Source organism: Kibdelosporangium aridum (assembly GCF_900176515.1).
GTDB lineage: Bacteria > Actinomycetota > Actinomycetes > Mycobacteriales > Pseudonocardiaceae > Kibdelosporangium > Kibdelosporangium aridum.
On record NZ_FWXV01000021.1, the window covers coordinates 1 to 94,139 of the forward strand.

Below are 94,139 nucleotides of genomic sequence, written 5' to 3' on the forward strand. Positions count from 1 at the left end.
CGATCCGTTCGGCGATCACCGTCGCCGGCATCGTCGGAAATGCCTGCAGCAACTCACGAATCCGCGGTTCCACAGCATCCACAATGGACCCCTTCGGCTGCCGCACGTACTTCGGCGGCGCATCCGAGGCCAACGCGGCGCGCACCGTGTTCCTTGAGACGCCCAACACCCGGGCGATCGCCTTGATCGGCAACCCTTCCGCCCGGTGCAACCTGCGAATCTCAGCCCAATCTTCCACGGACAACACCCTTCGTCCTCCCTGGCTCGGCTCGAGCCAGAGTCACCGGACAGGGGGTCAAAATTCGGATGCCACGCCGGGGTCAGTTTTCACGTGCCGTCGACAGGGGCTGCAGGCCGACTGCAGCCCACACAGCCCGATATCAACGTGTGAGGTTCCAAAACGCCGCACTGCAGGCCTGAACTGTGACGACCGCACCGGTCGACGGCAAGGCATGATCGTGGGACGTGTGGTTACGACTGGTATATCTGATCTTCGTTCGACTCGGTGGATGGCTTGTCTTGCTTGGTCGGTCCTCGGCGTCCAAGGACGTTGAATTGCTGGTGCTACGGCGCGAAATCGCCGTGCTGCGCCGCACCAACCCCCGCCCACGACTCGACTGGGCTGACCGCGCAGTCCTTGCCGCACTGGTACGCGGCTTCCCAGCCTGCTACGCAAACATCGATTGGTAACACCAGGCACGATCTGCGCTGGCACCGACGCTTGGTGGCCAAGAAGTGGACCTATCCACGACGAACAGGACGCCCAGCGATCGATAATGCCATCGTCGCGTTGATCGGACGGATGGCGCGAGAGAACACCAGTTGGGGATACCGCAGGCTCCAGGGCGCTGCTCAAACTCGGTCACCGCGTGTCCGCCTCGACCATCCGCCGCCTGCTCATACGCTTGCAGATCCCGCCAGCACCAACCCGGGACTCCGACACATCGTGGCGGCGGTTCCTGCGCACCCAGGCAACCACAATGCTGGCGTGCGATTTCTTCACCGTGGACCGCGCCGTCACGTTGAAGCGGGTCTACGTGTTCTTCGTGATGGAGGTTGCCACCCGCTACGCACACATCCTCGGCACCACCACCCACCCCGACGGGCAGTGGACCACCCAACAAGCCCGCAACCTGCTGGTGGATCTCGGCAATCGAGCTGACGACTTCCGCTTCATGATCCGCGACCGCGCCAGCCAATTCACCGACTCATTCGACGCCGTCCTCGCCCGGCGCCGACATCGAAGTCGTCAAGATTCCGCCGAGTTGTCCACAAGCGAACAGTTACGCCGAGAGATTCATCGGCACAGTGCGACGTGAGGTCACTGACCGGCTACTGATCATCGGCGAACGTCACCTGCAACCGTGCTGGCACGATATGTCACTCACTACAACAAAACGGCGCCCTCACCGAGCTCTGCAACTTGTCCCGCCACGACCAGGCCACCCCATCCCACAGAAGGGTCCCACCCAGATTCACCGCCAACCCATCCTCGGCGGTCTGATCAACGAGTACGAACCCACAGCAGCCTAAGACGCAGGTCACAGCCACAGGGCCGACTTCTGAAACCCCACAGGCTGCTGACGGTAAAGATCGCGGGTTTACGGCACCCCTTGGCACGCCGCCCTGTGAACGCCGGAGCCGGCTGGGCTTCTTGCCTGAGCCGATCGTGGGGCGATACACAGGGCCTGAGCGGATTTGGTGTCCGTACAGACCAAAGTGCAGGCCACGTCGTCCATTGTGGTCCGGCTCCGCCACCAACAACGAACCCCCTGCATAACAGGGGGTTCGCTCGTCACAGCCCAGGTAACTTCGGCCTGGTATTCCGCCCGTTTCAACCCCGCTACGTCGGACTCGGTGTCGCGTGCGGTCACGGGCAGTTGATGACGGTGTCGCCGGGGTCGGCATCGCAGGTGTCGGTTCCGGGGCCGCCGTCGACGCTGTCGTTTCCGGCGCCGCCGTCGCGGCTGAAGAGGTAGTCATCCCCAGTGCTTCCGAAGAGGCGGTCGTTCCCGGCGCCGCCGTCGAGGTAGTCAGTCTCGGCGCCGCCGTCGAGGTAGTCGTTGCCGTCACCCCCGAGGAGGCCGTCGCCGCCAGCCTCCCCGACGAGGTAGTCGTCGCCAGCGCCCCCGAGGAGGCCGTCGTAGCCGTCACCTCCGAAGAGGTAGTCGTTCCCGACGCCGCTGTCGAGGTAGTCGTTGTCGGTGCCCCCGAGGAGGGCGTCGTTGCCGGCCTCCCCGACGAGGTAGTCGTCGCCGGCGCCCCCGAGGAGGCCGTCGTTCCCGGCGCCGCCAAAGAGGCTGTCGTTCCCGGCGCCGCCGTCGAGGCGGTCGTTGCCGGCGCCCCCGATCAATGTTGAGGGCACAGTGACGCTGTCGCTCAGTTGAACAGTGTCGTTGAGTTCGCCTGCCTCGACCGTGATGCCGGAGACGGGCAGTGGACAGCTCACCCTCTCGGGATTGGTCAGACGTTCGCATGGCGCGGCGGTTATGAGCAAGTTCCCCGTGTCGGTGACGATATAGTTGTTGTCCACGAGGTCGATCCTGATGTCGTGCGCGCTGCCCGCGCCTGCCAGGACGTTCAACCGGTTGTCGGTGTTCTTCAGCACTGCGGTGGTGTAGCTCTTGTCTACTTCGGTGGCTGCATACCCAGGCCCGGCGACGAACATCAGCGGTGTACACACCACCGCCACGAGCCCGGCCGTACGGAACCATGTTCTCATGTGACTCACCTGAATCCTGAAATGTGCGCTAACTTTGTCCTTCTGTTTGGGGCTCGGGTCTACCGACAGCGTCGACAACAGGTAAACAAAGGTCGCAAACGTCGTTGACACTTCTTTTTCCAAAAAGAAGACTGCTGGACAGAGCCGAGCCTGCGCTCACAAACTCGGCAGGCACAAGAGGCCACCTATCTGGCCCCTCGTTCGCTCCGGCCGACGCCCGGCCAGGCACAGCAGGCGTCGCGGACGCGACAGGTCCGGCGAAAGCGGTGATCACGCCAGCTAACAGTGCATACGCCACACCCAGAGTCGCTCGGGTCAGAACTTTGTTTGCCTTCCTGGCCAGCCCCCGGCGAGACACCGTCACCTAGAATAAATTGGAAGGAAGAAACAAAGAAGGAAGCATAGTTATGCGGCCGAGGGGTTTCAAGACTATCCTGTGGCGCCTTGTAGTCAATGTCGCACTTCCGGCATTTCGTACATCACAGAACCATAAATGCGTCACCGGTCGCACATTGTCGGCCGCCGGGGACGAGAAGGCCAGCAACTCGGTGAGGCCTGTGGGGTTTCAGAAGTCGGCCCTGTGGCTGTGGCCTGCGGGTTAAGCGGCTGTGGGTTCGTACTCGTTGATCAAGCCGTCGAGGATGGGTTGACGGTAAACGCGGGTGTGGCCGGAGTGTGGAATGGGACGGTCTGGTCGTGGTGGCATGAGTTACAGTGCTCGGTGAGGGCGGCGTTGGTTGTAGTGGGTCACATATCGTGCCAGCACGATATGCAGGTGGCGTACGCCGATGATCAGTAGTCGATCGGTGAGCTCGCGTCGTATCGTGTCGATGAATCTCTCGGCGTGGCAGTTTGCTCTCGGACAGCCGGGTGGAATCTTGACGACCTTGATATCGGTACTGGCGAAGACGGCGTCGGACGAAACGGTGAACTGGCCGGCGCGGTCGCGGATCAGGAATCGGAAGTCGTCAGCCCGATCGCCGAGGTACATCAAAGGGTTTCGGGCTTGTGGGTCGTCCACGGTCCGTCGGGATGTGTTGTGGTGCCGAGGATATGGATGTAGCGGGTGGCGACCTCGAGTACGAAGAACACATAGATCCGCTTGAGTGCGACCGCACAGTTGACGTGGAAGAAATCACAGGCCAACATCGCCGCGGCCTGTGTGCGCAAGAACTGTCGCTCCGAGGTGTCCGAGTCTCGGAGCGGTGCTGGCGGGATCCGCAGGCGTTTGAGTACGCGTCTTACGATCACGCCTTACCGTCGAGGCGCGCGATCACTGCAGGTTAAGAGCCCAGTGCAGACTTCTGGAACCCCGCAGGGTGACGGTTTGGTGCCATCAGCTATCCGAGTCACGGCTGTCTAGCATCACCTACCGGTGCTACGGCAAGGCTCACTGTTTTCTGACGTTTAATGGTCATTGACGAGACTGCGTCTACTTCCGCCGTTCCACCATGCTGGGCGGGCGAGATCCTCACCGGGCTGGACGACTACCTGGCCTTCCTGGCCACGGGCAGCCGGGTCGCGGTCCCGCGCGTGCAGACGCTGCGCGCGGCGATCGACTGGAGCTTCGGACTGTGCTCGCACGATGAGCAGCAGCTGTGGCCTCGATGTTCGCCGGCGGGTTCGACCTAGCCGCGGCCGAGGCGGTGTGCAGCGGCCAGGGCATCGCCCGGGAGGACGTCGTCGACCTGGTGGCCGGGCTGGTCGACAAGTCCATCCTGACCCGAAACCAGCCACGAGACTCCCGCGCGGTACCGGATGCTGGAGGCTATCCGCCACGACGGCCAGGAACAGCTGGCCGCCTCCAGCCACCTCACAGCCGTGTGCGCCCGGCACCGCGACCACTGCCATCGGCTGACCGCGCGGGCGGAGCAGGAGTGGCTGGGCCCGAACGAGTACGTATGGTTCCCCGGCTGCGGCGCGAGCCCCCGAACCTGCCCGGGCGAGATTCCTGGCTGAATTCCCGCTGCGGACGATGAGTTCGGCGGCCTTCGCGGGTTGTAGGGATGACCGCAACTTCCGAAGGGAGTCAGGCGATGACCGCTGACGAAGACCAGATCCGCATCATGATCGAGCGGTGGGCCGCCGCCGCGCACGCCGGCGACATGGACGGGGTGCTCGCCGATCACGCCGCCGACATCGTGATGTTCGATGTCCCGCCACCCGAGGACGGGGTGCGCGGCCTCGACGCCTACCGTGACACGTGGCCGGACTTCTTCCGCTGGCAGGCCGATGGCGCGGTGTTCGAGATCGAGTCGCTGGAGGTCACCGCCGGCAACGACGTGACAGACGTCGCGTTCGCCCACGCCCTGCTGCACTGCGGCACCCCCGAAGAGCTGACCGAGCACCCGGACCGGCGGCTGCGGCTCACGCTGGGGCTGCGCAAGCAACACGGCCGTTGGATGGTCGCGCACGAGCACCACTCCTTCACCCACCCCACCGAGACGACCGCCGAAGCCGAGGTACGCGCGGTGCACCAGCGGTGATTCGACGCCACCGCCCGCAAGGATCTCGACCAGCTGATGGCGCACATCGCCGACGACATCGTGTCCTACGAGCACGTCTCCTTCCCCTACGACTCCTTCCCCTACGACCCCGAGACCGGCGCCGCTGTCACCGACCTCTGCCCGTGAGGCGCGCTCAGCGGAGGCCGATCAGCGGCAGGCCCGCCGCCTCGTCGTAGCGGTGGGTCAGCCGGCCGGAGGATCCGGTGACCATGACCTCGTGAGGCGGGCGATGGCGCGCAGCAGGTGACGGCCGCGCATGGCGTCGTCGCGGCGGCCGAGTATCACGTGCGCGGATCCGGCGCTCCGTGCGCGAGCCGACGATATTGCCGGCCACGGTGAAGACACGGTGAGGACCTCGACCCGCTCGTCGACCGGGATGTCGACGTAGCGGTGCTCGGTGTCGAAGGAGCCGAGCACCGCTGAGGCGAACGCGTCGGTCGCGGTGAACGCGGCCGTGCCGAAGTCCTCGCCGGCCGCTCTGTGACGGCCCAAGGGTGCCAACGGCGCATAGCCGCCACGATCAGGGCGGCAGAATTGTGGTGCGTCATATCCGTCGGGTCCTAGCCTCAAGAAGGTTTCTTGTGGAGATTCGTACTGGTAACGGGCAACAGTCGCGCGACTTCTGGCCGACTGTGGAGGTTAAACCCGAGCGCCGGTGAGCGTTCGCTTGGGCAGGTGCGGGATGGGCGTTGAGACCGGTGTCGCGGGACGGGCGGTCGGCAATGTGCCGGCTGAGATGACGAGTTTTGTGGGTCGGCGGCATGCCACGGCCGAGGTGAAGCGCGCGTTGTCCACCGCCCGGCTGGTGACCTTCACCGGCGTCGGCGGGGTGGGAAAGTCCCGGCTGGCTCTGCATGTGGCGCGTGAGGCTCGTCGAGTGTTTCCTGATGGTGTCTGGCTGGTTGAGCTTGCCAAGCTTGGTGACCCGGCGCTGGTCGAGCAGACCGTTGCCGCGGCGCTGGAACTGCTTGATCATTCGCGCCGGGATGCCGCGACCGTGCTGGCCGAATTCCTGGCGGACAAGCACCTACTGCTCGTGCTGGACAACTGTGAGCACGTGCTGGCGCGTTGTGGACATCTCGTGGCCCGGTTGCTGTCCGCTGCGGCGAGGCTGTCTGTGCTGGCCACCAGCAGGGAGCCGCTCGGTGTCCCCGGTGAACAGCTCTGGCCCGTCCCGCCGCTGTCCGTGCCGCCGGCCGATGGCGATGCTCAGGTGCCCGAGCAGCTCCCGGAAGCTCTGGTGTTGTTCGAGCACCGAGCGCGTGCGGTCGCTCCGGATTTCACGCTGGGCCAGGACAACTGGCTCGCGGTGGCGCGGTTGTGCCGGCGGCTGGACGGTCTGCCGCTGGCGATCGAACTGGCCGCCGTCCGGATGTCGATCTTGTCCGCAGAGCAGATGCTGGAGCGGCTGGAAGACCGGTTTGCGCTCCTGACAGCCGAGAGCCACACGGCCCTGCCGCGCCATCAAACCCTGCGTGCGACGGTCGACTGGAGCTTCGAGTTGTGCTCGGAGCCGGAACGGGCGCTCTGGGCTCGGTGTTCGGTGTTCGCCGGGGATTTCAACCTGGACGCCGCCGAACGCGTGTGTGCCGGTGCGGGACTGGCCACCGGCGAGGTCTTCGAGGCAGTGTCCGGGCTGATCGACAAGTCGGTTCTGGTCAGGGAAGAGTGCGGGCACGTCGTGCGGTACCGGATCCTGGAGACCATCCGCGAGTACGGGCGGCAGCGGTTGGAGCAGGCCGGTGACACGGCCGCGGTGCTCCGCCGGCACCGCGACTACTACCTGCACCTGGCTGAACAGGCCGAGGCGAACGCTGGTGGCCCTCACCAGTACCAATGGGCCAAGCGTCTGCGGGCCGAGCGGGCCAACATGTGGGCGGCGCTGGATTACTGCCTGACGGTTCCGGGGCAGGCCAGGGCAGGCATGCGGCTGGGTGCGGCCCTGTGGTTCTACTGGATCGCCTGCGGGTTCGTCCGCGACGGCCGGTACTGGCTCGACCGGGCCCTGCAGGCAGACCCAGCACCAAGCCGTGAGCGCGCCAGGGCACTGTGGATCGATGGATGGATTACCACTATGCAAGGCGACAAACAAGTCAGCCTGGCTTTGCTGAAAGAAGGTCGTAGCCTCGCCCAGGAGCTGGGTGACGATACTGAGCTGACTTATGCGCTCCAGTTTATCGGCGCGGCGAAGAAGATGAACAACGACCTGTCACAGGCGATTCCACTCATGGATTATGTCCTGGCTCACTATCGGGAGTCGACCGAATGGCCCGCCGTCGCGTTGACGATTTTTCCGCAGCGGGTGATGGCCGCTGGCCTGGTCGGAGACACCGACCATGCCATGGATCTTCTCGACGAGTGCCGGGCCATCTGCACGCCGCTAGGGGAACGCTGGGCGCTGTCCTGGGCGTTGTGGTCGGCCGCCGTCACATGGTGGGTGGCAGGAGACTACCCGCGAATGTCGAGCCACCTGCGCGAATCCCTTCGCCACAAGCGTGACCTGAACGACCAGTTGGGCATTCCGTTCTGCGTGGAGCTACTGTCGTGGGTTGCTGCTTCGCAAGCCGACTGGACTCAGGCGGCGGTGCTGCGGGGTGCGGCGGAGATGATGTGGGAGCCAATCGGCAGGCCGCTGTTCGGATTCGTCACCCTGCTTGACTGCAGTAAGGAATGGAAGGCGCGAACTCGCGAAGCCCTCGGTGAACGCGCCTATCAGACCGCCGTCCAGCACGGCGCACAGATGACCCAAGAAGAGGTCATCGCCTACGCGTTGGACGGCCCGTGAAGGCCACGCACCCCTTGGCAGAAACACCGCCCCGAGCGCCAGCACGACAACCGCTACGAGGACCCCGAGCACGACCCACGTCAGCAGCGGCGTGCGCTGCTCGGCTAACTGTCTCGACGTCCACTCCTCGTCCCGCGCGTCCAGCAGGTCCTCGGCGCGCACGAACGTCAGGTCCGACGATGACTTTGATGCTGGCTTCGACGCTTGTTTTCGCGATGACGACGCCCGGTGTGTACTGCCGATCTGAGGTCAGGTTCGGGCGCGGCCGTATGGTATTTCCAGCCAGCGATTGGCGCGTGATCACGCACCGTCCGCACCCATCACGCCATCCGCAGCACACCATTGGATGGCTGCTGGCTGCCCAGCATCCGGCCATATCGGGCTCTCTTGTTCGCTGTCGGGTGATCAGACGGGAGACCGAGTCCGGTCTGGATGTTCACGACCAGTTGAGCCTACCGCGCCGCAGCGTCCTTTGTGGACGGGCTTGGAGTGATGACAGTCAAGGTTCCGGCCTCCGGTTATCCGGAAAAGCGCACAGTCTCGACGGCGTTGAGTGGCCGTTGACGAGACTGCGTCAGCTCCTGCGGTTCTGCTGTCCCGGGTAGCTGCCGCATTCTTGACGCCGGAGTTTCTGGTGGCCGCCGGAGCATGCCGTGGTGTGCGGGTGTGGAGGTTTGTAGTGCAGCGTGGAAGGTCGCTGTGAACGCATCGTGGCCCCTGTTGGCTTCGCTGAACGCGTCCGGCTCGCGGCCTGGATAACGACACCGAACGAGAGACCCATGTCGGGCACCAGTTCACGCCAGCACGATGGCAATCTTCCCGCCGAGGCCACCAGTTTCGTAGACCGCCGCCGGGAGATCTCCGAGGCCAAGCGGCTGCTGTCCACCGCCCGGCTGCTGACGTTGACTGGTGTCGGCGGTGTTGGCAAGACCCGGCTCGCGTTGCGGGTGGCGTCCGGGGTGCGGCGGGCGTTCACCGACGGGGTGTGGCTGGTCGAGCTGGCCGCGCTGCAGGACCGCACGCTGCTGGAGCAGACGGTCGCGGACGCTGTGGGGGTTCGTGATCGGTCGGCGCGGTCGCCGCTGGAGGTCCTGGTGGGCTACCTGCGGGACAGGCAGTTGCTGCTGGTGCTGGACAACTGCGAGCACCTGGCGGACCGCTGCGCGGGGCTGGCGACTCACCTGCTCCCGGCGGCGCCGGGACTGCGGATCCTGGCCACCAGCCGGCACGCGCTGTCCACGCCGGGCGAGCACATCCTCGCGGTACCGCCCTTACCCGTGCCGGACCCCGAACTCCCATCGCACCCCGAGAAACTGGTCGGCAACGAGGCGATCCGTCTGTTCGCGGAGCGCGCGACACTCGTGCGGCCCGACTTCGCGGTCACTAGCGACAACCACGGGACGCTGGCGCGGATCTGCCGTCGGCTGGACGGGCTGCCGCTGGCGATCGAGCTGGCCGCGGCGCGGCTGCGGGAGCTCACGCCGGAACAGATCCTGCACCGGCTGGACGACCGCTTCCGTCTCCTGCGCGGCGGCAGCCAGGCCGTGTTGCCCCGCCACCAGACGCTGCGCGCGGTGGTTGACTGGAGCTTTGAGCTGTGCTCGCCACCCGAGCAGACCCTGTGGGCGCGAGTGTCGGTGTTCGCCGGTGGGTTCGATCTCGACGCTGTGGAAGCCCTGTGTGCCGGGGACGGCATCGACCGGGACCAGGTACTCGAGCTGGTGACTGGCCTGGTGGACAAGTCGATCCTGACCCGCGAGGACCAGCACCACGGCTCCCAGGCGCGGTACCGGCTACTGGACACCCTCCGCCACTACGGACAGGACGTCCTGCGCGCGACCGGAGAAGAGGCGGTGCTGCGCCGGCGGCACCGGGACTACTACCTAGGGTTGGCCGAACGCGGCGAGGCTGAGTGGTTCGGCCCCACCCAACAGGAGGTGTCCGCCCGCACCCGGCGTGAGCACCCCAACCTACGGGCCGCCCTGGAGTTCAGCCTGAGCACCCCGGGCGAATCCCACAAGGGCCTGCGGCTGGCCGCGGCCCTGTACTTCTACTGGCAGGGCTGTGGCTTCATGGCCGAAGGGCGCCACTGGCTGGACCGGGCACTGGCCCGGGACACCGAGCCGAGCAAGGCACGGGCCAACGTGCTGTGGACCAATGCTCATCTCGCCGTCATGCAGGGTGACGTCCCCGCCGCCATGGCCTTGGTGGAGGAGTGCCGGGCCTGGGCCCAGGCACGGGGCGCGGTAACCACACTGGCGTACGCCATCTGTGTCCGGGGACTTGTCAGCTGGTTCAGCGGCGACCTACCGCGTTCACAGGCGCTGCTGGAGGATGCCCTCGCGCGCTTCGAGGCCCTCGGCGAACTCAACAGCACCATGATCAAGGCCTATCTCGCGTTGATCGTGGTAGCCGTGTTCCAGGGCGACCTCGCGCGCGCCGTCGCGCTGGGTCAGCATGCCCGCGCGCTCTGCGAGCGGCACGGCGAGCAATGGGCCCGGGCCTACACGCTCCACGGTCTCAGCTTCGCCGAATGGGTCCGGGGCGAGGTGGCGCAGGCGACCAGGCACGCCAAGGAAAGTCTCCGGGGCATGCGCGTCTTCAGCGACACCCATGGCACGGCGGTGCTCGTCGAGCGGCTGGCCTGGATCGCCGGGACGGCCGGTGAGTTCGAGCGTGCCGCGGTGTTGCTCGGCGCGGCCGACCAGATCTGGCCCCTGGTCGGCGGCCAGCCGTTGATGGGCTTCCCGCACTACGTCGCCGCGCACGAGGCGTGCGAGCGGCAGGCTCGCCGCGTCCTCGGCGATCGCGCGTTCCAGGCCGCCTTTCGCCGTGGCAATGTCCTCGGCCTCGACCAGGCCATCGCCTATGCCCTCGGCGAACCCCCTCAGCCCGCCCCCGCCAGTCCTGCCATCGGCACGAAACCGCTGACGCCACTGACCCGCCGAGAGCAACAGGTCGCCGAACTCGTCGCGGCCGGACTGTCCAACAAGGACATCGCCGCCCGGCTGGTGATCGCCCAACGCACCGCCGAAGGCCACGTGGAGCGCATCCTGACCAAACTCGGCTTCCCCACACGCACCCAACTCGCGGTGTGGGTCACCGAACAACGGAAAACCCAGGAGCGGTGATGGCACGCACCGGATCACGTCGGCCAGTGGGCAATCTGCCGGGCGAGGCGACAAGCTTTGTCGCCTCGCCGACGCGAGACCACCCCAGGCCACGCGGCTGCTGCGGCGAGCGCGGCTGGTCACGCTGACCGGGGTGGCCGGGGTCGGCAAGACCCGGCTGGCGTTGCGGGTGGCCGCCCAAGTACGCGAGGCCTTCCCGGACGGGGTGTGGCTGGTCGAGCTGGCCGCGCTCACCGACGACAAGCACACAAGCGGGGATTCCTGTGCCGTAAAAGAGGTTTGGCCCAAGTCCGATGATCGCCTCGATGGCGTCGGCTTGAAGCATCTTCTCGCGGATCGCTCGCTCGGCACCGCCGCGGAACAGGACCCCGTGCGGCATCACGGTCGCGGCGATGCCGTTCTGGGTCAGTACGGACACCATGCGCTGGACGAACATCAGGTCGGCCTTCTTGCCGGTCTCTGGTGCCCATCCGAACATCATCCGGTCGCTGAACTTCACGTCCTCGGCCCGGTAGTTCAGCGAGAATGGTGGGTTGGAGAGAACTTTCCGGAATCGCCTTAGCGTATCGCCGTTGTGGGTGCCGATAACTCCATCCACGGGCACTGACCTGCGAACTTCCTGCCCCGAGGACCACCAGTAGCCGGGCGCACCAGGATGCTCCGTTGTGCTGCGACTCCCCTACCTCGCCCTCACCAGCGTGTTCGCGTTGCTCCGGCTGCTACCCACAAGCAGCACCGACAAGGACACCGAGATCCTGGTCCTGCGCCACCAACTCGCCATCCTGCAACGCCAAGTCAGTAAACCGCGTCTCACTCCACCCGACCGCGCCTTCCTCGCCGCCTTGCTACATCCCATCCCCAGGTCCACACTGCGCAAACTCCACCTGCTCGTCTCCCCCGACACAATCCTGCGCTGGCACCGCGACCTACTCCGCCGTCGCCACGCTCGAGCATCCCGGCCGAAACGGCCAGGCAGACCGCCTACGATCCGCAGCATTCAAACCCTCGTCCTCCGGCTCGCCCGCGAGAATCCGAGCTGGGGTTACCGCCGCATTCATGGTGAACTCGCCGGCCTGGCCATCAAAGTCGCGCCCTCCACCGTCTGGGAAATCCTCAGAACCAACAGCATCGACCCAGCACCTCGTCGGAGCCAGCAGACCTGGGCCACGTTCCTGCGCAGCCAAGCACACGCCATCCTCGCCACGGACTTCTTCGAGACCAGAACACTCACCGGCGCCCGCCTGTTCGTCCTCGCCGTCATCGAACACACCACCCGCCGCATCCGCATCCTCGGCGCCACCACACACCCCACAGCAACCTGGACCACCCGACAGGCCAGAAACCTCATGATGGACCTCCAAGACGCCAGCGCCACAGCGGTGCGGTACCTGATCCGAGACCGCGACAGCAAATACACCACCGCGTTCGACGCCGTCCTTGCCGACAGTGGGATCACCGCCATCACTACCGGCATCCGTGTGCCGCGCATGAACGCGATCATGGAACGCTGGATCCGCACCTGCCGAACCGAACTTCTCGACCGCACCCTCATCCTCAACCAAGCACACCTACTGCAAACACTCCGCGAATACGAAGGTTTCTACAACCAGCACCGACCCCACCGCGCCTTACATGCCGCAGCACCGCAGAAACCACTTCCGCCACCCATCACCGAACCAAACACACTCGAACACCTCAACATCCAACGACAAGATCGACTCGGCGGCATCCTCCACCACTATCACCACGCCGCTTGACCAGCACGGATCGAGTTTTCGGCACCCACAGCGTCTGCGGGACCGGTAATCTCGACGCCTTGCCTTGGTGAAAGGACTCTCCCGTGGCGCTGGACTGGAACAGGATCGGCTCGTCCACTCCGCAGCTACTCGTGCGGCCCGCGCTCGCCGAGGCGTACGGGCGGTATCACGAAGCTGCCGTCCTGCTAGGCGCCTCCTCCCGGCTGCGCGGCGCTCACGACCGCACCAATCGGCAGATTCGCGAGCTCACCGGCCGAGGGCGGGCCACATTGGGGGATGAGCTCTTCGCCGCAGGGTACGGAAAGGCTGGGAGCTGGACGGAAAGACAGCTGTGACCGAAGTCGATCCAGCCCGGCTACTCCAGCAATCTCATCCAGATCCCGGCTGATCCGCAGCACGCCCAGAGACACCAGGATGTGGGGTAGGTGGGGATCTTGAAAACCACAAACCGCATGAGTCATTGCTGCTCTCATCGGCGGCACGAAGTCGACCGTTCGGCACCGGAAAATTCCCACACACTTCCCCCGTCACTCTGCGTAGGCCATGATGAAAGTGCGTGAATTGTGCTCAACCGCAAGCCAGTGAGGGGAATCGGCTCATGGACACAATCCAGGCACATCCGCGGAGTGGCATCGAATCCACCCTTCCGGATGTCGGATCGATCGCGCTTGTGTCGTGGTGGTCCGAACCGATCAGGATCGCGATGGCGTCTGTTGCCCGTTTGGTCGACCACGTAGACGTCCTCGACCAAACGAGCCGTCGGTTCGGCCGAGGCTGTTGAGCCGCTGCGGTTCATGGCCGATCACGATTCCCCGCAAGTCGAGTACCACGGAATCTCCTGGGACGATTTCGACGCGTTGGCGCGTGGTGGCGGTGATGACCGGGTCGTCCGGCAACTCCAGCGCGCGGAACGCAGTAGACGGCTGCTCTTGCTGCGTTCGCTCGTCGAGCGAGTGTCAAGCTCTCCGCATCTGGTCGCTCCGCTGCCGTCCCCTTTTGTTGCCTGGGATCTGCTCGCCAGAGTGGAACAAGACGATCCGGCCGTACTGGATCTCGTTCTCGCGCACCCGTACACCGGGTCCTGGACGGGCTACACGACCCGTCTGCTCAATGGCAGGATCAGTGGTGCGTGGCCGTTCTGGGTGCACTTCGGGTACATCTACGCGCTGGCCGCGTCCGCCGCTATCCGCGCCAATGTCAGATTCGACATCCTGGTGCCGGTATGGCTTGGTGACCTCATTCTGCCGACCCTTGGTCGTGTCCCCGCACCGGGCGACACCTCAGTCGCCGAAATAGTCCGCACGGGAAGAAAAGTCGAGGTACATGCCGGATCCACGGTCATATCGCTGCCGTCGGACCTGAGCGAGGAAACCCCGCACTGGCAGCCAGTCCGGCAGTTGGTGGCACAGGCGGACGGACGGTTTCTGTCCGTTCGCTTGGACGATGTCGACCCGTATCGTGAGACATATGGACCGCAGAGCCCACAGCGCGTGTCCCACGCCGAATCGGCGGCGTGGCAACTATTGACGTCCGACGCCTGGGCACTACTCGTCGATGTCGTCCCTCAGTTCGCCGACGGGTTGCGGGCGGGATTCGAATCTCTTGCCCCGCGACCGTTGACGCTGATCAGAGCATCAAGCGCGTCCACAAGCGACGCTTTCGGCAGCGCCGTTCTCGACCGCCCAGCGGATCCGGAGTCGCTCGCGGCGATGCTGGTCCATGAGTTCCAGCACAGCAAACTCATCGGTCTGACCCATCTGACGCGGTTGTGGCACGACGACCCTCGTGAACGTCTTTATGCGCCATGGCGGGACGATCCCCGGCCGATCGGCGGAATGGTCCAAGGACTGTACGCGTTCACGGGAATGACCGCGTTCTGGCGCGAACTGGCGGGAAACGACAGCGAACGGGGACAGTTCGAGTTCGCCTGCCACCGTGCCATGGCCTGGCGAGCGGCGAAACTCATCCGGTCGGACGCCGCGCTGACCGAGACGGGCCTCCGATTCCTGAAAACAGTCACGGAGACGCTCGAACCGTGGCAAGCTGACCCCGTTCCCTCCGAAGTGGACAGTGTGGCTCGACGAACACTGGCCGACCACTATCTTGGCTGGCGGATCAGGCACATCCGGCCAGACTCCACAGTGGTCCGCGAGTTGGCCGAAGCATGGACCAGCCGTCGCCACCCCGCATCGCGTCGATTCGCCGGTGATCCCCTGCCGACTCCGATAGCCGACGGCGATTGGTCACACTCACGCACCGATCTGACCCGGCTGGCCATCAGCAGAGGCCGTAAAGCTCTCAAGACCCACTGGAAAACGGTCCCCCGCGCGACTTCCGCGGATTTCTTGCTTGTGCTTGGCCAATACGAGGACGCGATCCGCGAGTACCGGGCCCGCTTGTCGGAGGACCCCGACAACCCCGCTTCGCTTGCGGGACTGGCTGTGGCTCTTTCCGCGGTCAGCACAAGCCCGGCATCCCGCACCTTAATGGACCACCCGGAACTGGTCCGGGCGGTCCATCGTGCTGTCCGAGCACATACGGCGAAGCCACCCGCGGTGGAGCAGGTGGCCGACTGGATCGGCCGAAACGTTCTCTAGAGCGGCAGCGGGTCGACGTCGCAATCGGCTCGGATTCCCTTGGCGGCGTTGACGGTCGCCGGATGTTCGTCGCCAAGGACGCGCCGGTATCGGGACAACACGTCGGTATGCCGCTTGTCGCCATCGTCGGCACGGTTCTGCGCTCGCAGGTCCAATGCCGTGTTCAGGCTCGCGGCCAGTGTCGTCGGATGATCTGGCCCCAGAACGCGCTCACACCGCTCCAACGTTTCGTTGTTCAACGCCAGTGCGGCCTCGGTTTCACCCAATGCCGACAGGTCGCTCGCGAGGTTGATACTCGCGATCAACGAATAGACGTGGTCATGTCCCAAACTGGTGCGGAGCTGTTCCAGCGCCCGTTCGTCAATCGCTCGTGCCTGAGCTGAATTGCCCAACAGGCGCAGCGTCACGGCCAAGTCGATTTCGGCGCACTTGGTGTACGGGTGCGATTCACCGATCCGCTCGCGATACGTCTCCACAACCTGCTCGCCCAGCTCCTTCGCCTGCCGGAGATTGCCACCATGGCGCAAATCGATGGACCGGCCGAGCGCACAGGCCGTGGCGTTGTAATTGAACGTGTCCTCGCCGTAGCGAACCTGGAACCGCTTGAGCACGTCCGTCGCGAGGTCGAGTGCGCCTATATGGTCACCAGCCTTACGACGGGCCACCGCGAGATAAGCGAGACGCCGCAACGTGTCCGCGTTGTTCTCACCGTGGATCTCCCGCGCTCGCTCGGCGAGCTTCTCCTGCTCGATGCGGGCACCGAGGTAGTCGCCGCCTTCGCGCCGGTCGAGAATCCAACCGGACCACGTGCTGATCGTCTGCGGATGATCGGGCCCGAGCACGACAACCATCTGCTCATAGGTTTGCCGATCCAGTTCCTCGGCTTCGCGGTACTTGCCCAGCAGCCGCAAGCTGATGCAATGGCTGCGCGCGAAGATCAAGGCCGTCGGATCGTCCGGATCGAACAGCGCTTTCGCCTTGTTGTACACATCCGCGCTGATCTCAGCCGCTCCGGAGAAGTCGCCCTGTGTTCGCCGGTCGCCGGCCAACGCGCTCAGCGCAGTCAGAGTCTCCTCGTGGTTTTCGCCGTCGACGCGACGACGAACTTCGAGGACCTTGGCGTTGATGTCAGCGGCCTCCTCGAACCGGCCCCTGATCCAGTAGTAGTAACCGAGCAGCCTCGACGCCTCAAGGGTCTGCTTGTCCTCATCGCCGAGCGAAGGCGCCGCCTTCCATCGTTCGACCGCGTACTCGGCGAGGTTCATCGCCTCCTCGTGATCCCCCCACCGGAACAAGAACCTCATCAGATTGATGATGACCTGCCGTGCCCAGCCGTCGTCGCAATCCGTGATGTCCGACGCGTATGCGTGCGGCCGGAGATCCTGGTAGCGGCTCCAGTGCTTCTGTGACGTGGGATCGTTGGGATCGAGGTTCGCCAGCAGCACATGCGCCCCGTGTTTCATGGTCTCCAACTGTTGCGGAGCCATTCTGTTGCGGAGCACGAGTTGCACCAGCCTGTGCAGTTGAATCGTGCCGTTGCGGTGATTGATCTTCGCCAGGCTGTAGCGGTTGATGTCCCGGATGGCACGGGCGAGCACCATCGGGTCGCGCAGCGCCTGATCCAGTTCGGGGGCGATGGAGACGTTGCGGATGCCTGTGAAGAAATAGCGCGGGATGGGTTCCGGCGAGAAGAACGCACAAATTTGCAGCAGCTGGTGGGCAGCGGGGTTGCGGTCGTACAGCGCGTCGAAGGAGACGTTCCACGCCGCGGCGACGGACAGGTCGTAGCTCGTGGGTGCTGAGGTGTCCAGGATCTCGGCGACCTTGCTGTCGAACAGCCTCAGGTACTCCTCAACGGACATTCCAGTCTCCGCGCGCCAGGCAGCAGCCTGCTCGATCGCGAGGGGCAGATCACCCAGAGTCTCCGCCAGCCGGTTCGCGTCCCCGTCCTCGATCTCGGGTCCCCGTCGCCGGAGCAGTTCGACGCTCTCGCCCCGCTGGAAGGTCGCCACCTCCAGCGGGCGCGCGACATTCGCCCAATCGGTGTTCCGCGAGGTGATCAGGATGTCACCGGTTCCGCTCGTGGGGAAGAAAGGCTGCACCGACTCCGGGGTCTCGGCGGCATCGAAGACCAACAGCCACTTGCCTGTCGTCCACAGCCGGAGGGCTTCACGAACCGCTGGAACGGCCATGTTGGCTTCCGCGGCCCCTGGCAGGTCGAGGACCTTGGCGAGTTCCGTGAGGGAGGTACGGATGTGCGTGGGGTTCGCCGCCTCGACCCACCACACCAGGTCGTAATCGCTCAGGTGCTGGTAAATGTATTCCACGGCGATCTGTGTCTTGCCGATACCACCCATTCCGTGCAACGCCGACGGCAGTACGGCGGTGAAACCGTCGGATTTTAGCCGGTCGCCAAGGGCGTGCAGCAGATCCACTCGTCCGGTGAAGTTGGGATTGCGCGGCGGGATGCTGCCCCACACACGGGGCGATTCCCCAGGCTGTCGCCGGACGCTCGACGGCGGCGACCATTCGAGCAGAGCCGGGCCGGGATGGCTGGACACGAGCGGGACGTCCGGGCCGTTCGATGTAACGGCGGCCCCTGCAGTCGGTGACGGGGAAACGGCCGCTGGCGGGGATTCCGCTCCTGGCTGAGGATTTATCGCAGCAGGACCGACTGTTTGAGGCATGTTCGTACCGTTGCTTCTTATTCCAGTCGGCTCCACGTTCTCCACTGCCTTCCCCAGACGTCCAGCCCTGGAAAGATATGGACCCGACAACGCGTCCATGACTATTTTTTCGATAGCGATCTCATCGGCTGTCACCGACAATACAGACGGATCTGGTGCAACATCAGGCTGGTCGAACGCCTTCCATACAGCACTGTATGGAGGCGTCGTGAGTCGCACAACGCGGGCAGTCTCCGATCGCCGCGCGCTACTGATCAGCTCCTTACGCACTTCCTGTCCAATGTCGAACGACACCGTACTCCATGGCGACTCGAAGTCGACATGAGGGACAGGCACTGCTCCTATAAAGGGACTTCCCAGCAACTGGGCGATGTGCTCGGCGCCGGCCTCCGGAACCATAACGACCTGAATCCTGCGGGCCGCTTCCAGGCTGAAAGGAACCGCGGCCAGCAGCGTCGCCAGGCGGAAGGTTTCCCGAGGGACAGTACTCCGAAAGTAATTCACTTGCTCGCGAGCTGAATACGAGACAAGTTCGGATTCCGGATCACCGGTGTCCGAACTGGACGCCAGGTATACCGCGCTATCGATCCGTTTGTCCCTGCCTACGAACAAATCGACGATCCGCTCAAGAAGGCGTGGCCGCATTTCGACGACAGGAACGGGCACGGCATCGTCACGGGTGAAGTCCAGCCAGACGTCAGGCAAGGCCATCGACCACCGGCAGTTGGGCACAAGCCTGCCACCGGGTTTGAGCGTGGCGCGCAGCGCCGCGAAACCCATCTGGCGCCAGAACCTTTGCGGGAGAAGATGAATCACCGCCGTCGGCATCGTGCGAGCAAGCCGGGCGAGTGTCGCGGACATCTGCGGCGAACGCCAGATTTTGCCGACTCCGTCCGTCAGCATCAGCACGATACGCCGGCCACTGGGGTCCAGCAGCTCAGCCGGAGTGCGCACGGACGCGCCTGTCGTGCCGCGTAGCTCGATCGCGTTCTCGTTGGTGGTACTCAAAAGCAGTCGTTGAGTCGTCCGGAAAGTGCCAGTCTGGCGCAGAAGCCGCTCGAAGGCATTGATCTTCTCCCGCCACAGGGCCATTGACGGTCCGGTATCCACGACAAGGGTCAGATCGAGCCAGCGCTCCGTCGCCTGCTGGACGACCGGCAGCCACGGTCCTCCCCGCACGGCCTGCTCGGCGGTGGCTTCCTCGTCCAGGACAACGTCATCGAGGCGGCGTGAACGGGCTTTCCTGCGCAACGGGCGCAGCGCGCGGACGATGCCGATCACATCGAGCTGCTCGTTGCCGGACTCGCCCACCACTACGGGCTTCGAACGCGCATGCTGTCCAGCCGCACCATGGTGCATTACCGCTGGACGCGTTGCAGGCTCCGGCAGTTGCGCCTCGCTGGTGTCCGGCTGCTTCGCGCGCTGATCCTGATCCGCGGACGAGGGCGTGGGATGTCGCCGCAGTGGCTCTTTGGCCCGAGTCCGCGCGGTGGCTGAACGATCTTCCTCCGGTACCGAACCGATGACCGAGGCCAGATACAGCGCGTCGGCGATCTCCTGCCAGTCGGGATGCTCAGAACTGGGCCGCTCCGGAGGTGTGTCAGGCTGGTTGTCTGCCGCCGTGGGCTTGGGACAGTTACTCCCCAGATCTCCGGTAGGCGCGGCCATGTCACACGCTCCGCAGCTCGCGCCAGAGCGCGTCTCTGAGTCTCGGCCAGGACGCCGCATCGGGCCGGTAGGCGCCGGACGTCGACAGGAACAACGCGTCCAAGAGCCGATCCGCAGGTATTTCACCCGCAGGACCGCTACGAGCCGCGAAGTCCTGGATCAGCTCCGACCACGGTGCATCCGCCTCGTTCTTGAGGTGGGCCGCGACCATCGCGGCGAGTTTCTCGACCGAGGGCGGCTTGATCTCGATTTGCAGGCAACGACGCATAAAAGCGGGCGGAAAGTCACGTTCACCGTTGCTCGTCATCACGATAAAAGGGAACGCATGACATTCGACCCGACCGCCGGAGATTGTCACCCTTCGTTTCGGGTCGTCGACGAAGACCGAAACGTCCGGCGTGGCAGCCGCGACGCGTTCGAGTTCGGGAACGGTGTACGAACCCGACTCGAAGATCCCGAGCAGGTCGTTCGGCAGGTCGAGCTCGGACTTGTCGATTTCGTCTATCAGTAGTACCCGCGGCCTGCGACTGGGCAGAAACGCGGTACCCAACGGGCCGAGGTGAACGTAGTCGCCGATGTTCTCATCTGTTTCCGGCATCTCGGTCGAGTGCAAGCGAGCAGCCGTCTGGCGTGCCGCGACCGCGGCGGCGCGGCCGATCGTGTCAAAACTGTAAAGCCCGGCCTTCAATGTCGACGTGCTGGTGATATGCCAGCAGATCACTCTTCCGAGCTTCAGTTCGGTGGCCACCAAATGCGCGAGTGTCGATTTTCCGGCACCCGGAGGGCCTTTGACCAATAATGGCCGCCTGAGGTAGAGCGCGGCGTTGACCATGGCCACTTCGTCATGGTCGATCACCGTCTCCGGCATGACCGGCCGGGCACCCAGCCGACGTCTCGACTCGCCATCGTCGGGCGGGATATCGTCATCCGCAAATGGTTCGCCACCGAAGCGCCGCCACTCGGGCGGGTCGGGCAGCAGGTCCTCCAGCCGCAGGCCATCTCGTAGCGGCCGGCCGCTGCCTTTGTAGATCCACCAGTCGGGCATCGCCGACGAGCGCGCGGCACCGTCGGCCACCCGCTTATCAGGACGCTCGCTCGCGGTCATCTGTGGCCTCCCCATCGAGTCGCGCTAGGCGAGGCGGCTGATCGAGGAACAAAGTGCGCACCGGGGTGTCCCACAATATCACCAAATTCTTTACGACATTCGGATGCATTTGTTGATCAGGGTTGGCCATTGCGTCTCGACGGGCGGCATGAACACGTCTTGGCAGATCAACCAACGTACCACGACCGGCCAATTGGGCTACTACGGCGAACAGCGCATCCTCGGGCACATCTACTCGTGTCCAGAGAACTGCGGGCACTCCGGCCCGTAGCGCCTCACGCAAAGGATCGTGTCTGCCCGGCTCCGGCTCGGGTGCCCGGCTGAGAACCAATGCCACAACCTGCGGATCTTGTAATGCTCCAGCGATCCGATAGGGGTGCTCGACATCTTCGCTGGTTGCGATAAAGACTCGCCCGCTCGGCGGCGGTCCCGCCAGAACACGCCACTTCGTACGCCACGGCCGCAGCCAGTACGGGGACTGCATTCGCTCCAGTGAGCGGACCACGATCGGATAGTGCATGGTCAACGGGGTCGGGTCGCCGGACGCCAGCTCACGCGACCAATCGGCCACCGGCAAGTTCAGCAAACCGCGTGGCAGAACAAACTCGAGGGTGATATCGCAGTCGATAGCGGACCACGCCTTCTCGGCGTCCATGACCAGCTCATCGACCACCCGTTCAAGATCGGCGAATTCGGCCGTGCGCTCCGGCCCGCGGGCGGGCGGCCATTCAGCCTGGTGGTCCTGCCGCCAATGTTCCACCCGATAGTGATCGGCATCGAACATGTCGGGCTCAATGGCGACGACCAAATGCAGACATTCCCCGGCGGGGGGCGGTGACAGGGTTTCCGCGCGCAGCCGTCCAAGCGTTTCCGTCTGCCGCAGGTGTTCTGCTTGCGTGTCGTTCCATGCCCGTAACTCCGCGCTCAGGCTCTCATGGACCTCACCAGCAAGGAACTCGACGAACATAAGGACACGCGGCAGCTCGCCCGGCACTGTATTGCGGTCCATCAAGTCTTGCGCCACTTCCCAAGCACTGGGCCGTCCGGACATCTGCGGCTCGCTCGGACCGAGAACGCGCGCCCGTAACAGTCCCAACTGGGGCAGGGTGAGGTCGTCGAGCAGCTCCCGTAATCGGTCGATCGACCGTTCCCTCAGCAGAGGCAGAACCCGGGACAGTTCTTCCTCAGTTCCAAAGATCCGCATCCATGCCGTGATGTTGGTTCGTTTCACCACGACCGGGATACGCTGGAACCTGCCTGGTTCCATTGCTGGATCGGGTTGGATCACGTCGTTGTAGATCGTTTCGGAGACGGCAAGAGCCAGTACGCCGGATGTCGTCCGCAACTGCGTTTTCATCGCGTCGGCTTCCACGATACGAAACGTGTCATTGAGCGCGGTGCCGATCTTCCCTGTGGCGTCGGTCCCGACGTCGCCCGAATGCACAGCCATCCGCAGCTGGATCTGAACCTCTGGCCGATAAAGGCCGTTGTGCCGAAGCAGCCCACTGTACAGCAGGTTCGGCAATTGCTCGAAGATCAGCAACTTGGAAGTGTCCGGCGGGACCAGGATCATCATGCCGTCGCCGCGATCTTCGATGTGGCACGCCTGCCACGAAATCCCCACTTTGCCGAAAGCCGTCCGCAAGATCTGCTCGAGCTCATGTCGCATGACACCGCGGTGCCGGTCGGAGCGAGCCGGGTTTGTGAAGTCGGCTATGTCGACTACGACGATCGTTTGGTGGACCGGCGGAGAACTCTGCACAAGTACCCTCCCCGATGAGGCCGACTGTGCAAACTTACCTGCGAGTCCGGTCCACGTGTGTCGCTTTACCCGCCGTGACGCGATCGCGATTGTCGTTGACTTCTTTCCGTCCGTCAGTGTCACTTGACACAGAAGAACGACGAGATCCTGATAGAGAGTTGCCCACGCTTACCCTCACGATCGCCTTCGGCGGTGCGACAGTTTCCAACGGCGTTGGATCCAGAACGAAGGTGACCTGCTGCCCACCGACGACGAACTGCGTGCCGCGCACACGGCGGGCGAGCCGATCCGATTCATGGACAGGACGTTCTGGACGCAGGGAGTTCTATACGTGCTGGGCCTCGACGATGCCCTCGGGACCAAGCGCGGGATCGTGCGGATGTGACGTCGCTGGAACAGTGGGTCCGCTCCCCGGTCGGCCGCGTCGTCAACCGCCACCATCCCCGCGAAACACACGACACGTCCACCCTTACCCGCGTCCTCACCGACCTGGTCGAACAGTGGGGCCAGCGCGACAAGACCGGCCCTGGCGCAGCTTCTTCGAGCTGGTGCCGCCGTTCATTCCGACCACCGGCACCTTGTGCGGCCAGCTCGACATGGTGCTCACACGGACCGGTTCCCCGGATCTGGTGGTGGAAATCGACTCCGCGCATCAGTCGCGCAGCATGGAAAAGCTGCAATTCGCCCACGCCGCTGGAGCAACCGCGACCTGGATCCGCTGGAACTACGGCACAGCACGGAAAATCCCCGGAATCCACGTCATCGACCTGATCAGCCAGACGAAACGCATCACTCGCACCTGACGCCGGGCCGTGCTCTCACCGATCTTGGGTCCTCCCTGCACGGCCCGCGAACGGGCCAACGCCGCCACCAGATGGCCATGCTGGACAGACGCGACCCTACGTGTTCAGGTCGTGCATGTCCGTCGGTTCCTTACAACGACTACGGATGCCTAAGCCGCTACGGTCACACGTCGCCACTACCAGCGAGCAGTTCAACCTTGTGAATGCCAACAACCTATCGACAGGCACCGACCGGCGAACGTCGGTGCTTGAGGAACCCACCAGCAGCGGTGGCCAGGTTCTGTCGGTCCACACCAGCGGACGGGCGACATTGCACCGAGGCGGGCAGCAGATTACGCCCGGAAACTTGTGGCACTGCTCATGCTGGATGACTGGGCGCATCGACCACCAGCGCCTCTCTCCATTTGGCTCATCGTCTTCTCCACGCCCTCGCCAGCTGAGCGAGCCAAGCATCGGGAACGCCGTAGGCACCGACGGTGGCCACGATCCGGTCGTAGGGTGCGCCGGCCGGATGCCCGAGCGCGCCGTCACCGAGCACGACCTCCACGTTGCCGACTCCCGCGGCGGCCACCCGCTCACGGGCCCGCTCGACAATGTCCGCATCCACGTCGATCGCCGTAACGTGTCCGCGCGATCCTGCCAGATGCGCGAGGAGCGCGGCGTTATAGGCGGTCGTTGGCAAGAACGCGCGCAACGGAAGGAAGCGGCACTACTTTTTCGTGCTCGTGCCAGCATGCGCCGCCTCGAACGCCTCGATTACGTTGCTCGGAATGCGACCGCGGTCGGACAACTCGAAGCCGTTCTGGCGTGCCCAGTCACGGATGGCCTTGGTCTGCTCGCGGTTGCCAGCCGGCGCCAGGGCCTTAGGCGACGTTCCACGCTTAACGCGACCACCAGTCCGGCGGGCGTGATCGACGAAGTCACCAAGCTGGTTACGGAGCTTGGCAGCATTCTTCTCAGTCAGATCAATCTCGTAGGTCACGCCTTCGAGTCCGAAGGTGACGGTGGTGATGTCGTCGGACGTGGTGCCGTCGAGGTCGTCAATGAGTTGGACGAGGACTTTCTGGGCCATGTGTGCCTGCATCCTTCTGTTCGGTTCTACGAAGTAACGCTCAGGACTGAGCGCGGATAGTCAGCAGAGCATAGGTTCTCACGCGCCGATTGATCTCCACGGGCTCTATGACGGCGTGGCGCAAAGGAAGAGCAGTGTGGTTCCCAACGCGGCGGATTACCAACACAATGCCAGCTCAACCGTCTAGTGCTCGGGATCGAGTGCAGCCAGTCCATTGAGGACCTGCGCCGCTACTTCCCAATGAGGTGAGCCATGGCCCAGAAGGACACCGGTCACGTCCCCTGAGCCCCACCACGATCGCACCAGGAAACGCGACGCTGACGGCCAGCTGATCACCAGTCCCTGCAAGAACTGGGCGATCACCAGCGGCACGGTGCGCCGGTCACATAGCGGAGCCTCGCCACACGTCAAGGCTGCGGCCCGCGAACCGCGTCATCGGAGGACCAGGCCGGCCGCGAGCTTGGGCGCCTGGCCGCGGTGCTCGGTCCGGCCGACCCGGTGGCCAACCCGCTGACGGAGCTAGGGCAGCTCGCCGGTGAGGTCGTGCGCTGGAAGAACCTGTTGGCCGAGCACGTCGCGGAGCTGGAGCGGATCCGCTGGCCGCGGTCAACGAGCGCCAGGCGGACCGGACCCTGCGCGCGATCGACCTGGCGTTGGCGGCTGCGGGCGTTGAGAAATCGCGGCGTGGTGAGCGAAGCTGGCGGTGAGCACGACCACTCAATTACGTGACGGCCCGTAGGTGCCGCCGGGACAGCGGGGCACCTCAACAGGTTGTCGCGGAGGTCAATACATGTAGCGACTTACGGTCTCCGGGTGGATGACGAGACGAACCTGGTCTGCGGCCAGGATCTCGGCGAGGTCGCTGGCGCGGGCCGGGTCGTCGAGGTCCCAGTAGCGAGCGGCCAGGCGGGCGGCCAGGTCGTGTGCTCCGTCGGGGTTCCACTGTGGTGCGGCCGGTGACCGACAGCCAGCGCTCGCGTTCACCCACTGGGGCGGCGACGACGATCGAGGCGCGGGGATCGCGGCGTAGGCGCCGCACTTTGAGCGAGTCCGGGGCCGTGAACAGTTGGATCGTGCCCTCGGCAGTGGCCTCGAACCACACCGGCCGGGGCTGTGGCGGAAGTGGCCCCGGGCCACGGACAGGAACCCGTGCAGGGGGCGTCGGAGGAACTCAAGGTCCTGTGCGGTCAGCGAACTGGCGTCAGTGCTCATCACAGCCCTTCCGATAGGTGAGGGGGAATAGTTCCAAGATCATTGAACTAGGCGTCGACTCGTTCGGAAACTCAAAAACCACATCCTGCCCCGCTGGAAAGACACCCCACTCGGTCTCATCACCAACAGCAAGGCCCGCGCCTGGGCCAAGGCACTCCGCCAGGACGGGCTCGCCCCCGTCACCGCGTCCGACACCATGAAACTGCTGTCCCTCATCCTGTCCGACGCCGCCGACGACAAACTCATCCCCACCAACCCCATCCGCTCCCGACACCGCGGAAAAGCCTCCCGCACCCGCACCCGCGAGAAGGTCTGGGCCACACCGCAAGAAGTACTTCAGATCGCCGACCAAGCCGCTGCCTACTACGGACACGACGCCGCAATCCTCATCCTGACCGCAGCCTGGACCGGGGCACGCTGGGGAGAACTCGCCGGGCTCCAACGGCCCAACCTCCACCTCGACGACGCCGAACTCATCATCGACCCCGAGATCGGGGCGCTGCATGAATCCAACTCCGGCAAGCTCTGGCTCGGCCCGCCCAAAACCCCGGAATCCGCCCGCACCATCACCCTGCCCGACTTCCTCATCCCCTTGCTGAAGCTGTATCTCGACACCCACGACCACGACCACGTGTTCGTCACCATCGACGTCGAACTCCACCGCCGCAGCAACTTCTCCCGCCGCGCCATGCGCCCCGCCGCCGACGGCAACCTCGACGTGGCCCGCCCACGAGTGCGTACCCAACCGATCAAACCCGGCCTCGTGTTCCACGGACTACGCCACAGCCACAAAACCTGGCTGATCGCCGACGGCATCCCCGACGTCGCCCAATCCCGCCGCCTCGGCCACAAACTTCCCGACAAGATCCAAGAAACCTATTCCCACGTCGCCGCCGAAGTCGAACGACGCCTTATGGCCGCGCTGATCACGCGCTGGGACGAAGCCATCAACGCCGCACACCACACTGAGCTCGACACCACATGGCGCACAGCCGCATAGCTCACGCTCAACCACGTGCCGCCCTGCAAAACCGGGGCGGCACGGCTACTTCCGCCCGTCCCCCAGCGCCCAGCGTGCTTCCGCCGCTCCGCGGACGGCCAAACGCCCGCCAGAATCGCTGCAACACGCCAGCAACCGGCCCGAACTGCACGGCCGATTCGTCGTCTGCTGAGTGGGGGTGGATCTGACTGGACGGTGGGAGGCTCATACCGTGGCAGGCGTTTGTCGCTGGTTGGTGGACTGACTCACGTGGGAGGACTGATCTTCGATGCCAGGGCCTCGGGATTATGGTGTTGGTACTGAGCGCGCTTTGTATTTGTTGTCGCGCGGTACCTGCTACTACCCGCACTGCTCAGAGCCGGTGCTCCGATTTGTGGACGACATACCGATTTCGAATATGCATTTCACGCACATATGTGGAGCCAACCCTGGCTCGGCCCGGTACGACCCGGCGATGAGTGATGCCGAGCGCGCCGCTTTCACCAATCTGGTTTTGATGTGTAAGCCGCATCATGACCTCATCGACAGGATCGACCCAGGCCGTTTTTCGGTGTCACTGTTGCATCAGTGGAAAAAGAACCGCGAAGGTGATGACACTTCGGCCCTCAACGGCCTGAATGGGCTTACCGAGACCCGATTGGCCGAGCTGCTTGAAAGTTCTTTTCGAGCCAATGCTCCGCAGCGTGAAGTCACGATCGAACTGAGTGGTGCAATCTTCTACGACGACGGCCTAAATGCTATTAGTGTCACCCTGGCAGCGTGGCGAAATACTTTGGACATAAATCCTCAATTGCCTGTCACGCGACAGGCGATCCTCACGACCGTAAGGAATGTTGGTTCAATACCTTCGAGCGTTGAAGGCTTTTCTATTGACTTGGTATTCGATGACGTCGATGGCCAGCAACAGGTGTGCACCCTGTCCGGACAAGACAGCTTTCCCGAGTTGAACCCTCTTTTGCCGAAATCGCTCAATGTAGGAGCGCCAGCAATCCGATGGCTTACGTCTTTCGACTCTCTTCGCGCTTTTCTGCCCGCATTGGCCGGGCACGGCGAGATTGGGATTCGAGCTACTGCAAGCCTCGGGTCAGGCGAGACTATCGTCACTGACATTAGCCCAATTTCACTTATTCCGTTGGACCAGTAGGCTGGCGACGCGGCACGCCGCCGGTTAGCCGATCGGCGAATTGTAGATTCCGCACTTATGGTTGGACCGGCCGGTGAGTGATTGTTCGAGGTGTTTGAGTATGTGTTGATCGAAGGCTATTTGTTCGTTGGACACTTTGGAGTAGTGGCCGAATTCCTTGAGCTCTTCTTCGGTGACGTGATGAGAGCAGTGTTGGAATTTGTCGTATAGGGGTGGGTCGTTGAACAGGAACCAGAAGTATGCCATGCGCACCGGCACCGCAGCGGTGAGTTGCCGTAGGCTCTCGGTTCCTGCTTCTTGGATGAACTGTTTGGGTGCGGTTTCGTGAAGTTCGGCGATTTCGTTTAGTAGTCCTGCGACGAGGTAGCACACGTATAGTGAAGCGAGCAGTCGTGCAGGCCGTGAATACGTAGAGTGCATGCCGATCGCGGGTTTGCTGGCATGGTAGTTGTTGTTGTGGTGCAGATCACGGACGGCGTTGTGGGTGGGGTGCAGGAATCGACCGAGGAATGTGTAGTGGGCTTCAACTCGCGCTATGGCTGCTTGGTCTACGAGGTCGTTGAGTTCTAGACAGGTGAGCAATGCGTCGTATGACAGGTAGCGCTGGTATAGCAATGCTGTGTTGCGACCGTGCTCGCGGATGGCTTGTTGGGTGTCAGATGGCAGCGGGTAGTACTCGAAGTAGTCACCCTGCTTGAGGCGCATAGCTTCTGGGTGGAACTCACGGAAATAGAAGTAGTGCGCAGGCACGACAAAGTCGGGGTCGTCTTTGTCTTTGAGACCTTCAAAGACGTACATGACGCGACGCTTCGCACGAGGGTATTTCTCAACCGCAAGACAGGTGGCCGTTCCTGCCACCTGTTGCTCTTTTAGCTTCTCCTGCTCGTCGCGAACGAATTTCTTGAAGTCACCTTCAGTGAGGTCGGAGCGGTCTCTCAATCGAAATAGTTTACGCCCACGACACATGAGCATGAACAGCAGATAGTTTTCCAGCAGCGACCGACATAGCCCGAGCGCATCGCCGATCTTGTCCACTGAGATGAGCTGAAGACAGGTTTCAGCTGTCTCCATCCGAAAGTTAACAAAGTCGATCAGCTCGTTGTACATCCATTGGGTGACCTCGCCAACAACAATGCTGTCACCCCACGCGACATACTCGGCCAACATCGCACGCGTATGAGCGTTGACCCGTTGAATCTCCACATCCAGCGCATCCGCCATGCCTTGGGACCCTGCCCTCTTCTGGTGCACAGTGACATCGGCGGCAAGCTATGCGGCGCCAATGCCACTCACGGTTCTCAGTGGCAGACAGACTACGTGATACCACCTTGAACGGCGAAGTCATTATTTGACCGAGGGAGCGACACCGCGAAACCGAACGACACCAACCGTCCAAAGCTATGGAGGTGATCACCCAGTTGTTGTTACTGGTCTGGCGAGGAGTGGATGCTGGGAGTACGTTCGCCTGCTATGGCACACGAGAGCGGGCAGCAGAGTGAAGTGGGGACGCTGTTTGATGACATGGTACGGGTCGATGACACGCCGGCTCGCCATGCTGAAGGCAGCTATGCGTTTATGAATCGTGTCAATCAACCTTTTTGGCGGCGAGTGCGGGAACAGTTGGAGATATATTTCCAGAACTATCCGAAAGATGACGCTCTCGATGTGGCGAACCGATTCAAGGATGACGACCCACAGCAGCATTATGCGGCGTGGTGGGAGCTGTATCTGTTCGCACTGTATAGCCGCCTCGGCTACTCGGTGACACCTCACCCCGATGTGGAGGGTACAACGAAGAAGCCGGACTTTATGCTCACACGGGGCGACCAGGAGTTTTACGTGGAAGGCGCAGTGGGTGTTCTCCGGCATCGCAGAGGAAGGCCGCAGCGGAGCCCGTGAAGCGTGGATTTATGACCTCGTGAACAAGGCAACGAACCCGAACTTTTACGTTGGGCTGAAATTTGACCAACTTGGCTTGCAACGCCCAAAAGATCGCGAAGTCATTTCCCCCTTGGAAACCTGGTTGTCCGGTATAGATCCTGACGAGGTAGATGCAGCCCTCGACAACGGCGGTGAGACACCCGAGCTGTACCTATCGGTTCGTGACTGGGGACTCATATTCACAGCCCATCCGATCAAACCCGCTCGTCGCGGGAAGCCACGACATCGCCTGCTAGGCGTATATCCCGCATATGGCGGATTCGTCAACGATCAGCACAAACTGCGTAAGACCCTCGACAGGAAGGCCCGCCACTACGGCGCCCTGGACAAGCCGTTCGTCATCGCGGTTATGGGCATGTCCTCGTTCATGGACAACGAAGACGTCGAAAACGCCCTCTTCGGCAACGTCGTGTACCGATACTCAATCAATCAGCCCGAGGACGGGCGCTGGGTGCGCAACCGCGACGGTCTATGGATGCGCGGCGCCCAACCACTAGCAACCCGAGTCTCAGGCGTGCTCATGGGCACAGGCATATTTCCGTGGAACCACACTCACGAACTGCCACGCCTGTGGACCAACCCATGGGCAACACGATCCCTCCCAGGCACCGAACCGTTCCCCACAGCCACGAGCGACGACACTGGAACGATCACCTATGCAGACACTCCCACCGCCGGGCACGACGTCTTCGATCTCCCCGAAGACTGGCCAGGCCCAGAACGCAGCTTCACCGACACCGATCAGTAGAGCAGCGCCAGACATCCAGCATGGACTGTACCGCTGAGACCAACGGTCGGGATACAGCTCGGGGCACCCAGGGGCTTGAGCCGTTCCCTGGACGACCATGCCACCAGGCAACCGGCCCCAACGCCCGCCAGAATCGCCGCACAAGCGAGCAACTAGCAGACGGGCAGTCCCACCTACCCCGGCAGCAAAGGCCCAGGTCACAGGCCATCTAGAAGTTCCTGTCAACAATCACCCAGCCGGATGACACGATGCGTAGCGATCACTCCAGAACATATGGCCGTCCCGAACAGCCATTCTCCAGATTTCCTCCAGTTTGGTGCACACAACCCACCACAATGTCCACTTGCGACAGTCAACCAAGATCACGAAAAAGCCCACCTGACCAGGCGAAACACCTTGATCAAATGGGCCGGAAAGGATTGTGGAGCTGAGGGGATTCGAACCCCTGACCCCCACACTGCCAGTGTGGTGCGCTACCAACTGCGCTACAGCCCCGCCGCGCTCTTTCGAGTGCTGGGATACCGTACATCACCACCGGTGATGCCCAAAAACCGGGGGTCGCTTTCGGTCGCGGACAGTGCTAGACCGTTGCTGTGATCAGCGGAGACAACGCGGTGGCTTTGGTCGACCCCGATGCTGAGGGGGTAGCCCCTGAGCTGCGCAGGCAGGTGCAGGAGCGGCGGTTCCGGCAGCTTGTCGACCGGGTGCTGGGGACAGGCAATCTGCAGGCTGAGCGCCTGCGGGCGGCTGGCGTGCGGAGTGGGGCGGACGTCACACTCGGCGACCTCCGCAGCCTTCCCACGATCAACAAGGCCGATATCTGGGACCACTATCCGTTCGGGCTGCAAGCTGCCAAGGAGCAGGACATCGTCTGCGTGCACGGCAGTTCGGGCACTGGCGGGCGGCCCACGCTCATTCCGTACACCGCCGCTGACATCGAAATCTGGGCGAGTGTCATGGCTCGTGCGCTTGGTGGGGCCGGGGCGACGAAGAGCAGCGTCATCCACAACGGGTACGGCTACGGGCTGTTCACCGGCGGGCTTGGAGTGCATCACGGCGGCATGCACCTTGGCGCCACCGTCATCCCTGTCTCCGGTGGCATGACCGACCGGCAGATCCGGCTCATCCAGGACCTCAAGCCGGACGTCCTCACGTGCACGCCTTCTTACGCCATTCACCTCGGTGAGGCGCTGCGAAACGAACCGACGAGCCTGAAGGTGGGCGTTTTCGGCGCCGAGCCGTGGACCGAGGAGATGCGGGCACAGATCGAGAGCCTGCTGAACATGCGGGCACTCGACATCTACGGCCTGTCCGAGATCATCGGGCCCGGCGTCGCGTGTGAGTCGCTTGACTCCGGCGGCATGTTGAACGTCGCCGAGGACCACTTCTTCGTCGAAGCCGTTGACTCGGAAGGAAATCCTGTCCCGGACGGCACCACTGGCGAGCTTGTCTTCACCACGCTCACCAAGACCGGGATGCCGCTGATCCGGTACCGCACCGGCGACGTCGCGTCGCTCGCCGATCCCGTCCCCGGCAAGCCGAGGACGCTCAAGCGGATGAGCAAACTCAAGGGCCGCACCGACGACATGCTCATCATCCGGGGCGTCAACGTGTTCCCCACCGAGGTCGAAGCCGTTCTGCTGCAGGACGAGCGGGTCAGCCCGCACTACCTCGTCGTCGAGGACCGGCGTGACCCGAAACGCAGCGAGCTGCGGGTCGCCGTCGAGCCCTTCACTGACAGCGTCGACAAACCAACGCTCGAGAAAGACCTCGTCGGGGCACTGCGGGAACGACTGGGCATCACCTGTGTGGTGAAAGCACTCGAGCCAGGCAGCGTGCCCCGGACCGAAGTCGGGAAGGCACGCCGCCTGGCTCGGTGGAACCAGGGCGATCCGCCGCTAGCCGGCCTGTGACACCACAGTGTTCAGCCAGTTCGGGTCGTTGACCTTCACGACCTTGCCGTTCACCGCGATCGTCGGGGTGCCGAAGCCGACCTGGCCGTTGCCGAAGTCCTGCCGCAGCGCCGGGTCGTTGGAGACCTTCTGGTAGGCGTCTTCGATGATCTGGTTGTACGTGCCGTTGTTCACGCCGTTGGCGAAGTCCGGCGACGTGATGCCCAAGTCCTGACCCAGTTTGATCAACTGGTTCTTGTCGTATCCGCGCGCGCCTTCCTCCGGCTGAGCACCGAAGAGGCTCGCGTGGAACGCCGGGAACTTGCCCGCGTCCGCGGCCAGCAGCGCCGCGTTCGCCGAGTCGAGCGAGTACCCGGGCGGGTCGGACCGGCTGTTGAGCAGAGTCAGCATGTGGTAGCGGACGCGGACGGTTCCGTCGTGGACCTTCTGCTCGATCTGCGTGGCGTAGGCGTCCTCGAACTGACGGCACGCCGGGCACAGGAAGTCCTCGTACACGTCCACAGTGACCTTGGCGGTGTCCTTGCCGACCAGCACGGTGGCACCGTCGCGTTTGGCCTCCAGCTCGGCGGACACGTTCTTCACCGGGATCTGCACGCCGGCGGCCTCGTTCTTCTGGCTGTTGGTGATCAGCACGCCTGCCAGCACCGCCGCGGCGATCACCACGACCACGGCGACCGTGATGATGACCTTGTTGCGGTCGCTCTTCGACTTGCGTGCCGCAGCCACAGCTCGTTGCGCGGCCTGTTCCTGCCGCCGCTTCCGCGCGTTGCGCTCGGCTCCACCCACGTCCTTCAGTCCTCTCCCACTACAGCCGGGCGCTTGGTCAGCCACCCGTCCATCGACAGCAGGCTGTGTGGCCGGACGATCAGCCAGCCTGCGAGCACCATGAACCCGATGTCCCGTGCGATCTCCTGTGGATACGCCGTCTGCCCGGCTGCCACCTGGCCACCGCCGCCGAAGCAGCCGCAGTCGATGGTCAGCCCGCGGGCCCACGCCTGCGAGATCGCGATGATGAACGCGACCAGCACGACGACGGACAGCACGGCAACCAGCCGCGTACCCAGGCCGAGCAGCAGCAGCACACCGAGTGCGATCTCCAGGAACGGCACCGCGGCGGCGACCACGCTGACCACGCCGTGCGGCAGCAGGTCGTACGCCTGCACCGCGATATAGGCCTGGTTCAGGTCTGCGGCCTTGATCGCACCTGACACGAACCACACAGCCGCCAGCCCGAGCCGCGCCACTGTGCCGATTCCGTCAAGCACACGAGGTGACGGTCGAACCACGTGCGCGACGATACCGGGGCAAACTGAGGGATACCTGAGCAAGGACGATCCTGTAGACCAGTTCCCGCTGTGACCGAATCGACGTGACCCGACCGTATGAATCTTCCTGACCTGCCGATCCGGGCTGTACTGCCAGAACTGATCCGCACGCTGGCCGGACACGGCACCACGATCCTGGTCGCTCCGCCCGGCACAGGCAAGACCACAGTGGTCCCGTTGGCCCTGAGCGGCCGGGTGATCGTGGCCGAGCCGCGCAGGCTGGCGGCCCGTGCCGCCGCGGCCAGGATGGCTTCGCTGCTGGGCGAGCCAGTTGGCCGGACGGTCGGATACGCCGTCCGCGGCGACCGCAAAACGTCGAAGGACACCCGGGTCGAGGTCGTCACGTCCGGCCTGTTGGTCCGGCGGATCCAGCACGACCCCGAGCTGTCCGGTGTGGACACCGTGCTGCTGGACGAGTGCCACGAGCGACACCTGGACGCGGATCTTCTGCTCGCGCTGCTGGCCGACGCCCGTGCCCTGCGACCGGACCTGAAGCTGCTGGCCACGAGCGCGACGGTGGCTGCCGAACCACTGGCCAAGATCCTCGACGACGCACCGATTCTGCAAGTCGAAGCACGCACCTACCCCACCGAGACCGCCTACCTCCCGCCGCTCAGAGGCGAACGGCTGGAGGCCTGCGTCGCACGGGCGACCCGGCGGGCATTGTCCGAAACGGACGGTGATGTCCTGGTCTTCTTGCCTGGCGCGGCCGAGATCAACCGCGTCCGGCAGATGTTGGACGGCGTGAACGTGGTCACGCTGCACGGCCGCCTGGCTGCCAAGGACCAGGACGCTGCCCTGAAGCCCACCACTGGGCAACGGGTTGTCCTGGCCACTGCGGTGGCGGAGTCGAGCTTGACGGTTCCCGGCGTGCGCGCGGTGGTCGATTCGGGCCAGTCGCGGGTGCCGCGAGTGGATCATCGCCGTGGCCTGCCAGGCCTGGCCACCGTGCGCACCTCGGCGGCCGTGGCCGATCAGCGGGCAGGCCGGGCGGGTCGTGAAGGCCCTGGCCGGGTCTACCGGTGCTGGCCGGAGCACGAGCAGTCCACGCTCCCCCGGTATCCGGAGCCGGAGATCCGGGTCGCCGACCTGACCCGGCTGGCGCTGGAGCTGGCCTGTTGGGGTACGCCGGACGGGTCGGCGTTGCGCTGGTGGGACGCGCCACCGGAGGGTGCGCTCAAGGCAGGGCAAACGGTCTTGCACGACCTGCACGCGTTGAACAACGACGGCACACCAACGGACCGTGGCCGCAAGATGGCCGACGTCGGCCTGCACCCGCGACTGGCCAGGGCTTTGCTGGACGGCGGCAAACAGGCGGCCGACGTGATCGCGCTCCTGGACGACGACACGCTGGCTGACGACGTCGATCTGGAAAGCGCGCTGCGCAAGGTGAAGAGCTCGCAACGCTGGCGCCGTGAGTCCCAACGCCTTGCCGCTATGGCGCCGCACACTGACGCGCCCAGCGATCCGGCGAAGGTCGTCGCGCTCGCGTATCCCGAACGACTGGCCAGAAGGCGGGCAGCGGAGTCCCGTGTCTACCTGATGGCCAGTGGCACAGCGGTGGAACTGCCGCCGGGGACCGGTCTGGATCGGTGGGAATGGCTCGCGATCGCAGTGGCCGACCGCAAGCCGGGCGAGAAGCACGGCAAGGTCCGGCTCGCCGCCGCCGCGGACGCCGACCTGGCGACCGAGATCATCGGTTTGTCCGAAAAGGACGAGGTGTCCTGGAACGGCGATGTCGTCGCTCGCCGGGTGCGTCGCCTCGGCGCGATCGTGCTGACCGAGAAACCGCTGGCCACCCCCGATCCCGCGGCAGTCGAAGCCGCGCTGCGCGAAGGAATCCGGGCCGAAGGCCTGTCGATCTTGGACTGGGACCCGAAGCTGCTCTCCAGGATGGCACTGCTGCACCGGGCACTTGGCGAACCGTGGCCGGCCGTCGACCAGGAAGCCATACTGTCCACAGTGGATGTCACTGGCGCACGGAACCGCAAGGACCTCAACAAGATCAATCCGTTGCGGGCGATGTTGCCGTGGCCCGCGGCCGCCCGGCTGGACGAGCTCGCACCGGAACGCATCGAAGTCCCGTCCGGATCAAGGATCGCGGTGGACTACGACGGCGAACGGCCCGTCCTCGCCGTGCGGCTGCAAGAGATCTTCGGTTGGCGGCAGGCGCCAGTGATCGCGGACGGCGAAGTCACCGTGCTGCTGCACCTGCTTTCGCCCGCAGGCCGTCCCACGGCGGTCACCGACGACCTGGAGTCGTTCTGGGCCAACGGATATCCACAGGTCCGAGCCGAGCTACGGGGTCGCTACCCCAAGCACGACTGGCCTGCCGACCCGTTGACCGCTACTCCACCATCCCGGCGAAGAACCCGGCGATGAGTCCGACCGCGAAATAGATCAGCACGCCGACAACGGCCAAGGTGACAATGACCGTCGCAGGCCAGTACTTCCCACGCGTCGCCGCGTGCCAGAACGCACGCAGCTTCGGCAGCTGAGCCTTTCGCGCTCCAGTGGCCCTGTCCTCGACGCCCATCAGGTCGTCGAGCCCTGCGTCTTCCTCCACGCGCACAAAACTAACTCATAAGTGCGGCAGCGGATCCGGGGGCATGGCATCTGCCGACCATTCGGCGTCGGCAGCGTTGATTTCGGCCACGTACTCCTCGTCGACCTCGTAGACGCGGCCGCCGAGCTGGAACTCAGGTATCACGCTCAGGTCGACCGGCCCGAGCTTGGTGTGCCTCGGATACCTGCGCCACACCGCGTTCGGCCTCGTGCGGCCACCCAGCCCGGTGTCCAGCACGGTGATCGACGAGTCGGTGACGGCGACGAGGAAGTGTGATGAGCTGTATGGCCCGCCGACCATCGAGGCCGGAAACAAGTAGCTGATCTCTTCCCCTGGTTGCAACAGTGCGCGCACGTGCGCACGATCACTCGATGACGGTGACACAGCGCACCACCTCCCACTACCAACTGTGGCAGAACGAGGGGCTGGATTCACTTCGCAAAAGGAGGAAAGTCGCTGGTCACGTACGGTATTGAGAGGTATCGGCGAGCTGGTATACCAATTACGGGCAGGTTACGGAAAGTCAGATTCCTGCCCAACCGGACCAAGAGGCGTCCATGCCGTGTTGCGCAAAGTAGCAAAACTCACTTTTCGTCCTTACGGGGCCTGCCCTGACGCCGTTGCCTGGCTGCCTCACTGGGCATGCGGCCTGCTTCCGACAAGGCCCGGCGCAGCAGGAACTCGATCTGCGCGTTGGTACTGCGCAGTTCGTCGTTCGCCCACCGGGCCAATGCGTCGTGTACCGCGGGATCCAGTCGCAACAGGACGCTTTTGCGTTCCGCCACAACAACCTCATTGGTAGAGCGAGCCGGTGTTCACCACAGGTTGGGCATCTCGGTCGCCGCATAGCACCACCATCAGGTTGCTCACCATGGCGGCCTTCCGTTCCTCGTCGAGCTCGACGACATCGTTCTGGGCCAGCCGGTCCAGCGCCAGCTCGACCATCCCGACCGCGCCTTCGACGACGAGCTGGCGTGCGGCGACAACCGCGCCTGCCTGCTGACGGCGGAGCATGGCCTGGGCGATCTCGGGAGCGTACGCCAGGTGCGTGAGCCGCGATTCGATCACCCGCACGCCTGCTGACTCGACGCGCGCGCTGATCTCCGTCGAGAGCTTCTCGGTGATCTCGTCGGCGTTGTCCCGCAAGGAAAGCGCGTCGGTGCCGTGTGAGTCGTACGGGTAGCTGTTGGCGATGTGCCGGATCGCGGTCTCGGTCTGGATGCTGACGAACTGGACGAAGTCGTCGACCTCGAACATCGCCCGCGCGGTGTCGTTGACCTGCCAGACGACCACGGCCGCGATCTCGATCGGATTGCCGTCCAGCTCGTTGACCTTCATCACCGCGGTCTCGTGGTTGCGGATCCTGGTGGACACCTTTGCCCTGGTGGTGAACGGATTCACCCAGCGCAGCCCGGATGTCCGGACCGTTCCCACGTACCGGCCGAGGAATTGCAGCACCCGAGCCTCGCCGGGTGCGACGACGGTGAGCCCGGCAGCGAACACGGTCGAGGCGAGGATCACCAATGCGGCCACCACGACCAGGGCGATACCGACCGGTTTGTCACCCTCGACGGCCTGTATCACGCCCCAGGCGAGCACACCGGCTCCGGCCAGCTCGCCCACCAGCGCGGCCCCGGCGATCGGCAGCCCGGCCCGTTCGGTGGCATTGCGTTCCCGCACTCGTGGCACGGGCATGTCGACAGCGATGTCAGTACTCATACCGACAACCTAGCAAAGTGATATCAGTTTTTCTACCTACCAGGTGTCGACGTTCGGCCGGTTGGCCCGCGCCACCTCCTTCGGCAGGGCCGCGGCGATCCACCGGCGGGTGTCCACCGGGTCGATCACGTCGTCGACCTCGAACATGGACGCGGCGTTCAACGCTTTGCCGCGCTCGTAGGCCATCGCGATCATGTTCTCGAGGGTCTCCTTGCGCCGCACGGGATCCGTGATCGCGTCGAGTTCACGCCGGAAGCCGAGCTTGACCGCGCCCTCAAGACCCATCGCACCGAACTCAGCGGTCGGCCATGCCACCGTGGCGTACGGGATTTTCGCGCCACCGCCGAACATCGCCATCGCGCCGAGCCCGTACGCCTTGCGCAGCACGACAGCACACATCGGCACGGTCAGGTTCGCGCCTGTCACGAACAGCCGGCTGAAGTGCCGGACCGTCGCGGTTTTCTCCGACTCCGGGCCGACCATGAACCCAGGGGTGTCGCACAACGACACGATCGGCAGGCCGCGGCTGTCACACAGTTGCATGAACCGCGCGGCCTTGTCGGCCGCGTCCCGGTCGATCGCGCCGCCGAGATGGCCGGGATTGTTGGCGATCAAGCCCATCGGCCTGCCTTCGATGCGGACCAACGCGGTCAGGATCCCCATACCGAACCGCGGGCGGAGCTCCAGCACCGAATCGACGTCGGCGATCCCGTCGATCACCTGACGGACTTCGTACGCGCGGACCCGGTTCTCCGGAACGACGTTACGCAACCGCTCCTGGTCCACAGTGGACCAGTCGGCACTGGTGCCGGTGAAATATGACAGGTACTTCTTGGCCACTCGGACGGCTTCTGCCTCATCGGCAACAGCGATATCGACGACGCCATTGGGCTCCTGAACCGACAACGGCCCAACGTCTTCCGGTGCGACCACGCCGAGACCGCCACCTTCGATCATCGCGGGGCCGCCCATACCGATCGTGGCATCGGCAGTCGCGATGATCACGTCGCAGCAGCCGAGCAACGCCGCGTTGCCGGCGAAACATCGGCCAGCCACTACTCCGACGAGCGGAACAAGCCCGGATAGCTTGGCGAACAACGAAAACGCCGGTGCGTCCAGCATCGCGACCAACGGGACGTCCGTATCACCCGGCCGCCCGCCTCCACCTTCCGCGAAGAGCACGACCGGCAGCTTGCGCCGGGCCGCCAGCTCGAACATACGGTCTTTCTTGGCATGGTTGTAAAAGCCTTGCGTGCCCGCGAGAACCGTTGCGTCGTAGGCAACGACAACGCTCTCGCGGCCGTCGATCTCCGCGATGCCCGCGACCATGCCGTCCGCCGGGGTCTTCTCGACGAGTTCCTCCATCGACCTGCGCTGCCGTTGCGCCGCAACGACCAAGCCGCCGTACTCGACGAAAGTGCCGGGGTCACAGAGGTCTTCGACGTTCTCGCGGGCCGTTCGCCTGCCCTCGCGATGCCTTCGCTCGACCGCCTCCGGCCTGTTGATGTCCTTCCCCGCCGCTCGCCTCGCGAGAACCTCGGCCAGATCCGGCCGGATCCCGTTGTCCACCTGTTCGATGTGATCGGTGTGCGGCGCTGCGACCACTCCAGGCTCGATGGTCACCAACACCTGGTCGCGACGCACCGTTTCGCCCGCGGTCACGGAGATCTCGCCGACGCGGCCGGCGATCGCAGACGCGACAACGTGTTCCATCTTCATCGACTCGAGTACGACCAGCTGCTGGCCGGCGGCGACCTGGTCACCAGGGCTGACCGAGACCAGGACGACAGTGCCCTGCATCGGCGCGATGACGGTTTCCATGGCGCCGATCCAACATCAAATCTCCCAGCGAAGCCCAATCGTGCCCGACGCGTTGAACTCGATCAGGTGCACCGAGCCAGTCGGACTGGCGGCCAGATCCCATGAGGACGACTCGACCCTGGCGCAGCGGGCCGGGACCGCGGCCTGGTCGAACCGGGCCTCCAGCACGTAGTCCCTCGTAGTGCGGTGCAGCCTGCGGACGAACCTGTCCGGCCGGCCGACATCGACGATCCGGTACTCCATGATGATCGTCTCGCCGCGCGCCAGCGGCGCGTCGAACACCAATTCCGCCACCGTCATCCCGGTTTCCGGATCGGTATTCAGCGTGCGCACCGCACAGTGCTGGCCCGCGACGATCTCACCGGGCGCATCCCACACCACGATCCAGCGGTCGGCGCCGTCGTGACTGGCGCGCAGCACATGCCTGCTGGCGACCTCGACCAGCCTGCCCGTGGCGTCCACTTCGATCCGATCGTGCTGGGACAGCCGGGTCAGCCTGCCGTCCGAGGACGTGTCCACCCCGGCAAGCAAATGCTCGACCGGCGAACCCCACGCCTTGAGCATCGCCTCCGGCCCCTTGGGATGCGCGGCCCGGCCGCGCGGGCGCGGCGGCCCGAGCAACGACCGCAACGCCTCCGGCGGGAGCTCGAGCACGGCCTCCAGTTCGGCCAGTGCCCGCAACGATTCCGCGCGTTCCGGCCTGCGCCTGCCGGACTGCCAATTGCTCAGCGTAGGCACGCTGATCGACACGTCACGTAGCCGCAGCCGGTAGCGGATCCGGTCGAGCGCAAGCCCGCTCGCACTGATCGCCGCCCGCAGCGCCTCGTGGAAAGGCCCCGCTGCCAGCAGTTCCGGTGTCACCACGGTGCGAACGTAAGCGGCAGTGAAATTCTCTGTCAATGTCACCCAGTAGGTGAAACCCTTACGGCTGCACGAAATTGCTCTGTCAGAGTGCGCTGTGCGCCAGCCAATGGGCGATGAGTTCCCGTTCTCCGGAAACCACAACGTCGTCAAGGCTCAAGCGGCGGTACAAAACCAACAACAACTGCTGCACAGAGCCGGACACGGTCACATCGGCCGCGCCGGTCACTGTGCGCTTCCACTGTGGGCCGTCCGGAGTGCGGATGATCAGCCATCCGTCACCCTGCGTCGAGGACAATCGCAGCGTCTCGCCGTCGCCGCGGAGCTCCGCGTACGCGGGGTTGATGCCCTCAATGAGTTCGAGCAAGGAAAGTACTTCGTCGATCCCGTCCGCGGCCAGGCCTGCCGGGATGTCGTAGGAAGTTTCGGCGGTGAGTGCTGCGTCGACCGCGTGGATCGTGGTGTCGTGCAGCATTCGGCGCAACCAGAAAGACGCGGGCTGCGTACCGCCGAGAAAACTCCAGACTTCCTTGTCCCCCGCCTGGGCCACCGCACGCGCGAGCCCCTCGGCGCCCTCCCGCAGCCAAGTCCTCCAGTCAGCCGGCACGTCGCCCTCGTTGGAAAACGGCACAGCTTCGCCGGTTTGGACGATCAAGGTGGCACGCCGGTGGATCAGCCCGACGTGCGCGACCAAATTGCGCACCGCCCACTCCGGACAGGTCGGCACTCGCTTGCCCGGGTCGAGTCCGGTGACGGCGTCGGCGAAGGCATTGGTCTGGTCACGCAGCCAATCGGTATGCACATCTTCACCTTAGAGAGCCGTGTTCACGAGCCAGTGCGAGATCAAGTCCCGGTCCCCGGTGACCGTGACGTCGTCGATGCCCAACCGGCCGTAGCAGAGCAGAAGGAGGTTCTGCGCACTCGCCGAGACAGTGACATCGGCGTCATCATCCGATCGCTGCCAAGCCACTCCGTCTGGGTTCCGGGTGATCAACCACGCGTTGCCGTTGGCTCGAAGGCGCAGTGTCTGCCCTGTGCCACGCAGGTTGGCGAAGTGGGGCCGGATCTTCCCGGCGTCCGGGATAGAGACCATCTGCAGTCCCTCTTCGATCCCATCGACGGCCACGTCCGCAGGGATCCGATAGGCGATGCCCGCCGTGACGGCCGCATCGAAGGAATGAATCACCGTTTCGTGCAGCATCCGGCGCAGCCAGAAGGACGCGGGCAAAGAGCCGATCAAGGTCCATACCTTCTTGTCCCCGGCCTGGATCACCGCGTCGGCGAGTTCTTCGGCACCAGCCCGAAGCCAAGGACCCCAGTCCTGCGGCACGTCAGCGGTCAACGGATCAAGGAATTGCTCGGGCTGGCCGGTTCGAATGATGTTCGCGGTCTGGCGATGGGCGTGGCCGACGTGCGCGACGAGCGCCCGCACTGACCACTCTGGACAGGTCACGACCTGCTTGTTCCCGTCAAGACCCGTGACGGCTTCGGCGAATGTCTCGGTCTGGGCGCGTAGCCAGTCGATGTGCATGTCCGTACCGTAGAAAGTGCACTGGGGTGGAGGTTCAACGTGACACAGGCCACATACGGCATCGGCGACCTCGCGCGGGCGACCGGTGTGCCGGTCCGGACCATCCGGTTCTACTGCGACGAAGGCATCTTGGAAGCGTTGCGTAGCGCTGGCGGGCATCGTCGGTTCGCGTACTCCGCCGTTGACCGGCTCCGGCTGATCCGGCGGCTGCGCGGCCTCGGCCTGGGACTGACGTCAATCAAGTCCGTGTTGTCCGGCTCCGAATCAGTCGAGGACGTAGTCGCAGCCGAAAGAAAAGCCCTCGACGTCGAACTCGCGGCACTGGCCTGGCGCCGCGCTTCGCTGCACGCGGTCGAACAGGCCTCCCCTGCCGAGCGCGCGGCACGACTCGACCTGCTCGCCGCGGTGCAGGATCGCGACACGGCACGCGGTTCGCTGATCGACTTCTGGCAACGGATCTTCCTCGGCCCGATGCCCGACTACTTCGTGGAGATGTTCCTGACGGTCAGCGTGCCCGACCTGCCACCGACACCGACGCCCGAGCAGGTGGTGGCGTACGCCGAAATGGTGGTGCTGCTGAGCGATTCCTCGCTCCGTGAGGGCATGCTGCGGCGGACACTGCGCAACCTCGAAGAGGTCACGGACGAAGGCGAGCTGCACGCCGGCATCAGCGAGGCATGCGCGATGGCCCAGCCACTTGTCCTCGCCGGTCAGCGCCCCACCGCCGGCACCGCACTCGATCACTTCGTCGCCACGCACGCCCGGGTCCGCGGCGCCCGCGACACGCCCCTGTTCCGACGCGACCTCTACCGGATCTCAGCAGTAGAAGCAGGCCCGCCGATGCGCAGGTACTGGCGGCTGGTCGGGACGGTGACGGGCGAGCCCGTGACCATCGGCGAGAGCCACACCTGGCTGCTCGACGCCCTCGCGACCTCTATCGGGTAACCGCGATCCGCTCCCGTGCCGAGTTCCGCACGACCTCGACATGCTCGGTCGCCTTGGCCAGTCCCATCCTGGGAGTCTCGACGTAGACCGACTCGTGCTTGTCGACGGCGTAGGTCTCATGCCAAACCCCGACAGCGCCCTTGGCCTTGGCAGCCCGCCGGTTGAACTTCGCCCACGCAGGCCGGTGCTCAGCATCACTCTTGGACGCGTACGCATAGAGCTTCTCGAGCGAACTCCAGTACTGAACAAGCGTGGGCCCACGCAGGCCAATGGTCAGCTCATAGCCAAGCAAGCCCAGCTCAGGATCCTTATCCAACTCCCGCAGCATCGGCGCCATGGCAACCAAGGTCGGCAACCACTGATCAGGCCGCCACGGCCGGTTGATGGTCATCCCAATCAAGAACACAACAAGCTCACCATCATGTCGATGGGTCATCCTAGATAGTGTCACTCTCCAATAGTGGCGAGTTCCACTATCTATGTCAACCCTGACCACCCGAGCGCGTGGAATGGAGCTGGAAGGTGGGGCGGAGGTTGGGAACTGAAGGGACCACCAGGCCCCAAACCCCAAGCAAGCCCAACCCTGCGGCGGCAAAGCCGCGCCGTTGGTCCAAGCGAAAAGCGCCCAGCGCTGGATCAGAAGAAACACGCACCGTGGGGGGCATGGGGGGCTCGGCCCCCCAAAATAAAACGGACGACCCGGCGAAAGTTGCGAAGCAACTGAGCAGGGTCGTCCGGAGGACGTGGAGGTGCCGGGAATCGAACCCGGGTCCTCTGTCGCCTCACCAAGGCTTCTCCGTGCGCAGTCCACTGTGTCTCTGCTTGGCCCCACCAGTCTCGTGAACTAGCTGGTGTGACGGGCCCAGTCGCTGTTTGCTTCCCTACCGCACTCCGCGACCGAGTACGGCGGTGAGCCTTCTAGATGATGCCGGCAACCGGGCCGAAGGCACTCCCGGACCGACAAGGAGACTACGTTATCGCTTAGGCAGCGAGAGCGTAGTCCGCCCGACTGGTTTCAGTCTTGGCGCTTGTTTTTTTGCGACGACGCTTGAGGTGGTCTCTCGCCTGCACCTGCACGCTTCCCTTGACTCAACGTCCAGAGTCGAAACCGTTCACCCCCTGGTTGTGGACATCTTCTCAGTCAATCATAACGCGCTGCCCCCACGTGTTCATTCCGGTTATCGCCCGATGGTGGGGCTGGCCCTACCTCCAGGATGCTGGCTTGCTCCATCGCTGATGTGACCTGGGCTTGGGATGCTTGTCGCCATGATGACTCAGGTGGAGCAGGTTGATGGGCGTCAGCATCAGCCGAGGGCCGTTGGGGCGAATGTCTACCTGTTCACCAGCTTCATCACGGCCGTCGCGTGGTTCCCGCTGGTGATGGGGATGCTGTCGGCCGGGTTCGGCACGTTGGTGGTGTGGGTGGGCTTTCCGCTGCTCACCGTGGCGATGATGCTGATCAGGGGGTTTGCCCGGGTCGAGCGGCGGTTGGTGTACGCCACGCTCGGCTACTACATCCCGGATCCGTATCGGCCGATCCCGCCTGGGTTGTTCGGGTGGTTCAAGGGCCGGTTCTTCGATCCGGCTACGTGGCGTGACCTGCTGTACTTGTTCGTCTTGCTGCCGTTGTCGATCTTTTCGTTCGGGTGGATGGTGGCGTTCTGGGCGGCTGGTCTTGGGTTGTTCTCGCTGCCGATCTGGTACCGGTGGGTTGACGACGGGTACGTGCTGTTCGGGTCTGACCGTGGGTTTGCCTACGTCGTCGACTCGTTCGATGACACGCTCCTCCCGGCCGCTGTCGGGATGCTGGTCCTCGCCGTCGCACTGGTGACGACGCGGTTGTTGGGGGTCATGCACGGCAAGCTGGCGCGCGCGCTGCTGGGTCCGAGCAAGGCGATGTTGCTGGCTGCTGAGGCCGCGCATCTGCAGGCGAGCCGGGCGCGTGGAGTTGACGCTGCCGAGGCTGAGCGGCGCCGGATCGAGCGTGATCTGCACGATGGCGCGCAGCAGCGGCTTGTCGCTGTCGCGATGGGACTTGGCCGGGCCAAGAGCAAGATGGACCGTGACCCTGAGGGCGCGAGGGCCTTGATCGACGAGGCGCACGCGGACGCCAAGCAGGCGGTGGCGGAGTTGCGGGATCTCGCGCGCGGGATCTACCCGGCTGTCCTCGGTGATCGTGGGTTGGACGCGGCGCTGTCGTCGCTCGCCGCGAAGTCGCCTGTGCCCGTTGAGGTTCATGTCGAGGACGGGTTGTCGGCGGATCGGCGTCCGCCTGCTGCCGTGGAGACCACGGCGTATTTCACGGTCGCTGAAGCGTTGACCAACATCGCGAAGTACGCCAACGCGTCACAGGCGACGGTGCACGTTCACCGTGAGGACAACAAGGTTGTCGTGCAGATCACGGACAACGGTGTGGGTGGTGCGCAGACGCGTCGTGGGGGTGGGCTGGCCGGTCTCGCCGACCGGGCTGCGACCATTGACGGCGTGCTGACCGTGGTAAGCCCCATCGGCGGGCCGACTGTGATCCGGGCGGACCTGCCGTGCGAGTGGTGATCGCCGAGGATTCCGTTCTGCTGCGAGCCGGGATCGAGCGGTTGCTCGCGGACGAGGGCATCGAGACCGTCGCCGCCGTCGAGGACGGCGAGCGCTTGCTCGAGGTCCTCGCCGAGCACCGGCCCGATCTGGCCATTGTGGACGTCCGGATGCCGCCGACGTTCACCGACGAAGGACTGCGGGCCGTGTTGCGGGCCCGGGAACGCACGCCTGACTTGCCGGTGTTGGTGCTCTCGCAGTACGTCGAGGAGCGCTACGCGGTCGAACTGATCTCGTCCGGCGCCGGCGGCGTCGGCTACCTGCTCAAGGAGCGGGTGGCCGACGTCGCCGAGTTCGTTGACGCGGTCAACCGGGTCGCTCGCGGTGGGACGGCTATCGACCAGGAGGTGATCTCGCAGCTCATGGCACGGGGCAGACGTAATCCCATCGACTCGCTCACGCCTCGCGAACGCGAGGTCCTCGGCCTGATGGCACAGGGCATGTCCAACGCGGCCATCGCGAAGTCCCTCACCGTCTCGGACGGCGCGGTGGAGAAGCACGTCGGCAACATCTTCGCCAAACTCGGCCTTGAGCCGAGCCAGGAGGAGCACCGTAGGGTGCGTGCCGTCCTGGCGTATTTGGAACGTAGGTGACTCCCCTGTCAGGGTAGGGAAAACCCCCTCCCGGAGTTGGGAGCAGACACCAGTGATCTTGTCCCCCGGATTCGCGAGGCTCTTGATAGCCAAGCGAATTGGGGGCACACGGTGTCGAAGCGAGATCCTTTTCTTGATGTGGTCAGGGTTCTGGCCATCGTGCTGGTGGTCTTCCAGCACTGGCTGGTGCCGGTGCTCGGCTGGAACGGCACCGAGCTGACCACCGGGAACGCTTATGCCACACCAGGGTGGTGGGTGCTGACGTGGGTCGGCCAGGTGATGCCGCTGGTGTTCTTCGCCGGTGGTGCGGCCAACCTGCTGTCGCTGCGGGCGCATCGCGGCCGGGGTGGGTCGGACCGCGACTGGCTGTCCAGCCGGGTGCACAGGCTGGCGATCCCGATGCTGCCGTTGATCGCGGTGTGGCTGGTGGTTCCGCATCTGCTGGTCACCCTCGGGGTGCCGGTGCAGCCGTTGAACGTCGGCAGCGCGGTCGTCGGCCAGCTGTTGTGGTTCATGGCGGTGTATCTCGCCGCGATTCTCGTGACTCCGTGGATGCTGAAGGCGCAGGAGCGCTACGGACTGCGCGTCTTCGCTGCTCTCGCCGGTGCCGCGGTGCTGGTGGACGTGGTGCGGTTCGCGGGTCTGCCGATGGCCGGGTTCCTCAACGCCGCCTTCGTGTGGCTCGCGGTGCACCAGCTTGGTTTCCACTACGCCAAGAACCCGCCGTCGACGCGAGCGGCCGCGGCCATGGCGATCGCGGGGTTCGGGATGACCGCGCTGATGGTCGGGTTCGGACCGTATCCGCTGAGCATGGTCGGCATGCCGGGCGCACCGGTGTCGAACGCGGGCCCGCCGACCGCGTGCCTGATCACTTTGGGCATCGGTCAGATCGGTCTCGTGCTGCTCGCCCGTCCGCTCATCCGTTCACTGGCCGCCCGCCCCGCGGCCGCGCGTGTGCTCACGTGGGTCGGCGCCCGCTCGATGAGCCTGTACCTGTGGCACATGTCCGCCATGGTCGCGGTGGCAGGCGTGTGGACGATCGGCCTCGGCTACTCCACGCCTGAGCCGGGCAGTTTCCTGTGGTTCGCGGTCCTGCCGCTGTGGATCGGATCGGCCACCGCGGTGTTGTACGGGCTGCTGCGAGTCTTCGGCCGGTTCGAGGCGCACGCACCCGGGCCGCTCGTGGTGCAGCCACCTGCGCTGCAGGTCATGCTCGGCACCGGGGTCATCGCGATCGGCACGTTGGGCATCGCGGCGACCGGGTTCGCGCCCGGCCAGGGTCTCGTGTCGACCGGTGCGGCGATCTGGGCCGCGATCGTCCTCAGTGGACTGCTCGCGGTGCGCTACCGGCTACCGTCGGTCAGTGTCGTCCGCAATGCCTAGCAGCTGGGCGGGGGTGTCGTGCAGCACCGCCTTGAGGAAATCAGGGCCGAGCCGCTCGTCCTCCGCCCACTTCGCTATCACTTCGAGCTGGTGGGCGTATTCGTACGGGATGTTCGGGAAGTCCGTGCCCAGCACGACCCGGTCAGGGAAGTGCACCATCCGCGGCAGGAAGTCCGGCTGCGGCGTCCCGAAGTCCACGCCGACCATGGTCGTGTCCACGTACACGTTCGGGTACCGGCTGACCAGGTCGAACGCCGCGTCGAACTCCGGCATCCCAGCGTGCGCCAGCACTGCCGTCAGTGTGGGGTGGCGGCGCAGCACCTCGGCGAAGACGTCCAGACCCGTGAACGCGCCACGCAGCGGACCGTGTCCACAGTGCACAACCGCGGGCACGCCCGCTTCGGCGATCAGGCCCCACGCATTGTCCAGTTCGGACGTGCGCGGGTCGTAGCCGCCGATCTGGACGTGCACTTTGACGCACCGCGCGCCCGCGTCCAGCGCTTTGGCCACGTACGACTCGGTCTCGGGTTCCGGAAACAATGTCGCGGTCGGCACGGCATCCGGGGTACGAGCCGCGAAGTCGCGAATCCACTCGTTCAGCCATTCCGCCATCCCGGGTTTATGGGGATAGACCAATGGCGCGAAGCGGGTCACGCCGAACGAACGCAGCAGCCGCAGCCGCTCGTCCTCATCGAATCGATAGTGAATCGGCCAGTCGACACCGTAATTGTCCCTGGCGTTGTCGAAATACGCCCAGACCTTGCGCAGCACCGATTCCGGCATGAAGTGAACGTGAATGTCCACAAGGCCGGGAAGTCCGAGGCCGGTCACCCAGGACCGGACCTCGGAATCCTTCACCAGCCGCCGCCGCGCTTGCGCGCGCGGCCGACGGCCTTGACCATCTCGCGTTCGGCGGTCCGCTTGGCCAGCGCCTGGCGTTTGTCGTACGCCCGCTTACCCCTGGCCAGCGCCAGTTCGACCTTGACCTTGCCGTCCTTGAAGTACATCGACAACGGCACCAGGCTCAGGCCGCTCTCCTTGGTCTTGCCGATCAGCTTGAGGATCTCGCCCTTGTGCAGCAGCAGCTTGCGCCGCCGCCGCGGCTCGTGGTTGGTCCACGTGCCCATCTCGTACTCGGTGATGTGCAGCCCACGCAGCCACACCTCGCCGTCGTCCACCGTGGCGAACGCGTCGACCAGCGACGCACGACCGAGCCGCAGGCTCTTGACCTCGGTCCCGACCAACACGATCCCGCACTCGTAGGTGTCCAGGATCTCGTAGTCGTGCCGCGCCTTCCGGTTCGACGCGATCACCTTCTGACCACGTTCTTTCGCCATGACAATGAACTCTACGACACCGCGCCAGCGGTTAAGTCCGCACGTAGAGCCGCAGGGTCACGTAGCCGGTGACGGCCGAGATCAAGATCGCCACGGCGACCAGGATCGGCGAGATGGCCAGGATGTCCCATAGCTGTATTCGCGGGATGATGTTCGCGGCTATCGGTTCGGCGAGGACGTTGTCGATGAAGACCGCCTTGATGCCGATCAGGCCGCCGATCGCCAGCACCGCACCGACAAGGCCGGCGACCACCGCCTCCAAGAGGAACGGCAGCTGTGTGTACCAGCGCGTGGCGCCGACCAGGCGCATGATGCCGACTTCCGTGCGCCTCGTGAACGCGGACACCTGGATGGTGTTGGAGATCAGCAACAGCGCCGCGACCGCCTGGATGGCCGCGACCACCCACGTTCCGTTCCGGACGCCGTTGAGCACGCCGAAGAACCGTTCGAGGAAGACACCCTGGTCCTCAACCCGGTCGATCCCCGGTTTGTTGCTGTACGTCTGCACGATGACGTCGGCCCGGTCCGGGTTCTTCAGCTTCAGGTGGAACGTCGCGGGCAGCGACTCCTTGCGGGTCAGCTCCAGCAGTTCGGGCTGACCGGCGAAGACGCGCTGGAAGCGGTCGAACGCCTGGTCCTGGTTCTCCCACCGGACGTCGTCGACGTTGGCGTCCTGCGAGAGAGCGGACTGGATGCCCGCACACGGCTGCTGCTTGCAGTCCTTGTCAGTCGCGCTGATGTCCCTGTTGAGGTACACGTTCACTTCGACCTCGTCGCCGAAGTTGTCGCGCATGTGGTCGATCATCCGGACCACCAGCAGACCGCCCCCCAGCAGTCCCAATGAGATGGCTGTGGTCAGGATCATCGCGACGGTCATCGTGACGTTGCGCCGAAGTCCGGTCAGGACTTCGGACAACACGAAACTGAAACGCATCGGTGCGGGTTTCCTCGCAGGTCGGGGGATTACTTCTCGGCTTAGCGGCCCACGCCGTAGACGCCTCGGGCGTCGTCGCGGATGACCCTGCCGAACGCGAGCTCGACGACTCTGCGCCGCATCGAGTCCACGATGGAATGGTCGTGCGTGGCCATCAGGACGGTCGTGCCCGTGCGGTTGATCCGCTCGAGCAGCAGCATGATGTCCTGGCTGGTGTCGGGGTCCAGGTTTCCGGTCGGCTCGTCGGCCAGCAGCATCATCGGCCGGTTGACGAACGCACGCGCGATCGCCACACGCTGCTGTTCACCACCGGACAGCTCGTTGGGCATGCGGTTGGCCTTGCCGTCCAGACCGACCAGCTCAAGCACCTCGGGCACCACCTTGCGGATGGTGTGCGTGGGCTTGCCGATCACTTCCAGCGCGAACGCCACGTTCTCCGCGACGGTCTTGTTGACCAACAAGCGGAAGTCCTGGAACACGCACCCGATGGACTGCCGCAGCCGGGGTATCCGGCGCCGCGACATCCTGGTGATGTCGAAGTTGTTGACGTACAGCTTGCCCTTGGTGGGCACTTCCTCACGCAGCAACAGGCGAAGGAAGGTGGACTTTCCCGAACCGGACGGGCCGATCAGGAAGACGAACTCCCCCTTGTCCATGTCCACCGAGACGTCATCCAACGCGGGACGCGTCGACGTCTTGTAGCTCTTGGAAACATGTTCAAGCCGGATCACGGTCGCGGAGTCTACCCACGACCGTTATCGGCCCGTTGCCAAGGGATGGTTTAGCACTCTCAGTTAGTGCGTCGCCACCGAATTCCGGCCTCCAGGAATCCGTCGATATCGCCGTCCAGAACAGCGGAGGGATTCCCCACTTCGTACTCGGTGCGCAGATCCTTGACCATCTGATACGGGTGCAGAACGTACGAACGCATCTGGTTTCCCCAGCTAGAGCCGCCGTCGCCCTTGAGCTCGTCCATCTTGGCCTGCTCTTGCTGGCGCTGGCGCTCCAGCAGCTTCGCCTGCAGAACGGCCATCGCCGAGGCCTTGTTCTGCAACTGAGAGCGTTCGTTCTGACACGAAACGACGATTCCCGTCGGTATGTGTGTGATGCGTACCGCGGAGTCGGTCGTGTTCACGCCCTGACCACCTGGACCGGACGACCGGTACACGTCGATGCGCAGGTCCTTCTCGTCGATGTCGACGTGGTCGGACTGCTCGACGACCGGGACGACCTCGACACCGGCGAAAGACGTCTGCCTGCGGCCCTGGTTGTCGAACGGTGAGATCCGCACCAGCCGGTGGGTTCCCTGTTCGACCGAAAGGGTGCCGTAGGCGAAAGGCGCCGAGACTTTGAAGGTCGCGGACTTGATACCGGCTTCTTCGGCGTAGGACGTGTCGTAGACGTCGATCTGATAGCCGTGCCGCTCCGCCCACCGCATGTACATCCGCAGGAGCATCTCGGCGAAGTCCGCGGCGTCCACGCCGCCCGCTTCGGAACGGATCGTGACCAGCGCGTCACGTTCGTCATATTCGCCGGACAGCAAGGTCCGGACTTCGAGCGAGGAGATGTCCGTGCGCAGCTTTTCGCGCTCGGCGTCCGCCTCGGCGAGACTGCCCGCGTCGCCTTCGTCTTCAGCCAGCTCGTAGAGCACGGGCAGGTCGTCGAGGCGTTGCCGCAGCTCAGACACCCGGCGGAGCTCACCCTGCTTGTGGGAGAGCTGGCTGGTCACCTGCTGCCCCTTCTCCGGGTCGTCCCAGAGATCGGGGCGCGCGGCCTGCTGCTCCAGCTCGGTCACCTGAGCGCGCAGCGCATCGAGATCCGTCACCGCCTCGATGCTCTTCAACGTGGCGGAGAGATCATTCAGGTCTGCTGCGACGTCCGGGTTCACGGCCAAGAAGGTTACGTCAGACCGCGTGCCGGTGCGTTGCCGGTCGGCTGTTTCGCGCCGACCGGCTTTCGTTATTCAGTCTTTCGGGACCGCGTCGAGCAGTTTCAGCGCCGCCCTGGCACGGGCCACCGCGAACTCGCCGATCGCCTTCGCGTAGCTGTCGTCAGTGTTCTTGACCGAGTTGCGGGCCTCTTCCAGCTCGGCGTTGTACGCCTGCCGGGCGGAGTCGACCAACGCGGTGCGCTGCTTCGCGGTCAGGTTGCTGGCGTGCACAAGGCGGAGGATCAGCGGGCTGCGCAGGTGGTCTGGACCAGGCTCGGAGGCAAGCCAGGTCTTGAAGGCCTTCTTGCCTGCGGCCGTGATCAGGTACTGCTGGCTGGAGCGCGGGCCCTGCTTGCCAAGGCGGACAAGGCCGCCGTCGGCCAGTGCGGGAAGCTCGCGGTATACCTGGCTGCGCGTGACGCTGAAGAACGCGCCAAAGCGCTCACGGGCCACCGCGACCAGCTGGCCACCCGTCTTCGGGCCGTCATGGAGCAAGCCGAGCAGAGCCGCGGCTGTTGCGTTCAATTCAGACACCTAACCACCGTGCCATGAATTTCGCTCGCTGTCCACAATGGCCCCGGCATCTGTCCACAATGGCTATACCGTCACCCGGATGTCGCAAGTACACCCGATTGGCTCAGTAGCTTTTCCGTTGCACCCACTCCGACCAGGCACGAAGCCATTCGTCCTGACCTGTCATCAGCTCGGCATGCCAGCGCCGCAACGAATCATCGTGCTGCGAAGAACTTCTTTCCTGATGGGCGAACGGGTCCGGCATCCAGGAACGTTGCGACGCCCACACCGTCCGCCAGCTCTCCTGCGCGGGCTTGGAGAGAAGTTCGAGCCGCATCCCGGTCCAGTACAACAGAGTCTCGGTCACGGCGGCGTCGCGCAGCCGCTTGTCGGCGAACCAGGCTGCCTTCTCCTGCAAACGGCCCAACTGGTTCACCAGAATGGTCACGGCCTCGTTAGCGTCCTGTCTGGACTGATCGGCCAGATGCATCTGCGCCCGTACGGCCGCTTCCCAGAGTTCGCCGTGCTTACGGGCGTTGGCGCGCAGCCGCGGCGGCCGCCCTTGGCGCGCCGCGGCTTCCAGCTGACGGCTGCGCGCGAGCGTCGCGTCGATGAGCGACCGATGCGCTGTGGCCACGTCGAACGGCCGGTCGATGATCGGCATCGTCGGCGGGTTCGTCCGCAGATCGTGCAGGTATTCCCTACGCCCGCGAAGGAACGACTCGATGCTGGGTACCGCGACAAGATGCGTCGCGGCCAGTTCCCACTCCCGAGCCACGACGATGACGTCGGAATCCTGGTGCCAGCAACGCGCTGCCCACAGCTTGCGTCTGGTGTGCAGCAACGAAGCCGGCCGCGGCGTGCCGTTCACGACCACGTGCGCGGGCACCGGATCACCTTCCACCGGACTGTCATCACCCATGCTGTCCAGCAAGTTCTCCAAGAAGTACCGGAGATCCGGCGGGCTGGGCCTGTTCTGCGACCAGCGCGCGGTGTGCACCTGCACAAGCGGTCCGCTTGGCCGCATCAGGTCGCCGTAGGCAAGCCCGACACTTTCGACGATGCCGTCGTTGATCTCAGCTTCGCCGAGTAAGCGCGGCTGTGGTGCGGGTTCGGCCATGCCGAGCAACGGCAACGAGCTTGCCCGGACCAGGCGCTCATACTCAGCCTCCTGCCGGGAAAACAAGGCCTCCATCTCCGGTGAGGGCGGCACGAGCTCCATGTGCCCAGTGTGCCAGTTCAACCACTCGGCGAACACAGTCGGCGCGCCGGTCGGCAGCTGATCCACGGTCAGCGGTCATCATCGGGCTCCGACCGGCCACGAATAGCCGCAGCGTGATCCACTCGCGGTAGCGCAGCGCGTCCGGATCGTCACGGCATGTATCAGAAGTCACAAGCTCCACAGTGGACATCCAAGAAATTTCACGCGGCACTGTCGATTGCACGCGTCCGGTGAACTACCCGACTTGAGGAGGTTGACATGACCCGGTTCAGCGGGCGGTCCCGACTTCCTCCGTCACGTGAACGAAGTGCCCGCGCCCAACTGTGAACAAGCTCGAAGCGCCCACCGTCGCGAATGGCCACTCCGGTATACCAGAGTCCCCCGTCGACAACGGTTTCCCGCCACCCCAAACGAAACGCACTGTCCCCCAACCAAACCGCGACACCCCTCGGCCCACGACCCGTCAACCAGCGCGACACACAATCCTTATGTAGAGCCGAATGGCACAGACGGCGAACCCGCACAACAGCAGCCCAACGCAAAGCGATTGCCCCGCTTGCATTCCCGTTCGTCCGACGCGACCGGAGAACCCCACCGGTCACAATGGAACCCCCACCCTCTACAACGAACTGTCCTACCCAACCGCACCCCAAGCCGCCCGCTGGTCCGAGCGCAAAGCACCCAGCGCTGAGTCCGTTAGCCCAAGCGCAACGCTCCCGCGCTGAGTCCGTTGGTCCAACCGAAACGCCCCCAGCGCTGGTTCAGAAGGAACACGCACCGTGGGGGGCATGGGGGGCTCGGCCCCCCAAAACAAAACGAAGCGAGCCATGGAAGGTGCCTCAGCACCGACCATGGCTCGCCTACTCGCGTAGCGGGGACAGGATTTGAACCTGCGACCTCTGGGTTATGAGCCCAGCGAGCTACCGAGCTGCTCCACCCCGCGTCGTTGTGTTTAGAACTCTACATGGCGCTGTCGAGCCGTTTTCACCGGGGGTCCGTGACAGGAAAGGTGGGGTCTTCGTCATTGCGGTCACCTGCGGGTTTGAGCACGATGAGGGCATGTCGAAGCTCGTGCTCATCCCCTTGTTCGACGGGATCCAGAGCCTCGACGTGACGGGTCCGCTCGAGGTTTTCACCGGAGCAGCGCGCTACGCGGGCCGAAACGTGTACGAGGTGATCACCGCCTCGGTTGGGGGTGGCGTGATCCGTAGCTCGAGCGGGCTGCGGATCACACCCGACATAGACCTGCACGCGGCACCGCAACCACACACTCTCATCGTTCCCGGCGGATACGGGACGTTGGACGGCCAACCCGAGTTGGTGGAGTGGTTCCGTGAGCACGCCATGAAGGCGGAACGAGTGGTGTCGGTGTGCAGCGGCGTGTTCCTGCTCGCCGAGGCGGGACTGCTGTCAGGCCGCCGCGTGACAACGCATTGGTCGGCCTGTGAGTTGCTGGCCCGTCAGCACCCGGACGTCGAGGTGGATCCGGAGCCGATTTTCGTGCGGGACGGGAAGATCTCGACTTCCGCGGGCGTGACCAGCGGCATCGATCTGGCGTTGGCGTTGGTGGAGGAGGACCTCGGCCGCGAGTGCGCGTTGATCATCGCCAGGCATCTGGTGATGTACTTGCGAAGGCCCGGAAACCAAACCCAGTTCAGCGCACCGTTGACGCTGCAAGCCGCCGAACGCCAACCGTTGCGCGAAGTCCAGCAATGGATCATCGACCACCCGGGCTCGAAACTGTCGGTGGAGGCGTTGGCAGAACGAGCCAATCTGTCACCGAGGCAGTTCGCCCGAGTCTTCACAGCGGAAACAGGCATGACGCCCGGCCGCTATGTCGACCGAGTCCGTCTCGAAGCCGCCCGCCGCCTCCTCGAAGACACAACGGCCGGAATCAGCCGCATCGCCCGCGACTGCGGCTACGGCACCCCAGAGACCATGCGCCGAGCCTTCATCCGCGCCCTAGGCGTCTCCCCCGCCGAATACCGCCGCAGGTTCTAAGGAGACGTCCTTTGTCACCAGAGAGGCCCCAAGAGGAAGTGAGCACGACGCACCACCCTGCACTAACGCGCCATAAAGGACGGCGGCGATCCGTATCGCCACTGCCGTAGGCCGCTTCCCGCAGGCGGATCACCGCCGCACCACCGCAAAAGCCGCCTAACGAGCCCAGACACCCCCGAAACATCCCTAGGCATCCCCCACCACTCCCGGGGGGCGTCCCCAGGCCAGTCTATCGCCGAGGCATGATCAACAGCCGGCTGCGCAAGAGCTGTGGACAACCAGATTTGCCAACGATCCCCTCGCCACACCACAACCACGCGCGCGGCAAAGCCGCGCACGTTAGCCCAAGCGCAACGCCCCCAGCACTGTTGGCCCAAGCGCAACGCCCCCAGCACTGTTGGCCCAAGCGCAACCCCCCAGCACTGTTGGTCCAAGCAAAACGTGCCCAGCGCTGGGTCAGAAGAAACACGCACCGTGGGGGGCATGGGGGGGCTCGGCCCCCCAAAATAAAGCGAAGCGGCCCCTGCGAAGTTGCAAAGCAACTGAGCAAGGGCCGCCCGGCCGAGTAGCGGGGACAGGATTTGAACCTGCGACCTCTGGGTTATGAGCCCAGCGAGCTACCGAGCTGCTCCACCCCGCGTTGGTTGCTTTTAGCTTACTTGGCCGTTGCGGGGTGGAGCAAATCGGGTGGCTCTTTGGTGTCTTACCGCCTTAGTCGGAGCCGTTTTTGGTGTTTTTCGTCACCTGTCAGCCGCCGCCTTGGGGCGTTGGCGTTGATGGCGGCGCGCTGGGTGACGCCGACGTCGGTGGCGGTGCCGCTGCTTTGGCTTGTTCGTACTTCTTCAGCGCGGCGTCGAGTTCTTCGATGGCTTTCCCGAGTTCTGCCAGGCCACCGGTTTGTTCCGCGGACCTGACCTTGGCCACTGCCGTGTTCACGTCGGCGATGGCTTGGTTGAGCTCAGGTGATACGCCGCCGACTGCCGGCGGTGCGGGTGTCGATGTTCCTGGCGGTCCCGATGTTGTCGGCGGCGTGGTGCCTCCGCCTTGCCCGGGTTGGGTTGTCGAGGATCCGCTGCCCGCACCGAAGACCTGGTCGAGTGCTTCGGAGAGTGTCGCGGCGAATCCGACCCTGTTCTTGTATGCCACCAGTACTCGGGCGAGCTGGGGGAAGGCGTTGATGTCTTTCTGTTTCAGGTAGACCGGTTCGACGTAGATCAGTCCGCCGCCGACTGGGAGGGTCAGCAGGTTTCCGTATTGCACGTCGACACCCGTGTTCTGGAACAGCGTTCTTTCCTGGGTGAATTTGTCCGTTGTCCGCATTTGGTTCTGGACCTGGTTCGGACCGGGTGTCACGTCACCTTGTGTCGGTAGTCGCAGCACCCTGAATTGCCCGTAGTCGTCCGGTTCCGAGGACACCGATACCCATGCGGCCAGGAATTGCTGCCTGAACGCGGTGAGTGCGCTTGTCACCTGGAATGACGGCCTGGCCTGCCCTGGCGCTTGGGCGAGGACGTAGTACGGCGGCTGCTTGGCCGCGGTCCCGGTCTCGCCGCCTTCCTTGGTCGGGTCGGAGGGCACGTCCCAGAAGGTCAGCGTCGAGTAGAACTCCTGCGGCGTGGTCACGTGGTATTTCGCCAGCAGGTCACGCTGGACCTTGAACAGGTCTTCCGGGTACCGGAAGTGTTCCCTGAGCGACTGCGGGACGGACGAAGCCGGCTTCACCGTGCCGGGGAAGACACCGGACCAGGCCTTGAGCACCGGGTCGTTCTCGTCGATGCCGTACAGCGTCACCGTTCCGTCGTACGCGTCGACGGTGGCTTTCACCGAGTTACGGATGTACCCGATCCTGCGGTCCTGCTGACGCGGCACACCGGCGAGCGAGTCGGTGGTGACCTGGCCCAGCGAGGTGGACTGCGAGTACGGGTAGTTGTCCAACGTGGTGTAGCCGTCGACGATCCACTGGATCCGGCCATCCACGACCGCGGGGTACGGGTCGGTGTCCACCGTCAGCCAAGGCGCTGCCTTCCGGACCCGCTCGCGCGGGTCACGGTTGTACATGATCTTCGAGCCTTCGCTGATGGCGGTGTTGAACAGGATGTTCCGCTCGCCTTCGTAGGCGGCGAACACCAGCCGGTTGAACAGGCCGTCGATCGGGACACCACCGGCGCCCTTGTACAGGTACTTGCTGTCGCCTGGCGAGTCGTACTCACCCTGCGCCTCACCTGGGGTTCCGCCGACGATCGCGTACGTGGTGGCCAGCTCGCCGTAGTAGATCCGCGGTTCGGTGACCGGGATGTCCATCTTGGCTTTGGAGTTGATCGCGTTCAGGTCGCTGACCGTGAACACGGGATAGCCACCTTGCTGGCTCGCACTGGTCGACGCCGTACCGCCGACCGGGGTGGGCGCGCGGTCGATCGTGTTCGCGGGCGCGGCCACGAAGCCGTTGCCGTGCGTGTAGACCATGTGCCGGTTGATCCACGAGTTCTGCTGCTCGGTCAGGCCCGAGGTCTTGATCTCGCGGACCGCCACGACGTAGTCCTGGACCTTGCCGTTGACGTTGTACCGGTCGACGTCCAGCTTGTCCGGGAAGCCGTAGAAGTTGGCCCTGGCCTCGCGCTGGGTGAACGTCGGCGACAGGATGGCCGGGTCGAGCAGCCGGACGTTCGGGATGGTGCCCGCGTCGTTGCGGATCAGGGCCGCGGACGGCTCGGTCGCACCCGCCTTCGGATAGTCCTCGATCTTGACCTTGTCGTCGGTCAGCCCGAAGGCCTCCTTGGTGGCCGCCAGATTTCGTTCGATCGACTTGGCTTCCTTCTCGTTGGCGTTCGGCTTGACCGAGAACTGGTCGAGGATCGCCGGCCACGCCGTGCCGACCAGCAGGCCGGACAGTACGAGCAGGACCAGCGCGATCGCCGGGAGCTGCAGGTTGCGCAGGAACGCGCCGACGAAGAACGCGATGGCGCAGAAGATCGCGATCGCCATCAGGATCAGCTTGGCCGGCATCACCGCGTTGAGGTCGGTGTACGTGGCACCGGTGAAGGTCTCGTTGCGGCTGGAGTACAGCAGCTCATACCGGTCGAAGAAGTAGTCGACCGCGTAGACCAGCACGAACAGGCCCGCGACGGTGGAGAGGTGCACCCTGGCCGGGCCGGAGAGCTGACCGCCGCGACCGGCGAGCCGGATGCCGCCGAAGATGTAGTGGACGACCACCGCGCCGATGAACGCGATCACGAGGGCCACGTAGAACCAGCTGATCAGCCACTCGTAGAACGGCAGTTTGAAGGCGTAGAAGCCGATGTCGATGCCGAATTCCGGATCGGTCTTGCCGAACGGGACGGCGTTGAACAGCAGCTGCACCCGCTGCCAGTCACCCTGCGCGGCCCATCCGGAGAACAGGCCGACGATGACCGGCAGGCCGATGCCGAACAGGCGGACCCGCTGCACGATGGTCGAGCGGTATCTGGCGAGCGGATCTTCCGTGCCGGACACCGGTACGAACACCGGACGGGTGCGATAGGCGATGATCAAGCTGATCGCCAGCAGTCCGCCGACGAAGATGGCGACGCTGAAGAACAACCCGATCCTGGTGAGGATCTGTGTGGTGAACACAGACCGGAAACCGACCTCGCCGAACCACAGCCAGTCGACATAGGTGTCGATCAGCCGCGCGCCGACGATGAGCAGAAAGACGATCACCGCCGCGATGGTCAGCAGGATGCGGCTGCGGCGAGACAGCTTCGGCAAGCCGATCGAGGGCCGAGAGGCCACTGGACACGCTCCTGAATAGCGATCTTGAGTCTGGCCGACAGCCGTGCTGGGAAACAGCTGTCCTAGATGTCCAACTCTACGGACGGTGTTCCGGTTCCCGTCACCGGCCGCTGGAATGCGACGATGACCGCCGTGTCGAGCAACTCTGATGCCTTGCCCGCGCTCGCCGAAGAGGTCGAGCAGTTCGTGGCCGCGGCGGGCTGGGACCAGCCTGTCCAGCTGTTCGCCCTGGTCCCGACGGCCGAACTGCTGCGCATGCAGCCGGAGCTGGCCGGTCAGCTCGATGCCGGATCGGCACTGACTCCGATCGCCCAGGATTCGTTGCCAGATGGTGACCTAGGCGCGGCGCTCGCCGGGATCATGTGGCCGGACGCCGTGCGCGGATGCGCATTGGTCCAGGAGATCGTCGTACTCCCGCCAGAGGCCGAGGCGCAGATGAACGCCTCCGACCAGGACGAGGAGAAACTGCGTCAACTGGCGGCCGAGCACCCGCAGCGCCAGGAAGCCCGCCTGGTAGCCGCCGTCCTGCGAGACGGCGGCGAGGCGTGCGTCATGCGCCTTCGTGACCACGATGACCTGCTGAAAGGCCCCGACCTGGCGCCCAACCTGACAGCGGCCCTGCGCGCGACTTTCACCTGATCAACCCTCGTGGGTGTTCCGGCCGGTTCTAACCGGCCAGAACACTCACGGTCTCTTTCAGCAGCCTGGAACCGGGCGTCCGGCCTTGCGGTCCTCCAGTGCCTGTACGGCTCCGGCCAGGTTGTCGACCTTGATCAGCTGCAGGCCGGGCGGCGGGTCTGCCTTGGCCTCGGCGCAGTTCGCCGCGGGCACCAGGAACGTCTTCGCGCCGTCCTCGGCCGCCGCGACCAGCTTGAAGCCGATGCCGCCGATCGGGCCGACGTTGCCCTTCACGTCGATCTCCCCGGTACCGGCGATCGGCTGGCCACCGGCCAGGTCGTCGGGGGTGAGCCGGTCGATGATCGCCAGCGAGAAGATCAGGCCGGCCGACGGGCCGCCGACGTCCTGCAGGTGGATCGTGGTCTTGAACGGCACGTCGGCGCGGTCGACGCCGCGGATGCCCATGTAGCCCTGCTGCCGGTCGGGCGCGGAACCCAGCGTCACCGAGACGGTTCGCTCCTGGCCGTTGCGCTGCAGCACGACCTCGATCGTCTGGCCAGGCTTGGTCGACTCGACCGCGGCGACGACGTCTTCCTGCTGGACGATCTGCTTGCCGTTGACCCGCAGCAGCCGGTCCCCTGGCTCGATCACGCGGTCCGCGGGCGCGCCCGCGGTGACCTCGCTGACCACGACCTTCACCGGGTGCTTCAGGAACCGCATGGCCGCCACCTCGGCGTCACTCTGCGAATCCTGAAAAAGTTTCACGTTTTGCTGCTGAACCTCGTCCTCGGTCTGACCAGGCTTGATGTACTCCTCGCGAGGCGCGAGCGCGTACCGCCCGCTCACCCACAGGCCGAACGCGCTGAACAGCGTGACCTCACGCTTGAGCGACACAGTCGTCATTCGCAGCTGGCCGGTCGTGGAATACGTCTGCGTCCCGTCGACCTGCACGATCTGCGTGTTCTCGACCGCGCCGAGCGTGTCATACGTGGGTCCCGGGCCGAGCGCGACGAACGGAACGGGCACGAACGCACCCACCAGACCCAGCGTGATCACGATCAGGAAACTCAGTAAAACCGTCCAGCCGCGCCGGGAGATCTGCCAGCGTTCATCCCGCGCCCGCTTCTCCGCGGCTGCGTCGGTCTCAGGCGTCGCCTCTTTGCTGGGAGTACTCACGAGGCAACAGCCTACGACTACGACACCCCGCGTACCGTGGAGGTATGAACGACCTCCCCTTCGGCTTCAACCTGCCGGAGCCCGATGACAAAGGCAAGAAGAACCCGTCCGGCCAAGGCCAGGGCGGCGGGCAGGAGAATCCGTTCGACCAGCTCGGTCAGATGCTGAGCCAGCTCGGCCAGATGCTGAGCCAGGCGGGGTCGTCCACCGGCCCGGTCAACTACGACCTGGCGAAACAGATCGCGATGCAGCGGCTCGCGGAGACCGAACCCGCCGGTGCGGAGTCGCCGGAGGCGGTCGCCGACGCGGCACGGCTGGCGGAGGTGTGGCTGGACGCCGCGACGATCCTGCCCGCGGGTGCCACGTCGACCAAGTCGTGGACCGCGAAGGACTGGGTGGAGAAGACCCTGCCGACCTGGCAGCGGCTGTGTGACCCGGTGGCCCGGCGGATGTCCGGAGCCTGGGTGGAGGCGTTGCCTGCCGAGGCCAAGGAAGCGGCCGGTCCGCTGCTGTCCATGGTCGGCCAGATGGGCGGGATGGCGTTCGGATCGCAGCTGGGCAACGCGTTGGCGCAGCTCGGCGCCGAGGTTTTGACGTCGACCGACATCGGTCTGCCGCTCGGCCCCGAGGCGACGGGCGCGCTGTTGCCCGCGAACATCTCGAAGTTCAGCGAAGGCCTCGAGCGGCCGGCCAGCGAGGTTCTCGTGTTCCTCGCCGCCCGTGAGGCCGCGCACCAGCGCCTGTTCGCGCACGTCCCGTGGCTGCGGCAGCGTCTGCTGGCGACTGTCGAGGAGTTCGCCAGCGGTATCACGGTGGACACCTCGGCCTTGGAGCAGCTGGCGTCGCAGGTCGACCCGGCCAACCCGCAGTCGATCGAGCAGGCCATGCAGTCCGGCATGCTCGAGCCGCAGACCACGCCGGAACAGCAGGCCGCCTTGGCGCGGCTGGAGACCTTGCTCGCGCTGGTCGAAGGCTGGGTGGACGTCGTGGTCGCGGACGCCGTCGGCGACCGGCTGCCCGGCGCCAACGCGTTGCGCGAGACGCTGCGCAGGCGCCGTGCTTCCGGCGGTCCCGCCGAGCAGACGTTCGCCACGCTGGTCGGCCTGGAACTGCGGCCCCGCAAGCTGCGTGCCGCCGCGTCGTTGTGGCTGATTGTCGGTGAGAAGCACGGCATCGAGAAGCGTGACGGCGTCTGGGCGCACCCGGACCTGGTACCCACCGCCGCCGATCTGGACGAGCCGCTGGACTTCGCCGACCGGGTCGGCGCGACCTCGGACATGGACCCGATCGCCGAGCTGGAACGGACTGAGAAGAAGAAGGACGAAGACGAGTCCTGATACGAGCTGGGGGTCGTCCCGCGCGCGGGACGACCCCCAGCTCGTTCAGCCCCTAGTCCTCGAGCATCGGCCCCGAACCCGCGGCAGCGGCAAGGCCCTCGAGATAGCCGATGGCCCGCTCTGTCTTGGGATAACGCTGCACAAGGCCCCAGAACTCGTGGTCATGACCTGGCACAAGCAGGTGCGCGAGTTCGTGCACCAGCACGTAGTCCAGGACCCACGACGGCACCTCCCTCAGACGCTCGCTGACGCGAATGGTCCGGTCAACGGGCGTGCAGGATGCCCAACGCGTCCGCATTGGTGGCACCCAACGAACACTCAGTGGTACGGCTTCGCCGTTCAAATGTCGCGATGAGAGCTCCGCACACCTGGCGAGCAGCGCGCTGTCCGACGTCCGCGCCGGGGAGCGGCGACGGGACTCGCTACGCAGTAGGCGACGTTGCATCTCGGCGACCCAATGCGCTTCTTCTCTCTTAGACATCCGCGCAGGCAGGAGGACGATCAGAGCATCGCCCTCCCGATACGCGGTCACTGTCCGAGTACGCCGCTTACTGCGACGTACTTCGACGACTGGTTCGGCCACGCGACAACCGTACGACCACCCACCGACAATTTGGGAGACTGCCAGGAGGGTGACCTTCTACCCACAGCCCCCTGTGGACAAAGGTTTGGCATGTCGTGGATCCCTTGCCAGCCTTGAGGTATGTCACATGGCGGAAGGTCGCTGCCACGCCGGCCGAAAGTGCTCACGGGCCTGCCGGTACTGCGTCGCGGCGACGACGAAATCCAGCTCGGACTCGATCCACGGCACGCAGTGGTGATCGGCGGAGTAACCAAAACGGTTGCGGAGAGTATTCAGAATCTGGACGGTCACGTGCGTACCAGACAGTTGCTGGACAAAGCGCCGCCGGACGATCGGCCGACGCTGTCCGGGTTGCTGAGCGAGCTGCACGAGCTCGGCCTGATCGAAGACGTCACCGAGACCGCGATGCCGGCGCGGCTCGCCCCGGACGCGACGACGTGGTCGTTGCGGACAGGCAACCAACCGGGCCAATTGGCCGCCACCAGAACGAAATCGTCCGTTCTCGTGCACGGCTCAGGGCGGCTCGGCCTGGCCGTGGCCCAGTTGCTCGTGACCGCGGGTATCGGCGCGGTCGAGCTGGACGCGGACGGTGTCGTCGAGGCCGAGGACACCGGCTGCGGGTATCGAGATGAGGACATCGGCAAACCGCGGGCCGACGTGGCGCGTTCGCGGCTGCCTTCCGCGCGCGTGACCGACCCGGATCTGGTGGTGTTGACCGACGCCGCAGTCCCGACGCCGGAGTTCGTGACGAGTCTGCTGTCGCGGTCCGTGCCGCACCTGAGCGTGCGGGTCCGTGAGGGCATCGGGATCGTCGGACCGTTCGTGGTGCCAGGGCGCAGCAGCTGTCTTGGCTGCGCTGACTTGCACCGAGCCGATCTCGACCACGAGTGGCCCGCGGTCGCGGCACAGTTGGTCGGCCAACGGCAGCATGCCGACCTCACATGCGCGCACGCGACCGCTGCATTGGGCGCTGAGCAGGCGATGCGTGCGCTGGAATGGCTGTCCGTCGGCGGTACACGGCCACCGATTTGGAATGGGACCATCGAGCTTGATCCGTTCCATGGCAAGTTGGAACAGCGGCCGTGGCCGCCACATGTGTTCTGTTCGTGTGGCGCCCGTCAGTGAAATAGCTGCGAGATGGGCGTTCTACAGGGGAGAATCACCTAGTGAACGAGATGCCGCGCAAGGCCGTCGCCAGAACGGCACGGCTCGCCAGCCTCCCGTTGGGGGTCGCCGGCCGGGTGGTCGGTGGCTGGGGGAAACGACTTGCCGGGCAGGACGCTGCCGAGGTGAGCGCCCAGGTGTCGGCCAAGACCGCCGAGCAGCTGTTCGCGGTGTTGGGCCAGCTCAAGGGCGGTGCCATGAAGTTCGGCCAGGCCCTGTCGGTGTTCGAGGCGGCGGTGCCGGACGACATGGCGGCGCCGTACCGGGAGGCGCTCACCAAGCTGCAGGCGGCGGCGCCGCCGATGAGCGCACGGGCAACGCACCGGATGCTCGCCGAGCAGTTGGGCCGGTCGTGGCGGTCCAGGTTCGCGGAATTCGACGACACCCCAGCGGCCTCGGCGAGTATCGGCCAGGTGCATCGCGGAATTTGGCACGACGGACGCCCGGTCGCGGTGAAAGTGCAATATCCCGGTGCCGACGAGGCATTGATGTCCGATTTGCGGCAGCTTTCCCGGTTTAGCCGATTGTTTCAGGCCTTGGTGCCGGGGACCGAGATCAAGCCGTTGTTGGCCGAGCTGACTGCGCGGATGACCGAGGAGCTGGACTACCGGCAGGAAGCGGACAACCAGCGCAGGGTCGCGGCGGCGTTCGACGGCGACGAGAACTTCATCGTCCCCAAGGTCGTCGCCAGCGCACCGAAAGTGCTGGTCAGTGAATGGGTGGACGGCATCCCGCTCGCGCGGATCATCCGCGAGGGGGTCATGGAGGACCGTGACCACGCCGGCTATCTGCTGGCGTTGTTCCACTACTCGGCGCCCGCACGGGCCGGGATGCTGCACGCCGATCCGCACCCGGGCAACTTCATGCTCGCCGATGACGGCCGGATGTGCGTGATCGACTTCGGCGGGGTGGCCCGGTTGCCGGGCGGGACGCCGGAGCCGTTGGGGCGGCTGATGCGGTTCGCCATGGAAGGGGACTCCAAGAGCCTGTACGAGACCCTCCGCGAGGAGGGTTTCGTACGTCCGGGCACGCAGGTACCCGCCGAGCACGTGCACGCCTACCTGGCGCCGTTCATCGAGCCGCTGCTGACCGAGCGGTTCCACTTCACCAGGCAGTGGATGCAGGCGCAGGCCGAGCGGGTCGGTGACCTCGGTGGGCAGGACTTCCGCACGGGGCGGTCGCTGAACCTGCCGCCGCAGTACCTGCTGATCCACCGGGTGCTGGCGGGCACGACCGGGATCCTCTGCCAGCTGGACGCGGAGTTGCCGGTGCGCGAGATCGTCGAAGAGTGGCAACCCGGTTTCAAGGCCTGACCTGGAGAAAACCAGAACGAATCGACCATAGCCCCAGCGGAGTTATCCACAGCTGAACCCGGCGCCCTTTCCGACCCAAGCCCAGATCCGCAAGATCGAAGCATGACCGAAAACGCCGAATCAGTAGTCCGCCGCAGCACATTGATGGCCGCGGGCCACTCCAACTACTCCGTCGCCCTGCGCTGCCGTCCGGATGGTCCATGGCAGCAACTCCTGCCCGGAGTGCTGTTGTTGAAAAGCGGTCCGCCGACCAGACGACAACGGGTGAAAGCCGCCGTCCTCTACGCCGGGGACGACGCGCTGATCACCGGCATCGAATCCCTCCGGGCACATGGCTTGCACGCGTTCGATACCGACGAAGTGCACATGCTCGTGCCCGGAACCCGCCGTTTGTCCTCCCGTGAATACGTGCGCGTGGAACGCACATCCCGAATGCCACGAGCCCGGATCATCAAAGGACTCGCCTTCGCCCCACCACATCGCGCAGCAGTGGACGCCGCACGCCGTATCCGAGACCCGTCGGAGAGACGGGCATTGCTTTTCGCGCCAATCGACGCAGGCCTCTGCACAATCGAACAAGTCCGCGCCGAGATCGACGGCGGCGCCCAACGCGGCACCGCAGCGCTGCGAGAGCTTCTGCACGAAGTATTGACCCCACCGCTGACAAGCACAGTCCACCAAGGCTGGGCCAAACGCGTGATCAGAGAGGCCCCCTTGCCCGCACCGGAATGGGACGTCCCAATCCACACCGCGACCGGACAAGCCATTGGCATCGCCGACGCATGGTGGGACAGCGTGGGCCTCGCCTGGGATTTCGGCAACCAACGCGACCGATGCATCCGCCGACGAGAGGAGGCATTCACAAAGGCGGGCCTGATCTTCGTCCGCACCACAGTCGCCGAGTTGCGCAGCAATATCGACGCCATCGTCCTCGCCCTAGCCCACGCCTATCTCAAAGCAGCCAGCCGCCCCCGCCCACCCGTACACGCACTGACATGACCTCAACAACGACCCGCCCACTTCAAACCCCACCATGACCTCGCCCCAACCCACATCAACTTTCCCCACCGCCATCCCCCAACCCACCTCAACTCCCAACCGGTATCTGAAGCCCAACCCCTCCTCTCAAGCCCAGCCATCACCTCGACCCGAACCCACCTCAACCTCGGACCGTCACCCCTATGCCCGGGAGCCACCGATGAAGCCAAGCGCATGCCGACCACCATTGCCCGCAACCCGAGGTCGAAGATCGCCCGGAAGCAGCGGCACAACCTCCTGAATCCCCACATTCAGCCCGCAGCCCCTGGCGAACAGAGGTGTTGTCGGCAGCGCTGGTCTGAGCACCGGATGCAGTTCCCGCCCGATCTGGCCCGCTGCTGGTCCCAACATCGCGGCAAGCTTCCCGCCCGGCCTGACTGGCGCTCGTCCCGGCCGTCAAGGCAACCCCTTCCACTGGAAAGCCGCAAAGCTCTGCCCGAACCAAGCCCTTCCGCCAGACCCGGCTAACCCGCCTGGACCTCTTGCGCCGGGATCGCCACAGATCCCACCGGACTAATTCCTCTTGAGAACCTCCCGAGTGAGACGACTAAGCGCGAAGCGCCTTACGCACCAACACAACACCAGCCACCAACACTGTCCTCAGGCAGGCCAACCGACCAGACCTCTCCCAGGAGCGCACCAGTGAACACCTCTCCGTCCGCCCCGGACCAATCTCAAGCATTCCTCGCCGAGCCAGACAGACCCCAGCACCGAGCTGAGCTGGCGGAGACCCCATACGAAGACAAAACTTGTCGGGCGCGTGTGTCGATCCGGAGGGCAAGCGTTCGTGTAGGGGGTGAAGTCCGATTCAAGGAGGACGAGCCATGCAGCAGTACATGTTGACCATCTACCAGCCCGACGGCGATCCCCCACCGCCTGAGGTGCTCGATCCGATCATGCGGGAGCTGGACGCGCTCAACCAGGAGCTGAGGGATGCCGGTGCCTGGGTGTTCGCCGGCGGGTTGCACCCGCCGGGAACGGCGACGGTGTTGCACCACAAGGACGGCGACACGCTCGTCACTGATGGGCCGTTCATCGAAGGGAAGGAGCACATCGGCGGGTTCACCGTCATCCAGGCGCCCGACCTGGACGCTGCGCTGGAGTGGGGGCGCAAAGTCGCGAAAGTGATCGGGCTACCGATCGAGGTCCGGCCGATGTACTGGGGGCACTGCTAAGCCGATCACCAGTACTCCTCGGGCAGCTTGCCTTCGATGTCCCGCACGTGTGCCCGGGCGCACGCCGGGCACAGCCAGGTCAGGCGGTCTTTGGATCGCTCGGAAACCCAAGCCAGAGCCTCCATCGGTGTGGCGGACGACTTCGATCTGCCACACCGGGAGCACGTCGCTTCACTCACCCGGAGAACATAGAGCATGCCCGCTCAGTGGGACGCGGGTGAATGCGCCGCAGGCCCACCGGGCTCTCGCCTGCCCAGGTTGACCGTGCCTGAGGCCAGGTAGAACAGGTCGTCGCGGGCGCCGACGAACGCGGGGTCGGCCGGATCGAGCAGACGCGCGAGCGCGGTCCGGTCGTCCTCGGCCAACCGGTCGGCACCGACCTCGGCCATGAACGCCAGCCATTTCACCACTGCCGCGCGCACTTCGTCGGAAACCGGTGCGGGGTGGTCGATCAAGTAACTGAAGGAGGTGACGCCGGTCAGTCCAGCGTCCACAAGGGATCGGGTCCAGCCGACTGGGAGCCGCACGGAACCGGGGATGTCCGCGCGCATCTGAGCGAACCATGCTTTGGCACCGGCGGTCAGCCGGTCGATGAGCCCTGGCTCGCCGACGCCCAGATCCCAAGGCAGGCATTGGGTTCCGAGCCCGCCTTCGGCCAGCGCGAGCCAGCCGCCCGGGGCGAGCAGGCCGGCCAGCCGGTTGACGCCCTGCTGCTGGTCACGCAAGTGATGCACGACCGCGGCAGCCCATACCAGCTCGGCGGCTGGCACCTGGGTGCCGAGTTCGTCGCTGGCGGCGTCGCCGAGCACGGTGTCCACTTTGACTGTCGCACCTGGACCGGACAATGCGGCGTGGACGTGATCGGTTGCGGCGTCGAGAAGTTCTTCGACGGCGTCGACCAGCACGAGCCGCCCACCGCCGTTCGCTCGTAGGGCGAGGCCAAGTTGCGCGGCCATACCGCCCGCACCGGAACCGATGTCGATGACGGTGGCTCCTGGTTTCAGCATGGTGACCAGGCGATCGGCTGTGCTGCGGTACGCCTGTGCGGCAATGGCGTCGCGGCGTCGCAGGTCGGCGAGCCGTGCGGTCCAGTCGAAGTCGTCGTGAGTGTGCACGCCCATGCCGTCTACTTAACCAAAAGACGGGTGCTCGTCCGAAGACGAGCACCCGTCGGCAGGTTCGCTTGGTTAGAGCGAGGATGACGCGCGGTCAGCGTGCTTGGCTGCCCACTTCGACACCCGGTTCCACCGCTTCGCGGCGGTCAAACGGCGGACCAGTCGCAGCTTGCTCGCTGCCTGTTCCGCCTCGCGCATTCGAGATCTCGCGAGATCTTCGTAAAGCAACATCGTGGTGACTCCCTTGGGGATGGCTGTGTATTCGGTGATCGGGGTCATGCCGCTGCCCCCTGCGCGCTCGCCGCGACAGTTGCGTCCTTACGCGGACGGCCACGCGGCCTCTTCCGCGCGATCACGACACCGCGCTCGAAGATCTCGCCACCCCAGACGCCCCACGGCTCGTGCCGTGCGACCGCTCCGGCCAGGCACTCGGCCCGGACGGGGCAGCTTCCGCAAAGCGCCTTCGCCTTCTCGAGGTCGGCAGGTGCCTCTGCGAACCAGAGGTCTGGGTTGGTGGCTGAACGGCAAGGCAAGTCGAGCCCTGCCAGGGGTGCAGCGTCGAGCAGGCCGGTCATTCCCGCCTCCGCCAGGTCGATGGGGTTGTCAGGTGATCTGTCCTCAGCACGAGGGACAGCGATCGGAGACATGAGGTGGAGCTCCTGTCATTTATCTGTGGTGTGCTGGTTTTCTTTGTGGGACAACAAAAAACACGAAGGCCGCGGATCCGATTCCGGGTCCGCGGCCTTCGTGAGCCTTGAGGGTTCCTGACCTAGGTCAGGTCCTTCTGCGCTCCTGCGCGGACAGGGAAGTACGGGAAATCGCCAGTTCGGACCGTGCGCACACTGGTCCCCTGGATCGAGATCGGCTTGGGCGCGACCATGACGCCGCCCCGGTTCCTCACGGCGGTCAGCTGCTCAGTCGGCTGCCATTTGGCATGCGCGGAGGAGCCTGGAAACGACAGGAGGCCGGGAGCGTCACAGATGAGTGCGTAGTTCTTCACCGTTGACTCGCCCCCCTTCTCGACCGTCGTCTCCGCCGGAGACTTCGAAAATCTTCGGGCCTTCTCGACCCGGCTACTGCAGGTTATTGGTGGTACTGGTGTCCCCGCAACAGGTTTTTGACAGAATCCCGTGACGCCGGTCACACTGCCGCCCGATCGGGCGACATAGACCGCCAACCAGGGCATTTACTGTTGCGTAGCGGTCACAGGCAGTCCACCGCGCCAGCTACGCAACCACAGGGCGACCCAATTGGACAAGGAACTTTCGCTCGATCAGCTCGAGAACGACGTATGGGGCCCAGCCCCAGCCGACGCGACCAGTCTGATCAGGACAGTGCATGACCTGCGGCGCAAGCCGATCGGCGACCTCGAAGCCGGCGACATCCGAATCCTGCTCGGCCAGCAGGAAGGCGTCAGCGCGCTGACGCCACTCGCCCTGGAATTCCTGGAGTCAGATCCACTGCAGGACACCACTTACTACGCGGGCGACCTCCTGGTGGCAGTGCTCGGCGTCCCAAAGTCCCATTGGACCGCGAACCCCGCCCAGCACGCGCGGATCAGGCAAATCATCAAGCGCGCCAAGCACATGCTTGAACTCGACGAAGACCTCTCAACGCCGATGAAGCCGGTGGAGAAAGCCATCGAGAACTTCGCCTGAGTACTCGGCCAGGCGACGACCGTTACCCGAGCGCCCACCGAGGCGTTCACAGGCATTCACCAGCATTCGTGCCAACTGGACCGTCTCGCCACCGCACGCTTCAAGGTTGCGAACGCCCCGAAACATTCGCGCGAGAACTCGGCCAAGTGACGCCTCTTGCCCAAACAGCCTCAGGCATCCCCAACTGGATCACCTCATTGCCCAGCACAAAGCTGCAAAAACCCGCCGCAACTCACGCGGTCAAGCCGAGCTACCGCTCGCCCCGCAGCCAGCCGAGCCACTGACCAACCATTCGAGCACGTGCTTGCGAACGTCGTCCGCGCTAAAGTGAACTAGTCGTTTAGTTCAGTTCCGCGTCACTGGAAGGACCACACTGTGACCACGACGGCTCAAGCCTCGGGGACCTTCGCGATCGGCGGAGATCTCACGGTCAACCGCCTTGGCTTCGGGGCCATGCGGATCACCGGACCGGGTATCTGGGGTGACCCGAAGGATCCCGACGAGGCGTTGCGCGTACTGCGCCGGGCGATCGAGCTCGGCGTCAACTTCATCGACACGGCCGACGCGTACGGGCCGTTCGTGTCCGAGCTGTTGATCAAAAAGGCGCTGCACCCGTATCCAGAAGACCTCGTCATCGCGACGAAGGGCGGCTTCACCCGGCAGGGCCCGGGCAAGTGGATCCCGGTCGGCCGGCCCGAGTACCTCAAGCAACAGGCCGAACTGAGCCTGCGCCACCTGGGACTCGAGCGCATTGACCTGTACCAGCTGCACCGCATCGACCCGGCTGTGCCATTGGCCGACCAGATCGGCGCGCTCAAGGAGTTGCAGGCGGAAGGCAAGATCCGGCACATCGGACTGAGCGAGGTGTCCGTCGCGGACGTCGAGGCGGCGAACAAGATCGCGCCGATCGTGTCCGTGCAGAACCTCTACAACCTGGCCAACCGGTCGGCCGAGGAACTGCTGGACTACTCCACCGCGCACAACATCGGCTTCATCCCGTGGAACCCGCTCGCGGTCGGCCAGCTCTCCACGGAAAGCAGCCCGCTGGCCAAGTTCGCCGAGCAGCACAAGGCGACGCCCTCGCAGCTGGCACTTGCCTGGCTGCTGAAGCGTTCACCGGTGATGCTGCCCATCCCGGGCACGTCCACAGTGGCGCATCTCGAGGACAACATGGCCGGTGCGGAAGTCGAGCTCACCGACGACGAGTTCGAAACCCTGGCAAAGGCGGTGTGATCAGGGCCGGGATCACGACCAAACTCAACCTGATCGCCCAGGAACAGCGGACCTGGCGCGACCTTTCGACCTCGACGGACCACGACGATGCCGGTGTCTAAGTCGCAGGGCATCCAAGCCCTGCCCAGCGGTGCACGCAGCCAGCGGGTGCACGAGTCCGCCCTGGCAGCCGCTGTCGACCTGCTCAAGGAAGGCGGCCTGAGCGCGGCGACCTGCGACGCGGTCTCCGCACGCTCTGGCGTGAGCAAGGCGACGATCTACAAGCACTGGCCGTCCAAAACGGCCATCGCAGCAGAGGCGTTCGGCCGATGGATGGGCGAGGCCCTTCCCCTGCCGGACACCGGCACAGCCGTCGGTGACCTGACCGAGCAGGTCCGTCAGGTGAGCGCGTTCTACGCGGCCCAACCGGTGTTCGCGCAGCTCCTCGCGGCGTGTGTCACCGATCCCACAGGCGCGCCTTACTTCCGGCACTTTTTCCTCGCCGACCGTCGCAAGGCGGTCGCGACGCTGTGGCAACGGGCAGTCGATCGTGGCGAGGTGAAACCGTCGATCGACGCGGAGACGGCCACCGACATCTTGTTCGGCCCGTTGATCTTCCGGGTGATGACTGGCCACAAGCCGCTCACCCAGGAAGAGGCCGACAAGATCGTGGCCGCGGCGCTCGGCGGACTACTTCGCTGACCCGTTGTTCACCAGCGCAAGCACGTCCTCGCCGAACCGGTTGAGCTTGGCCGCGCCGATCCCGGAGATCGAGACCAGGCCAGCCGGGTCGGTCGGGCGTTGCTCCGCGATCGCCATCAGGGTCGCGTCAGTGAAGACAACGTACGCAGGAACCTTGAGCTCCTTGGCACGCGTCATCCGCCAGTCGCGCAGTTTGCTCAGCAGCTCCTCGTCGACGTCCGACGGGCAATCCGTGCACCGCCCCAGTTTGGTCGCGACCGTACCGACCAGCGATCGGCCACAGACGCGGCACGACAGCTTCGCCGCCGGGCCCTTGGTGTGGTTGTGGTTGTTGTCCCGCCGCACCAACCGGGCCGTCGGGTGATCGTCCGGGATCAGGCCATAAAGGAACCTGCAACGCCGCCGGTGCCGACGCCCGCCCGGCGAGCGTGACAACGACCACGACAGCCAGAGATGTTCGCGAGCACGCGTCACCCCGACGTAGAGCAGTCGGCGTTCCTCCTCGATCGCGGGCTCGTCACCGTCGGCGAACTGGATCGGCAACGTCCCATCGACCAGCCCGATCAGGAAAACCGCGTCCCATTCAAGGCCCTTCGACGCGTGCAACGACGCCAGCGTCACTCCCTCGACCGTCGGCGGATGCTGCGCAGCCGCACGCGTTTCAAGTTCGGCGACGAACCTGGGCAGGTCCGCGCCCTGCACCGTGGCGGTCAGTTCCTCGGCCAACTCCACAATGGCCAGCAACGATTCCCAGCGCTCTCGCGCCGATCCACCGGTCGGCGGTTCGGCGGTCAGCCCGACCCGCTCCAACGTCCGCCGGACCAGATCCGGCAATTCGCCCTCGGGCGCGTCCGCGCTCGCCATCCGCAGTGCCGACATGGCCTGCCGGACCTCTTGGCGCTCGAAGAACCGCTCCCCACCGCGCACCAGGTATGGGATTCCGGCCTCGGTCAGTGCCTGCTCGTATGCCTCGGACTGCGCGTTGACCCGGTACAGCACGGCGATCTCACTCAGCGGCGTGCCCGCGTCCACCAAGTCCTTGATCCGCTCGGCAACGGCCGCCGCCTCGGCCGGCTCGTCGTCGTATTCATGGAATTGCGGCACCGGACCGGCCGGCCGCTGGCCGATCAGCTTGAGCCGCGAACCCGCGGGACGATCACGCGCCGCCGAGATGACCTGGTTGGCCAGCGTGACCACCTGCGGAGTCGAGCGGTAGTCACGTTCCAGTCGGATCACGCTCGCCTCGGGAAAGCGCCGTGTGAACTCCAGCAGCGGCCGCGGCGACGCACCCGCGAACGAGTAGATCGTCTGGTTCGCGTCGCCAACCACAGTCAGGTCGTCGCGTTGCCCGAGCCAACCGTCGAGCACGCGTTGCTGCAGTGGCGTGACGTCCTGATATTCGTCCACCACGAAACAGCGGTAGCGCTCATGGAACTCCTCGGCGACCTGAGGGTGCTCCTCCAGTACGGCCGCGGTGTGCAGCAACAGGTCGTCGAAGTCCAGGAGTTTCGCCCTGTTCTTGAGTTTCTCGTAGCCCTGGTAGACGGCGACGACCTGCTCAGCGGGCACTGGAGGCGTGCGATGCCTGCGCCGGATCGCATCCGGGTAGTCGTCCGGCGAGACCAGCGACGCTTTCGCCCACTCGATCTCGCTGGCCAGGTCACGCAGCACCTCGACCTCGGTGGGCGCACCGACCTTGTGCGCGGCCTGGCCGATCAGCCGCAGCTTGCCCTCGATCAGATTCCACGGCGCGTCACCGACCACCCGCGGCCAGAAATACCGAAGCTGCCGCAATGCCGCACTGTGAAACGTCCGCGCCTGCGCCGCCGGAATGCCCAGCGCCCGCAACCGGGTGCGCATCTCACCGGCCGCGCGGTTGGTGAACGTCACAGCGAGGACCTGACCTGCGGAGACGTGCCCGGTATGGCAGAGATAGGCGATCCGATGGGTGATCGTCCGTGTTTTGCCTGTGCCCGCGCCGGCGAGTACGCAGACCGGTCCGCGCGGGGCCTGCACTGCCGCGCGCTGCTCCGGATCCAGGCCCTCCAGGAGGTTTTTTTCTGCTTCGCCGACCATGATTTCATCCTGACAGAGCCCGTCTCGGAGCCGTCAACGCGTTGGGCGGGCGTGTCGGTGCGAACGGTCCGTTCGCAAATCTAGTTGTCCACAACCACCCAGTAACCCTTTGACCAGCCCTTATCCCGAGTAGACTGGGTTCGGGGTCGCCCCCCGGGAGTGGTGGGGGCTGTCTTCTCGGCGCCTCCTGGGAGTGGTGGGGGCTGTCATCTTGGCGCCTCCCGGCAGCGGTGGGGCTGTCTTCTTTTCGCGAGGGTGGCGTGCGGTTGGGCGTCGGGGCGAACGGTCTCTTCGTACGGTTTCGCCCGGCCCGTATCCTGGTCTTCATGGCCAGTAAGCAGGACAAGGAAGCCCTCAAGGCGGCTAAGGCCGCGCGCAAGGCGGAGTCGAAGGCGAAGCGCAGCCAGATCTGGCAGGCCTTCAAGATGCAGCGCAAGGAAGACAAGCTGCTGATCCCGTGGATGCTCGGGGTCTTCCTGGTGATCACCGCGGCGGTGTTCCTGCTCGGCATGCTGTTCGACATCCACTGGATGGCGCTGCCGGTCGGCATCATGTTCGGTGTGCTCGGCGCGGTGATCGTGTTCGGCCGTCGCGTGCAGCGCAACGTGTTCAGCAAGGCTGACGGTCAGCCGGGTGCGGGCGCGTGGGCGCTGGAGAACCTCAAGCGTGGCTGGCGCGTCACCCCGACCGTCGCCGCGACGACCCAGCTCGACGCGGTGCACCGTGTCTTGGGCCGTCCGGGCATTGTGCTGGTCGCCGAGGGCGCGCCGCACCGGGTGAAGACGCTGCTCGCGCAGGAGAAGAAGCGCATTTCGCGCCTGGTCGGCGACACCCCGATCTACGACCTGATCATCGGCAACGAGGAAGGCCAGGTTCCGCTGGCCAAGCTGCAGTCGCGGCTGATGAAGCTGCCCCGCAACCTCGGCCCCAAGCAGGTCGACGTGATCGAGAAGCGGCTGTCCGCGCTGGCCAGCCGTGGCGCCGCGCTGCCGAAGGGCCCGATGCCGCAGGGCGCCAAGATGCGCAACGTGCAGCGCACCATCCGCCGCCGCTGATCAACGATTCCGTAACGGAAGTACCGCTCGGACAAGCGTTCCGTGCTCGGTGGATTGGCAGGAGAACTGGCCTGCGATCTCCTGTGCCCGCTGGGCCATGAATTTCAGTCCCATGCCGCGGCTGCCGGCGTCGGTCGGCAGCCCGACCCCGTCGTCCTGGATCTCCACGACCACGCCCTCGCCGTTGATCGACAGGCTGACCGATGCCGAGGTCGCCTTGGCGTGCTTCACGACGTTGGTCAGCGCCTCGGCGACGATCCGGTACGCGGCGACCTCGATGGACTGCGACAACGCAGACACGTCGTCCGGCAGTTGGGTCTCCACCTTCAGCGTCGGCGCTGACAGGAACAGCGCGAGTTCACGAAGCGCGCCAACCAGTCCCAGCGTTTCCAGCTCCGGCGGTCGCAAGCGGTACGCGACCCGGCGCACGATGCCCAACGCGTCGTGGATAGCAGTCACCGCACGGTCCATCAGCTCGATAGCCGGTGCGTCATCCGGCAACTTCGCGCGCACGGCGTCGAGTTGCAGCCGGATGCCCGCGAGCGTCGGTCCCACGTCGTCGTGCAAGTCGCGCGAGAGCCGTCCTCGTTCTTCCTCGCGCGCGGTGACCAACTGTTCCCGGCTGCGTAGGAGTTCCTCGTCCAACCGAAGTGCGGCGACGACAGGCGCCACTTGGTCAGCTAAGGACGCGAGCGCTTGGGTCAGCATCTCGTCCAGGTGCGTACGTCCCTCGGGTGCCCCGACGAGCAACCTGCCGACGACCGTGCCGCGGTGCCAGAGGACGAAGGTCACCGGTTCGGCTTCGTCGTCGGCGCATTTGCGCACTTCGGCCAATGTCCGCCCGCCATCGGGTGTTTCGAGTTCGAGCCGGGCGAACCGCAGGTGCAGCGAGTTGACGATCTCCTCGCACACCGCGGCGGGCACTTCGGACACCTCGATGCGATCGCGCATCCGTTGTCCCAGAGCGGTTACGGCTTCGACGATGTCGACACGCCTGCCCCACGCGACCTGCCGGACCCACCGCGTCAGCAGCAACGCGATCGGGAAGATCGCGGCACCAACGATTCCGGCCTCGAACGCCGTGTCGATCGGCGTGATGAACGACAGGCTCGCGTAGAGCCCGAGGTAGCACGCCAGCAGGGTGACCGTGACGACCAACCCCACAATCGCCCGGCGCACCGCGAGATCCAAGTCGTACAACCGATCCCGCGTGACGGCGACCGCGACCGCGGTCGGCACGAGCGCCGCGGCGAGGACTTCGAGAATGTGGTCCACCACGATGGGCATCGCCACGAAGTTGCGCAGAACCGCTTGTGCGCCACCGAAAAGCAGCACCCAGAACAGCAGTGACAGCCGCCGCGCCTGCACGCCCGTCGACCTGCGCCACCGGACGCCCAGACCGATCAACGCGATCACCGACGCGGCGATCAGAATGACCTCGGACGTCTCGACCAGGAACGTCGCAAACCCTTGCAGCTCAGGGACAGCGGCTGGATTGTGGACGGTGTACTTGCTGCCGTGCACGCCTTCGGACAGCGTCCCACCGACCAGGTACGCCACGATCCCGAACGACGCGAACCCGACCGCCCACCACCAACGCTTACTCGGCAGCCTGCCGTCCGGGTAGATCAACGGCAGCAAGGTCGCGATCGCCCAGATCGGCGGCGACCACCCGGCGTGCTGAATCGCCTCGAACAGCCGGGCGGCTGGGTCGTCCGGTGAATCGAACGCGCCGACCAACGCGGTCATCAAGGCCATGAAGCCGTCCCACGCGGCGATCGTGACCAGCGCCCAGCCGACCAGGTTGCGGGGCTTGCGCCAGGTCACCAGGAAGCCCATGGCGGCGTAGAAGATCGCGATCTCGACGTCCAGCGGCATGGCGGCGTACCCGGAGTAGCCCCACGCGTCGAGCGCCTCGGTGACGATCGCCGCGGCCACGCCGGTGAGCAGCCCGAACAGCGCCAGGCCCGCGGCGATCAACCGGCCGGTCAACGGGTGCGCACGACCACCGTGCCGAAGAGCTTGTCGTGAAGTCCCCTGCGGTCGGCGTCCCAGATCGCGGCAGGGATGATCAACGCGACCAGGATTGTCCTCGGTATCGCGCGCAGTGGACCGACCATCGGGTTCTCACCCAGCCGGGCGACACGGATACCAAGCATCTTCATACCGGGCGTGAACCCGAAGAAGGAAACGGCGATCACCGTGATCAGGAACCACGCCAGCAAACTCCAGTTCCGGGGCAGCTCAGGCGCGGTGAACAGGCCTGCGACCAGGCCTGACAGCACGGCGTCGATCAACAGGGCAAGCGCGCGCACGCCTGTTCCGGCCACCGAGCCGGGGCCCTCTTCGGGGAGCCCCAAGCGCTCGCCCGGGTAGCTCTGCGCGGGACGGTCGCCGGCGTCCGCGCCAGGCTCGAGCGCGGCGCGGGGCCCGGACAACCACGATCCGGTCCACCTTGTCACCCCACCAGAGTAGAACCACGTCACAAGGCGCCGTCCAACGCCTCACAATTCCGGCATTGCGAGGCTCGTTAACATCGGCGAAACATCCGGGTGACGGTCGGGCAACACCACGCTCATAGCTTCACGACGGAAGTGGGGCGCCCGTCGGCGCCAAGCACTGAGTAAGGAGCCTACGAGCGTGTTCAATAGCCCCGACGAGGTCTTGCGCTTCATCAAGGACGAGCAGGTTCGGTTCGTCGACGTCCGGTTCTGTGACCTGCCGGGCATCATGCAGCACTTCACGGTCCCGGCGGAATCGTTCGACGAGTCCGCGTTCGAGGATGGCCTGGCCTTCGACGGGTCCTCGGTCCGGGGCTTCCAGTCGATCCACGAATCGGACATGCTGCTGCTGCCGGACCCCTACACCGCGCGCGTGGACCCGTTCCGGATCGAGAAGACCCTGATCCTGAACTTCTTCGTGCACGACCCCTTCACCCGTGAGCCCTACAGCCGCGACCCGCGCAACATCGCGCGCAAGGCGGAGCAGTACATCACGGAGTCCGGCATCGCGGACACCGCGTACTTCGGCCCGGAGGCGGAGTTCTACATCTTCGACTCGGTGCGCTTCGACAACGCCGAGAACGGCTCCTTCCACGAGATCGACTCGGTCGAGGGCTGGTGGAACACCGGCGCGGACGAGGAAGGCGGAAACCGCGGGTACAAGACGAAGTTCAAGGGTGGCTACTTCCCGGTGCCGCCGGTCGACCACTTCGCCGACCTGCGTGACCAGATCTCGCTGAACCTGATCAACTCCGGTTTCACGGTGGAGCGCGCGCACCACGAGGTGGGCACCGCGGGCCAGGCGGAGATCAACTACAAGTTCAACACCCTGCTGCACGCGGCGGACGACCTGCAGCTGTTCAAGTACATCGTGAAGAACACGGCGTGGGCCGCGGGCAAGACCGCGACCTTCATGCCGAAGCCCCTCTACGGCGACAACGGCTCGGGCATGCACGCCCACCAGTCGCTGTGGAAGGACGGCGAGCCGCTGTTCCACGACGAGTCCGGCTACGCAGGTCTCTCGGACGCGGCACGTCACTACATCGGCGGAATCCTGCACCACGCGCCGTCGCTGCTGGCGTTCACGAACCCGACGGTGAACTCGTACCACCGTCTGGTGCCGGGCTTCGAGGCCCCGGTGAGCCTGGTGTACTCGCAGCGCAACCGTTCGGCCTGTGTGCGCATCCCGGTGACCGGCAACAACCCGAAGGCCAAGCGCATCGAGTTCCGCTGCCCCGACTCGTCGGGTAACCCGTACCTCGCCTTCTCGGCGATGGTGATGGCGGGCCTCGACGGCATCAAGAACAAGATCGAGCCGCCAGCCCCGATCGACAAGGACCTCTACGAGCTGCCGCCCGAGGAGGCCAAGAACGTCAAGCAGGTCCCGGCCGACCTGGGCACGGTGCTCGACACCCTCGAGGGCGACCACGAGTTCCTGCTCGAGGGCGGCGTGTTCACGCCGGACGTGATCGAGACGTGGATCGCGTTCAAGCGCGAGAACGAGATCGACCCGCTGCGTCTGCGCCCGCACCCGTACGAGTTCGCCCTGTACTACGACGTCTGATCGGCAGTAGTACCCAGCTGGACACCAGGCCGGCGGTCGAGGACATCTCGGCCGCCGGCCTGATCAGTTTCAGGGCCTCGTCCTACGGCAGCGGCGCCTTCACTCGCAACGCCCGCACCAAGTCCATGGTCACTGACACATCGCCCCAAGTTCGCGAGCAGCCTCCGTGAGCTCCTTCAGAAACTGCACGAACTCCGGGTGCTGCTCGCGATCCGCGGGCGGCACCAGCGTGACTGAGCTCGACGCGTCAGCCATGAACAGCCTCGGCGGATCCCACTCATCCTTCGGCTGCACGATCACGCGGGACTGCGAACCAACCTGCCAGTGAGTGCTTACGTTCATGCCCGCAAGGAAACCGGCTACCGGGCGCAACGACCCGGACAAACTGTCCGGGTGTCACTGACCTATGTGGACAGCTTCGAAAATCAAATCAAGAATCGCAGCCCACGGAAGTTCCTTGCCTGGCGCCGACCCCGGCTTGTGCAACGGCCAGATGGCCTCCCCCATGACCAACCGCACGCCAGCTCTCGTCAACTTGGCAATGTGGTCATCCCAGGCAGGATGGTTCACATGGGCCGCGTTGACACGCGGGAACACCACGACCGGTACTTCACCCAATCCGATCGCTTCACAAACCTGAGTCAGGGCTTGGTTGTCCGCGATACCGAGCGCCATCTTCGCAACCGTGTTGGAGGTCGCAGGCACGACCGCATAGCAGTCCACCTTCGGATGTGGACTGTCCTCCCAAGGCATCCTCGGCTTGTGCCGCACCGGAAGCCCGGTCAACTGCTCGATCTTGTCGACCTCACCCATAGCGTCAAGCCATGTCCACGCCGTCGGCGTGAGCGTCACCGCGACCCTTAGCCCGCGTTGCATCACCGGCTCGATCAGCTTGGATGCGATCTCTTCGACGCCGCCAGCCGCAGACCCGACCAACCCGACAACGGGACCACTCATCAGTTCTCATTCACCGCGCGGCAGCGCTGCGCCAACGCCAGCAACAACGAGGACTTCTTGACAGGTGCCCGCCGATACATGGTTCGCAGGACCTCACGTGTGGTCGCACTGTGCCGCAACAGTGACGGCGACTTCTGTTCCGCGGACAACAACACCTGTAGCGCTTGGTCATCCTTCGCCAGCAAGCTCAACGCTCGCGCCAAGTCGATCAGGTGCGTCACTTGTCGCTCGATCGGCAGGCCGTCCGTGTCCACACGTGGTCCGTGATCGATCACATCGGAGATGTCGCCTAGGTCCAACGATGCTGAGAGTTGGTGGAGCCTCACGTTGCGCGGACCGAATCCCGTATGCCAGTAGTTCGCGTCTCGGCCCAACGAGTTGGCTGCCTCTTCAGCCTTCCCCAACAACTCGTTCGCCGTCGCACGTTCCCGGTGCCGCGCGGCAGCCACCGCCGCCCGCAAATGCAGCATGCCGTAGAGACTCAAGGCGCTCGCGTCACCCTCGCGCATCCTCGGCTCCAGGTACTTCGCCGCCGCGTTTCCCAACTCCAACGCGTCCTCAAACCGCCCAGTCGCCAACAACGCATGCGTGCCGGACCTGGCCGCCGAGGCCAACACCAACGGGTCATCAGCGACGTCGGCTGCGTGCATAGCTCTTTCCGCCGCGATCCACGCCAAGTCCGCCTCACCGATCTTGCTCAACGTCGTGGCCGTCAAGTGGTGATCCGCGCCGAGACCGTTGCCGCCAGCCGGTTGTCAGCCTCGTCGACGTTGTTGGACTCTATCTGCTGCGCCGTCTTAATCAATCTCGGCAAGACCGCGACCACACGCCCGATCTGTCCGGCCTGGTAGTCCATCCAGGCCGCCTCAGTCCACTGCGCGACAGGCTGTTTTGGTCATTTTCTGGCGAGCCATACGCTTGAGCGGCTGCGGAACAAATCTTCGTGTATTAACAAACTCCCAGATGTCCAACTTCGACGCACCATTACTTGTCGATGCGATTTTCGGATCAGTTTCCTGTTCAGGGGCACCAGAAAACATTGAAGACTCGTCAGAACTTCCCGAACCCACAAGATCACCTCAAAGCCCACGCACTCCGGTTCAACTTCAGGGCAATCAAATCTTAACCCTGCGCCCGGAAAGTGTACGGCCAAAGACCGGTCGCATCGCATGGTTTGTTGCCGAATTTGGCTCTATCGGATCAAGGCGCGCCGCCGGCGGCGCGCGTCACGCTCGCAGCCCGGGACCGATCCATCGCGCCACGACCGGGCTCCCGCTCCGCTACGCCCGGTCGGCCGCCCGGCACGGCCCCAAGCTGCCCGCATGACCCAGCAACCGCCACGACGCACCCAACACCAACAGCCACATCGGCGACATCACCCCCGGACATGCGACGGCCCCCGGCGTCCTATGACCATGACCCAGACACCGGGGGCCTAACCCAGCCGGAGGTGCGGGGGGCAGCACGTCCCACCAGGCCGAGGCGAACTTCCCTGCAAGCCACCTCGTCCGATCGAGTCTGCGCCGACGTCAAACCACCCCACAAGACGCCGCACCACAGGCCCTCCCCTTTGATCGTTTAACACCGGGCAAGCGGCATCAAGGCGCGCAGCGGCGCCGCGCCCAACCGGAGGCCAGGCCGGCAGTACGCGCCGGACATGAGCCAGCCCGTCCGTTCCCCCGAGAAGAAACGGGCGGGCTGACGTTGACGAACGTGCCGAGGGGGAGGTGCACGCCCATCAGGGCGGCAAGTGTTCACGCCGTACCAAAACACCGTCAAACTACGAATCAGTGACCATCCCCGGCTCATACACAGGCGCCACCAGGGGTCCCTCCCCTTTAATCGTTTAACACCGGCCCAGCGGCATCAAGGGCGCCTACGGCGTCGCTGACGCGATGGGCATTCGCCCCCTTGACACCGCCGACCCGGTGCTAACGCGCGGCAGGGGCGAGGAAAGGGGTCGGGCAGGGACCGACCAACTCACCTTGATCTCGCCCGTCACCAAGGAGGCACCGGATGGGTACACAACTCGTGCTCTGGACCAGGTACGAACTCAGCAAGGTGTTCGGGCCGAGCAACCCACGGCGGACCAAGATCAGGCCGTCTCCAGGCCGTCAGACGTCGGCGAGTGTCGATCAACGACCGTCAACGACGACCAAGAACCAGCAGGTCAAAAGGGGTGCACGCCAACGGGCCGCAGGTCGAAGCCGGTGGTCGACAGGCCTCGACGTCTGATCGGCTGTAGTACCCAGCTGGACACCAAGCCGGCGATCAAGGACATCCACGGCCGTCGGCCTGATCATGTGGAGGCTTTGGTGTAGCGGTAGGCTAGGTGGGCGAAGGCGGCTTTGAGTTCGGGTGGGCCGATTACTTCGATGTCGGCGTCGAATCGGCCGATTGTGGCGGCTAGGCCGGGCCAGGACCAGGCGCCGATGGTCAGGCGGCAGCGGTTTGGGGTGAGTTCTTCGATGATGGCGTCGTGGGCGTAGGGGGCGATGTCAGCTGTTGGCAGGTTGAGGATGACTTCGCCTCGGCAGGGCCAGCCGGTGGGGCTGCCTTTGAAGGTGTTTTCCACGAATTCGGCCGCGTTTTCGACTGGTAGGTCGCGTGCGGCGAAACGTGGGCCGGTGGGGATGCGTGGGCTTATCTTGTCTGCGCGGAAGGTTCGCCAGTCGGCGCGGTCGAGGTCCCAGGCCACTAGGTACCAGCGGCCTGCTTTGGTTACGAGGTGGTGGGGTTCGACGCGGCGGAGCCCCGTTGTGTGGTCGAAGCGGAGGACTTCGTGGGCGCGGATCGCGGTGCTGATCGCCATCAATACGCTGCCGTCGACCGGTGGGGGTGGGACTGCGGTGGCTTGGAGAGTGTCTATGCGGTGGCGGAGGCGGGTTGGCATTACTTGTCGGATGGTTGTGAGGGCTCGGGCTGCGGCTTCTGAGGTGGCGGTTTGGAGTGCTATTGCCAGCGCGATGGCTTGGTCGTCGTCGAACAACATTGGCGGTAGTTCTGTGCCTGCTTCGAGGCGGTAGCCGCCGTCGGGGCCTTTTGTTGTCACGATGGGGTAGCCGAGTTCGCGGAGACGGTCGACGTCGCGGCGGACCGTTCGGGGGCTGACTTCCAGGCGCGAGGCCAAGACCGCTCCTGGCCAGTCGCGGCGCGCCTGCAGCAGCGTTAGCAGCGACAGGAGTCTGGCTGAGGTCTTTGGCATGTTTTCAATATTGTCTGAAGTAGAGGACACACCCTGGCCGCTTTGGCTGCGAATCTTTCGTCGTGCCTATTGATGAGAAGACTGAACTGTTGGCTCAGCTTGCCGAGGCTCGGGCCGCACTGCTCAAGACCACTAGCGGACTCAGTGACGAGCAGGCGGGCGAGCGGCCGACTGCCAGTGCGTTGTGTCTGGGTGGGTTGATCAAGCATGCTGCGTCCACTGAGGCGGGATGGGTTCGCTTCATTGCCGGCAACCCGGATCGCCATGACTTGCCTGACGGGGTTACCTGGGCGGACATCGCCGCCGGCACGGCCCGCGAGTTTCCACAGTGGATGGTTGACTACCAGAATGACTTTCGGATGTTGCCGGGTGACACCTTGACCAGCGTTGTCCAGCGGTATGAGGAGGTTGCGCGGAACACCGAGGAGGTCGTCGGTGGGATCACCGATCTGTCGAAGGCGCAGCCGCTGCCTGAAGCGCCGTGGAATGAGCCTGGGGCTGTGCGCAGTGTTCGACGGGTCTTGATGCAGCTCATTTCTGAGACGGCTCAGCATGCCGGCCATGCGGACATCCTGCGTGAGTCGATCGACGGGCAGACATCCACATGATGGACTCGCGGTCGCTCAACCGCGCGACGCTCGCCCGGCAGTTGCTGCTTGACCGCAGCGACTTGCCGGTGCGGGACGCCGTCGCCCACGTCTGCGGCCTGCAGGCTCAGGAACCTCAGGAACCGTTCGTTGGGCTCTGGTCGCGTGTTCATGGGTTCGTGCCAGGAACTCTCGACGAACTCCTTGAGCAACGGCGGGTTGTGCGGGTTCATCTCATGCGCCGCACTGTCCACTTGCTCACGGCCGAGGATGTTCTTGCTTGGCGGGCGCGATTCGACACGATGCTGCGCCAGCGTGTGCTTGGGGTTTACCGCGGTGAGCTTGAGGGGGTTGACCTCGAGGAGCTCAAGGTCGCGGGCTTGAAGGTGATGAGCGACGGCGAGGCCCGTTCGATGAGGGAGCTCGTCGAGGCGCTGGGGTTGGAGCCGGGGTCGCGGCCGTTGGGTGAATTGCTGATTGCCGCTCTTGTTCCGGTGGTGCAGGCGCCGCCACGCGGGTTGTGGCGGGCCAAGGGCGGAGTTCGCAATGTGGCGCTCTCCGCATGGCTGGGCCGTGAGATCGATCCGGTGACGCGGGACGAAGCGTTGATACGTCGCTATCTCGCTGCGTTCGGACCCGCCGCCGTAGCTGACATTCGCGCTTGGAGTGGCTTGGCCGGGTTGCCGAAGGCGGTGGCCGCGATCCGGGATGAGCTGGTGACGTTCCGGGACGAGCGTGGCCGGGAGCTGCTCGATCTTCCCGATGCGCCGCGGCCCGATCCGGAAACGCCTGCGCCTGTGCGGTTTCTGCCCGCGTTCGACAACGCGATCCTTGGCTACGACGACCGCAGCCGGATCATTGACCACGAACACCGCGGCTTGTCGGTCGCGGGCGAGCGCGTTGTGCTGGTGGACGGTCGAGTGGCCGCGACCTGGAGCGTTGACGCGGGCACGCTCACGGTCAGTCCGTTGCGGCGCTTCTCAAAGGCCGACCGCGTCGCCGTTTGCGAGCAGGGGCAGGAACTGGCGTTGTTCCTTTCGGATCAGGAAAGCGATCGCGTGCGGGTCGATGCGTAGGTCAGCACCACGAGAGGGATCTGCGTGAGCGTGTAGATCACGTGGAACGAGTAGTGATGCAGCGTCTGCGCCGGTTCGAAGGGCAGGAACGGCAACGGCAGCACGCTCAGCACACCGCCACCAAGCCCTTGCAACACGGCCCAGCCGAACAGCGGCCACGCAGTCCAGCGGGCGTTTGCCCTGTTCGATGGGGTCTACCAGGCCATGGTCGAGCTCTTCGGCGAGTACCAGGAACGCGATCTCCGGACACTGGCCGAGATCCTGCCCCGGTTCCGCGCCATCCTTGCCGGCTGGGCCTGACAAAAGTTTCCGCCGAACCGCTGAACCGCCGCCGACGGGTGCTCGTATGGAGTAACGAAAGGGTCACAAGAACGTGGCCCGGCCCAGGATTTACCCCGACTCGTCCTGGGCCGGGACCATCGGACTCGCCGGTCGGCCTCCTCACCGACGCGCGCAGCACTCGGTCGGCCGGCGAGCCTTTCACTTTTGGAACCTCTCCGCCGTGAGCGGTGTAGAAGAGGTGTCATCACAGATGAGGAAGCCATAGCCCTGGCGAGGGCAGGTGACCTGGACGCCTACGGCACCCTGGTCGCCCGGTACACCGCGCTCGCGCACAGAACGGCTTACCTGCTCGGCGCCGGTCCTGACGCCAGCGATGTGGTGCAAGAGGCGTTCGTGAAAGCGTTCAAAGCGCTGTCCCGGTTCCGGGAGGGCGCGCAGTTCCGGCCGTGGCTGCTGAGCATCGTGGCCAACGAGACCAAGAACCTGCATCGGGCGACGAAGCGGCGCAACCTGCTTGAACTGCGAACGGCCGACGACCCGGTCGACCATAGGGACCCGGCCGCCCTCGCGGTACGTGACGCGGCCAAGACGGATCTGCTCCGAGCCCTCAAGACGTTGCCGGAGAAGGACAGAGCCGTGGTGACCTGCCGGTATCTGCTCGACCTCAGCGAGGCGGAGACCGCGCAAACGCTTGGCCTGGCCAAGGGAACCGTCAAGTCCCGGCTGTCCAGGGCCCTGGCGAAGCTCCGGGAGGCGGTGAGCCATGACTGACGATCAGCTTGAGGCCGCCCTCCGCCAACTGAACATCGACGTGCCCGAACCGCCGGACGTCCAGGCAGAAGTCCGCGCCCGGCTCAGCGAGCCACGCCGGTCGGTCCTGCGCCCGATCCTGGTCGCGGCGGCCGCGGTGCTGCTCGCGTTCGGCCTGGTCTTCGCGGTGTCGCCCGATGTACGGGCCGCGGTCGCGGAGTTCCTGAGGTTCGCGGGCATCGAGTTCCGGCAGGACGCTCCGCCACCGATGCCGTCCATCCCCATGGTTCCCGGCGAGCGGACGATCAGCTTGGCCGAAGCGAGGCAACTGTTCGACGTCAAGCTGCCTCCGGCGTTGGGTGAGCCGGTCGAAGTCAGGGTGTCCGACCGTGTTCTTTCCCTGCTGTACAACGGAAAGCGGCTCGACGAGTTCGAAGGCGACTTCAGACCGGCGATGGCGAAATTCGCCAATGAGCAGGACATCGAACACCTCACCGTCGACGGCCGTGAGGTGCTGTGGATCCCGCGGCCGCACGAGGTCCTGTTCATCAACCGCCACGGCCGGTACCAGAATGAGTCCGCGCGCATGTCCGGCAAAACCCTTATCTGGCAGGACGGCGCCGTCACGCTGCGGCTGGAAGGCGACTTCAGCAAGGAAGAAGCACTCCGGCTGGCCTTCGGCTAGTCGTAGAAGACCCGCTCGACCACCGCTCGCGCTCGGCGCGTTGTGCGGCGGTACGAGTCGAGGAACTCGCCAGGGTCGGCGTCACCTGGGTAGCCCAAAGCTCGTGCCACGGCCAGCAATTCTCGTCCGGACGTAGGAACCTGGTCAGTCTGCTTGCCACGCACCAGGGTCGCGGCGTTGCGCACGCTGGTCGCGAGCAACCACGCGGTACGGAGTTCCTCGGCGTCCGGCGGCGTGATCAGCTTTGCTTCTTCAGCAGCAGCAAGGCCTTCGAGTGTGCTCGGCGTACGCAACGCGGGTACTTCGTGCGCGTGCTGCAACTGCAGCAGCTGCACGGTCCACTCGATGTCGGCGAGGCCACCCCGGCCGAGCTTGGTGTGCGTGGTCGGGTCGGCGCCGCGCGGCAACCGCTCAGTGTCCACTCTGGCCTTGATCCGGCGGATCTCGCGGACGCTCGTTGAGTCCAAACCCTTTCGGGGATAACGGAATTCATTGATCGCGTTGATGAACCGCGCACCGACATCGGCATCACCGGCGACGAACGCGGCACGCAGCAACGCCTGCCATTCCCAGACTTCGCTCCATTGCCGGTAGTACGCGATGTACGAGTTGAGCGTCCGGACGAGTGGGCCTTGGCGGCCTTGGGGCCGTAGCCCGACGTCGACTTCCAGCGGCGGATCCTGGCTCGGTGACCCGAGTGCGCGGCGCATCGACTCGACGACAGCGGACGCGAACTTGACGGCCTCGTCATCGGTGGCGCCTTCGACTGCCTCGCAGACGAACATGACGTCGGCGTCCGAGCTGTAGCCCAACTCGAAACCGCCGAGCCGTCCCATGCCGATGATCGCGATCTTCGCCTTCGGCCAACCGCCCAGCTCGACAGCCTTCTCGCGTTCTGCCGCGGCAAGCGCCGATTGCAGCACGGCGACCCATACGCTCGACAACGCCCCGCACACTGCGGGCGTCTCCATCAGCCCGAGCAAATCGGCGCACGCGACTCGCGCCAACTCGTGCCGTCGCAGTGACCGCGCAGCGGCGACAGCGCCATGTAGGTCACGATGCCGCCCGACGGCCGTGCGCAACGACTGCGCGACCTCGGCAGGATCACGGCCCGCGAGTTCATTGGTGTCCGCAAGGAGCCGTAGGACTTCCGGCGCACGCGCAACCATCTCCGGCACGAGCTTCGACGTGCCCAGCAACTGCGCGAGCCGCTCCACGACAGCACCTTCGTCCCGTAGCAACCGCAGGTACCAGGGCGTTGTCGCCAAAGCTTCGGACATCTTGCGATACGACAGCAATCCGCCGTCTGGGTCGGGCGTATGCGCGAGCAGGTCCAGCAACACAGGGAGCAACGCGCCCTGAATCGCGGCTCGCCGCGAAACACCGCTGGTCAGCGCCGAGATGTGGTTCAGCGCGCCCTCTGGGCTTGCGTATCCCAGCGCACCGAGCCGTGCCGCTGCCTCCGATGCGGTCAGCCGCAGAGCCTCGGTCGGCACCTTGGCCACGGACTCGAGCAACGGCCGATAGAAGAGCTTTTCGTGCAGTCGACGCACCCGGTTGGCGTGACGACGGAACTCCGACAGCAACACCTGCTCCTCGGCACGGCCACGGTCCGGCCGTACGCCCGCGGCACGCGCGAGCCAACGCAGGTCCACGAGGTTGTTCTCGTCGGGGAACAGGTGCGTACGCCGCAGTTTCTGCAGTTGGAGACGGTGTTCCAACGTGCGCAGGAAGCGATACGACTCCCCTAGGCCCGCGGCATCCGCACGGCCAACGTAACCACCGGCACCCAACGCGGCCAACGCGGTCGTGGTCGACCCGAGGCGCAAACTCTCATCGCTACGACCGTGCACAAGTTGCAGCAGCTGCACCGCGAACTCGACGTCCCGCAGTCCGCCGCGGCCCAGTTTGAGCTCGCGTTCGAGAAGCTCGGCCGGCACGTGGTCCTCGACACGGCGCCGCATTTGCTGCACGTCGGCCACAAAACCGTCGCGGTCTGCGGCCGTCCACACCATCGGCCGGACAACGTCCAAATAGGCCTCGCCCAGTTCGGCGTCGCCCGCGACCGGACGTGCCTTGAGCAGAGCCTGGAATTCCCACGTCCGCGCCCACCGGCGGTAGTACGCGGTGTGTCCCTCCAACGTGCGCACCAGCGCGCCGGCCTTGCCTTCCGGTCGCAGCGCCGCGTCGACCTCGAAACAGGCCGAGCCCGCGACCGTCATCATCCGGCTGGCCAACCGAGTCGCCACGTCGAGGTCGTCCTCACCGACGAACACCACGTCGACGTCGCTGACGTAGTTGAGCTCGCGGCCGCCGCACTTGCCCATGGCGATGACGGCCAGACGGGCATTGTTCGGGCCAATCTCGTTCTGCGCGACCACGAGGGCGGCCCGCAGCGCCTCTTCTGCGAGCTCAGTAAGGCGTGCGGCCACGTCGTCGTACGGGGGTGCCGCGAGTGCAGGTTCGACGAGGTGCCCGAGATCGTCCGCGGCGATCAGCAGCAGTTGCGCCCGGTATGCCGCACGCAGCGCCTTCACCGCGTCCGGGCCGGTCAGATCCGCGACCACGGAGATCAGGTCGAGCTTGGCGCCCGTGCTCAGCGTGCGCCAGCTGTCCGGGTTCGCCACGAGGAAATCCGCGAGCGCGGTCGAAGCCCCAAGCACCGCAATGAGGTTGCCGCGCAGCCGCACGTCCTCGCGCAAGGCCGCGGTCAGCTCGGACCACGTCCCGGACTCACGCATCCGGTCGATGCCCCGCAGTGCGAGATCGGGATCGGGGCTACGCGACAGGGCGACCAGCATCGGCTCGGCGTCCTTGACCGGGCCGTCGTCGCCCCACCACCCGGCGGCTCGCAACGCGGCCTCGGCACGGTCGTCCGTCAGCCCGAAACGGGCAGGGGACGTGACGGTACGCGCGCGATCAGCCATCACCGTAGAAACTACGCCAGAATGACCGCGATCCCGAGCAAGGTCACCGCTCCGCAGATGGCGAAACTGCCGACGGCCATCACGACCTTGCCGCGGCCCTTGGCCACGATGCCGACCGCGAACAGCACGGTGACGAGCAACGTCACGACCAGGCTGACCAGGAAAACGCTGCCGAGGGCAGTCCAGTTGACGTGCATCAGGCCACCTTGATCTCGTGGGGTTCGGCCTGCGGCGCGATCTCGTCGACCACGTGCTCCGGCCGGACCGGACGGCGTCGCGACGCGATGTAGATGCCCAACGACACCAAGATTCCCGCAGCGGCGACGCCGATGACGCCACCCATACCCTGTTCGGCCACCATGCCCGCGATCGCACCGACGGCACCCGCCGCTGGCAACGTGATCAGCCACGCGAGCGCCATACGTCCAAACACGCCCCAACGCACACCGCGCGGCGCACGGCCGAGCCCTGAACCCATCACGCCACCGGAGCAGACGTGCGTTGTCGACAGCGCGAAACCCACGTGCGACGACGCGAGGATCACCACGGCCGAGCTCGTCTGCGCGGCGAAGCCCTGCGGCGGCTCGATGGTGGTCAGCTTCTTGCCCAGTGTGTGCGTGATCCGCCAGCCGCCGAGGTACGTGCCGAGCGCGATCGCCACACCAGCGCTGATGATCACCCAGGTCGGCGGGCCAGAACCGGCAGCGAGCGAGCCAGACGCGATCAACGCCAGGGTGATGATGCCCATGGTCTTCTGCGCGTCGTTGGTGCCGTGCGCCAGCGAGACCAGCGACGCCGAGACCACCTGGCCCGCCTTATATCCACGCGCGACCGTCTCCTCGTCGCCGTTCCTCGTCAGCCGGTAGGTCAGGTATGTCGCACCCGCGGCCACGATCCCGGCGACGATCGGCGCGGCCACAGCGGGCACGAGCACCTTCTCGACGACCTTGGCGAAGTGCACAGCGTCGATGCCCGACGCCACCCACGTCGCACCGATGAGCCCACCGAACAGCGCGTGCGACGAGCTTGAGGGCAGCCCGACGTACCAGGTGATCAGGTTCCAGATGATCGCCCCGATCAAGCCGCCGAAGATGACCGCCGGGGTGATCCGGGCGTCGTCGACGATGCCACCGGAGATCGTCTTGGCGACCTCGACGGACAGGAACGAGCCGACGAGGTTGAGAACCGCTGACAACGCGACGGCCACTCTGGGTCGCAGAGCGCCGGTCGCGATCGAGGTGGCCATCGCGTTGGCCGTGTCGTGGAAGCCGTTGGTGAAGTCGAAGGCCAAAGCGGTGGCCACGACCACAACGACGAGAAGCGCGGGATCCACGCATGCCCCTCCGGTTTGAAGGTCACTTGCGGGTGAACGCTACCTAACCGGAAAGTGAACGAGGGCATCAGACCAGGCATGACGATGGACACGCCGGGAGCGTGCGGCGAAACCGGCGTGTCGGCGTACCTGAACGACGCTCAGACCAACGGCAGCGTGTTGCGTGCGCGGTCAGCCATTGGCAGGTCGCCTGCGGCCAGGCGGACGAATCGCTCGATGATGGGCTGCCAGGTTTCGGCGATGTCGGCGTGGACCTGGTCGAGGTTCTCCCGGTCGAGTGCTCCGGGGCGGGCGGTCTCGGCGAGCTGCGGTGCCATCGCCGCCCACTTCAGGATCGTGTCCGTCGTCGTCTCGATGTGGAATTGCACACCGTAGGCGCAGCCGTTGAGCCGGAAGGCTTGGTTTGGGTACTTGGCGGACGAGGCCATCAGCTCGGCGCCTGGGGGCATCCGGTCGATGCTGTCGACGTGGAAGTGCATGACGTCCAGCATCAGCGGCGCGTCCGCGAACAGCGGGTCGGTCCATGCCACGTCTCGCTTCGCCACCAGCGACGGCCCGACCTCGGGGCCGGAGTCGCCGACAACCACGCGTCCACCCGTCGCCGCCGCGAGTAGCTGACCGCCGAGGCACACGGCGAGCACGGGGATCCGGTTGCCGGTCGCGGAGGCAAGCAGCTGGCGGACGTCCTTGAGCCACGGGTATTTCGCGTCGTCCATGGCGCCCATCTCGCCGCCAAGGCAGACCACGCCTTGGTAGCCGTCGAGCGCCGGGAGCGGCTCGGCGAACGGCCGCACGAGGTGGATCTCGGCGCCGGCGGCCGTCAGCCAGTCACCGAGGTTCGCGACGGGGTCCGAGTCGTCCGGCTGGATCACGAGCACGCGTGTCATGCCTTCCACGTTAGAACCTGTATTCGGCCAAGTCGTGGACGGGTCGAAAGCCGATCGCCGGATAGATGCGGTTCGTCGTGGGGTTGGCCAGATCTGTGGTGATCAACACATGCTCGGCTCCACGGTCGAGTGCCCACTGGGAGGCGGCGGCCGTTGCGGCGGAAGCGTAACCGTGGCCGCGATGCTCCGGCGGGGTGTAGACAGGTGCGATTCTCGCCATACCTTCGAGTGGTCCACGGGCGGAGGCGACGGAGACAGGCGTGCCATCGACTTCCCAGAAGATGCTGGCCGCTCCGGGTTCGAGTTTCTGTTCGGCCACTTCATCCGCGATCGGGTGCGCTCCCTGTCGCGGAAGGGCTTCGTGGATGAACTTGGCCGTCCAGTCGATCAGCATCGGCAGATCGGCCCGCGTCGCCGCGCGTGGCGCGCCCGCGGTGGTGGGCGGTTCGAGCTTGTCGAGTTTGAAAAGGCGGTGCGCCGTGGTGCGGGTGGCGGATCCACCGGTGATCTTCGTCCACGCAGCCACAAAGGCCTCGACTTGATCAAGCGGCCCGGTCGCGGCGGGCAAGTCGGGCAGCAAGTCGTGCACAGCTTGGGTGGTGAAAGCCGCGACCGCGGCAGGCATGGCGCTGACAAGAAGTGGATATGGCGGCGTCCGAATGACCGCACCCACAAGCTTCCCGTTGTCATGCAAGGTGATCAGCAACGCGCCAGGCCAAGGCCTTGCCGTCGCGGTGATCACAACCGTGTTCGTGATCGGGTCCGCAGCCAGCAACGGCCCCGCAACTTCCCGGAACTCGGCTGCCGTGTCGTACACCCGTGCTTCCATCACCCAAGAGTGAACCGCAGCACGGATCCTCGCGACTGAATAACTGGCGCTGATGCCAACCGAACCCAAGACCGCGCGTCAGCGCGTGATGCTGGTCCAAGCGCAACGCGCCCAGCGCTGGGTCGGCAACGAGCTCGCACCGTGGGGGTCTGGGGGCTCGGCCCCCAGAAGACACCAATAAGAGAAGGCCCGGTTCGCGCTTTCCGCGAACACGGGCCTCCTCTGAGCTAATTGCGGCGGCGACCTACTCTCCCACACCGTACCCAGTGCAGTACCATCGGCGCTGAAGAGCTTAGCTTCCGGGTTCGGAATGGGACCGGGCGTTTCCTCTTCGCTATAACCACCGCAAACCTTTGAAATTGTCAGACCTCGCCCTTTTCGGGCGTCCGGTCTGGTATTTCAGAAACCGTACAGTGGATGCGTAACATCTTTGTGAGCAAGTCCTCGGCCTATTAGTACCAGTCAACTCCACACGTTACCGTGCTTCCATCTCTGGCCTATCAACCCAGTCGTCTAGCTGGGAGCCTTAACCCATCAAATGGGTGGGAGACCTCATCTTGGAACGAGCTTCCCGCTTAGATGCCTTCAGCGGTTATCCCTTCCGAACGTAGCCAACCAGCCATGCCCCTGGCGGAACAACTGGCACACCAGAGGTTCGTCCGTCCCGGTCCTCTCGTACTAGGGACAGCCTTCCTCAAGTCTCCTACGCGCGCGGCGGATAGGGACCGAACTGTCTCAC

At 65.1% G+C, this 94,139-nt stretch carries 91 protein-coding genes, 3 tRNA genes, 2 rRNA genes, 1 other RNA gene and 2 pseudogenes; 39 read left to right on the top strand and 60 right to left on the bottom strand.

Annotated elements, in window-relative coordinates; translation table 11 throughout:
* The coding region (locus tag B9C43_RS52735) for a sigma factor-like helix-turn-helix DNA-binding protein (protein WP_143447241.1) at positions 1 to 247 on the bottom strand (247 nt) is incomplete at its 3' end.
* A 757-nt stretch (positions 248 to 1,004) separates the two neighbouring features.
* Here B9C43_RS52735 and B9C43_RS59280 point away from each other — a divergent pair.
* Entirely contained in the window at positions 1,005 to 1,319 is a 315-nt protein-coding gene (locus B9C43_RS59280; RefSeq protein WP_235039361.1) for a hypothetical protein, read from the top strand.
* A complete protein-coding gene (locus B9C43_RS59285) occupies positions 1,255 to 1,533 on the top strand; it encodes a transposase (RefSeq protein ID WP_235039369.1) in 279 nt (92 codons plus the stop codon). Before B9C43_RS59280 ends, B9C43_RS59285 begins: the two co-directional genes overlap by 65 nt.
* 337 nt (positions 1,534 to 1,870) lie before the next feature.
* On the opposite strand, the gene B9C43_RS59855 is transcribed toward B9C43_RS59285, so the two are convergent.
* The 3 genes from B9C43_RS59855 to B9C43_RS59305 form a co-directional block, all read right to left on the bottom strand.
* Entirely contained in the window at positions 1,871 to 2,833 is a 963-nt protein-coding gene (locus B9C43_RS59855; RefSeq protein ID WP_200826116.1) for a calcium-binding protein, read from the bottom strand.
* Between the two features lie 598 nt (positions 2,834 to 3,431).
* Positions 3,432 to 3,743: an integrase core domain-containing protein gene (locus tag B9C43_RS59300; RefSeq protein WP_235039362.1), complete on the bottom strand. Its 312-nt coding sequence runs from the start codon at positions 3,741 to 3,743 to the stop codon at positions 3,432 to 3,434.
* Positions 3,713 to 3,973, bottom strand: a complete 261-nt coding sequence (locus B9C43_RS59305; RefSeq protein WP_084434755.1) for a hypothetical protein — start codon at positions 3,971 to 3,973, stop codon at positions 3,713 to 3,715. The genes B9C43_RS59300 and B9C43_RS59305 overlap by 31 nt, the downstream gene beginning before the upstream one ends.
* 159 nt (positions 3,974 to 4,132) lie before the next feature.
* Here B9C43_RS59305 and B9C43_RS52760 point away from each other — a divergent pair, with 159 nt between their 5' ends.
* The 3 genes from B9C43_RS52760 (at position 4,133) to B9C43_RS52770 (ending at position 5,208) form a co-directional block, all read left to right on the top strand.
* Complete coding sequence (locus B9C43_RS52760; RefSeq protein ID WP_084434756.1) at positions 4,133 to 4,354, top strand: hypothetical protein; 222 nt, start codon at positions 4,133 to 4,135, stop codon at positions 4,352 to 4,354.
* A gap of 126 nt (positions 4,355 to 4,480) precedes the next feature.
* Complete coding sequence (locus B9C43_RS52765) at positions 4,481 to 4,681, top strand: hypothetical protein (RefSeq protein WP_084434757.1); 201 nt, start codon at positions 4,481 to 4,483, stop codon at positions 4,679 to 4,681.
* Positions 4,682 to 4,758: 77 nt separating this feature from the next.
* The gene (locus tag B9C43_RS52770) at positions 4,759 to 5,208 is read left to right on the top strand and encodes a YybH family protein (RefSeq protein ID WP_051897926.1); all 450 of its coding nucleotides are present in this window, start codon (positions 4,759 to 4,761) and stop codon (positions 5,206 to 5,208) included.
* Between the two features lie 204 nt (positions 5,209 to 5,412).
* Here B9C43_RS52770 and B9C43_RS52775 read toward each other — a convergent pair whose 3' ends face one another.
* Positions 5,413 to 5,721, bottom strand: coding sequence for a PPC domain-containing DNA-binding protein (locus B9C43_RS52775; RefSeq protein ID WP_084434758.1), 309 nt, complete (start codon positions 5,719 to 5,721; stop codon positions 5,413 to 5,415).
* Positions 5,722 to 5,911: 190 nt separating this feature from the next.
* Between B9C43_RS52775 and B9C43_RS52780 the strand changes: the two genes are divergently transcribed.
* Together B9C43_RS52780 and B9C43_RS52785 are read left to right on the top strand one after the other, a co-directional pair.
* Entirely contained in the window at positions 5,912 to 8,014 is a 2,103-nt protein-coding gene (locus B9C43_RS52780) for an ATP-binding protein (RefSeq protein WP_084434759.1), read from the top strand.
* Between the two features lie 779 nt (positions 8,015 to 8,793).
* On the top strand, positions 8,794 to 11,145 hold the full coding sequence (locus B9C43_RS52785; RefSeq protein WP_084434760.1) for an ATP-binding protein: 2,352 nt from the start codon (positions 8,794 to 8,796) through the stop codon (positions 11,143 to 11,145).
* On the opposite strand, the gene B9C43_RS60370 is transcribed toward B9C43_RS52785, so the two are convergent.
* The gene (locus B9C43_RS60370; protein WP_407657190.1) at positions 11,114 to 11,743 is read right to left on the bottom strand and encodes an HsdM family class I SAM-dependent methyltransferase; all 630 of its coding nucleotides are present in this window, start codon (positions 11,741 to 11,743) and stop codon (positions 11,114 to 11,116) included. The genes B9C43_RS52785 and B9C43_RS60370 overlap by 32 nt on opposite strands.
* A gap of 67 nt (positions 11,744 to 11,810) precedes the next feature.
* Between B9C43_RS60370 and B9C43_RS59320 the strand changes: the two genes are divergently transcribed.
* From B9C43_RS59320 to B9C43_RS52810, 3 genes are all read left to right on the top strand, one after another.
* The gene (locus B9C43_RS59320; RefSeq protein WP_084434762.1) at positions 11,811 to 12,902 is read left to right on the top strand and encodes an integrase core domain-containing protein; all 1,092 of its coding nucleotides are present in this window, start codon (positions 11,811 to 11,813) and stop codon (positions 12,900 to 12,902) included.
* A gap of 83 nt (positions 12,903 to 12,985) precedes the next feature.
* Positions 12,986 to 13,237 carry a hypothetical protein gene (locus B9C43_RS52800; protein WP_084434763.1) on the top strand — a complete coding sequence of 84 codons (252 nt, stop codon included), beginning with the start codon at positions 12,986 to 12,988 and terminating at the stop codon, positions 13,235 to 13,237.
* Positions 13,238 to 13,696: 459 nt separating this feature from the next.
* Positions 13,697 to 15,499, top strand: coding sequence for an aKG-HExxH-type peptide beta-hydroxylase (locus B9C43_RS52810; protein WP_084434765.1), 1,803 nt, complete (start codon positions 13,697 to 13,699; stop codon positions 15,497 to 15,499).
* Here B9C43_RS52810 and fxsT read toward each other — a convergent pair.
* From fxsT to B9C43_RS52825, 3 genes are read right to left on the bottom strand one after another with little or no spacing between them, the layout of a single operon-like run.
* Entirely contained in the window at positions 15,496 to 19,914 is a 4,419-nt protein-coding gene (gene fxsT / locus B9C43_RS52815; protein WP_407657191.1) for an FxSxx-COOH system tetratricopeptide repeat protein, read from the bottom strand. The genes B9C43_RS52810 and fxsT overlap by 4 nt on opposite strands.
* Positions 19,856 to 20,959: an AAA family ATPase gene (locus B9C43_RS52820; protein WP_084434766.1), complete on the bottom strand. Its 1,104-nt coding sequence runs from the start codon at positions 20,957 to 20,959 to the stop codon at positions 19,856 to 19,858. Before B9C43_RS52820 ends, fxsT begins: the two co-directional genes overlap by 59 nt.
* Complete coding sequence (locus B9C43_RS52825) at positions 20,937 to 22,844, bottom strand: VMAP-C domain-containing protein (RefSeq protein ID WP_143447242.1); 1,908 nt, start codon at positions 22,842 to 22,844, stop codon at positions 20,937 to 20,939. Before B9C43_RS52825 ends, B9C43_RS52820 begins: the two co-directional genes overlap by 23 nt.
* 377 nt (positions 22,845 to 23,221) lie before the next feature.
* On the opposite strand from B9C43_RS52825, the gene B9C43_RS52830 reads away from it, so the two are divergent.
* Positions 23,222 to 23,524: a hypothetical protein gene (locus B9C43_RS52830; RefSeq protein WP_084434768.1), complete on the top strand. Its 303-nt coding sequence runs from the start codon at positions 23,222 to 23,224 to the stop codon at positions 23,522 to 23,524.
* A 409-nt stretch (positions 23,525 to 23,933) separates the two neighbouring features.
* On the opposite strand, the gene B9C43_RS52835 is transcribed toward B9C43_RS52830, so the two are convergent.
* The 3 genes from B9C43_RS52835 to B9C43_RS52845 form a co-directional block, all read right to left on the bottom strand.
* A complete protein-coding gene (locus B9C43_RS52835) occupies positions 23,934 to 24,218 on the bottom strand; it encodes a protein-L-isoaspartate O-methyltransferase family protein (protein WP_084434769.1) in 285 nt (94 codons plus the stop codon).
* Between the two features lie 15 nt (positions 24,219 to 24,233).
* Positions 24,234 to 24,596, bottom strand: a complete 363-nt coding sequence (locus B9C43_RS52840) for a histone-like nucleoid-structuring protein Lsr2 (RefSeq protein ID WP_084434770.1) — start codon at positions 24,594 to 24,596, stop codon at positions 24,234 to 24,236.
* A 183-nt stretch (positions 24,597 to 24,779) separates the two neighbouring features.
* Positions 24,780 to 24,959: a hypothetical protein gene (locus B9C43_RS52845; RefSeq protein WP_143447243.1), complete on the bottom strand. Its 180-nt coding sequence runs from the start codon at positions 24,957 to 24,959 to the stop codon at positions 24,780 to 24,782.
* 114 nt (positions 24,960 to 25,073) lie between these two features.
* Here B9C43_RS52845 and B9C43_RS52850 point away from each other — a divergent pair, with 114 nt between their 5' ends.
* Positions 25,074 to 25,325, top strand: a complete 252-nt coding sequence (locus tag B9C43_RS52850) for a hypothetical protein (protein WP_084434772.1) — start codon at positions 25,074 to 25,076, stop codon at positions 25,323 to 25,325.
* Positions 25,326 to 25,379: 54 nt separating this feature from the next.
* Here B9C43_RS52850 and B9C43_RS52855 read toward each other — a convergent pair.
* Positions 25,380 to 25,808, bottom strand: a pseudogene (locus B9C43_RS52855) (pyridoxamine 5'-phosphate oxidase family protein).
* Between the two features lie 196 nt (positions 25,809 to 26,004).
* Between B9C43_RS52855 and B9C43_RS52860 the strand changes: the two are divergent.
* Both B9C43_RS52860 and B9C43_RS52865 read left to right on the top strand, forming a co-directional pair.
* Positions 26,005 to 26,808: a site-specific integrase gene (locus B9C43_RS52860; RefSeq protein WP_235039364.1), complete on the top strand. Its 804-nt coding sequence runs from the start codon at positions 26,005 to 26,007 to the stop codon at positions 26,806 to 26,808.
* 454 nt (positions 26,809 to 27,262) lie between these two features.
* Positions 27,263 to 27,952: a hypothetical protein gene (locus B9C43_RS52865; protein ID WP_084434774.1), complete on the top strand. Its 690-nt coding sequence runs from the start codon at positions 27,263 to 27,265 to the stop codon at positions 27,950 to 27,952.
* 24 nt (positions 27,953 to 27,976) lie between these two features.
* Here the strand turns inward: B9C43_RS52865 and B9C43_RS52870 are convergent, their stop codons facing one another.
* Positions 27,977 to 29,173, bottom strand: a complete 1,197-nt coding sequence (locus B9C43_RS52870; RefSeq protein WP_143447244.1) for a hypothetical protein — start codon at positions 29,171 to 29,173, stop codon at positions 27,977 to 27,979.
* Positions 29,174 to 29,422: 249 nt separating this feature from the next.
* Between B9C43_RS52870 and B9C43_RS52875 the strand changes: the two genes are divergently transcribed.
* Complete coding sequence (locus B9C43_RS52875) at positions 29,423 to 29,851, top strand: hypothetical protein (RefSeq protein WP_084434776.1); 429 nt, start codon at positions 29,423 to 29,425, stop codon at positions 29,849 to 29,851.
* On the top strand, positions 29,808 to 30,641 hold the full coding sequence (locus B9C43_RS52880) for a hypothetical protein (protein WP_084434777.1): 834 nt from the start codon (positions 29,808 to 29,810) through the stop codon (positions 30,639 to 30,641). The genes B9C43_RS52875 and B9C43_RS52880 overlap by 44 nt, the downstream gene beginning before the upstream one ends.
* Positions 30,642 to 31,063: 422 nt before the next feature.
* On the opposite strand, the gene B9C43_RS52885 is transcribed toward B9C43_RS52880, so the two are convergent.
* Positions 31,064 to 31,136 (bottom strand) — tRNA-Ala (locus tag B9C43_RS52885).
* 98 nt (positions 31,137 to 31,234) lie between these two features.
* On the opposite strand from B9C43_RS52885, the gene B9C43_RS52890 reads away from it, so the two are divergent.
* Entirely contained in the window at positions 31,235 to 32,554 is a 1,320-nt protein-coding gene (locus B9C43_RS52890) for a phenylacetate--CoA ligase family protein (protein ID WP_235039365.1), read from the top strand.
* Here B9C43_RS52890 and B9C43_RS52895 read toward each other — a convergent pair.
* Entirely contained in the window at positions 32,540 to 33,340 is an 801-nt protein-coding gene (locus B9C43_RS52895; protein ID WP_033391732.1) for a DsbA family protein, read from the bottom strand. The genes B9C43_RS52890 and B9C43_RS52895 overlap by 15 nt on opposite strands.
* 5 nt (positions 33,341 to 33,345) lie before the next feature.
* Positions 33,346 to 33,840, bottom strand: a complete 495-nt coding sequence (locus B9C43_RS52900; RefSeq protein WP_033391731.1) for a MauE/DoxX family redox-associated membrane protein — start codon at positions 33,838 to 33,840, stop codon at positions 33,346 to 33,348.
* A 96-nt stretch (positions 33,841 to 33,936) separates the two neighbouring features.
* Here B9C43_RS52900 and hrpB point away from each other — a divergent pair, with 96 nt between their 5' ends.
* A complete protein-coding gene (gene hrpB / locus B9C43_RS52905; RefSeq protein WP_084434778.1) occupies positions 33,937 to 36,261 on the top strand; it encodes an ATP-dependent helicase HrpB in 2,325 nt (774 codons plus the stop codon).
* Here the strand turns inward: hrpB and B9C43_RS52910 are convergent.
* From B9C43_RS52910 to B9C43_RS52945, 8 genes are all read right to left on the bottom strand, one after another.
* Positions 36,227 to 36,445: a hypothetical protein gene (locus B9C43_RS52910; RefSeq protein ID WP_033391730.1), complete on the bottom strand. Its 219-nt coding sequence runs from the start codon at positions 36,443 to 36,445 to the stop codon at positions 36,227 to 36,229. The genes hrpB and B9C43_RS52910 overlap by 35 nt on opposite strands.
* A 15-nt stretch (positions 36,446 to 36,460) precedes the next feature.
* On the bottom strand, positions 36,461 to 36,799 hold the full coding sequence (locus B9C43_RS52915; protein WP_233729735.1) for a hypothetical protein: 339 nt from the start codon (positions 36,797 to 36,799) through the stop codon (positions 36,461 to 36,463).
* A gap of 230 nt (positions 36,800 to 37,029) precedes the next feature.
* On the bottom strand, positions 37,030 to 37,230 hold the full coding sequence (locus tag B9C43_RS52920) for a type II toxin-antitoxin system antitoxin (RefSeq protein WP_033391728.1): 201 nt from the start codon (positions 37,228 to 37,230) through the stop codon (positions 37,030 to 37,032).
* Positions 37,231 to 37,237: 7 nt separating this feature from the next.
* The gene (locus tag B9C43_RS52925; protein ID WP_084434779.1) at positions 37,238 to 38,164 is read right to left on the bottom strand and encodes an SPFH domain-containing protein; all 927 of its coding nucleotides are present in this window, start codon (positions 38,162 to 38,164) and stop codon (positions 37,238 to 37,240) included.
* A gap of 36 nt (positions 38,165 to 38,200) precedes the next feature.
* Positions 38,201 to 39,985, bottom strand: a complete 1,785-nt coding sequence (locus tag B9C43_RS52930) for a carboxyl transferase domain-containing protein (RefSeq protein WP_084434780.1) — start codon at positions 39,983 to 39,985, stop codon at positions 38,201 to 38,203.
* A 15-nt stretch (positions 39,986 to 40,000) separates the two neighbouring features.
* Positions 40,001 to 40,849, bottom strand: a complete 849-nt coding sequence (locus B9C43_RS52935) for a hypothetical protein (RefSeq protein ID WP_084434781.1) — start codon at positions 40,847 to 40,849, stop codon at positions 40,001 to 40,003.
* 82 nt (positions 40,850 to 40,931) lie between these two features.
* Positions 40,932 to 41,648: a maleylpyruvate isomerase family mycothiol-dependent enzyme gene (locus B9C43_RS52940; protein WP_084434782.1), complete on the bottom strand. Its 717-nt coding sequence runs from the start codon at positions 41,646 to 41,648 to the stop codon at positions 40,932 to 40,934.
* Between the two features lie 9 nt (positions 41,649 to 41,657).
* Entirely contained in the window at positions 41,658 to 42,377 is a 720-nt protein-coding gene (locus B9C43_RS52945) for a maleylpyruvate isomerase family mycothiol-dependent enzyme (protein WP_084434783.1), read from the bottom strand.
* 39 nt (positions 42,378 to 42,416) lie between these two features.
* Here B9C43_RS52945 and B9C43_RS52950 point away from each other — a divergent pair, with 39 nt between their 5' ends.
* Positions 42,417 to 43,322 (top strand): MerR family transcriptional regulator, encoded by a 906-nt coding sequence (locus B9C43_RS52950; RefSeq protein ID WP_084434784.1) that lies wholly within the window; start codon positions 42,417 to 42,419, stop codon positions 43,320 to 43,322.
* On the opposite strand, the gene B9C43_RS52955 is transcribed toward B9C43_RS52950, so the two are convergent.
* Both B9C43_RS52955 and ssrA read right to left on the bottom strand, forming a co-directional pair.
* Positions 43,312 to 43,758, bottom strand: coding sequence for a DUF4188 domain-containing protein (locus B9C43_RS52955; protein ID WP_084434785.1), 447 nt, complete (start codon positions 43,756 to 43,758; stop codon positions 43,312 to 43,314). The two genes, B9C43_RS52950 and B9C43_RS52955, sit on opposite strands and share 11 nt — an antisense overlap.
* Before the next feature lie 305 nt (positions 43,759 to 44,063).
* Positions 44,064 to 44,442, bottom strand: a transfer-messenger RNA (tmRNA) gene (gene ssrA, locus B9C43_RS52960).
* A 146-nt stretch (positions 44,443 to 44,588) separates the two neighbouring features.
* On the opposite strand from ssrA, the gene B9C43_RS52965 reads away from it, so the two are divergent.
* The 3 genes from B9C43_RS52965 to B9C43_RS52975 all read left to right on the top strand — a co-directional run bounded on the left by B9C43_RS52965 (position 44,589) and on the right by B9C43_RS52975 (position 47,890).
* The gene (locus B9C43_RS52965) at positions 44,589 to 45,875 is read left to right on the top strand and encodes a sensor histidine kinase (RefSeq protein WP_084434810.1); all 1,287 of its coding nucleotides are present in this window, start codon (positions 44,589 to 44,591) and stop codon (positions 45,873 to 45,875) included.
* Positions 45,863 to 46,507, top strand: a complete 645-nt coding sequence (locus B9C43_RS52970) for a response regulator transcription factor (RefSeq protein ID WP_033391721.1) — start codon at positions 45,863 to 45,865, stop codon at positions 46,505 to 46,507. The genes B9C43_RS52965 and B9C43_RS52970 overlap by 13 nt, the downstream gene beginning before the upstream one ends.
* 111 nt (positions 46,508 to 46,618) lie before the next feature.
* Positions 46,619 to 47,890 (top strand): acyltransferase family protein, encoded by a 1,272-nt coding sequence (locus B9C43_RS52975; RefSeq protein ID WP_160097387.1) that lies wholly within the window; start codon positions 46,619 to 46,621, stop codon positions 47,888 to 47,890.
* Here B9C43_RS52975 and B9C43_RS52980 read toward each other — a convergent pair.
* From B9C43_RS52980 to B9C43_RS53015, 8 genes are all read right to left on the bottom strand, one after another.
* A complete protein-coding gene (locus B9C43_RS52980) occupies positions 47,858 to 48,748 on the bottom strand; it encodes an amidohydrolase family protein (protein ID WP_235039366.1) in 891 nt (296 codons plus the stop codon). The two genes, B9C43_RS52975 and B9C43_RS52980, sit on opposite strands and share 33 nt — an antisense overlap.
* Positions 48,745 to 49,227 (bottom strand): SsrA-binding protein SmpB, encoded by a 483-nt coding sequence (gene smpB / locus B9C43_RS52985; protein ID WP_033391718.1) that lies wholly within the window; start codon positions 49,225 to 49,227, stop codon positions 48,745 to 48,747. The genes B9C43_RS52980 and smpB overlap by 4 nt, the downstream gene beginning before the upstream one ends.
* Before the next feature lie 31 nt (positions 49,228 to 49,258).
* Entirely contained in the window at positions 49,259 to 50,161 is a 903-nt protein-coding gene (gene ftsX, locus B9C43_RS52990; protein ID WP_033391717.1) for a permease-like cell division protein FtsX, read from the bottom strand.
* 41 nt (positions 50,162 to 50,202) lie between these two features.
* Positions 50,203 to 50,892 (bottom strand): cell division ATP-binding protein FtsE, encoded by a 690-nt coding sequence (ftsE, locus tag B9C43_RS52995; protein WP_033391716.1) that lies wholly within the window; start codon positions 50,890 to 50,892, stop codon positions 50,203 to 50,205.
* Positions 50,893 to 50,951: 59 nt separating this feature from the next.
* Entirely contained in the window at positions 50,952 to 52,049 is a 1,098-nt protein-coding gene (gene prfB, locus B9C43_RS53000; protein ID WP_051897382.1) for a peptide chain release factor 2, read from the bottom strand.
* Between the two features lie 75 nt (positions 52,050 to 52,124).
* On the bottom strand, positions 52,125 to 52,625 hold the full coding sequence (locus B9C43_RS53005) for a PadR family transcriptional regulator (protein ID WP_033391714.1): 501 nt from the start codon (positions 52,623 to 52,625) through the stop codon (positions 52,125 to 52,127).
* A 103-nt stretch (positions 52,626 to 52,728) separates the two neighbouring features.
* Entirely contained in the window at positions 52,729 to 53,892 is a 1,164-nt protein-coding gene (locus B9C43_RS53010; RefSeq protein ID WP_033391713.1) for a hypothetical protein, read from the bottom strand.
* An 803-nt stretch (positions 53,893 to 54,695) separates the two neighbouring features.
* Positions 54,696 to 54,769, bottom strand: a tRNA-Met gene (locus tag B9C43_RS53015).
* A gap of 116 nt (positions 54,770 to 54,885) precedes the next feature.
* On the opposite strand from B9C43_RS53015, the gene B9C43_RS53020 reads away from it, so the two are divergent.
* Positions 54,886 to 55,827: a GlxA family transcriptional regulator gene (locus tag B9C43_RS53020; RefSeq protein ID WP_084434786.1), complete on the top strand. Its 942-nt coding sequence runs from the start codon at positions 54,886 to 54,888 to the stop codon at positions 55,825 to 55,827.
* Positions 55,828 to 56,393: 566 nt separating this feature from the next.
* On the opposite strand, the gene B9C43_RS53025 is transcribed toward B9C43_RS53020, so the two are convergent.
* Positions 56,394 to 56,467 (bottom strand) — tRNA-Met (locus B9C43_RS53025).
* Between the two features lie 107 nt (positions 56,468 to 56,574).
* Positions 56,575 to 59,595 carry a UPF0182 family protein gene (locus B9C43_RS53030; RefSeq protein WP_033391710.1) on the bottom strand — a complete coding sequence of 1,007 codons (3,021 nt, stop codon included), beginning with the start codon at positions 59,593 to 59,595 and terminating at the stop codon, positions 56,575 to 56,577.
* A gap of 123 nt (positions 59,596 to 59,718) precedes the next feature.
* Here B9C43_RS53030 and B9C43_RS53035 point away from each other — a divergent pair, with 123 nt between their 5' ends.
* Positions 59,719 to 60,234, top strand: a complete 516-nt coding sequence (locus tag B9C43_RS53035; protein WP_084434787.1) for a PPA1309 family protein — start codon at positions 59,719 to 59,721, stop codon at positions 60,232 to 60,234.
* Between the two features lie 57 nt (positions 60,235 to 60,291).
* On the opposite strand, the gene B9C43_RS53040 is transcribed toward B9C43_RS53035, so the two are convergent.
* On the bottom strand, positions 60,292 to 61,389 hold the full coding sequence (locus B9C43_RS53040; RefSeq protein WP_084434788.1) for a YlbL family protein: 1,098 nt from the start codon (positions 61,387 to 61,389) through the stop codon (positions 60,292 to 60,294).
* Between the two features lie 44 nt (positions 61,390 to 61,433).
* On the opposite strand from B9C43_RS53040, the gene B9C43_RS53045 reads away from it, so the two are divergent.
* The gene (locus B9C43_RS53045) at positions 61,434 to 62,726 is read left to right on the top strand and encodes a zinc-dependent metalloprotease (protein WP_084434789.1); all 1,293 of its coding nucleotides are present in this window, start codon (positions 61,434 to 61,436) and stop codon (positions 62,724 to 62,726) included.
* Positions 62,727 to 62,778: 52 nt separating this feature from the next.
* On the opposite strand, the gene B9C43_RS53050 is transcribed toward B9C43_RS53045, so the two are convergent.
* Complete coding sequence (locus B9C43_RS53050) at positions 62,779 to 63,309, bottom strand: M48 metallopeptidase family protein (protein ID WP_033391706.1); 531 nt, start codon at positions 63,307 to 63,309, stop codon at positions 62,779 to 62,781.
* A gap of 123 nt (positions 63,310 to 63,432) precedes the next feature.
* On the bottom strand, positions 63,433 to 63,600 hold the full coding sequence (locus B9C43_RS59325; protein ID WP_235039367.1) for a hypothetical protein: 168 nt from the start codon (positions 63,598 to 63,600) through the stop codon (positions 63,433 to 63,435).
* Here B9C43_RS59325 and B9C43_RS53055 point away from each other — a divergent pair, their 5' ends adjacent.
* The 4 genes from B9C43_RS53055 to B9C43_RS53070 all read left to right on the top strand — a co-directional run bounded on the left by B9C43_RS53055 (position 63,601) and on the right by B9C43_RS53070 (position 67,999).
* Positions 63,601 to 64,434: a ThiF family adenylyltransferase gene (locus B9C43_RS53055; RefSeq protein WP_235039368.1), complete on the top strand. Its 834-nt coding sequence runs from the start codon at positions 63,601 to 63,603 to the stop codon at positions 64,432 to 64,434.
* 5 nt (positions 64,435 to 64,439) lie between these two features.
* Positions 64,440 to 65,786, top strand: coding sequence for an ABC1 kinase family protein (locus B9C43_RS53060; RefSeq protein ID WP_407657193.1), 1,347 nt, complete (start codon positions 64,440 to 64,442; stop codon positions 65,784 to 65,786).
* 102 nt (positions 65,787 to 65,888) lie between these two features.
* Complete coding sequence (locus B9C43_RS53065; RefSeq protein WP_084434791.1) at positions 65,889 to 66,785, top strand: hypothetical protein; 897 nt, start codon at positions 65,889 to 65,891, stop codon at positions 66,783 to 66,785.
* Between the two features lie 863 nt (positions 66,786 to 67,648).
* On the top strand, positions 67,649 to 67,999 hold the full coding sequence (locus tag B9C43_RS53070; RefSeq protein WP_033391699.1) for a YciI family protein: 351 nt from the start codon (positions 67,649 to 67,651) through the stop codon (positions 67,997 to 67,999).
* A 5-nt stretch (positions 68,000 to 68,004) separates the two neighbouring features.
* On the opposite strand, the gene B9C43_RS53075 is transcribed toward B9C43_RS53070, so the two are convergent.
* From B9C43_RS53075 to B9C43_RS59860, 5 genes are all read right to left on the bottom strand, one after another.
* Positions 68,005 to 68,178 (bottom strand): hypothetical protein, encoded by a 174-nt coding sequence (locus tag B9C43_RS53075; protein WP_380144540.1) that lies wholly within the window; start codon positions 68,176 to 68,178, stop codon positions 68,005 to 68,007.
* A gap of 24 nt (positions 68,179 to 68,202) precedes the next feature.
* Positions 68,203 to 69,120: a class I SAM-dependent methyltransferase gene (locus B9C43_RS53080; RefSeq protein ID WP_051897379.1), complete on the bottom strand. Its 918-nt coding sequence runs from the start codon at positions 69,118 to 69,120 to the stop codon at positions 68,203 to 68,205.
* A 66-nt stretch (positions 69,121 to 69,186) separates the two neighbouring features.
* Positions 69,187 to 69,393 carry a hypothetical protein gene (locus B9C43_RS53085; protein ID WP_084434792.1) on the bottom strand — a complete coding sequence of 69 codons (207 nt, stop codon included), beginning with the start codon at positions 69,391 to 69,393 and terminating at the stop codon, positions 69,187 to 69,189.
* A complete protein-coding gene (locus B9C43_RS53090; protein ID WP_200826121.1) occupies positions 69,390 to 69,689 on the bottom strand; it encodes a WhiB family transcriptional regulator in 300 nt (99 codons plus the stop codon). The genes B9C43_RS53085 and B9C43_RS53090 overlap by 4 nt, the downstream gene beginning before the upstream one ends.
* Before the next feature lie 194 nt (positions 69,690 to 69,883).
* The gene (locus B9C43_RS59860; protein WP_268811641.1) at positions 69,884 to 70,015 is read right to left on the bottom strand and encodes a hypothetical protein; all 132 of its coding nucleotides are present in this window, start codon (positions 70,013 to 70,015) and stop codon (positions 69,884 to 69,886) included.
* Positions 70,016 to 70,364: 349 nt separating this feature from the next.
* Here B9C43_RS59860 and B9C43_RS53100 point away from each other — a divergent pair, with 349 nt between their 5' ends.
* The 3 genes from B9C43_RS53100 (at position 70,365) to B9C43_RS53110 (ending at position 72,686) form a co-directional block, all read left to right on the top strand.
* Positions 70,365 to 70,772 carry a contact-dependent growth inhibition system immunity protein gene (locus tag B9C43_RS53100; protein WP_084434794.1) on the top strand — a complete coding sequence of 136 codons (408 nt, stop codon included), beginning with the start codon at positions 70,365 to 70,367 and terminating at the stop codon, positions 70,770 to 70,772.
* A 375-nt stretch (positions 70,773 to 71,147) separates the two neighbouring features.
* Positions 71,148 to 72,005 (top strand): aldo/keto reductase, encoded by an 858-nt coding sequence (locus B9C43_RS53105; protein WP_084434795.1) that lies wholly within the window; start codon positions 71,148 to 71,150, stop codon positions 72,003 to 72,005.
* Between the two features lie 93 nt (positions 72,006 to 72,098).
* Complete coding sequence (locus B9C43_RS53110; protein ID WP_200826117.1) at positions 72,099 to 72,686, top strand: TetR/AcrR family transcriptional regulator; 588 nt, start codon at positions 72,099 to 72,101, stop codon at positions 72,684 to 72,686.
* Here the strand turns inward: B9C43_RS53110 and B9C43_RS53115 are convergent.
* Positions 72,675 to 74,762 carry an ATP-dependent DNA helicase UvrD2 gene (locus B9C43_RS53115; RefSeq protein ID WP_084434797.1) on the bottom strand — a complete coding sequence of 696 codons (2,088 nt, stop codon included), beginning with the start codon at positions 74,760 to 74,762 and terminating at the stop codon, positions 72,675 to 72,677. The genes B9C43_RS53110 and B9C43_RS53115 overlap by 12 nt on opposite strands.
* Before the next feature lie 326 nt (positions 74,763 to 75,088).
* On the opposite strand from B9C43_RS53115, the gene B9C43_RS53120 reads away from it, so the two are divergent.
* A complete protein-coding gene (locus B9C43_RS53120) occupies positions 75,089 to 75,817 on the top strand; it encodes a DUF4191 domain-containing protein (RefSeq protein WP_084434814.1) in 729 nt (242 codons plus the stop codon).
* On the opposite strand, the gene B9C43_RS53125 is transcribed toward B9C43_RS53120, so the two are convergent.
* On the bottom strand, positions 75,818 to 77,809 hold the full coding sequence (locus B9C43_RS53125; protein WP_084434798.1) for a sensor histidine kinase: 1,992 nt from the start codon (positions 77,807 to 77,809) through the stop codon (positions 75,818 to 75,820).
* On the bottom strand, positions 77,806 to 78,279 hold the full coding sequence (locus B9C43_RS53130; RefSeq protein WP_084434815.1) for an RDD family protein: 474 nt from the start codon (positions 78,277 to 78,279) through the stop codon (positions 77,806 to 77,808). The genes B9C43_RS53125 and B9C43_RS53130 overlap by 4 nt, the downstream gene beginning before the upstream one ends.
* 178 nt (positions 78,280 to 78,457) lie before the next feature.
* Here B9C43_RS53130 and glnA point away from each other — a divergent pair, with 178 nt between their 5' ends.
* Positions 78,458 to 79,882 (top strand): type I glutamate--ammonia ligase, encoded by a 1,425-nt coding sequence (glnA, locus tag B9C43_RS53135; protein WP_033391684.1) that lies wholly within the window; start codon positions 78,458 to 78,460, stop codon positions 79,880 to 79,882.
* 129 nt (positions 79,883 to 80,011) lie between these two features.
* On the opposite strand, the gene B9C43_RS56375 is transcribed toward glnA, so the two are convergent.
* The 3 genes and pseudogenes from B9C43_RS56375 to B9C43_RS53145 form a co-directional block, all read right to left on the bottom strand.
* A complete protein-coding gene (locus tag B9C43_RS56375) occupies positions 80,012 to 80,224 on the bottom strand; it encodes a hypothetical protein (protein WP_143447247.1) in 213 nt (70 codons plus the stop codon).
* Between the two features lie 54 nt (positions 80,225 to 80,278).
* The gene (locus B9C43_RS53140; protein WP_084434799.1) at positions 80,279 to 80,839 is read right to left on the bottom strand and encodes a flavoprotein; all 561 of its coding nucleotides are present in this window, start codon (positions 80,837 to 80,839) and stop codon (positions 80,279 to 80,281) included.
* A pseudogene (locus B9C43_RS53145) lies at positions 80,839 to 81,728 on the bottom strand (transcriptional regulator); the annotation flags it as partial. The gene B9C43_RS53140 and the pseudogene B9C43_RS53145, both read right to left, overlap by 1 nt.
* A 1,127-nt stretch (positions 81,729 to 82,855) precedes the next feature.
* On the opposite strand from B9C43_RS53145, the gene B9C43_RS53150 reads away from it, so the two are divergent.
* The gene (locus B9C43_RS53150; protein WP_084434800.1) at positions 82,856 to 83,074 is read left to right on the top strand and encodes a hypothetical protein; all 219 of its coding nucleotides are present in this window, start codon (positions 82,856 to 82,858) and stop codon (positions 83,072 to 83,074) included.
* Between the two features lie 64 nt (positions 83,075 to 83,138).
* Here the strand turns inward: B9C43_RS53150 and B9C43_RS53155 are convergent, their stop codons facing one another.
* Complete coding sequence (locus B9C43_RS53155; protein WP_084434801.1) at positions 83,139 to 84,044, bottom strand: helix-turn-helix transcriptional regulator; 906 nt, start codon at positions 84,042 to 84,044, stop codon at positions 83,139 to 83,141.
* Positions 84,045 to 84,106: 62 nt separating this feature from the next.
* On the opposite strand from B9C43_RS53155, the gene B9C43_RS53160 reads away from it, so the two are divergent.
* Together B9C43_RS53160 and B9C43_RS53165 are read left to right on the top strand one after the other, a co-directional pair.
* Positions 84,107 to 84,652: a DinB family protein gene (locus B9C43_RS53160; protein WP_084434802.1), complete on the top strand. Its 546-nt coding sequence runs from the start codon at positions 84,107 to 84,109 to the stop codon at positions 84,650 to 84,652.
* On the top strand, positions 84,649 to 85,707 hold the full coding sequence (locus tag B9C43_RS53165) for a winged helix DNA-binding domain-containing protein (protein ID WP_407657192.1): 1,059 nt from the start codon (positions 84,649 to 84,651) through the stop codon (positions 85,705 to 85,707). The genes B9C43_RS53160 and B9C43_RS53165 overlap by 4 nt, the downstream gene beginning before the upstream one ends.
* Here B9C43_RS53165 and B9C43_RS57295 read toward each other — a convergent pair.
* On the bottom strand, positions 85,674 to 85,844 hold the full coding sequence (locus B9C43_RS57295) for a hypothetical protein (protein ID WP_160097389.1): 171 nt from the start codon (positions 85,842 to 85,844) through the stop codon (positions 85,674 to 85,676). The genes B9C43_RS53165 and B9C43_RS57295 overlap by 34 nt on opposite strands.
* 349 nt (positions 85,845 to 86,193) lie before the next feature.
* On the opposite strand from B9C43_RS57295, the gene B9C43_RS53170 reads away from it, so the two are divergent.
* A complete protein-coding gene (locus B9C43_RS53170; protein WP_051897376.1) occupies positions 86,194 to 86,760 on the top strand; it encodes an RNA polymerase sigma factor in 567 nt (188 codons plus the stop codon).
* Positions 86,753 to 87,424, top strand: a complete 672-nt coding sequence (locus B9C43_RS53175) for a hypothetical protein (protein ID WP_084434804.1) — start codon at positions 86,753 to 86,755, stop codon at positions 87,422 to 87,424. The genes B9C43_RS53170 and B9C43_RS53175 overlap by 8 nt, the downstream gene beginning before the upstream one ends.
* Here B9C43_RS53175 and B9C43_RS53180 read toward each other — a convergent pair.
* The 7 genes from B9C43_RS53180 to B9C43_RS53210 form a co-directional block, all read right to left on the bottom strand.
* Positions 87,421 to 90,351: a bifunctional [glutamine synthetase] adenylyltransferase/[glutamine synthetase]-adenylyl-L-tyrosine phosphorylase gene (locus B9C43_RS53180; protein WP_084434805.1), complete on the bottom strand. Its 2,931-nt coding sequence runs from the start codon at positions 90,349 to 90,351 to the stop codon at positions 87,421 to 87,423. The two genes, B9C43_RS53175 and B9C43_RS53180, sit on opposite strands and share 4 nt — an antisense overlap.
* A gap of 11 nt (positions 90,352 to 90,362) precedes the next feature.
* The gene (locus B9C43_RS53185; protein ID WP_051897375.1) at positions 90,363 to 90,548 is read right to left on the bottom strand and encodes a hypothetical protein; all 186 of its coding nucleotides are present in this window, start codon (positions 90,546 to 90,548) and stop codon (positions 90,363 to 90,365) included.
* Positions 90,548 to 91,684, bottom strand: a complete 1,137-nt coding sequence (locus tag B9C43_RS53190; RefSeq protein ID WP_084434806.1) for an inorganic phosphate transporter — start codon at positions 91,682 to 91,684, stop codon at positions 90,548 to 90,550. Before B9C43_RS53190 ends, B9C43_RS53185 begins: the two co-directional genes overlap by 1 nt.
* A 140-nt stretch (positions 91,685 to 91,824) precedes the next feature.
* Entirely contained in the window at positions 91,825 to 92,571 is a 747-nt protein-coding gene (locus tag B9C43_RS53195; protein WP_084434816.1) for a type 1 glutamine amidotransferase, read from the bottom strand.
* A gap of 10 nt (positions 92,572 to 92,581) precedes the next feature.
* Entirely contained in the window at positions 92,582 to 93,400 is an 819-nt protein-coding gene (locus B9C43_RS53200) for a GNAT family N-acetyltransferase (RefSeq protein ID WP_084434807.1), read from the bottom strand.
* Between the two features lie 231 nt (positions 93,401 to 93,631).
* Positions 93,632 to 93,748 (bottom strand): 5S ribosomal RNA (rrf, locus tag B9C43_RS53205).
* A gap of 84 nt (positions 93,749 to 93,832) precedes the next feature.
* Positions 93,833 to 94,139 (bottom strand): 23S ribosomal RNA (locus B9C43_RS53210); the annotation flags it as partial.

Bases quoted from the DNA above. Each gene is read 5' to 3' on its own strand.
- B9C43_RS52760 (WP_084434756.1), top strand. From the start codon at position 4,133: ATGGTCATTGACGAGACTGCGTCTACTTCCGCCGTTCCACCATGCTGG.
- B9C43_RS52765 (WP_084434757.1), top strand. From the start codon at position 4,481: ATGCTGGAGGCTATCCGCCACGACGGCCAGGAACAGCTGGCCGCCTCC.
- B9C43_RS52770 (WP_051897926.1), top strand. From the start codon at position 4,759: ATGACCGCTGACGAAGACCAGATCCGCATCATGATCGAGCGGTGGGCC.
- B9C43_RS52780 (WP_084434759.1), top strand. From the start codon at position 5,912: ATGGGCGTTGAGACCGGTGTCGCGGGACGGGCGGTCGGCAATGTGCCG.
- B9C43_RS52785 (WP_084434760.1), top strand. From the start codon at position 8,794: ATGTCGGGCACCAGTTCACGCCAGCACGATGGCAATCTTCCCGCCGAG.
- B9C43_RS52810 (WP_084434765.1), top strand. From the start codon at position 13,697: ATGGCCGATCACGATTCCCCGCAAGTCGAGTACCACGGAATCTCCTGG.
- fxsT (WP_407657191.1), bottom strand. From the start codon at position 19,914: ATGCGGCGTCCTGGCCGAGACTCAGAGACGCGCTCTGGCGCGAGCTGC.
- B9C43_RS52820 (WP_084434766.1), bottom strand. From the start codon at position 20,959: ATGACCGCGAGCGAGCGTCCTGATAAGCGGGTGGCCGACGGTGCCGCG.
- B9C43_RS52840 (WP_084434770.1), bottom strand. From the start codon at position 24,596: ATGGCCCAGAAAGTCCTCGTCCAACTCATTGACGACCTCGACGGCACC.
- B9C43_RS52860 (WP_235039364.1), top strand. From the start codon at position 26,005: ATGAAACTGCTGTCCCTCATCCTGTCCGACGCCGCCGACGACAAACTC.
- B9C43_RS52865 (WP_084434774.1), top strand. From the start codon at position 27,263: ATGAGTGATGCCGAGCGCGCCGCTTTCACCAATCTGGTTTTGATGTGT.
- B9C43_RS52870 (WP_143447244.1), bottom strand. From the start codon at position 29,173: ATGGCGGATGCGCTGGATGTGGAGATTCAACGGGTCAACGCTCATACG.
- B9C43_RS52875 (WP_084434776.1), top strand. From the start codon at position 29,423: ATGGCACACGAGAGCGGGCAGCAGAGTGAAGTGGGGACGCTGTTTGAT.
- hrpB (WP_084434778.1), top strand. From the start codon at position 33,937: ATGAATCTTCCTGACCTGCCGATCCGGGCTGTACTGCCAGAACTGATC.
- B9C43_RS52925 (WP_084434779.1), bottom strand. From the start codon at position 38,164: ATGAGTACTGACATCGCTGTCGACATGCCCGTGCCACGAGTGCGGGAA.
- B9C43_RS52930 (WP_084434780.1), bottom strand. From the start codon at position 39,985: ATGGAAACCGTCATCGCGCCGATGCAGGGCACTGTCGTCCTGGTCTCG.
- B9C43_RS52945 (WP_084434783.1), bottom strand. From the start codon at position 42,377: ATGCACATCGACTGGCTACGCGCCCAGACCGAGACATTCGCCGAAGCC.
- B9C43_RS52955 (WP_084434785.1), bottom strand. From the start codon at position 43,758: ATGACCCATCGACATGATGGTGAGCTTGTTGTGTTCTTGATTGGGATG.
- B9C43_RS52965 (WP_084434810.1), top strand. From the start codon at position 44,589: ATGATGACTCAGGTGGAGCAGGTTGATGGGCGTCAGCATCAGCCGAGG.
- smpB (WP_033391718.1), bottom strand. From the start codon at position 49,227: ATGGCGAAAGAACGTGGTCAGAAGGTGATCGCGTCGAACCGGAAGGCG.
- ftsX (WP_033391717.1), bottom strand. From the start codon at position 50,161: ATGCGTTTCAGTTTCGTGTTGTCCGAAGTCCTGACCGGACTTCGGCGC.
- B9C43_RS53020 (WP_084434786.1), top strand. From the start codon at position 54,886: ATGTCGAAGCTCGTGCTCATCCCCTTGTTCGACGGGATCCAGAGCCTC.
- B9C43_RS53035 (WP_084434787.1), top strand. From the start codon at position 59,719: ATGACCGCCGTGTCGAGCAACTCTGATGCCTTGCCCGCGCTCGCCGAA.
- B9C43_RS53045 (WP_084434789.1), top strand. From the start codon at position 61,434: ATGAACGACCTCCCCTTCGGCTTCAACCTGCCGGAGCCCGATGACAAA.
- B9C43_RS53065 (WP_084434791.1), top strand. From the start codon at position 65,889: ATGACCGAAAACGCCGAATCAGTAGTCCGCCGCAGCACATTGATGGCC.
- B9C43_RS53070 (WP_033391699.1), top strand. From the start codon at position 67,649: ATGCAGCAGTACATGTTGACCATCTACCAGCCCGACGGCGATCCCCCA.
- B9C43_RS53080 (WP_051897379.1), bottom strand. From the start codon at position 69,120: ATGGGCGTGCACACTCACGACGACTTCGACTGGACCGCACGGCTCGCC.
- B9C43_RS53085 (WP_084434792.1), bottom strand. From the start codon at position 69,393: ATGACCCCGATCACCGAATACACAGCCATCCCCAAGGGAGTCACCACG.
- B9C43_RS53090 (WP_200826121.1), bottom strand. From the start codon at position 69,689: ATGACCGGCCTGCTCGACGCTGCACCCCTGGCAGGGCTCGACTTGCCT.
- B9C43_RS53115 (WP_084434797.1), bottom strand. From the start codon at position 74,762: ATGGTCGGCGAAGCAGAAAAAAACCTCCTGGAGGGCCTGGATCCGGAG.
- B9C43_RS53120 (WP_084434814.1), top strand. From the start codon at position 75,089: ATGGCCAGTAAGCAGGACAAGGAAGCCCTCAAGGCGGCTAAGGCCGCG.
- B9C43_RS56375 (WP_143447247.1), bottom strand. From the start codon at position 80,224: ATGAACGTAAGCACTCACTGGCAGGTTGGTTCGCAGTCCCGCGTGATC.
- B9C43_RS53140 (WP_084434799.1), bottom strand. From the start codon at position 80,839: ATGAGTGGTCCCGTTGTCGGGTTGGTCGGGTCTGCGGCTGGCGGCGTC.
- B9C43_RS53150 (WP_084434800.1), top strand. From the start codon at position 82,856: ATGGGTACACAACTCGTGCTCTGGACCAGGTACGAACTCAGCAAGGTG.
- B9C43_RS53155 (WP_084434801.1), bottom strand. From the start codon at position 84,044: ATGCCAAAGACCTCAGCCAGACTCCTGTCGCTGCTAACGCTGCTGCAG.
- B9C43_RS53165 (WP_407657192.1), top strand. From the start codon at position 84,649: ATGATGGACTCGCGGTCGCTCAACCGCGCGACGCTCGCCCGGCAGTTG.
- B9C43_RS53175 (WP_084434804.1), top strand. From the start codon at position 86,753: ATGACTGACGATCAGCTTGAGGCCGCCCTCCGCCAACTGAACATCGAC.
- B9C43_RS53180 (WP_084434805.1), bottom strand. From the start codon at position 90,351: ATGGCTGATCGCGCGCGTACCGTCACGTCCCCTGCCCGTTTCGGGCTG.
- B9C43_RS53185 (WP_051897375.1), bottom strand. From the start codon at position 90,548: ATGCACGTCAACTGGACTGCCCTCGGCAGCGTTTTCCTGGTCAGCCTG.
- B9C43_RS53195 (WP_084434816.1), bottom strand. From the start codon at position 92,571: ATGACACGCGTGCTCGTGATCCAGCCGGACGACTCGGACCCCGTCGCG.
- B9C43_RS53200 (WP_084434807.1), bottom strand. From the start codon at position 93,400: ATGGAAGCACGGGTGTACGACACGGCAGCCGAGTTCCGGGAAGTTGCG.